The following is a 111,283-nucleotide window of genomic DNA, read 5'->3' as shown; positions in this document are numbered from 1 at the left end:
GGGGTTTCCGACGTCTGGCTCGCGGGGCCCGAGATGGCGCATCTGCGCGACGCCCTGCCGCCGGAGGTCTCGGTCGTCTACCGGGAGAAGGTCGATGATCTGGCGGCTTACGCACTCGGGGCGGTTGCGGCCGGCGACGTCGTGATGGTCAAGTCCTCGAAGGGCACAGGCTGCGGCAGGATCGTCCAGGCGCTTGTCGAGGCGTATCCCGAGAGGACGGCCGAGGCGGGGGAAGCATAGCGGGCGTGCAGCAGTTCAAAGTGCTGCAGCGACCTTTCTCCGTCTGGAGAGGCAGGGCGCCGCAGTGCTGGTGGATACAGCCCGCGGCCAGGGGAAATGGCCTAACATAGTCGAACGCAAGCGGGTATCGTCCGGCAGATGATTCTGTTGGACGATGTCCGATTCTAAACTTCTGGGGGAAAGGTCCCTTATGCTGATCTGGCTTGTGGAACTGGCGGACCACTTTCAATTCTTCAATCTCTTTCGCTACATCACCTTCCGCACGGGTGCAGCACTCTTTACTTCCGCCCTGATCGTGTTCCTGTTCGGCCCGGCGATGATCGCGTCGCTGCGCATCCGCCAGGGCAAGGGCCAGCCGATCCGCGCCGACGGACCCCAGACCCACTTCAAGAAAGCCGGCACGCCCACCATGGGCGGGCTGATGATCCTCGCCGGCATCGTGGTGTCGTCGCTCCTGTGGGCCGATCTTTCGAGCATCTACGTCGTCTCGACGCTGCTGGTGACGCTCGGCTTCGGCGCGATCGGCTTCTATGACGACTATCTCAAGGTGACCAAGCAATCGGACAAGGGCTTTTCCGGCAAGGCGCGCCTCGGCATCGAATTCGTGATCGCGGCCATCGCCGTGTTCTTCATGATGCAGGCGGCGCTTTCGGCGGGCACCGCGGGCTCCACCTTCGGCTCGTCGGTCACCTTCCCCTTCTTCAAGGACCTGATGCTCAATCTCGGCTATTTCTTCGTGCTCTTCGGCGGCTTCGTCATCGTCGGTGCCGGCAATGCCGTGAACCTGACGGACGGTCTCGACGGGCTCGCGATCGTCCCGGTGATGATCGCTTCCGCCGCCTTCGGGCTGATCGCCTATCTCGCCGGTAACGCCGTATTCGCCAACTACCTGCAGATCCATTTCGTGCCCGGCACCGGCGAGCTCGCCGTGATCCTCGGCGCCGTCATCGGCGCCGGTCTCGGTTTTCTCTGGTTCAACGCCCCGCCGGCCGCCATCTTCATGGGCGACACCGGCTCGCTGGCGCTTGGCGGCCTGATCGGCACAGTGGCGGTCGCCACCAAGCACGAGATCGTCATGATCATCATCGGCGGCCTCTTCGTTGCCGAGACGCTGTCGGTCATCATCCAGGTCTTCTGGTTCAAGCGGACCGGCCGTCGCGTGTTCCTGATGGCGCCGATCCACCATCACTTCGAAAAGAAGGGCTGGACGGAGAGCCAGGTGGTGATCCGCTTCTGGATCATCGCCGTCATCCTTGCGATGATCGGTCTTTCCACGCTGAAGCTGCGGTGAGCGACGATGATTCCGGTCACCACATTCAAGGGCAAGAAAGTCGCACTCTTCGGCCTGGGCGGCTCGGGTCTCGCGACGGCAGAGGCGCTGGTCGCAGGCGGTGCCGAAGTGACGGCGTGGGACGACAATCCCGACAGCGTGGCCAAGGCCGCCGCGGCAGGGATCCCCACCGCTGATCTGCGCCACGTCGATTGGCGCGTCTTCGCCGCTTTCGTGCTTTCGCCGGGCGTGCCCTTGACGCATCCGAAGCCGCACTGGAGCGTCGATCTCGCCCACCAGGCGGGCGTCGAGATCATCGGCGACGTCGAGCTTTTCGTGCGCGAGCGCCGCGCGCATGCGCCGGATTGCCCCTTCATCGCCATCACCGGTACCAACGGCAAATCCACGACGACGGCGCTGATCGCGCATATCCTCAAGACCAGCGGACGGGACACGCAGCTCGGCGGCAATATCGGTACCGCCGTGCTGACCCTCGAGCCGCCGCAGACCGGGCGCTTCTATGTGGTGGAGTGCTCGTCCTACCAGATCGATCTTGCACCGACGCTCAACGCGACGGCCGGCATCCTGCTCAACCTCACGCCCGATCATCTGGACCGGCACGGCACTATTCAGCATTACGCCGACATCAAGGAGCGCTTGGTCGCCGGAAGCGGCACGGCCGTCATCGGCGTCGACGACAGCTTTTCCAGCCTGATCGCCGACCGGGTCGAGCGGGCGGGAGCGAAGGTCGTGCGCATCTCGCGCCGCCAGGTCCTTGCCGACGGCATCTACGCCAAAGGCTCGGCCCTGATGCGGGCGCAAGGCGGCAGCTCTTCGCTCTTCACCGATCTTGCCGGCATCCAGACGCTGCGAGGCGGGCACAATGCCCAGAATGCGGCGGCAGCCGTCGCCGCCTGCCTCGCCGTCGGCGTCGGCGAAAAAGACATCGTCGAGGGCCTCAGGACGTTTCCGGGCCTCCGGCACCGGATGCAGCCGGTCGCGCGAAAGGGCGAGATCGTCTTCGTCAACGACAGCAAGGCGACCAATGCCGACGCCGCGGCCCCGGCGCTTTCGAGTTACGACCGTATCTACTGGATCGCCGGCGGCCTGCCGAAGGAAGGCGGCATCGCCTCGCTGGCGCCGTTCTTCCCGAAGATCGTCAAGGCCTATCTCATCGGCGAGGCGGCGCCCGCCTTCGCGGCGACGCTCGGGGAGGCGGTGCCCTACGAGATCTCCGGGACGCTCGAAAGGGCGGTGACGCATGCGGCAGAGGATGCGGCGCGCGACAGGCAAGGTCCGGCGGCCGTGATGCTTTCCCCGGCTTGCGCAAGCTTCGACCAGTACAAGAACTTCGAGGTGCGTGGAGATGCCTTCGTCGGCCATGTCGCGGCGCTCGAAGGCGTGACCATGCTCATCTGACGGATTTGGACGTTGGCGCGGCATGCGCCTGAGAAGGGGACAGACAGATGGTAAGCCGAGCCGAACGTGGCCCCGTGGCCGACTGGTTCTGGACGATAGACAGGTTCTTCCTGGCGACCTTCATCCTGCTGATGGGCGTCGGCTTCATGCTGTCCTTCGCGGCAAGCCCTCCGGTCGCCGAGCGATTGGGTCTCGACAGCTTCCATTTCGTCAAGCGCCACGCCGTCTTCCTCTTGCCCTCGCTGGCGGTGATGGTGGGGATATCCTTTCTGTCGCCGCGGCAGGTCAGGCGCGCGGCGATCATCCTGCTCGGTGCATCTCTCGGAATGATGGTTCTCGTCCTCTTCATCGGCGAGGAGGTCAAGGGCTCGCTCAGGTGGATATCGATCGCCGGAATTTCGATCCAGCCTTCCGAATTCATGAAGCCGGCCTTCGTCGTCGTCTGCGCCTGGCTTTTCGCGGAGCACGCGAAGCAGCCGGAAATCCCCGGAAACCTGCTGTCGATCCTATTGTTCGGCATTGTCGGCGCGCTGCTCGTCGCGCAGCCGGACCTCGGCCAAACGATCCTCACCGCGGCGGTCTGGGGCGGCATGTTCTTCATGGCCGGCATGCCCTGGCTCTGGATCATCGTGCTCGCCGGGGCGGCCGCAGGCGGCTTCTTCGTGGCCTATACCATGCTGCCGCACGTCGCCGGCCGTATCGACCGGTTCATGACGGGCGAGGGTGATACGTTCCAGGTGGATACGGCGCGCGACGCCATCATCCGCGGCGACTGGTTCGGTCGCGGTCCGGGCGAGGGCATCGTCAAGCGCATCATCCCCGACAGCCATACCGACTTCGTCTTCTCGGTGGCGGCCGAGGAATTCGGCATCGTGTTCTGCATGGTGATCGTCATGATCTTCGCCTTTCTGGTGATGCGCGGCCTCAACCATGCTTTCCGCGAACGCAATGATTTCAACCGCTTTGCCGTCGCCGGCCTGGTGCTGCAGATCGGCATCCAGTCGATGATCAACATCGGCGTCAATCTGGAGCTGCTGCCCGCCAAGGGCATGACGTTGCCGCTGATCTCCTATGGCGGTTCGTCGATGGTGGCGATCTGCGTGACGGCGGGCTTCATCCTGGCACTCACCCGGCACCGGCCGGAAAAGCGCGCGGTCGAGCGCAGCCTGTTTCGATCCGGCGTCGGGGTGCCGGCGGAGTAAGATATGGACAAAGGCATCATTCTTCTTGCCGCCGGCGGAACCGGCGGCCACCTCTTTCCCGCCGAGGCGCTGGCCCATGAGCTGAAGGCGCAGGGCTATTGCGTGCACCTCGTGACGGACAGCCGCGCCGAACGCTTTGCCGGAAAGTTCCCGGCAGAGGAGATTCATGTCGTGCCATCGGCGACGATCGGCTCGAAGAATCCGCTGAAGCTCGTCCGATCGGTCTGGAAGCTGTGGACGGGTCTGAGAGCGGCGCGGCGGCTGATCGGCCGCCTGAAGCCGAGAGCCGTGGTCGGCTTCGGCGGCTATCCGACGGTGCCGCCGCTGCTTGCGGCGACGGGCATGGGCGTTCCGTCGCTCATTCATGAGCAGAATGCCGTCATGGGCAGGGCGAATCGGATGCTCGCGTCGCGCGTACAGGCGATAGCCGGCGGCTTTCTTCCGGAAGGCGGAGCCTTCGCCGCAAAGACCGTGGTAACGGGGAACCCTGTTCGTCCCGCGGTCCTCGAAGCGGCCGGGATCGCCTATTCGGCGCCCGTCGAGGGGGCAACGTTCCATCTCGTCGTCTTCGGCGGCAGCCAGGGAGCGCAATTTTTCTCGAAGGCTGTGCCGCAGGCAGTCTGCCGCCTCGACGACGCCTTGCGCCAGCGGCTCAAGGTGACGCAGCAGGCGCGGCCCGAGGATAGGGAAGGGGTCGCCGCCGTTTACGAGAAGCTCGGCGTTCCCGCCGAGGTTTCGCCCTTCTTCACCGACATGGCCCGCCGGATCGCCTCCGCGCAGCTTATCATCTGCCGCTCCGGAGCCTCGACGGTTTCCGAGATTTCGGTGATCGGCCGCCCGGCGATCCTGGTGCCCTATCCCTATGCGCTCGACCACGACCAGGCGGCCAATGCCGCGGCACTTGCCGCCAAAGGCGGCGCGCGGGTGATCGCGCAGGTGGAGCTTTCCGCCGAACGGCTCGCCGGAATTCTCGCCGACGCGATGAACAACCCGCAGGCGCTGACGCAGATGGCGACCGGCGCCCGCGAGACGGGTAAACCGGAGGCCGCGCGCTTGCTTGCGTCCCTGGTAGAGGCTATTGCCAGCGGCTCGACAGTCGCGAAATTCAGGGAAGCACGCTCATGAAAATGCCGAAGACGATCGGGCTCGTACATTTCATTGGGATCGGCGGCATCGGCATGAGCGGCATTGCCGAGGTGCTGCACAATCTCGGGCATCGCGTCCAGGGGTCGGACCAGTCCGACAGCGCCAATGTCCAGCGGCTCAGGGACAAGGGCATCGAGGTCTCGATCGGGCACAGGGCCGAAAATCTCGGTGACGCCGAAGTGGTGGTCGTCTCGACCGCGATCAAGAAGGACAATCCGGAACTGATCGCCGCGCGCGAGAAATTCCTGCCGGTCGTGCGGCGCGCCGAAATGCTTGCCGAACTGATGCGCTTCCGTAATGCGATCGCCATCGGCGGCACCCACGGCAAGACGACGACGACCTCGATGATCGCGGCGCTGCTCGATGCGGGCGGCCTCGACCCGACGGTCATCAACGGCGGCATCATCAACGCCTACGGCACCAACGCGCGTATGGGCGCCGGCGAGTGGATGGTGGTCGAGGCGGACGAATCCGACGGCACGTTCCTGAAGCTCCCCGCCGACATCGCCGTCGTCACCAATATCGATCCGGAACATCTCGACCACTACGGCAATTTCGACGCCGTGCGCGCAGCCTTCCGGCAGTTCGTAGAGAATGTGCCCTTCTACGGCTTCGGCGTACTCTGCCTCGACCACCCGGAAGTCCAGACCATGGTCGGCAGGATCGAGGACCGCAAGATCGTCACCTATGGCGCGAACCCGCAGGCCGACGTGCGCTTCCACAATGTCCGCATGGACGGTGCGACCTCGGTCTTCGACATCGAGATCCGCCGTCGCCGCACGGGCCAGGTGATCGAGATGAAGGATCTGCGGCTGCCGATGCCGGGCCGCCACAATATCTCGAACGCCACGGCGGCGATCGCGGTCGCGCAGCGCCTCGGCATCAAGCCGGAGGATATCGCGCGGGGGCTTGCCTCCTTCGGCGGCGTCAAGCGCCGCTTCACGCTGACCGGCGAATGGCAGGGGGCGCGCATCTTCGACGATTACGGTCACCATCCGGTCGAGATCAAGGCGGTCCTGAGGGCCGCGCGCGAGGCCTGCCAGGGTCGCATCATCGCCATTCACCAGCCGCACCGTTATTCGCGGCTGTCGAGCCTCTTCGAGGATTTCACCTCCTGCTTCAACGACGCCGACACGATCCTGATCGCGCCGGTCTACGCGGCCGGCGAGGAGGCGATCGACGGCGTCAATGCCGAGGCGCTCGTCAATCGCATCAAGGCGGCCGGACACCGCGATGCGCGGTCTGTCCCGGGACAGGAGGCGATCGCGCCGATCGTCGCCAAGATTGCGCAGCCGGGTGACTTTGTGGTTCTCTTGGGGGCTGGCAGCATCACCTATTGGGCCGCGGCCCTGCCCAGGGAGCTCGCGGATATTTCAGGAAATTGAGCATGAAACAGGTCAACGGTCAGAAACTTCTCGAGGCGCTCGGAAGCGGCGTCGACGCAATCCGCGGACGCATCACGCCCGATGCCCCGATGGACCGCGTCACCTGGTTTCGCGCAGGCGGACTCGCGGAACTGATGTTCCAGCCGCACGACACCGATGATCTCGTCGCCTTCCTGAAGCTCGTCCCCAAGGAGGTGCCGATCATGGTGGTCGGCGTCGGCTCGAACCTGCTCGTGCGTGACGGTGGCATTCCGGGCATCGTCATCCGCCTTTCCGCCAAGGGCTTCGGCGATCTCGAACTCGTCGGCGAGAACCGAATCAAGGCGGGGGCGATCTGCCCGGACAAGAACATTTCCGCCATGGCGCTCGATCACGGCATAGGCGGCTTCTATTTCTACTACGGCATTCCAGGCTCGATCGGCGGGGCACTCCGCATGAATGCCGGCGCGAATGGCGGCGAGACCAGCGAGCGCGTCGTCGAAGTCCATGCGGTCGACCGCAAGGGCAACAAGCATGTGCTCAGCAACGCCGACATGGGCTATGCCTATCGCCATTCCGACGCGGCCAAGGATCTGATCTTCACGCATGCGATCTTCGAAGGCTATGCCGAGGACAAGAACAAGATCCGTACCGACATGGACGCCGTGCGCCAGCACCGCGAAACGGTGCAGCCGATCCGCGAGAAGACCGGCGGCTCGACCTTCAAGAACCCGCAGGGCCATTCCGCCTGGAAGCTGATCGACGAGGCGGGCTGCCGCGGCCTGATGATCGGCAACGCGCAGATGTCGCCGCTCCATTGCAACTTCATGATCAACACCGGCCAGGCGACCGGCTACGAACTCGAATATCTCGGCGAGACCGTGCGCCAGCGCGTGATGGAACATTCCGGCGTGAAGCTCGAGTGGGAGATCAAACGCGTCGGCAAGTTCATGCCGGGCTATGAGATCAGGGAATTCCTCGGGCGCGCCATGGCTTGAGCCGAGAGACCGGCCGAAAGAAAAGGCCGCGACGGGCAACCGTCGCGGCCTTTTCGCGTCGAAGCGGCAGGCGGGATTCGGGAGCTTGGCGACGGAATCCGGCACCCGATTTCCAACTCGCTGACGACATTTCCCTTGATGGCCTTACAAAGCTCTGATTCAGCCGTGAAGCCTTGGATCCGGTTGATTCTGGCCTGCCGGAATTCAGAGCTTCCGCAACAAGAGTTAACCAAAGTAAACGGTTCGTTAACCATAATGTCGTTGTAGTGGCCCTACGCGGCGATCTCGCGACTCGGGGGTGGAATCAGCCCGACGCAAGCAAGCTTCGCGATAGTGGCGTATTGTTTGGGGGTTTGAATGAGCGGCAGGCATGTTGCTGTCCTGATGGGCGGATTTTCCTCTGAGAGGCCGGTGAGCCTGTCTTCGGGGGCGGCTTGCGCGGATGCCCTGGAGGCCGAAGGCTATCGCGTCACCCGCGTCGATGTCGGCCGCGATGTTGCGGCGGTCCTTGGCGAATTGCGCCCCGACGTCGCCTTCAACGCCCTTCACGGACCCTTCGGCGAAGACGGTACGATCCAGGGCATCCTCGAATATCTCGAGATTCCCTATACCCATTCCGGCGTTCTCGCGTCGGCGCTGGCCATGGACAAGGCGCAGGCGAAGCACGTCGCCAAGGCCGCCGGCATTCCGGTCGCCGAAGCCCTGGTGATGGACCGCCGCAGCTTCGGCAACGAGCATCCGATGAAGCCGCCCTATGTGGTGAAGCCGGTGCGCGAGGGATCGAGCTTCGGCGTCGTCATCGTCAAGGAAGATCAGTCGCATCCGCCGCAGGTCATCACCTCCAGCGGATGGCGCTATGGCGATCGCGTCATGGTGGAGCGCTACGTTGCGGGCCGGGAACTCACCTGCGGCGTCATGGGCGACGTCGCGCTCGGCGTCACGGAGATCATCCCGCAGGGGCATGCCTTCTATGATTACGACTCGAAATACGTGAAAGGTGGCTCCAGGCACGTTATTCCGGCACAGATTTCATCAAATATTTACCAAAAAATACAAACACTCGCGTTGAAGGCGCATCAGGCGATCGGTTGCCGCGGCGTCAGCCGATCCGACTTCCGTTTCGATGACCGTGGTGACGGCGAGGGCGAGTTGATCTGGCTGGAGATCAACACCCAGCCCGGCATGACTCCGACCTCGCTGGTCCCCGAAATGGCGCAGCATGCGGGCCTTCAGTTTGGCGCGTTTCTAAGGTGGATGGTGGAGGACGCATCGTGTTCTCGTTGAGGGGCAGAAGGGGCAAAAGGGTTCGCCATCCGCTCGGCGTCGCCGCCGAGGCGGACGATGCGTTCGTCCTGCCGCGTCCGCTGCGCAAGGGCGTCCGCTTCCTCGTCAGCCTCGGCACCGGCCGCATCCGCTTCCCCAATCACACCGGAACGGTCTCGGCTGCCGCCTTCTTTCTGGCGACGGGGCTCTACGGCATGTCGCTCGGCGGCCACACGCAGAATTTCGCGCAAGCCTCGACGACTGCGGCCGGGTTCGCGATCGAGGACGTGCGGGTTTCCGGCAACGCACAGACCTCGGAGATCGACATCCTCCAGCAACTCGGCCTCGACGGTACGACCTCTCTGGTGGCGCTCGATATCGCCGAGGCGCGCCGGCTGATCGGCGAACTGCCCTGGGTCGAAAGCGTCACGGTGCGCAAGGTCTACCCGGGCACGATCGAGGTCAACCTCACGGAGCGCAAGGCCTTCGGTATCTGGCAGCATGGGTCGGACCTGTCGCTGATCGAACGCAGCGGCAGTGTCATCGCACCGCTGCGCGACAACAAGTTTGCGTCGCTGCCGCTTTTCGTCGGGCGCGATGCCGAGACGGCTGCCGCTGGTTTCTATGACGAATTTTCGCGTTGGCCGGAATTCCGCTCGCGGGTGAAGGCCTTCGTGCGCGTCGCCGGACGCCGCTGGGATCTGCGCCTCGACAACGGCATCGTCGTCAAGCTGCCGGAGAAGGATGTGGCGCGGGCGATGAAGGTCCTCGCCGAGATGGAAGAGTCGCACCAGCTTCTCGAGCGCGACATTGCCGCCGTCGATCTGCGGCTCGAGGACCGCACCACCGTACAACTGACACCGGAAGCAGTCGCGCGTCGGGAAGTCGCGCTCAAGGCGAGGGAGAAGATGCTGAAAGCCCAGGAGAAGCGGATATGAGTCTGTTCGGTTCCGCCAATTTCGGTCTTCCGCGTCTGAAGCCGCTCTCCACCAAGCGGTCGCACGTCGTCTCGGTGCTCGACATCGGCTCGACCAAGGTTGTCTGCATGATCGGCCGGCTGACGCCGCGCGCCGAGAGCCAGATCCTGCCGGGACGCACGCACAACATCGAAATCGTCGGCATCGGCCATCAGAAGTCGCGCGGCGTCAAGAACGGCGTCATCGCCGATCTCGACGCGGCCGAGAGCGTCGTGCGGCTGGCGGTCGATGCCGCCGAGCGCATGGCGGGACTGACGATCGACAGTCTCATCGTCAATGTCTCTGCCGGCCGCCTGCAGAGCGATGTCTATACCGCCACCATCGATCTCGGTGGCCAGGAAGTCGACGCGAACGACCTCAAGAAGGTGCTCGCGGCAGCGGGACAGCAATCGCTACGCACCGACCGGGCGATCCTCCATTCGCTGCCGACCGGCTTCTCGCTCGACGGCGAGCGCGGCATCCGCGATCCGCTGGCGATGTTCGGCGACGTGCTCGGCGTCGACATGCATGTGCTGACGGCGGAGCGGGCGGCGCTGAAGAATCTCGAGCTTTGCGTCAATCGCGCCCATCTCTCGGTCGAGGGCATTGTGGCGACCCCCTATGCAAGCGGCCTTGCGGCACTCGTCGACGACGAGGTCGAGCTCGGCTGCGCCGCGATCGACATGGGCGGCGGCACGACGACGATTTCCGTCTTCGCCGAAGGCAAGCTCGTCCATGCGGATGCCGTCAGCCTTGGCGGCCACCATGTGACGACCGATCTGGCGCGCGGTCTCTCGACGCGGATCGAGGATGCGGAGCGGCTGAAGGTCGTGCATGGCTCGGCGCTGCCGAACAGCGCCGACGAGCGGGACATCGTCTCCGTCCCGCCGATCGGCGAGGACGATCGCGATCAGCCGACGCACGTGCCGCGCGCGCTCGTCTCGCGCATCGTGCGCGCCCGCATCGAGGAGACGCTGGAGCTCATTCGCGACCGCATCCAGCGCTCCGGCTTCAGCCCGATCGTCGGCAAGCGGATCGTCCTGACGGGCGGCGCGAGCCAGCTGACCGGCCTGCCCGAGGCGGCGCGGCGCATCCTCGCGCGCAACGTCCGCATCGGCCGGCCGCTCGGCGTTTCCGGCCTGCCGGCCGCCGCCAAGGGGCCGGCATTCTCCACGGCCGTCGGACTGATGATCTATCCGCAGGTCGCCGATCTCGAGACCCATGCCGCCCACGGCGGCGTGTTCTCCACGCTCGGCGGCGGCAACAGCCGCATCGCCCGCATGGGACAGTGGCTGAAAGAGAGTTTCTAGGCTTCGCCGGCGCAGCGGCGAAGCAGGTATTTCAAGGGATTTGGCCGGCTCGGCAAGGCGGCCAGAGAAAGAGAAGGAACAGGACTATGGCCATCAATTTGCAGAAGCCGGACATTACCGAGCTGAAGCCCCGCATCACGGTCTTCGGCGTCGGCGGCGGCGGCGGCAACGCCGTCAACAACATGATTACCGCCGGGCTCCAGGGCGTCGATTTCGTCGTCGCCAACACGGACGCGCAGGCGCTGACCATGACCAAGGCGGAACGGATCATCCAGATGGGTGTCGCCGTCACCGAGGGGCTCGGCGCCGGTTCGCAGCCGGAAGTCGGCCGCGCGGCCGCCGAGGAGTGCATCGATGAGATCATCGACCATCTGAACGGCACGCATATGTGCTTCGTCACCGCCGGCATGGGCGGCGGCACCGGCACCGGCGCGGCCCCGATCGTCGCCCAGGCCGCCCGCAACAAGGGCATCCTGACCGTCGGCGTCGTCACCAAGCCCTTCCACTTCGAAGGCGGGCGGCGCATGCGCATCGCCGACCAGGGCATTGCCGACCTGCAGAAGTCGGTCGACACCCTGATCGTCATTCCGAACCAGAACCTCTTCCGCATCGCCAACGACAAGACGACCTTCGCAGACGCCTTCGCCATGGCCGACCAGGTTCTCTACTCGGGCGTCGCCTGCATTACCGACCTCATGGTCAAGGAAGGCCTCATCAACCTCGACTTCGCCGACGTCCGCTCGGTGATGCGCGAGATGGGCCGCGCCATGATGGGCACCGGTGAGGCGTCCGGCGAAGGCCGTGCAATGGCAGCCGCCGAAGCCGCGATCGCCAACCCGCTGCTCGACGAAACGTCGATGAAGGGTGCCCAGGGCCTGCTGATCTCCATCACCGGTGGTCGCGACCTGACCCTCTTCGAGGTCGACGAAGCCGCGACGCGCATCCGCGAGGAAGTCGATCCGGACGCCAATATCATTCTCGGCGCCACCTTCGACGAAGAGCTCGAGGGCCTGATCCGCGTTTCCGTCGTGGCGACGGGCATCGACCGCACGGCCGCGGAGGTGGCCGGCCGCTCCGCCGACTTTCGTCCGGTAGCGCCGAAGCCGATCGTCCGCCCGTCCGCCGCTGTTCCGGCCCAGCCGCAGCAGACCGTGTCCCACCAGCCGGTCGCGCCGCAGCCCGCGCCGCAGCCGCAACCGGTCCAGCAGCAACCGGTGCAGCAGCAGAACACCGTCGACCAGATCGCGCTCGCGATCCGCGAGGCCGAAATGGAGCGTGAGCTCGATATCGCGACCCGCGCCCACGTCGCCGCACCGGCAGCGCAGGCGCAGGAAGAGGCCTTCCGTCCCCAGAGCAAGCTCTTCGCCGGCGTCGCTCCGGCGGAGCCCGCTCCCGTCATGCGTCCGGCCCAGCCGGTCCAGCGTCCGGTCGAAATGCAGGCACCGGTCCAGGCACACGTGCAGCCCCAGGTCCAGGCGCAGCCGCAGCCGGTTCGCCAGGAGCCCGCGCCGGTCGTCCGCCAGCATGCCGAACCGATCCGCATGCCGAAGGTCGAGGACTTTCCGCCGGTCGTGAAGGCCGAGATGGACCATCGCGCGCAGCCGGCCCCGGCACCGGAAGAGCGCGGGCCGATGGGCCTGCTCAACCGGATCACCAGTTCGCTCGGACTGCGTGAACGGGATAGCCAGAATGTCTCTGCCGACATGACGGCGGCGGCACCGAGTGCGGCTTCGCAGCAGCGTCGCCCGCTCTCACCGGAGGCGAGCCTCTATGCACCGCGCCGCGGCCAGCTTGACGATCACGGCCGCGCCGCACCGCAGATGCGCTCGCATGAGGACGACCAGCTCGAGATCCCGGCCTTCCTGCGCCGCCAGTCGAGCTGATTCGAAATCTGTTCCTTCACCTTGCCGATGCCCGGGCGCCAGCCCGGGCATTTTCCTTTTCTTTGTAATTTCAATGACTTGTAAACTCGATCGCGCACATATGAATTGCGTAACAAACCGAAACGAACAGTGATTTGGAATGGTGCTTCCAAGCTCTTATTTTCAGTATCGGAATTGGGGACGCATACGATTCGATCGGGCGCTGTTAGTTCGGAATGCGGGGTTTCGGCCGACAGGCGCGGAATCACGGTTCCTTCGTTCGTGCCTCGAGCCGCGCTGCGCCCTTCAGGAGTTTGGCCGCCGGCCGCGTTATTGAAAGTGACGAAGAGAATGGGAATCGAACTGCTCGGGTTTCAGACGACGATCGCAAGCCCGATAACCGTCAAGGGCACAGGCGTTCACTCGGGCGCGGAGGTGGAGATCACCTTCCATCCGGCCGACGCCGATGCCGGCATCGTTTTCCAGCGCGTGCTCGCCGGGGGGCGTGTCAGCGAGTACCGCGCTGTCTCGTCGCAGGTGGGCAATACCGATCTCTGCACCGTTCTCGGCTTCTCGCCGGCCACCTCGATCGCCACGGTCGAGCACGTGATGGCCGCGGTCTACGCGCTCGGCCTCGACAACCTGCTGATCGAGGTGCACGGCGCCGAAATGCCGATCATGGACGGTAGTTCCGAGCCCTTCATCGAGGCGATCGAGCAGGCGGGCGTCCGCTCGCTTGCGGTCAAGCGCCGCTATATCCGCATCCTCAAGCCGGTTCGCATCGAATCGGGCGCTTCCTGGTCGGAGTTCACGCCCTATGACGGCATGCGCTTCGAGGTCGAGATCGATTTCGACTGCCCGCTGATCGGCCGTCAGGCCTGGAAGGGTGACATGACGCCGGCGGTGTTCAAGCGGGAACTGTCGCGGGCGCGCACCTTCGGCTTCATGCGCGACGTCGAACGGCTCTGGGCCGGCGGTTTCGCGCTCGGTTCGTCGCTGGAAAACTCGGTGGTGATCTCGGACGACAACACGGTGATCAACATCGAGGGCTTGCGCTACGAGGACGAGTTCGTGCGCCACAAGACCCTCGACGCCGTCGGCGATCTTTCGCTCGCCGGCGCACCCTTCCTCGGTTGCTACCGCTCCTACCGCGGCGGCCACCGGATGAACGCCAATGCCCTGAAGGCACTTTTGAGCGACCCGACGGCCTATGAAGTGGTGGAAACGGCATCGCAGCGCCAGCGCACCCGCTCGCGGGACATGGTGGCGGTCGCTGCGGCGGACTTCGCTCCCTGGTCCGCATAACGACAAAAGTTCTTATCTCTCCAGTCGCCGGCCGAAAGGCCGGCATTTTCGTGGGCGATAAGGCAGCAGGCGGGCGGAAAGATGTGCACACTCTTCCCGATGTCGTGCCCGGCGCCACAAATTTGCATGAATTGCCGACCATGACGTTGCGGTCTTGAGGCAACTTGCTCTAAAACGCGCAAGTCTGGCGGGATGCCGCCCGCCAAGTGAAACGGGAATATCCGATGGTTCTTGCAGTTTCGGTCGACATGAAAAAATCAGCGCGCGTCGTTGCAGTCGTTCTTGCGGCTTTCGCCGGCTCGAGTCTGATCACCGCCTGCCAGAACGACCCGGACATCGACATCACCAAGCTTACCGCCGAGACCGATCCGCCGGAGGTGCTCTATAACCAGGGCCTTGCCAACCTCAATGCCGGCAAGACGACGGAGGCGGCGCGCAAGTTCGAGGCGATCGACAGGCAGCATCCGTTCTCCGAGTATGCGCGCAAGGCGCTGGTGATGAACGCCTTCGTCGCCTATCGCAACGGCCAGTACCAGGACGCGATCAACGCCTCGAGCCGTTACCTCAATCTCTATCCGCAGTCGGAAGACGCGGCCTATGCGCAATATATCCAGGGCCTCGCCTATACCAAGCAGATCCCCTCGGTGACGCAGGACCAGAAGCCGGCGACCAAGGCGATCGAGGCGATGCAGGCGGTGATCGACAAGTATCCCGACTCCGAATATGTGGACGACGCCCAGGCGAAGATCCGGTTTGCCCGCGACCAGCTCGCCGGCAAGGAGATGCAGGTCGGCCGCTACTATCTGGAGCGCAAGGAATATCTCGCCGCCATTTCCCGCTTCCGCACGGTGGTCGAGCAATATCCGAACACCAACCAGGTCGAGGAAGCGCTCGCCCGCCTCGTCGAAGCCTATTACGCCATGGGCGTGACGGCGGAGGCGCAGACGGCGGCGGCGGTGCTCGGGCACAACTATCCGGACAGCCAGTGGTACGCCGATTCCTTCAAGCTGCTGCAGTCCGGTGGACTCGAGCCGCGTGAAACCGGTACATCCTGGATCGCGCGCGCCGGCAAGAAGCTCATCGGCGCGTGATTCGCCCGTCAACGAAGATATGAAACCGGATGCTCGCCCAGCTCTCGATCCGCGATATCGTCCTGATCGAACGGCTTGAACTCAGCTTCGACGCCGGGCTTTCGGTGCTGACCGGCGAAACCGGCGCGGGCAAATCCATCCTTCTCGACAGCCTGTCGCTCGCTCTCGGCGGCCGGGGCGACGGTTCGCTCGTGCGTCACGGCGAGGACAAGGGGCAGGTGACCGCCGTCTTCGACGTCCCGGCCGGTCACGCCGCGCGGGTCCTCCTGCACGACAACGGCATTGACGACGACGGCGATCTCATCTTCCGCCGGGTGCAGTCGAGCGACGGCCGCACCAAGGCCTTCATCAACGATCAGCCGGTGAGCGTGCAGCTGATGCGCCAGGTCGGCCAGACGCTCGTCGAGATCCACGGTCAGCACGACGACCGGGCGCTGGTCGACACCGACGCCCATCGTACGCTGCTCGATGCCTTCGGCGGCACCACGGAAGCGGCGGAAGAGGTCGCGGGCCTCTACCGGGCGTGGAAGGAGGCGGAGCGCGGTCTCAGGAAACACCGCGAGAAGGTGGAGGCGGCAGCGCGCGAGGCGGACTACCTGCGCTCCTCGGTCGAGGAGTTGGAGACGCTGTCGCCGCGGGACGGCGAAGAGGAAGAGCTCGCGGAAGCCCGAGCGCGGATGATGAAGGTCGAGCGGATTGCCGGCGACATCAGCGAGGCGTCGGAATTCCTGAACGGCAATGCCTCGCCGGTCCCGCTGATCGCCTCGCTGGTAAGAAGGCTCGAGCGCAAGAGCCACGAGGCGCCCGGCCTGCTCGAAGAGACGGTCGAGCTGCTGGATGGCGCGTTGAACCAGCTGTCCGACGCACAGATGGCGGTGGAGCGGGCGCTGCGCAACACGGAGTTCGACCCGAAGGAACTGGAGCGCGTCGAGGAGCGGCTCTTCGCCTTGCGCGCCGCGAGCCGCAAATATTCGGTTCCGGTCGTCGAACTTCCTGCGCTCGCGGTGCGGATGATTGCCGATCTCGCCGATCTCGATGCCGGCGAGGAGAAGCTGAAGCAGCTCGAAGGCCAGGTCGCCGAGGCGAAGGCAACCTTCGATATCGCCGCAAGAGCGCTTTCCGAAAGGCGTCATAACACGGCGACGGCGCTTTCCGCCGCGGTCATGGAGGAATTGCCGGCGCTGAAGCTCGAACGGGCGCGCTTCATGGTCGAGGTCGCGAGCGATCCGGCGGCGCCGAGCGCCGAGGGCATCGATTCGGTGGAGTTCCACGTCCAGACCAACCCCGGCACCCGGCCGGGGCCGATCATGAAGGTGGCTTCCGGCGGCGAGCTCTCGCGCTTCCTGCTCGCCCTGAAGGTGGCGCTCGCCGACCGCGGCTCGGCGCCGACGCTCGTCTTCGACGAGATCGACACCGGCGTCGGCGGGGCGGTGGCCGACGCCATCGGCCAGCGGCTGAAGCGGCTTTCCAGGACCGTCCAGGTGCTTTCCGTCACCCATGCGCCGCAGGTCGCCGCCCGCGCGGCAACGCATCTCCTGATTTCCAAGGGGCCGTCGGCGCAAAAGGCGGAGATGATCGCGACCCGCGTCGCCCGCATGGACGATGCGGCGCGCACCGAGGAGATCGCCCGCATGCTCGCCGGCGCCTCGATCACCGAGGAGGCGAGGGCGGCGGCCGCGCGCTTGCTCGCCGGCAACGGCTGATCGTAACCACTTTTCTTTCGCGCCGGTTGCTCTACAAAACGACTCCCAAATCCGGAGTCGTCACGCATGTCCAGCGAACTGAAACCCGTCGAGCAGTTGACCGAAGCGGAAGCGGCCGAAGAACTCGCCTTCCTGGCGGCGGAGCTCGCCCGCCACGATGCGCTTTATCACGGCAAGGACGCGCCGGAGATATCGGATGCGGACTACGACGCGCTGAAGCGGCGGAACGACCTGATCGAAGCGCGCTTTCCGGCGCTCATTCGCGAGGATAGCCCGTCGCGCAAGGTGGGCGCGGCGCCGTTGCCGACATTTGCGCCCGTACGCCATGCGCGGCCGATGCTGTCGCTCGACAACACTTTTTCCGACGAGGACGCGCGCGATTTCGTCGCCGGCGTCTTCCGCTTCCTCGGCCTGCTGCCCGATCATTCCGTCGCCTTTACCGCCGAGCCGAAGATCGACGGGCTGTCGATGTCGCTGCGCTATGAGAACCGGCGGCTGGTGACGGCGGCGACGCGCGGCGACGGCACGACGGGGGAGAACGTCACAGCCAATGTCCGCACCATCGCCATGATCCCGCAGACGCTCCCAGCCGACGCGCCGGATATCGTCGAGGTGCGCGGCGAGATCTACATGGCGAAGTCCGATTTTGCCGCGCTCAATGCCGAAATGGCGGCGCAGGGCAAGCCGCTCTACGTCAACCCGCGCAACACGGCTTCCGGGTCGCTGCGCCAGCTCGACCCGAAGGTCACCGCGAGCCGCAAGCTCCGCTTCTTCGCCTATGCCTGGGGCGAGATGTCGGCAATGCCTGCCGATACGCAGCTCGGCATGGTCGAGACCTTCAAGGCCTGGGGATTCCCGGTCAATCCGCTGATGCAGCGCTTCTTCTCCGCCGACGAATTGCTCGCGCACTACCACCACATCGAGCGCGAGCGCCCGGATCTCGACTACGATATCGACGGCGTCGTCTACAAGGTCGACCGGCTCGACCTGCAGGCGCGGCTCGGCTTCCGCTCGCGCTCTCCGCGCTGGGCGACGGCGCACAAGTTCCCGGCCGAGCAGGCCTTCACCCGGCTCAAGGGTATCGACATCCAGGTCGGCCGCACCGGCGCGCTGACGCCGGTGGCGCGGCTGGAGCCGATCACCGTCGGCGGCGTCGTCGTCACCAATGCGACGCTCCACAACGAGGACTATATACGCGGCATCGGCAATACGGGCGAGCCGATCCGCGAGGGGCGCGATATCCGCATCGGCGACATGGTCATCGTCCAGCGGGCAGGGGACGTCATCCCGCAGATCGTCGACGTGGTGATGGACGAGCGGCCGGAAGGCGCCGAGCCCTACAAGTTCCCGACCGCATGCCCTGTCTGCGGCAGCCATGCGGTGCGCGACATCAACGAGAAGACCGGCAAGGTGGACGCCGTGCGCCGCTGCACCGGCGGCTTCGTCTGCCGCGCGCAGGCGGTCGAGCACCTGAAGCATTTCGTCTCGCGCCACGCCTTCGACATCGAGGGGCTCGGCGCCAGGCAGATCGAATTCTTCTTCGAAAGCGAGGACGAGAATCTGAGGATCCGCACCGCGCCGGAGATTTTCACGCTGGAGCGCCGCCAGGAGGCGTCGCTCACCAAGCTCGAAAACATCGAGGGCTTCGGCAAGGTGAGCGTGCGCAAGCTCTACGAGGCGATCAACGCCCGCCGCTCGATCGCCCTGCATCGTTTCATCTATGCGCTCGGCATTCGTCATGTCGGCGAGACGACGGCGAAGCTGCTTGCGCGCTCCTATGGCAGCTACGAGCATTTCGGCGCGGCGATGGTCGAGGCGGGCGGTTTTTCGGGAGACGCCTGGAACGAGCTCAACAGCATCGACGGCATCGGCGAGGTCGTCGCCCGCGCCATCGTCGAGTTCTACAAGGAACCGCGCAATCGCAAGGTGATCTCGCAGTTGCTTGAAGAAGTGACGCCCGAGAGCGCCGAGATGCCCGTTGCGACCGGCAGTCCGGTTGCCGGCAAGACGGTGGTCTTCACCGGCTCGCTCGAAAGGATGACGCGCGACGAGGCGAAGGCGAAGGCGGAAAGCCTCGGCGCCAAGGTGGCGGGCTCCGTCTCGAAGAAGACCGACGTCGTCGTCGCCGGCCCCGGCGCCGGTTCGAAGCTCGACAAGGCTCGCGAACTCGGGATCCAGACGATGGACGAGGACGAGTGGCTGGCGCTGGTCGGGGGGTAGGCGGGCGCGACAGAGCGGAATGCGCACACGTTCGCGCCATTGCTCTGTCTGCTTGCTTTGCCGCATTTGTGCGAGGTCAGGAGATTTTGACGGAGGAAGCCCGCGCGCCGGCGGGCTCTCGGAAGTCGTTCGTCTATTCGCGCCCCTGCTGCGCAGCCGCCGGGTCCATCCACATGAACTCCCACACATGCCCGTCGAGGTCCTGGAAGCTGATGCCGTACATGAAGCCGTAGTCGAGAGCCGGCTTCCACGGCTTGCCGCCGGCGGCGATTGCCTTGGCGAACATGTCGTCGCATTCGGCGCGGCTTCCGGCCGAAAGGGCGGTGATCACCTCGGTGCCCCTGGCGGTGTCGCTGATCTCGCCGATGATGAAGTCGCGGAATTTCGGCTCCGTCAGGAGCATGGCGAAGATGTTGTCGTCGATCACCATGCAGGCGGCGGTGTCGTCGGAAAACTGTTCGTTGAAGGTGAAGCCGAGGGTGGAAAAGAAGGTTCGGGAAGCCTTCAGGTCCTTGACCGGCAGGTTGACGAAAATCATGCGCATGGGGTGCTCCTCGTGAAGCTGGTTTGCGTTCTGTTGGCGTGCTGCCGCTGCAAGGACGAATGATCGTGCCGTCGACCGACAGGTGAATGCAAATTCCTGATCCACGGCTTTGGGCGAACGTGGATTGTGCTTCATCATCTGGCGCCGCCGTCACAGCTTTCAAGCGGATGGGGGTATCCAGCCCGGTCCCGCGGGAAATCCGGCCAAGGCGGCGGCCGCCTGCCATCCCATTTCCATTTGTGTTTTTGCGCCGCACAAGATAGAGCTTTGCAGCCAATTTTTGTGCAATTGCCTTTTCGCGGGGCTGGCTATTCGCCATATCAGCGAAGCGGGGCGCATCTTTCCGTCCCGGCGGATTGGAGGGTCCGAAGATGAAAACCGTCACCACCATCGCCGAATTGCGCGCGGTGCTCGCCGAGCACCGGCGCGCGGGCAAGTCCATCGGCCTGGTCCCCACCATGGGCTATCTTCATGTCGGCCATATGGAGCTCGTGCGCCGCGCGCGCGCCGAGAACGACGTGGTCGTCGCCAGCATCTTCGTCAACCCGCTGCAATTCGGCCCGAACGAGGACCTCGCAAAATATCCGCGCGATCTCGCCCGCGACGAGAAGATGCTTGACGAGGGCGGCGTCGATTTCCTCTTCGCCCCTGGCGTTTCGGACATGTATCCGCGACCGATGGAGACGGTGGTCGACCTGCCGAAGCTCGGCTCCGAGCTCGAGGGGGCGGTGCGGCCCGGCCATTTCGCCGGTGTCGCGACGGTCGTCACCAAGCTCTTCAACATCGTCCAGCCGGACCGCGCCTATTTCGGCGAGAAGGATTTCCAGCAGCTCCAGATCATTCGCCGCATGGTCGAGGACCTGGCGCAGCCGGTCGCGGTCGTAGGCGTGCCGACCGTGCGCGAGGCCGACGGGCTCGCCTGTTCGTCGCGCAACGTCTATCTGACGGCGGACGAGCGCCGCGCCGCCGCGATCGTGCCGAAGGCGCTCGACGAGGCCGCGCGGCTGATCGCGAGCGGGATCGTCGATGCGGCGGCCGTCGAGCAGGGCGTTACCGCGTTTCTCGCGACCGAGCCGCTCGCCCGGCCTGAAGTCGTGGCATTGCGCGATCCCGAAACACTGGAGCGTCTCGATGCGATCGGCGAAAAGCCGGTGCTGCTCCTGCTTTTCGTCCGCTTCGGCTCGACGAAGCTGCTCGACAATCGCGTCATTGCTCCGAAATCCGCCCGTCTAGCAAAGGTTGCCTGAGAATGAGCGTCCAGACCACGAAGCGGCGGCTGAGCCCCGCCAATATCCTGAGCTTGAAGGGCGAACGCCCGATCGTCAGCCTCACGGCCTATACGACGCCGATCACGCGGCTCCTCGACCCGCATGTGGATTTCCTGCTCGTCGGCGATTCGCTCGGCATGGTGCTCTACGGCCTCGACACCACCGTCGGCGTCACGCTCGACATGATGATCGCCCATGGCCAGGCCGTGATGCGCGGCTCCGAGCGCGCCTGCGTCGTCGTCGACCTGCCCTTCGGCTCCTACCAGGAATCGAAGGAGCAGGCCTTCCGCAGCGCCGCGCGCGTGCTCAAGGAGACCGGCTGCAGCGCCGTGAAGCTCGAGGGTGGCGCGGAGATGGCCGAGACGGTCGATTTCCTCGTCAGCCGCGGCATTCCGGTGCTCGGCCATGTCGGGTTGATGCCGCAGCTCGTCAACACGACCGGCGGCTACCGCTCGGTCGGCCGTAACGAGAAGGAAGTGGCGAAGATCCGTCGCGACGCCAAGGCGATCGACGATGCCGGCGCGTTTGCGATCGTCGTCGAGGGCACCGTCGAGCCGGTGGCGCGCGAGATCACCGCGACCTTGCGCTCCCCGACCATCGGCATCGGGGCCTCGCCGGCCTGCGACGGCCAAATCCTCGTCTCGGACGACATGCTCGGCATCTTCAACGACTTCAAGCCGCGTTTCGTCAAACACTTCGCCGAGCTCGCGCCGGCAATCTCGAAGGCGGTGGAGGACTATGCCAAGGAGGTGAAGGCCCGCACCTTCCCCGGCATCGAGCATACGTTCCAGGTGAAGCACTGATCGTGCGGGTGATCGCGATCTTCGCCCCTTTCCCCCGCATGCGGCCGTCTGCGGGGAGAAGGTGCCGGCCGGCCGGATGAGGGGCGGCAGCGCGGCGACCCCTTCTGACGCGGACACACCCACAAGCCTCACCCGTCCGACCGTGCCCAGGCTCCCACAGCTCGAGCCATAAGAAACTTCAATCATTGCATCAGCGCAATTGAATTGTCGCCGGACGCGGCAGCCTCTATCTCTCCGGCGAGCCGGTTTGCGCACGCGCTGCCGCGTCTTTCGGCCGCCGGCGGGAGAATTTCATGGACGGAAGCGATTTCCGGGACGGCCTGCGCAGCGGCTTTCCCATCACGCTCGCGGCTTCGCCATTCGGTGCGCTCTTCGGGGCCTTGGCGATCGACAACGGCTTCACCATCGCCGACGCGGTGTTGATGAGCGCGACGGTCTATGCCGGCGCCAGCCAGATGGTGGGCATCGAACTGTTCGGCAGTCACGTCCAGCCCTGGCTGGTGGTGCTTTCGGTTTTCGCGGTCAACTTCCGCCACGTGCTCTATTCCGCCTCGATTGCCAAGCACATCCGTCACTTCAGCCTCACGCAGAAGCTCCTCGCCTTCTTCCTGCTCGTCGATCCGCAATATGCCGAGACGGAGCAACGCAGCGAGCGCGGACTGCCGGTCACCTTCGCCTGGTATCTCGGCTTCGGCCTGGTGATCTACGTGCCGTGGCTCCTCAATACGCTGGTCGGCGCGATCTTCGGCCAAATGATCGGCGATCCCAAGGCGATCGGTCTCGATGTGCTGCTGCCGGTCTATTTCCTCGGTCTCGTGATGAGCTTCCGCAAGCGCGATCGTTTCCTGCCGATCGTCGCCACGAGCGCGGTTGCTTCGGTCGCGGCCATGCATTTCGTCGGCTCGCCCTGGCACGTCAGCATCGGCGCGCTCGCCGGCATCCTGCTTGCCGCCTGTCTCCCGCTGCAGCAGGCGGCCAAGGAAGTGCGGCCTGCGGAACAGGAGGCTTGAGGCATGGACCCGCAACACCTCGAACTGATCTATCTGATCATTGCCGCAGCGATTGCCACCTATGCCACCAGGTTCGGCGGCTATGTGCTGATCACCCAGTTGAAGAACATTCCGCCGCGCCTCGAAGCGGCCCTGAATGCGGTTCCGGCGGCGGTGCTGACGACGCTCGTGGCGCCCGCCTTCGTCTATGGCGGCTTCGACGTTGCCGCGGCAATGCTCGTCGCCTTCGTAATCGGGCTGCGGTTCTCGACGCTCAGGATGCTGCTCGTCGGCTGGCTTGTCGTGATGGTGATTCGCTATTTGGTTGTTTAGAGCGGCATGCGCTGGCGCCGAGGTCCCGCATTGGCGCAGGACCGGTCCTGGATTATGATGCTCTCGTTGCCGGAGAGGCATCCGCCTTCCGGCCGCGGAGGAGCGATAATCATGATCAGGATTTTGATTGCCCTTTTGCTCGCGCTCGCACCTGTGACGGCCTTTGCCAATCAGTGCCCCACCATGATGGCAGCGATCGACGCGGCGATGCCGAACGCCTCCCTTTCCGAGAGCGACATGGCCAAGGTCAAGCAGTTGCGGCAGCAAGGCGAAGAGCTGCACAAGGCCGGCGATCACGCCGGCTCGGAGGCAGCGCTCGGCGAAGCGAAGAAGATGCTTGGAATTTAAACCGAGTGCCGGCTCGCCCCGGGCTTTTTGGCTCTTCGACGTCGCGGGCACATCCCGGCAGCGTATTTTTTGGCGATAGCGGACGTAACCCGTAGAATTCCCGGGTTACGCCGCAGCCTCGCGGTCAATATAAGGGTGCCGTTGGTAGAGACATCGAACCTCCCAACGGAGGCCCGGCTGCCCCCTTAGCCCCCAGCCCACGCCGCCGGGCCTCCCGCCTCGACCTACTGCATGTCTCCTTCAATGGACCTCGCTTCAAGGACAAAGACATGCAGCACTTCAAGGCGCCACTGCGACCTTTGCGCGTCTGATAGGAAGTGCGGCGCTGTCGAGCCTTCAAACGCCGCGGCCAACCAGACCAGTTCAGCGTGCAATCGCTTCCGTAGCGGCCGTCAGCCAGCTGCGGGTCGCGTCGTCGGCCAGCAGCGGCATGAGCTTTTCGCGCGTTTGCGCATGATAGGCATTCAGCCAGGCAAGCTCGTCATCCGTCAGCAGGCCGGCGAGGACGAGCCGGCGGTCGATCGGGCAGAAGGTCAGCGTGTCGAAGCCGAGCATCGGCTGGTCGCCGCCCGCGATCTCGGCCGCCGGCGTTACGACGACGAGATTCTCGATGCGGATGCCGAAGGCGCCGGGGCGATAGTAGCCGGGCTCGTTGGAAAGGATCATGCCGGGCAGCAGTTTCTGGACGGCTAGCCGGGCAATGCGTTGCGGTCCTTCGTGCACGGAGAGATAGGAGCCGACGCCGTGACCGGTGCCGTGGGCATAGTCGGCCCCCGCCTTCCACAGCGCGATGCGGGCGAGCGGGTCGAGGTCGACGCCGCGCGAGCCCTTGGGGAAACGGGCCGTGCTGATCGCGATCATTCCCTTCAGCACCAACGTGAAGAAACGCTTCTGCTCTTCGGGCACGGCGCCGACCGCGACGGTGCGGGTGATGTCGGTCGTGCCGTTGATGTATTGCGCGCCGGAATCGATCAGGAACATGGTGCCTGCTTCGATCGGCCGGTCGGTGGCCGTGGTCACGCGATAATGCATGATCGCCGCATGGGGCCCGGCGCCGGCGATGGTGTCGAAGGATATGTCCCTCAACGGATTCTGCATGCGCTCGCCGACCGCCGCGCGCACCGCCTCCAGCCGCTCTGTCGCGCCGATTTCGGAGACGCTGCCGGGTTCCGTCCGATCGAGCCAGGCCAGGAACTCCACCATCGCGGCACCATCCTGCAGATGTGCGCGGACGGATCCGGCAATCTCGGCCGAATTCTTGCAGGCGCGGGCCAGGCGCGCCGGATCGGCGGCCTCGATCAGTGAGCCGCCCCTGGCGCGGATCAGTTCGCCGATCGCGAAGGGGGCGAGATCCGGATCGAGCATGATCGCCGCACCGGCGGAGGCGAGCACGGCCAGCCGGTCGTCGAAGGTCCCCGGGGGCGCGATGTCGGCAAGCTGGGTCAGATAGGCCTCTTCCTCGATGCCGGCCTTGCGCTTGTCGAGGAAGATCTCGGCGCGGCCGTTCGCGTGGATGACGGCGCGCGCCAGCGGGTGCGGCGTATGCGGCACGTCGCTGCCGCGGATGTTGAAGGCCCAGGCGACGGAGGAGGGGTCGGTGAGGACGACGGCCGCGGCCTTCGCCTTGCCGGTGCTCGCCGCGATCATGGCGATCTTGTCCTTCGCCAATTGTCCCGCGTGCTCGATCGGCTGAATCGTCACCCGGCCGAGGGGAGCGGCGGGCCGGTCGGTCCAGAGCGGATCGAGCGGATTGTTTTCGAGGAAGACGAGGGCGCCGCCGACCGCGGCGAGCGCTCTTTCAAGCCGGCGCACTTCCGCAGCCGTGTGCAGCCAGGGGTCTATGCCGAGGCGGAACCCCTTGGGGGCATGTGCTTCGAGCCAGACATGCGGCGGCTCGCCGATGAGGTCGCCGCCGGTAAAGACGCTTGCATCCACCTGCTCCTTGAGCTGGGTCACGTAACGGCCGTCGACGAAGACGATCGCTTCGCGCTGCGTAACGAGGGCGACCCCGGCCGAACCGGTGAAGCCGGTCAGCCACGAGAGCCGCTCGGAGCAGGCGGGCACATACTCGCCCTGAAACTCGTCGGCGCGCGGCACCAGGAAGCCGTCGATGCCGAGAGGCTTGATGGCGGCGCGCAACGCCGCGGTGCGCTCCTTGCCGAACTGGGGCGTGGAAGTGACTTCGAATGACTGAAACATGTATTTTTCCGATAGCTGGCGAGAACCGCAGGTGAGTGAAGGCATGTTAGCGGAAAGGTCGCTTCGCGGGAAAGAGGCGACATCCTGCCTCGGCTCGGCCGGCTATGCTCCGATCGCGTCTTCATCGCGAAAACCGCGTAATTGTAATACTTATGCATCATGCGCATGGCTCCCATGCTGCAATGCATCTTTATCTATTGAAATGATGGTTTATAAGCGCGGCCAACGAACACGGGCAAACGCCCGGTGGTTCAAAGGACTGCAGTTCCGAGAACGGTTGGTCATCTGTTCTCCTCCTCCCTCAAGGGTGGCCAGCTTCGGAACGGTAGAAGCCCGCTCGAGCGCTCCTCCTCCTCAGGCTCGCGGGCATGGCCGGTCTCAAGCCGGTCAGCGGGCGGTGCTTCGGCATCGCCTTTGTTTTGAAAAGGCCGCCCGTCATGATCGACTGGCGGCCTTTTCGTTGTCTGCGATCCTGCTCGGCCGAGTGCTTGAATTGCGCCGATTGCGTTCACCTCGACCCCTCACCCCGTCAAAACGGGGAGAAGGTGCCGGCAGGCGGGCGAAGGCAGATGCACGCCTATTTCGTCAGGCAGATCGTCACCCAGCCATTGCGCCAGATGGTGCGCACATGCTTGAGGTTCTGGCCGTTATAGGCGGCGAGCACCTTCCAGCGCTGTTCGGCTAGAATGCCGGAGAGGATGACGGAGCCTCCGGGCGCGAGATGGGCGACGAGCTGCGGCGCCATCTTCATGAGCGGCCGCGCCAGGATATTGGCGATGATCAGGTCGAAGGGGCCGTGTGTCCTGAACGCCGTCGAGTGGAAGCCGGGCGCGGTTGCGAAGGTGAGGCCGGCCACGACGCCGTTGCGGCGGGCGTTGTCGGCGGCGACGCGGGTCGCAACCGGGTCGATATCCGTCGCCAGAACCGGCACGTGCAGGAGCTTGCGGGCCGCGATCGCCAGCACGCCGCTTCCCGTGCCGAGGTCGAGGACGTTGCGGTAGCGTCGCGCGTTGGTGGCCGAGGCGAGCATTTCGAGGCAGCCGGCGGTGGTGCCGTGATGCCCGGTGCCGAAGGCCTGGCCGGCATCGATCTCAATGGCGATCTCGCCGGTCTTCACCTTGTCGCGATCGTGCGAGCCATGCACGACGAAGCGGCCGGCGCGCACCGGGGCGAGGCCCTCCAGGGATTTGGCGATCCAGTCGATGTCGGGCAGAACCTCCCGGCCGATCGGAAGATCGGAGAACTCGGCCGCAAGCGCATCGGCAAGGCGCGCTTTCACCTGCTCCTCTTCGTTCGCCATCATGTAGACCGATGCTTCCCAGACATCGCGCTTCTCGTCGATCTCCATGGTCGCGATCGCGTAGTCCTCGTCTTCGAAGACCGTGCTCAGGAGATCGAGAACGGCGGCGGCCCGTCGCTCGGTGGTCGTGACGAAAAGGCGTATCTCGCTCAAGATTCTTTCCTTCGGCTGCACTGCGGCATGTCTCCTTCGACCGGCCTCGATGAAGGACAAGGACATGCAGCAATTCAAAGTGCAGCAGCGACCTTTGCGCCCCTGACAGGACGCGCCGCGCTGCAGGGCTCGCCGCTACCATGAATGGGGCACAAACGCAAAGCGCCGGTCCTGCCGGCGCTTCGTTGGGGATTGCCCAGGCGCTCAGCCCTTGATCAGGTTTTCAAGCTTCTTGACGGCGTTTTCCGGATTTTCGCCATAGGCGATCGTGCCGCTGAACTGGCCGTTCGCGTCGAGCAGGAAGACCGAGGCCGTATGGTCCATCGTGTAGTCGCCGTCGGGCTTCGCCTCGTCGACCGGCACCTTCTTGTAATAGACGCGGTAGCCCTTGACCATTTCCAGCACCTTCTCGGGCGGGCCGGAAATGCCGGTGATTCGCTTCGAGACGTTGGAGACATATTGGCCGAGCAGTTCCGGCGTATCGCGCTCGGGATCGACGGTGATGAAGTAGGCCTGCAGCTTGCTGCCGTCGGGATCGACCTTTTCGAGCCAGCCGTTCAATTCAAACAGCGTCGTCGGGCAGACTTCCGGGCAGTGGGTGAAACCGAAGAAGAGCGCGGTCGGCTTGCCGGTGAACGCCTTTTCGGTAATCGGCTGGCCGGTCTGGGCGACCAGCGTGAAGGGGACGCCGAAGGGGCCGGACGATGCCTGCTGCTTCGACTGGGTCATGTCGAAGGTGAGCCAGCCGAGAACGGCCACCATGACGAGGATGGCTGCCCAAAGGACGATGCGTATGGATTTCATCATTGCCACCGGTCTGTTGCGGGGCCTGGTCGGCCGTCAAGGAATGCAGGGTTGTGATACCGCTTCGCGGTCGCCGCTGCAAAGGGGAGAATTGCCGCAGGGTCCGAAGGAGAAAACCGGGCGCACCTTTGCGCTAGAAACACCAGGAGAGGCCGCTCTGTGCGAGCGAAAGGAAAATGTCGGCGCCATGCGCCATCCAGCCCTGGAAGGTGAGGAGCAGGACGAGCGCGAGCGCGCCCGTGACCAGGGCGAGAATGAGCGGCGACAGCGATTTCTTCATGTCCGTGCGCATGGGGCCATCATAGCACCGCCGGGCGGCAGGGAAAGATCGGAGAAGCCACATGGGCCATGTGCAAAGTTTATCGGTGTTTTAGCGATTGTTTAAGGTCTGTTTGCCAGTGTCGGTCGACGCGGAGAAGTGCACCACTTCGACATGACATGAGGTCATCCGGTTTGATCGAGTCCGGCCTTCCGCATCGATCGCAACGGAGGACCCTGGCTGCCGCCGGCGGGTCCATTACCTTGGACTGCCCATCACATGAACACCTCTCCATCCGCCAAAAGCAATCTTTCGGTCAGCCAGCGACTGGCGACGCTCGCGGGTGCCGCCTTTCTGGGTTTCGGCTCCTTGCTCGCCGTCGGCTGGTATCAGAACAGCCGGTCTGAAGCCGCCCTCGAGAAGGCGATCGTCGCAGAGCGCGGCATGAGAACGATCGAGGACATGCGCTTCGCCGGCATGGAACTCGTCCTGACCGCAATGGATACGATCATCGATCGTGACGAGCGCAAGATCCAGCCGGAGCGGGAAGCGCAGATAAAGGCGTCGCTCGAACTGCTCGATGCGAACATGTCCGCGCTTCGGGAACTGGCAAGCCTGATCGGGAAGACGGGTCTTCTGGCGAATTTCGAGGCCGATCTGGCGCAAGTGCGCAAGGCCGTCGCGACAGACCTGAAGGTGCTGGTGGAAGCGGGCGCGCCAGCCGGTGATTTTGCGCGGATCGACGACGCGATCGACGCTGGCGGCGAGCGCATGAATGCGGTCCTGACGGAGCTCACGGAGGCAGCCGCGAATCTTGCATCGGAGCGCACGGAGGAAGCGCGCGCCGAAGCCAGTCATGCCCTCTTGATGCAGGCGGTAGCCGGGCTCCTTGCCATGGGCGCAATGCTCGCATTGATCTGGTTCCATGGGAACGTCTTGCGCCGGGGCATTCTTGGCCTGCGCGACAGCATGCAGCGCATCCTTTCGGGGGACCTCTCCACCCCGGTGCCGGCGCGCGGACGTGGCGATGAAATCGGCGAAATGGCGCGGTCGGTGGACCTGTTCCGGGTGGAGGCGATAGAGAAGCGTTCCCTGGAGGAGCGGGCGACGGCGGGCCGCGAGGAAATCGAGCAGGAACGCACGCGCCAGGAAGCGGAGCGCGACCAGGCGGTCGCCAGGATCACGGCTGCAGTCAATGTCCTCGGCCAGGCCCTCAACCAGCTTGCCGAGGGCAACATGGCGGTTGCCATCCGCGAGCCGTTCGAGGGAGGCCTCGATGCGCTCAGGCGCGACTTCAACAACACGGTGGAGCGGCTGAGCCACGTCCTTTCGAGCGTCAAGGAGAACACGGCATCGATCGAATCGAACGGCCGGCAGATGCGCAGCGCGGCCGATGACCTGGCGCGGCGCACGGAAAGGCAGGCGGCATCGCTGGAACAGACTTCGGCTGCGCTCGAGGAAATCACGGTGACGGTCAAGACCGCGACCGAGCGCGCCGAAGAGGCGAGCCGCATGGTCGACGAGACACGCATCAATGCCGAGGAATCCGGGCGCATCGTCGGCGAGGCGATCGCCGCCATGGCCCGCATCGAGGGTGCCTCCAACGAGATCGGCAAGATCATCAACGTGATCGACGAGATTGCCTTCCAGACCAATCTCCTGGCGCTCAATGCCGGGGTCGAGGCGGCGCGTGCCGGCGAGGCCGGCAAGGGCTTCGCGGTCGTCGCCCAGGAGGTGAGGGAACTTGCCCAGCGGGCGGCGGGCGCGGCCAAGGACATCAAGGCGCTGGTGACGCGGTCGGGCACCGAGGTCGGAACCGGCGTCAAGCTCGTCCAGGAAACCGGCGACGCGCTCGGCCGCATCGGCGTCAACGTCGCGCGCATCAACGAACACATGAGCTCCATCGTGATGGCGGCGCGCGAACAGTCGACCGGCCTTCACGAGATCAATAGCGCGGTCGCCCAACTCGACCAGATGACCCAGCAGAACGCCGCCATGGTCGAGGAGACCAACGCCGCGAGCCACACGCTCGCGCAGGACGCCGAGAAGCTCGGCGAGCTCGTCGGCCAGTTCCGCCACGGGCAGGCGCGCGAGGCGACGATTCGTGCAGCGGCCCCGGTTCCGGTCCCGCCGCTGGTCAAGGCGGCCGTGGCCAAAGCAGGCGCAGCGAGGTCAGGCGCGACAATGGCAGGCGCGACAATGGCAGGCGCGGCGAGGGCAGGCGCTTCGGCAGGCACGGCAAGCGCTGCTGGCGGAAAGCCTGTGACGCTCCGCAAGCCCGCCGCAGCGGCGGCTACCGCTCGTCCAACTCCATCTCCCGCCAAGGCTCTGATGGGCAAGCTGGCGGGCGCATTCGGCAACAACCCGGGTTCCTCGCCGTCGGTGGCGGCGTCCGGCGAAAAGTGGGAAGAATTCTGATCATGAACAACGCAATCAAGCAGTCGGGTGCCTATCTCGAAATCGTCTCCTTTCACCTCGGTGACCAGGAGTTCTGCATCGACATCATGGCGATCCGCGAAATCCGCGGGTGGGCGCCGGTGACGCCGATGCCGCACACGCCGCCCTATGTGCTCGGCCTCATCAACCTGCGCGGCGCGGTGATCCCGGTCATCGACATGGCCTGCCGCCTCGGCATGAAGATGACCGAGCCGTCGGAGCGCTCCGCGATCATCGTCACCGACATCAACGGCAAGCTCGTCGGCCTGCTGGTCGAACAGGTTTCCGACATGATGACGATCCGCGGCGAAGACCTGCAGCCCGCGCCGGAGATCATTCCGGAGGCGCAGCGTGCCTTCTGCCGCGGCATCGTCGCACTGGAAAAGTCGATGGTCTGCTTCCTCAACCTCGACACCGTCATCGCCGACGAACTGGCACAGGCGGCATAGCCTCGAGGCCGGCCCTGGAGCTTCGCGCGTCCTATCAGATGCGCCAAGGGCGCTGTGGCCCTTTGGATTGCCGCATGGCTCTGTCGTTCGATCGACGCCGAAGGACGCATGCAGTAGAATTGCGAGACCCGCTTCGGCGGGTCTTTGCATGAGGGGGCCAAGCCCGCTTGTCAAACAGGAACACGTGCGCGGCAAACGAGTTATACCAGATACAGCATTGCTGAGGGGGGCGCGACACTGACAATCGCAGCATCCGCCCAGGAGGTTGGACGCTGAAACGGACACAGGAGCTGTGCCATGAACGTTTCAATGAGAACAACTTTCGTCGCATTCGTCCTTTCATCGGCCCTTGCAGGCGTTGCCGGTTCCGCCTTTGCTAACGGCTACTACCCGGGCATCGACCCGCATCATCCTCCAGGGACCCAGAACAGAGGCGCGATGCTGGTGCCCATGGTTGAGGATCCCTATTACGTCGATACCATGCCGACCGGCAGCATCTACGTCGATCCGGCGCCGACAGGGAGCGTCTATGTGCAGCCCGCTCCGAGGACGATCCTGTTGAGCCCGTCGGGGGCCCGCGAGCACTACACCGGTGAATACCAGGGCGGTGGCCAGGGCGATTACTATCAGGGCATTGTTCCCCCGGCTCCAGTACCGTGAATGCAATTCGCACTTTGCGATGACCGGTCGGACGCCGTCACGGACGGGCGGCGTCAAGTTAAAGTCGCGTAACGTCCATCACGGTTGCGGGAGCCAATCGTGACAAAACGTCAACTGCTTGCAAGCTGCAACCGGCGGGGATTGGTGTTATCGTCAAGCCGCAAAATGCATCCGCGGGGAGGTCGGGTGCCAAACGGACATAGGAGTTAATGCCATGAGAGTTTCGTTGAGAACATCGCTTGCCGCATTTGCCCTTTCATCCGCCTTGGCCGGCGTTGCTGCTCCGGCCTTTGCAGACAGCTACTATCCGGGCATCGACCCGAACAATCCTCCAGGAACCCTGAACCAGGCAAGGGCCACAATGCCACGGGCTCCCGCCATGCTGGACCCGACCGCGACAGGCAGCATCGACGGTCAACCGCGCCAGCAGATGCTCTATCCGACCGGCAATTCCGGGCAGAGATACGATCCCGGCGAGGGCGACTATTATCCCGGCATCGTTCCGCCGACACCCTGAAAGCGGTAGTTTCCTCGCTCCTGCGGGATAGGGCCGGCGCCTATCCCGCAGGAGCCCGGCTTCGCCTCTGTCGCGGCCGCGACGTCTATTGCGGCCGGCCGTTTTCCCACTTGACCGTCTGTCCGAAGAGCGGAACCGTCGAGATCGACATCTTCGCCGATCCGTCGGTGACCTGGCGCGAGTGCGCGAGGTAGATCAGCGTGTCGTTCGCCTTGTCGTAGATGCGGGTCACCAGCAGGTCTTTCCAGATCAGCGACAGTCCCGAGCGAAAGACTTCTTCACCTTCCCTGGACACGTCGATGTCGCCGATGGAGATCGGTCCCGTCTGCCGGCAGGCGATCGAATTGTTCGACGGATCCTCGAACCAGTTGCCGTTCTTCAGGCGATCGATGACGCTGCGGTCGAAATAGGTGACGTGGCACGTCACGCCGCTGACCTTCGGATCGCGCACGGCATCGATCTTGATGTCGTTGCCGAGCCAGTCGACTCCGACCTGGCCGACCGTTTCGGCGCGAGCCGGCAAGGCAGCGACAGCCGAGACGGCGAGGCCGGCGAAAAGCAGGATGCGGAAGCGGCGCAACATGAATCCCTCCAATGAAATGCACCGTTCAGATAGGCGGTGGATACGGCAATGCAAGGCATTGCCGTCGCGCGGGAGGTTTTCCGCTCGCAGGTCAGGCGGTTTGGGCGAGGTGCTGCTCGCGCAGCGGGTCGGCCGCGCGCAATTGGGCCGCGGCCGCGGCAAGTGCCAGCGAACTCGCGTCGATCTGGTGACGCCTTGCGATCGAACAGCGGTCGCGACCATCGGCCTTGGAATCGTAGAGTGCGAGATCGGCGCGGATCATCACGTCCGTGATGGTATCGTCCGGCACTGCCGCCGCGATGCCGATACTCACGGTCAGCCGGATGCGCCGTTGCGCGCGCCCGGCCGGCGTTTCGCGCACGGTCCGGCAGATGTCTTCGGCAAGCGCCGTTGCCTGTTCTTCGGTGTGGCCCGGCAGGATGACGCCGAACTCCTCGCCGCCGATCCTGCCGAGAATCCCCCGCTCGCCCAGGAAGGTGGAGACGACGTCGGCGAAATGGGCGAGCGCCATGTCGCCGCAGGCGTGCCCGTAGCGGTCGTTGATCTGCTTGAAATAGTCGAGGTCGAGCAGCAGGAAGGCGAGCGGCCGGCCGTGGGTTAGGCACTCGGCGAAAATCCGTTCTCCCTCCTCGATCAGCGCCCCGCGCGACAGGGCCCCCGTCAGCCCGTCGCGGGCGATCGCGACCCGGAGCCCGGCGATGACGCGGTTCTGGACCGTGACGATAACGGCGAAGAAGAGAACCGGCAGCAGCAGCGCGCTCAGGGCGGCAAGGGAGAGCTCGAAGGCGATCGACGCGGGTGCTTCCGCGACGCCCGCCGAGGGATGCGGCGGCCGGCCGAAAACGTGAACTGATGCCGCGCAGGCAACCGCGGCGGCGGCGAGGATGGCCACCTGCATCACCGGCTTCGCTTTCGGCCAGCGATCGGCCGCCGGCGGGCCGGCTGCAAGGATCAGCATGGCGGCGAGGCCCCCGATGACGATCATGCGGGCGGGAAGGCTGTCATGGCCGCCGAGCGTGATCGCAAATCCCGTGACACCGCCAGCGAAGGCCAGCGCCACAAAGACCCCGACGGGCAGCGAAAGGTCGAGAAGCCGGCCGTAACCCAGGAGGATGAAGACGAAGGCGACGGTCAGCGCGGCATGGCCGAGAACGATCGCAAGCGGCATCTGCAAGGCCGCGGCCGCCGTCATGGCGCCGGTTGCAGCTATGCATAGTAAGCAGCCGGTCGCGAATTCGCGGGCGCCGGCCACCGCCGTGCGTTGCAGGGACCAAAGGACCGGCAGCATCGCCAGGAGTGCAATGACCGAGATGAAGGCGAGAAAGCTCATTTCGAAACGGCCTGTCGTGCTAAAATAAAGAGCGGCTTGTGTCGCAGCCATTATTCGAGATCAATTGGTACCCGGGGCCCCTTAATGAAAGCCGGCAAAAATCCCTGCAATTTTAGGGATTGGTCGATCCCTTCGATTGTGTCCTGGGGTAGAGCGCCAGCAGGCCCGGTCCACAGCGCCGCGCGGTCTGGGCCATCCCGCTCGAGGCGATACGCCTCACGGCGTCTGCGCTCCGTCCGGCGGCGGTGATTGCGGAGCGCATGCCATGCCCGAAGAGAGATTGCCTTTTGCCGACAGGGCCGATGCGGGTCGCAGACTCGCCCGCGCCATCGAGAAGGAAGACTTTGCCGATCCGCTGGTGATGGCGCTGCCGCGTGGCGGCGTGCCGGTCGCCTTCGAGGTGGCGGCGATCCTCGGCGCGCCGCTCGAACTCCTGCTCGTTCGCAAGATCGGCGCGCCGGGTCACGAGGAGTTCGGCCTCGGTGCGCTCGTCGACGGCGAGGAACCCCTTCGCGTGCTCAACGCCGAGGCCATGCGTCTGGTGCGGCCCTCGGAGGCCTATCTCGAGGAGGAGACCGCGCGCCAGCGGCTTGAGCTTACGCGTCGTCGCGCCCTCTATCTCGGCGATCGTCCGCGCATTTCTCCGAAGGGCCGCAACGTGATCATCGTCGACGACGGCATTGCCACCGGCGGTACCGCGACGGCGGCGGTCAGGGCCATGCGGCAGGCGGGCGCCGCGAAGCTGATGCTCGCCGTGCCGGTCGCGCCGCCCAATGCGATCGCCAGCCTGCGCAGCGAAGTGGATCGGATCGTCTGCCTTGCCAGTCCCGCGTCGTTTCACGCCGTCAGCATCTACTACGATGATTTCTCCCAGACGACGGACGACGAGGTGATCGCGCTGATGAAGCGCGCGAATGGAGAAGATACAGGAAGCGAGGCGGGAAGCGGCACGATGAGTCCAGACGGCCACGCGTGACGAACCCCTGCCGCCGCCGGATAGACCTCGCGGATATCAAGGTTTATGCTGCCGCCCCCGTAACGGTCTTTCCGGTGGGGACGATGATGAGTCACAACCTTTCCATCCGGCCGGTCGTCCGGAGCGACTACGACCAGTGGCTGCCGCTCTGGGAAGGCTACAACGCCTTTTACGGACGCTCGGGCGAAAGCGCGCTCGCTCCCGACATCACTCACATGACCTGGTCGCGCTTCTTCGATGCCTATGAGCCGATGCATGCCCTGGTTGCCGAGAACAAGGGCCGGCTCGTCGGGCTCACCCACTTCATCTTTCATCGCACCACCACGGCGATCCAGCCGAATTGCTATCTCCAGGACCTCTTCATCAACGAGGCGGCACGCGGAGGAGGGGTCGGCGAGGCACTGATCAACGGCGTCTTCGACGCAGCAAGACGAGCCGGAACCTCGCGCGTCTACTGGCTCACCCACGAGTCGAACGTGAAGGCAATGCGGCTCTACGACAAGGTGGCCGAGAAGTCAGGGTTCGTGATGTATCGGATGGTGATCTGAGGGATGCGACTGAGGTTCGCCCGGTTACACCCGCTCCACAAACCCGTCCAGCACCCGCTTCTGCCCGGCCCGGTCGAAATCGATCGTCAGCTTGTTGCCCTCGATCGCGGCGATGTTGCCGTTGCCGAACTTTATGTGGAAGACGCGGTCGCCGACGTTGAAGCGGGAGGGTTCCGCGCTGGTCGACTTGGCGACGAGCTCGCCCTCGATGGTGCGGGTGCGCGGGCCTGACTCGCCATAGCCGATGCGCTCGACGGCATGGCCGGAGCGGGTGCCCCAGTTGTCGCGGGTGGCGTCCGAGCGGTGCTGCTGGGCGCGTTTCCAGCCGGGGGTCTGATAGGTGTTCTCGAAGGGGTCGGCCCGGTCGAAGCGGGACTGGCCGTAGCCGCCGCGGCTATAGCCGCCATAGGAGGCTTCCTGTTCGGCCACTTCGACGTGGTCGATCGGCAGTTCGTCGAGAAAGCGCGAGGGCATGGTCGATTGCCAGAGACCGTGGATGCGGCGGTTGGAGACGAACCAGATGTGGCAGCGGCGCTTGGCGCGGGTGATGCCGACATAGGCAAGCCGGCGCTCCTCCTCGAGACCGGCGCGGCCGCCTTCGTCGAGGGCGCGCTGGTGGGGGAAAAGGCCTTCCTCCCAGCCTGGCAGGAAGACCGTGTCGAATTCCAGGCCCTTGGCCGAATGCAGCGTCATGATCGAGACGGCATCCATGTCCTCGTTCTGCTCGGCGTCCATGACGAGGGCGACATGCTCGAGGAAGCCGCGCATCGACTCGAAGGCTTCCATAGAGCGGATGAGTTCCTTGAGGTTTTCGAGGCGCCCCGGAGCCTCGGCCGACTTGTCGGCCTGCCACATCGCCGTGTAGCCGCTCTCGTCGAGGATCTTTTCGGCAAGCTCGGTGTGGGGCGTCGTCTCGAGCAATGTCTGCCAGCGGCGGAAATCGGTGACGACGTCGAACAGCGCCTTCCGCGCCTTCGGCTTCAGCTCGTCCGTCTCGATGATCTCGCTTGCGGCGGCAAGCATCGGAATGTCGCGGGCGCGGGCGTAGTCGTGGAGCGTCCGCACCGTGGTGTCCCCGAGGCCCCGTTTCGGCGTGTTGACGATGCGCTCGAAGGCAAGATCGTCGGCGGGCTGGCAGACGAGGCGGAAATAGGCCATGGCGTCGCGGATCTCGAGTCGCTCGTAGAAGCGCGGGCCGCCGATGACGCGGTAGTTGAGGCCGAGGGTGACGAAGCGGTCTTCGAATTCGCGCATCTGGAACGAGGCCCGCACCAGGATCGCGATGTCGTTCAGATTGTGCTTCCGGCGCTGGAGCTGCTCGATCTCCTCGCCGACGGCACGGGCTTCCTCCTCGGAGTCCCAGGCGGCATGGACGTGAACCTTCTCGTCGTCGGGACTGGCCCGCTCGGTAAACAGCGTCTTGCCCAAGCGGCCCTCGTTATGGGCGATCAGATGCGAGGCGGCCCCGAGGATGTGCTCGGTCGAGCGGTAGTTGCGCTCGAGCTTGATGACCTTGGCGCCGGGAAAATCCTTCTCGAAGCGGAGGATGTTGTCCACCTCGGCACCGCGCCAGCCGTAGATCGACTGGTCGTCGTCGCCGACGCAGCAGATGTTAACGACGGGTTTCCGCTGCCCTCCGTCGTGTGGCTGCCCCTCCCCAACCCCTCCCCACAGGGGGGAGGGGCTAGCTTGCCGTGCCGCCGGGCGTTCCCCGCTCACATTCGATGGGGAGGAAGACGCGGCCGCACGCTCCTGCCCCTCCCCCTTGTGGGGAGGGGTTGGGGAGGGGTCTTTGGCAAATTGGGTTGCGGAGGGGTGTTTCCCCTGCGGCCGCTGCGCCAGGAGCCGCAGCCACATGTATTGCGCCGTGTTGGTGTCCTGGTACTCGTCGACCAGAATGTAGCGGAACTTGTCGTGGTAATCCTTCAGCACGTCCGGATTGGCGCGGAACATGCGGATCGGATGCAGGAGCAGGTCGCCGAAGTCGCAGGCGTTCAGCGTGATGAGCCGGTTCTGGTAGGCGGCGTAGAGTTCGCGGCCCTTGCCGTTGGCGAAGGCGCGGGCGTCGCCCTCCGGGATCTGCGACGGGTCGAGGCCCTTGTTCTTCCAGGTGTCGATCATGCCGGCGAACTGCTTGGCCGGCCAGCGCTTGTCGTCGAGACCCTCCGCCTGGATGAGCTGCTTGATGAGGCGGACGACGTCGTCGGTGTCGAGGATGGTGAAGTCGGACCTGAGGCGGACGAGCTCGGCATGGCGACGCAAGAGCTTGACGCCGATCGAATGGAACGTGCCGAGCCAGGGCATGCCTTCGACCGCGTGGCCGACGAGCACGCCGATGCGCTCCTTCATTTCGCGCGCGGCCTTGTTGGTGAAGGTCACCGCGAGGATCTGCGAGGGGTAGGCGCGGCCCGTCGAGAGGATATGGGCGATGCGGGTCGTCAGCACCCGCGTCTTGCCGGTACCGGCGCCCGCGAGCACGAGCACCGGCCCTTCCAGCGTTTCGACGGCTTCGCGCTGCTCCGGATTGAGACCGGAGAGATAATCCGGCTGCTTGGCCTTGTCGCGGGCGGCCATGGCGCGCGCGGCGATGCCGGCGGCGGGCTGAGGCTTGCGCGGTGCCGGCTCCTCGTCGAAGAAGGGAATGTCGTCGAAACCTTTGCTCATGCGGCCCAATGTAGTGATTCGGGACCGAAAGGCCAGAAAGGATGTTCTTCTTTTATTCCGGATTCTCTAACGGTCCGGACAACCCTGTGGAAAGACTGGTGTTTTCAGCGCCCGTATTTTGAGAGGCCATTATCCGATGTTGGCGTCGAATGCCGGATCGACCGGCACCTGCAGCGCCGTCGCCAACTGGTTGGTCCTGGCGGCGAGCGAAATGACGCGCAGAAGATCGGCATGCTCGGCCTCCGCCATGCCCTTGGCCTTGGCGGCGGCCGTATGGGAATGGATGCAATAGCCGCAGCCATTGGTGACGGAGACGGCGATATAGAGCATCTCCTTGACCAGCGGGTCGAGCGCCGAGGGCGTCGCCATCACCGCCTTGACCTCCGCCCAGGTCCGCTCCAGGAGGTCCGGATCGAAGGCGAGCCAGAGCCACATATTGTTGATGAAGTCCGATTTCCGCGTCGCGCGGATGTCGTCGAACACGGCTTTGACGCGCGGATTGGATTCCGGGTCGGACGGCGGGGCCACGGTGCTCATGCTTTTTCCTCTCGAGCGCGTTCAGACGAGAGCGAAGACGCGCGCCGGGCCGCCGGTGCCGCCGCGGTGCTTCGGCGCGCCGAGAACGAGCGTCGCGCCCTTGGCCGGCAGCTTGTCGAGATTAGCGGTCGCCTCCAGTCCCCAGCGGCCCTCCGGCAGCCAGGCGTTATGGGTGGCGAAATCCGCCGAAATGCCGTGGTCGAGCGAGAGGGTGTCGACGGCGATGCCTGCCGCCTTCGTCTCTTCCAAGAGGAACCTGGCCGCCTCGACATGGAAGCCCGGGAAATGCATCTTCTTCTCGCCGTCGGCATTCCGGAATTTGTCGGTGCCGACATGGGCCGCCCAGCCGGACAGCATGGCGACGCAAGCGTTTTCCGGAATGTCGCCGTTGGCGGCGATCCAGGCCTTGATATCGTCCGGCGTCACCTCAGCGTCGGCATCAGCTTCCGCCTTCTCGCGGATATCGACGACGCAGAGCGGCACCACGAGCTTCTCGACCGGCAGTTCGGCAACCGAAAGGCCATCGGCCGAGAAGTGCAGCGGCGCATCGACGTGCGTGCCGGTGTGCTCGTTCACCCGGAGTTCGAACAGATTGAACGTATGCTGGGCAAAGTTGAACTTCTGCTCGCGGAAGAACTGCTGCTGGCCGAAGTAGGTCGGAAATTCCTCGTGCAGCTCATGGGTGAGATCGGTGACGCTGTCGTGGCCCGCCGCAAGCGCCGGCGGGGCGATCCCCATGCCGGCGGCGGCGATTCCCGCCGTGCCGACCGCGGCCGCGCGGAAGAAGCCGCGCCGTGACAGCATTCGCTGCTTTACCGTTTCTATGACGCATGCATCGCACATGGCTTTTCTCCCCGTACCGAGCCCGCCGGAACAGCCGCCGGTTGCAGCTAGAATAGCCGAGCCGCGGCGGCTGTAAATCCGGTCGACCGAGAGCTTCCGCGATTTTCACGGCCTGGCGCAAACGCCATCATGCCGCCAACAAATTCGCTTTTATTACAATTGCGTAATGATGGCATTCCGCGATTGCCCGAACGCCCGCAAGAAACGATACTCAGGAGCAATCGGAACGTTCCATCGGTGCGCGCCGCCTACGGGCGCGCTTTTTATCTGGAGACATGAATGCGCTTATGGAAGCAGCTCGCGGTCAGCGTCGTCGTCCTTGCCGTGGGTGGCGCCGCCTGGCTGCGCTTTGCGCCGGGCGCGGGCGAGACGCTGGCGGCGATCGGCGTTTCGCATCCCCTGATCGATGCGCTGTCGCGGACCGGCGATGGCGCCGGGGAGAAGGGGGGAACGCGCAATTCCGGACGCGGCCAGGGTGGTCGCGGCTTTGCGGATACACCGCTCGTCGTCGTCAGGCCGGCGGCGAGCGCGGTCGTCAACAACAGGCTGAACGCGATCGGCAATGGCGATGCGATCCATTCGGTGACCGTGACGCCGACGGCAACCGGAAACCTCGCCGAGATCCTGGTGAAATCCGGCGACAGGATTGCCGAGGGCCAGGTGATTGCCCGGCTCGACCGGGACGATCAGGTGATCGCGGCCGAGCAGGCGCGGCTGGCGCGGGACAGCGCACAGGAGAAAGTCGATCGCTACCGTAACCTCAGCACCGCCCGTGCCGTCACGGCGGTCGAAGTGCGGGATGCCGAGATAGCGCTGCAGACGGCGGAACTGGCGCTGAAGCAGGCAGAGCTCGACCTGAAGCGCCGCGACATCGTCGCGCCCTCCAAGGGCGTGGTCGGCATCATCACCGTCAATGTCGGCGACTACGTCACGACCTCCACGCCGATCGCCGTCGTCGACGACCGTTCGCAAATCCTTGTCGACTTCTGGGTGCCGGAACGTTTTGCGGGAAAGATCTCCGTCGGCCAGCCGGTGACGGCGAACGCCATGGCCCTGCCGGGCCGCGAGCTCGCCGGGGTCGTCCACGCGATCGACAACCGTCTCGATCAGGCGAGCCGGACGCTCAGGGTGCGCGCGCGCTTCGAAAACCCCGACGACCTGCTGCGCGCCGGCATGTCCTTCTCGGTGACCGTGAGCTTCGACGGCGACCGTTATCCGACCGTCGACCCGCTGGCGATCCAGTGGAGTTCGGAAGGCTCCTATGTCTGGCGGGTGGACGGTGACAAGAGCGAGCGCGTCCCGATCCGGATCATCCAGCGCAATCCCGACAAGGTTCTTGTCGATGCGGAACTCGCCGAGGGCGACCGCATCGTGACCGAGGGCGTGCAGCGGCTGCGCGATGGCGGCAGCGTGAAAATCGCCGGCGAGCAACGCCCGGACCCTGAACAGAAGGTCGCGGAGGAAGTGCGATGAATATCGGGATGGGTGGGCATCACCCGGGCCGGGGCGAGGGAGGCAAGACCGGCTTCACCGCGCTCTTCATCCGCCGCCCGATTTTCGCGCTCGTCGTCAACACGCTGATCGTCGTTGCCGGCCTTGCCGCGTGGAACGGCATTGAGATCCGCGAATTGCCGCAGGTCGACCGGCCGGTCGTCTCGGTGACGACGGAGTTCGAGGGCGCGTCGCCCGAAACCATCGACCGCGAGGTGACCTCCGTCGTCGAAGGCGCAGTTTCCCGCGTGCAGGGCATCAAGGGAATTTCCTCGTCGTCCTCCTTCGGCCGCAGCCGGGTGACGCTCGAATTCTCCGACACGACCGACATCGGGCAGGCGGCAAACGATATTCGCGACGCGCTCGGCCGGATCGCCAACCAATTGCCGGACAATGCCGAGGAGCCGCGCATCGTCAAGGCCGATGCGGACAGCCAGCCGATCATGCGGCTGGCGCTCACCTCCGACACGATGAGCATGGAAGACATGACCCTGCTCGTCGAAAACGAGATCAGCGACCGGCTGGCGGCCGTCGAGGGCGTGGCGGATGTCACCGTCTATGGCGACCAGGAGAAAATCTTCCGCATTGACCTCAATCAGGGAAAGCTTGCCGGGCGCGGCGTCACGGTCGCCAATCTTCGCGAGGCGCTTTCCAACGCCTCCTACGACGTGCCGGCGGGCTCGCTGACGAGCGCCACCCAGGACATCTCGGTGCGCGCGACGGCGGACCTGCAGACCCCCCAGCAATTCGAGAACCTGATCATCGGCAACAATGTCCGGCTCGGCGACGTCGCCACCGTGACGCTCGGCCCGGATACGGGCACGTCTGCCCTGCGCTCCAACGGCCGCGATGGCATCGGATTGGGCATCGTGCGCCAGGCGCAGTCGAACACGGTCGATATTTCCGAGGGCATCCGCAAGGTCGTCGACACGATCTCTGCCGATATCCTGCCGCCCGGCACCGAGCTCAAGATCACCAGCGACGATGCGGTCTTCATCAACGGGGCGATCCACGAAGTGGAGATCGCGCTGCTCGTCGCCGTGTTCATCGTCACCTTCGTCATCTATCTCTTCCTGCTCGACTGGCGGGCGACGCTGGTCCCCGCGATCTCGATGCCGATCGCGCTGATCGGTACGCTCGCGGCCGTCTATCTTGCCGGCTTCTCGATCAATATCCTGACGCTGCTGGCGATCGTGCTCGCGACCGGCCTCGTCGTCGACGACGCGATCGTGGTGCTCGAAAACATCGTCCGCCGCCGGGCGGAGGGCCTTGGACCCCGGGCGGCCGCCGTCCACGGCACGCTCGAGGTCTTCTTCGCGGTGCTTGCCACCACCGCGACGCTCGCCGCCGTCTTCGTCCCGCTCTCCTTCCTGCCGGGACAGACCGGCGGTCTCTTCCGCGAATTCGGCTTCGTGCTTGCCTTCTCGATTCTGCTGTCGTCCTTCGTGTCGCTCACGCTCTGCCCGATGCTTGCGTCGCGCATGCTGACGCGCGAGGGGCACTCGCATCACGGCCTGATGAGGCGTTTCGGCATAAGGGCGGCCAACTTCTACCGGGTGACGCTGCGCGCCTGCCTCAATGCGCCGCTCGTGGTTTTCACCGTTGCAGGCTTCTTTACGGTGGCCGGCGCAGCCGGCTTCATGACACTCAAATCCGAGTTGACGCCGAACGAGGACCGCTCGCAGGTGATGCTGAGAATCAATGCGCCGCAGGGCGTCTCGCTCGAATACACGCAGGCGCAGATGCGCCGCATCGAGGAGAAGCTGCAGCCGTTGGTCAAAGACGGCGAGATCAGCAACATATTCTCGATCTCGGGCCAGGGCAGCTCCGCCAACAGCGGCTTCATGGTGCTGACGCTGGCGCCCTGGGAAGACCGCGAGCGCACCCAGCAGCAGATCGTCTCCGACATCAACAAGGTGACCGCGTCCATCCCGTCGGTGCGTGCCTTCACTATCCAGTCCAACAGCCTCGGCATTCGCGGCGCCGGCAGCGGTCTCCAGGTCGCGCTCGTCGGCAACGACTATGCCAAGCTCGGCGACGCGGCTGCGAAGCTGGTCAGGGAGATGGAGGACACCGGCCGCTTCGAGAACGTGCGGCTCAACTATGAGGCCAACCAGGCGCAACTGTCGGTGACCATCGATCGCGAGCGCGCCTCCGACCTCGGCGTCGACATCAGTGCGCTCTCCTGGGCGCTGCAGGCGATGCTCGACGGCAGCAGCGTCGTCGACATCTTCGTCGAGGGCGAGGCCTATCCGGTGAAGCTGCTCTCCTCCACCACGCCGCTCAACGATCCGACGGACCTGCAGAACATCTTCGTCAAGGCGGGAGACGGCCGGATCGTGCCGATGTCGTCGATCGCGACCATCGAAGAAAAGGCCGTGGCCCCGCAGCTCGCTCGCGAATCCCAGCTGCGTGCCGTTTCGCTGTCGGCGGGCCTCAAGTCGGATATCGCCCTCGGCGAGGCGCTGTCGATGGTCGAGGAGATGGCCGAGCCGCTGCTGCCGCCCGGATCGCGGGTGATGCCTCTGGCGGAAGCCGCAACGCTCGACGAGAACGCCAACGGCCTGTTCATCACCTTCGGCTTCGCGCTCGTCATCATCTTTCTGGTGCTGGCGGCACAGTTCGAGAGCTTCATCAGCGGCCTGATCATCATGTCGACCGTGCCGCTCGGCCTCGCCTGCGCCGTCTTCGCGATGCTCCTGACCGGCAACACCCTCAACATCTACAGCCAGATCGGCCTCGTGATGCTCGTCGGCATCATGGCGAAGAACGGCATCCTGATCGTCGAGTTCGCCAACCAGTTGCGCGACCGCGGCCAGGATGTGCGCAGCGCCATCGAGAACGCCGCCAATATCCGTCTCCGGCCGGTGATGATGACGATGATCGCCACCGTCGTCGGTGCGGTGCCGCTGGTGCTGGCGAGCGGCGCGGGTGCCGAGGCGCGCATCGCGCTCGGCTGGGTGCTGGTCGGCGGGCTCGGGCTTGCGGTGATCGTGACGCTCTATCTGACGCCGGTCGCCTATCTCGTCATCGCCCGCTTCACGAAGCCGCACGCCGACGAGGAGCGCAAGCTGCATGAGGAGATGGACGCGGCTGCGGCGCTCGAGATTTGAGCGGTTATCAGCGCAGGATCTCGGAGAGGTTTCCGGGCTTCCGGTCCACGCGGTCGAGGTCGAGGCCCGACAGGAGATCGTCGAGGTGCTCCTTCATCAGCCGTGCCGCCGTATCGGCGTCGCCTGCCTCTATGGCGTCGACCAGGGCGTTATGCGCATGGCTCTCGCAGGTGGTGTCGCGGCGGCGCCAGTAGAGGGCGATGATCAGTGAGGAGTGGGAAACGAGATCGCGGACGATGCCCGTCAGGATGGACTGGTCGGCGATCTCGGCAACGCCAACGTGGAACATGGCAGAGAGCATGATCGCGTCGCTGTCGCGGCCCGCATGCAGCGCTTCATGCTCCTTTTCGAGATGGCCGCGCAGCAGGTGCACATCGTCGGCCGTGGCGACCTTCGCCGCGAGTGCCGCCAGTTGCGGTTCTATCAGCGCCCGGGCGTCGAAGACCTCGCGCGCCTCCTTGGTCGACGGCTGCGCGACGAAGGCGCCGCGATTGGGCTCCAGCCGCACCAGCCAGTCATGGGCGAGCGCCTGCAGGGCGGCGCGGATCACGGTGCGACTGACGGAATAGATCGCGGCCAGTTCATCCTCGGGCAGCTTCGTGCCCGGCGTCAGGCGGTGGCTGACGATCGCGTCGCGCAGGCCGTGATAGATCGGTGACCAGCGTGCGGCCGGCTTCCTGTGATCGTTTTCGGGCCTGAGTGTCGTCAGCATGTTCATCGCTCACTGCCGGTCACGCCGGCACGCTACCTCGTTCGGGGCCGTGAATTCCCACGACGACCGTGCTTCGGTCAACGGGCTCCGCGCCTTCGCGCCGATCGCCGTTGCCGACCGGTCCACTCACCCGGCACCCGGAGACCAAGGCGCATAGTATCCGGCAAATCGCTTCGCAAGCGGCGCGGCATAGCCGCCGACCTTCGATGTCCTGAGGCCGAGCGCCGCAACCGTCTCGGCGAGCCTGACCGCACAGGCGACGCCGTCGAGCACCGGCACACCATGCTCCAGCGAGAGCGCATGGGCGAGATCGGCCATGCCCGCGCAACCGAGCACGATCGCCTCGGCCCGGTCCTCGCTGACTGCGCGCGCGATCTCGGCGGAGACCTTGCGGCGGGCATCCGAGCCCGCCAGTTCGAGGTCGAGCACGGCGACATCGGACGCGCGGACTTTGGCGCAGCGGGAGGCGAGGCCATACTTCGACAGGTTGTGCTCGATCGCCGGGATGGAACGTGCAAGCGTCGTGACGACGCTGAACCTGCCGGCGACCAGCGTGGCGAGATGGAATGCCGCTTCGCCGATGCCGATCACCGGCGCTTCAGTTGCGCAGCGCGCCGCGTCGAGGCCGGTGTCGTCGAAGCAGGCGATCACATAGGCATCGACAGGGCCCGCCTTCGTCATCTCCGCGAGGATGCCCGGGATGACGAAGACCTCGTCGAAATAACCCTCGATGCTCGGCGGGCCGTCCTTGGGATTGACCGCGACGATCTCGGTTGCCGGGGAGGCGGCGGCCTCGGCCGCCATGCCGATCTTGCGGGTCATCGATGCTGTCGTGTTCGGATTTATGACGAGGATGCGCATACTGGCCACCCAAAAGCACTGGAACTAGAATTCGCCGCCGAGATAAAGATGCTTTACCCGCTCGTCGGTCAGCAGTTCGGCGGAATTGCCGCTGAGCGCGACTTTGCCGGTCGTCAGCGCATAGGCGCGCTGCGAAATTCGGAGCGCCATGCGCGAGTTCTGCTCGACGAGCAGAACGCTGACCTTTTCGTCGCGATTGATCGCGACGATGGAGCGGGCGATGTCCTGCACCAGCTTCGGCGCGACGCCGAGCGACGGTTCGTCGAGGAGCAGCAGCCGCGGCCGCGCCATCAGCGCGCGGCCGATGACGAGCATCTGCTGCTCGCCGCCGCTCATCGTTCCGGCCTGCTGCGAATAGCGCTCCTTGAGGCGCGGGAAACGCGTCAGCACCATTTCCATGCTCTGCTGGATTTCGGCCTTGTCGCTGCGGGTGAAGGCGCCCATCAGCAGGTTGTCGCGCACGGTCATGAAGGGAAAGACGCGGCGCGCCTCGGGAACCATCGAGATGCCCATGCGGACGATCTCATCCGCCGCGATGCCGTCGATGCGCTTGCCGCCGTAGCGGATCTCGCCGGAGCGGATCCTCCGCAGGCCGGTGATGGCACGCAGGATGGACGACTTTCCCGCGCCGTTTGCGCCGATCAGCGCCACGGTCTCGCCCTCATGGACCTCGAGCGACACGCCCTTCAGCGCGTAGACGTGGTCGTAGTAGAGCTCGACACCATCGAATTTCAGCAGTGGTTCCATGGCCTATAACCCGATCGATTCGTCCTCGGCCCCGAGATAGGCTTCGATGACCTTTGGGTTTTGCTGGATTTCCGCCGGCGTGCCCTCGGCGATCTTCTGGCCGAAGTTGAGCACGACGATGCGATCAGAAATGTTCATGACGGCCGGCATGTCGTGCTCGACCAGAAGCACGGTGATGCCGCGTTCGCGCAGCTTGCGCACGATTTCCAGCGCGCGGCGGGTTTCGTCGTGATTCATGCCGGCGAAGGGCTCGTCGAGGAGAATGACGGACGGGTTGGTGGCAAGCGCGATGGCGATGCCGAGCGCGCGCAGGTGGCCATGGGGCAGGTTGCTGGCGGTTTCCGCCCCCATCGCGCCGAGGCCCAGAAAGGCGAGGATTTCGTCCGCCGACACCCCGAAGGCTTCGAGGTCGCTTCGTGCCGCGGCGCTGCCGAAGTAGAAGCCGGCGAGGTTGGCACGCGAGCGCAGATGATGGGCCGTCACGACATTGTCGCGCACGGTCATGTCCTTGAAGATCGTCGTCTCCTGGAAGGTCCTGACGACGCCTTTGCGGGCGGCGGTGTGCGGTGCCAGCCCCGAAATGCGCTCGCCCTTGAACCGCACCTCGCCGCCCGTCGGCCTGAGGAACGAGGAGATCAGCTTGAACAGCGTCGACTTGCCGGCGCCGTTCGGCCCGATGACCGAGAGGATCTCGCGTTCGCGCACGGTGAACGACACGTCGTTGACGGCGACGAGGCCGCCGAAGCGCTTGGTGAGCCCGACGATTTCCAGGATGTCCGGCATCGCTAAAGGCTCCTCTTGCGGGGCAGGGCGAGGCTCAGCAGGCCGTTCGGCAGCACCAGCATCAGCACGATCAGCAGGGTCGAGAAGATCAGGAGCTGGAATTCGCCCGTCTGGAACAGGAGGTCCCAGCCGAAATAGAGGACGAAGGTGCCAAGCATCGGACCGAGCACGTAGCCGAGGCCGCCGAGGAAGCAGTTGAGCATGAAGTTGACGGAATCGGCGACGGTGAAGCTCGACGGGTAGATCGACTGGGAGATCGAGGCGAACATTGCGCCGCCGACGCCGCCGAGGAAGGAGGAGAGCGCGTAGGCGATGACGCGGAGATAGGCGATGTTGACGCCGATCGACGAGGCGAGCTCCTCATTCTGCTGCAGCGACTGGCAGAGCTGCCCGATGCGCGAATGGGCGAGCCGGTAGAGGCCGAGGAAGCAGAGCGCCATCAAGAGCACGGCGACGATATAGAAGGCGAGGCGGGGGTTGGCTACCGTCGCGAAACCCGGAACGAGGGTGAGGCCAAACAGGCTGATGCCGGTCGGCAGCGGAATGCTGACGATGCCGCTGGCGCCGTTGGTGATCGGCAGAGCGAGGGCGAGGAGGCGCGCGACCTCGGTCAACACCAGGGTGACCATCGCGAAATAGACGCCGCGCAGCCTGAGGATCGGCAGGCCGATGAGCACGCTCGCGGCGGCGCAGAAGAGGCCGGCGAGCGGCAGCGTCAGCCAGAACGACACGCCGTAGTTCATGACCAGGATGGCAGAGACATAGCCGCCCATCAGCGCATAGGCGCCCTGGCCGATATTGATGCGGCCGATATAGAAGGTGATCCACACGCCCGCGCTGATGATGCTGAGGAGGGCCACCGATGTGAGCGTGTAATAGAGGTCGCTCCGCCCGGTGGCGCTGATCAGGAGCGGTACGGCCACGAGCAGGGCGAGAAGGAAGAGGATTGCCGAGACGATCCTGAGGGTGGCGGTTCGAGACTTGCGCATCGCATCAACCCCACGGTTTGCCCATCAGCCCGTGCGGGCGGATGCTCAGGAAGATCATCAGGAGCGCGAAGATGACGAGGTAGGTGATGTCGCCGTATTCGCGCAGTGTCGCGAGGCCGACCGACTCCATCATGCCCAGGATGAAGCCGCCGGCGATCGCTCCGCCGACGACGCCGGCCCCGCCGATCATCACCATCAGGAAGGCCTTGATGGAGATCGGTCCGCCGATACCGGAGTTGACGCCGGTGATGCTGACGAGCAACCCGCCGACGACGCCCGCCAGCATGGCGCCGAGCGCAAAGCCGATCATCGAGTAGCGTTCGACCTTGACGCCCATCAGCTGAGCGGCGACGCGATCCTGCGCCAGGGCCCGCATGGCGCGGCCGGGCTTGCTGTACTGCATGAAGAGCATGAAGGCGGCAATCATCAGGATGGCGACGACGCCGACGACGATGCGGTCATAGGGCAGGATCACCCGGTCGGAGACGAAGACCCCGCTTATGATCTTCGGCACGCCGCGCTGCTTCTCGCCGAAGAGCAGCAGCATGATCGCGTCGAGAAAGAATGCCGTCGCGGCGGCCAGCAGCATCGTGCTTTCCTCGCGCTTGCTGCGGCGGATCACCGTGCGGAAGAGAAACTTTTCCATGAGCGCGCCGACGATCGCGAGCGTCACGCCGGAACAGATCAGCGCGAGGACGAAAGGTAGCTTGAGCTGGCCGTAGATCGTGTATGTGACGAAGCCGCCCAGCACGTACATCTGGCCGTGCGCGAAATTGAGCACGTTCATCAGGGCGAAGATCAGCGTCAGCCCGAGCGCGATCAGCGCATACTGGGCGCCGAGATAGAGTCCGTTGGCAATCACCTGTTCCATGGCGCTGATCCGGCCGGTGGAGGTTCGGAGGGCTCCGAACCTCGATTGAACTCCTGGGGGCGCGGTCAAGAGACCTCGCGGAACGCTTCACCCGCGCCCCTCGCTTCCTCAGCCGGCGAAGGTCAATCCACTTCACCCACGAACAGCGTCTTGAATTCGCCGTCCTTGAACTCCGTCACGACCATCGGCACCGAGAGCTGCCGCTTCTGACCGAAGGAGCTGGTGCCGACATATTTCAGCGTCTTGTCCTTGGCGAAGGGGTTGGGAGCCGAGAAGGTCTCGGCGGTCTTCTTGAACTCCTCGACGTCATCGATCGCCTTCGGGTTCGCCTTGAGCGTCTCGATGATGTATTCGAGCGCGTAGACCTTGGTGTTGGATTCGTCGTTATACTCGCCGAACTTGTCGGTGTAGCGCTTGATGAACTCCTCCATCACGGGCGTGCGGATTTCCGGCGTCGAGGCGCCGCCGACCGAGATGAAGCCGTTGGCGAGTTCGCCGGCGCCCTCCTGCAGCACGGTCGCATCCTGCGCCGTTTCCGCCGAGATCAGGCCTTCGTAGCCGAGCTCGCGGGCGGCGCGGATCAGCAGCGGCGCATTGGCGGGCGCGACCCCCGAGAGAACCAGCAGGTCGGGCTTCAGTTGCACGATCGGCGTCAGCACCGGGGTGAAGTCGCGGGTGTCGTTCTGGTAGGTGTCCTTCTCGGCGACCACCTCGAGCCCGAGTTCCTTGGCGGCGGCGACGCCGCTGTCGCGCTGGCTGAGCGGGTCGGACTCGTTCGCCGCGATGAAGGCGACCTTCTTCACCCCCTTGTTTTCCTTGAGGTACTTATAGATGGCCGGTCCCGACTGATAGTTGGCGACCATGCCGAGGACGGCATTGGAAGCGGGCGGCGTGTAGAGGGCCTTCGGGAAGGCATAGGGGAAGTAGATGATCCCCTTCGATTCCGCTACCGGCCGGACGGCGGCCGCGCCGTCATCCACGTTCGGCCCGACGACATAATGGATGCCTTCCTGGGCCATCTTCTCCATGCCGGCGATGGCGCGCTTGGGGTCCTTCTGGTCGTCGAAGGTGACGATCTCGATGTTGTAGGTGTCGTCGCCGATCTTCACGCCGCCCATCTCGTTCAGCCAATCGGCACGCGTCTGCATCGAGCGGACATTGGAGGTGCCCCAGGCCGCGGCGGGACCGCTGGTCACCCCGACGAAACCGATCTTGAGCTCCTTGTTCTCGGCCTGCGCGGAAGACATCCCGCTCGCCGCGATGGCCAGCAATGAAACGGCGCCGAGCGCCAGCGATTTCAATGTCGAGCGTCTGTTGATCATCTCACTCCCCATCCGTTGCATCCGGCGCGCTTTGGCGATGCGGATGCGTTAGGGAATGCTTAAAATACAGGATTGTCAACACGGCCTTGTCATTTTGTATACAAAATCGATTCCGCACTGCGGAAGCGCGCGGAAAAGCGGCTCCTGGGGGCGTGGCCGAGGAAAGGGGCTTCGAGAGGCCGCCGGCCGCTGCGGCGAGGCGGACCCGTCGCCGCCAGAACGGGATGCGCTCACATGCGTTCGCGCCACCGCCCTGTCTGTTTGTTTTTGCCGCATCTGTGCGACGTCGGGTGATTCCACCTGACTGCGAAATGCTCTAGCCGCCGGCGGCGGCGATGAGGTAGATCGCGGTGGCGACGGCGCCGAGAACGCTGCGGCCGATATGCAGCTTGCCCCAGCGAGCGATCAACTCGCGGGTCTCCGCGTTTGCCTGTTCCGGCTGCGTCGTTTCCAGCCTCTGGTTTATGGGCATGATGACGAACAGCGTATATAGGGCCAGTTGAGGATGATGACCGCCGCTCCGAGGCCCCAAAGGCCATTGCCGGTCTGCCACCAGGCGGCGGCGCCGAGGAGACAGGAGATGATGGCAAGAGGCGCCTGCATCTCGAAGCCGCGCCGGTAGGCCGGCCCCCACTCCCTCAATGCCGCGCCGCCGTCCAGCCCAAGCCGCGCCGGCTGTTCGGCCACGTTGATGTAAATGGCGGCGCCGAAGAAAATTGACGCCGTGATCAAAGCAAGCAGCCCGAACATGCGACGTTCTCCCGTTTTCCGACATAATACCTCATAAGCCGGCAAACAAAAGCTGCATTCTCCCGTCCGCGCCGGAGCAAGCGCGTCGCGGCCATCGCGTCATCGTTGTTGCGGCACTTGTGACCAGCCGGTATCACCGGCGACGATTTCGTGCGGCCCGGGCGATCGAAGATGGCGCGACCTTCTGGACAAAATGATTCCGATTTGCACAGTAGCGCCTTGAAATCTAAGCGCTTCCCCGAGCGTGCGGGGGGAAGGGAAGACGGATCGGGAGCCTGTTCGAGGCAATCGTGATCGGTTTCACGAGCCGGACATGAATGGCCTTATTGCATTTCCTCGTCCTCTCCGGCCGCATAGTCCTTAAATCGGGTTTGAATTGAGGATAAATTACGCGGGCGGTTCAAAAAGTTACGGCATTTCCGGGCGTCGCAGTGACGCGCGGCGAGGTGAAAGGGACATTCTTCGTGGCGTTGAAAGCAATCAAGGCGGGGCCGAGAAACGAGGACGGTATCGCGGTAGTGAAGGCGCTTCTTGCCGCGCGCTTCGCCGAGCGCTTCCAGACGGGTGAAGCGATCCGCGCGCAGCACGCCAACACGACGACCTACATTCCGGCGCAATTGCCCGACGCGGTGGTCTTTCTCGAGAGCGCGGCCGAGGTGCGCGAGATCGTCGCGATCGCCAGCGAGCATCGGGTGCCGCTCATCCCCTTCGGGGCCGGTTCGTCGCTCGAAGGCCATGTCAACGCGCCTTATGGCGGCATCTCGGTCGACATGACGCGGATGAACCGCGTGCTTGCCGTCAATGCCGAGGATCTGGATTGTACCGTCGAGCCGGGCGTGACGCGGGAAGAGCTCAATGTCTATCTGCGTGACACCGGGCTCTTCTTTCCGATCGACCCGGGCGCGAATGCCTCGATCGGTGGCATGACGTCGACGCGGGCGTCCGGCACCAATGCGGTGCGCTACGGGACGATGAAGGAGAACGTGCTGGCGGTGACGGCGGTCGTCGCCGGCGGGCGCGAGATTAGGACCGCGCATCGGGCGCGGAAGTCCTCGGCCGGCTATGATCTGACGCGGCTCTTCGTCGGCGCCGAAGGCACGCTCGGGATCATCACCTCGATCACCTTGCGCCTGCAGGGCATACCGGAGGTGATTTCCGGCGGCGTCTGCCCGTTTCCGACGATCGCGGACGCCTGCAACGCCGTAATCCTGACCATCCAGTCCGGCATACCGGTGGCACGGATCGAATTCCTCGACGCGCTGCAGATGAAGGCCTGCAACGCCTATTCCGGCCTGCACTACGAGGAGACGCCGACGCTTTTCCTCGAATTTCATGGCAACGCCGAGAGCGTCGAGCTGCAATCGCGCCACTTCGCCGAAATAGCGTCGGAATTCGGTTCTACAGGATTCATCTGGACGACCAATCCGGAGGAGCGCGCGCAGCTCTGGAAGGCGCGGCACAACGCCTACTGGGCACAGAAGAGCCTGATGCCGGGGCGTGCAATCCTCGCCACCGACGTCTGCGTGCCGATCTCGCGGCTGGCCGATTGCGTCGCGGCGACGCATGAGGACATTGCCGCGCACGGATTGATCGCACCGATCGTCGGCCACGCCGGCGACGGCAATTTTCACGTCGGGTTGCTTTTCGACGACAAGGATGCGGCCGATGTGGCGCGGGCGGAGGCCTTCGTCGAGCGGCTGAACGCGCGGGCGCTGTCGATGGACGGCACCTGCACGGGCGAACACGGGATAGGGCAGGGCAAGATGCCGTTCCTCGCGGCCGAACTTGGCGACGCGGTGGATCTGATGCGGCAGATCAAGCATTCGCTCGATCCCGACAATATCTTCAACCCGGGCAAGATTTTTGCCTGACGCGGACGAAATGGGCTGATATCCCCAATAGAGGGGCGCGGACGAACTGATGGGAATGTGACACGGTGCTGGCGCGAATTCTGGTTACCATCGGCGGACTGCTGGTTGTCGCACTCTTCGCGGCGCTGATCGCACCGTTGTTCATCGACTGGACCAGCTTCCGCACCGATTTCGAGCGCGAGGCGAGCCGCATCATGGGCAAGCCCGTGGTCGTGCATGGCAGCGTCGATGCGCGCCTCATCCCGTTCCCCACGGTCACGCTCAACGACGTGCGCGTCGGGGCGACGGACGGCGGGCCGCCGCTGATCCAGGTGGCGCAATTCTCCATGAGCGCGGAACTGGCGCCGTTCCTGAGCGGCGAAGCACTGATCTTCGACATGCGGCTCGATCGTCCGAAGGCGCGCCTGCGGCTCCGGCCGGACGGCACGCTCGACTGGGCGCGCGGACCAAGCACGGCGATTCCCGCCAAGACGGTCGTGCTCGAAAACGTCGAGATCGCCGATGGCGAGATCGAGTTCATCGACGAGCAGACGGGGCGGACCCGGAGGGTCAGCGACCTTTCGGCTGCCGTTTCGGCGCGGTCGCTGGCCGGTCCCTGGAAGATCGAGGGACGGGCGGCGCTCGACGGCGAGGCGGGCAGCTTCTCCCTTGCCAGCAACGCGGTCGACGAAGAGGGGGCGTTGAGCCTTCGGGCGCGGCTGACGCCGGACGAGCGCCCCTTCGGCGTCGAGCTCGACGGCGACCTCAAGGTGGTGGATTTCAAGCCGGTCTACAGCGGCCGCTTCACGCTCACCGAAAACCGGCCGGCAAGCGAGGCCAAGGCCGGGGGGCGCTGCGCATCAACGGCCAGTTCCAGCTCACTAACGAAAGCATCCGCGTTCCGGAATATCATTTCGAGGTGGGGCCGCCCGACGACCCCTATATCGTCACCGGCGAGGCGACGCTCGACACGGGCAAGGACCAGAAGTTCCTGCTGATCGCCGATGGCCAGCAGATCGACGTGAGCCGCATCGGCAATTCGGGCAGCCGCGGCAAGACGGGCCGTGATCCCGCCGTTTCGCTCCGCCAGCGGGTCGAGGCGATGATGGCGATCGCCGCCGACATTCCCATTCCGCAAGTACCCGGCCGCGCCAGCCTGAAGCTTCCGGCGATCGTGATCGGCGACACGACGGTGCGCGACGTGCGCCTCGATGTCAGGCCCGACGGCGCCGGCTGGATCGTCGACAACGCCGTCGCGCTTCTGCCCGGCCGCACGCAACTGGAGGCCAAGGGGCGGCTGAACCTCAAGGGCCAGCGCAGTTTCCGCGGCGACGTCGTCGTCGCCTCCAACCAGCCTTCAGGGCTCGCAAACTGGCTGGCCGGTTCCGTGGATCCGGCGCTCCGGCAGCTGAAGACGGCAGGGTTCGCGGCAACCGTCAACCTGACCGACACGCTGCAGCAGTTCGAAAACCTGGAGGTGGCGGCCGGTCCGGCGACACTCAAGGGCAGGATCGAACGCCAGTCCTTCGCCGAGCAGCCGCCGACGCTGTCGCTGCAACTCAAAGGCAACCGCATCGACCTGGAGGCGCTGCGGGCGCTCGCCGGTCTGGTCGCCGGCGATGCGTCGGCCGGGACATTGCTGCAGCACGCCATTGCCGCCGATATCTCCGCCGATACGTTCCTCGCCTTCGGAGAGGAGGCGCAGGACGTGCAGGCGGTGCTTACCTACAAGAACGGTCAGTTGCAGGCAGAGCGGGTGGCGATCGGCGCGCTCTCCGGCGCACAGCTTGCCTTCTCCGGCCGGATGAGTGGCGGGCTCGAAAAGCCGGTGGTCTCGGCGAAGATGAAGCTCGCCGCCGAGGAACTCACGCCCTTCCTCGAAATGATCGGTAGGCATGCGGCGGCCCATCCGGCACTCCAACGTCTGATCAAGGCCGGCCCCTATTATTCCGATGCCGCCTTCGACGTGACGCTGACGGCGGGCAGCAAGGAGGGCAATGCGCCGGTCACCTTCGGCGTGATCGGCACGGCGAATGGCGGCAAGATCGCGGCGAGCTACCAGGCGCCGGACGTTTCCCAGGCGCTCGCCGGCCAGGGCATGCTGCTTGAAGCGACGCTTGAAAATCCGCAGACGGCCGCTCTTCTCGGGCAAGCCGGCCTCGATCCACTGCCGTTCGACGCCGATGCCAACGGCATCCTTGCCGTCAAGCTGCAAAGCACCGAGGGAGCAAAGGCCAACGGCTCGCTTACCTTCACGACGGAGAAGACGTCGCTTGCCGCCCAAGGCGTGTTCGATCTCTCGCGCGAGCATTATCTCGAAGGGCAGGGGAAGCTGACGCTGAAGACGGAGGACCTGGAACCCTATCTCCTGCTGCAGGGAATCGGCTTGCCGCAGATGGGCAGCGGCCTGCCGGTGACGCTCTCGGCCGAGTTCGCAACCGATCCGGAGAAGATTTCAGTCTCGAGGATCGAGGGCAAGGCCGACCGGAACGGCTTTACGGGCGCGCTGGCGATTGACCGCAAGGTCGCCGGCAGGGCCGAGGGCGAACTGGCGATCGACACGCTCGATCTCGCCTGGCTCGGCGAAGGGATCCTCGGACAGGTCCAGGATGCGACGGTCGGCGGCCTGTCGCTGACGCCGGTTGCGCAGCCTGCCTGGAGCGGCCTCGATGTGGCGCTCGACGTCACGGCGAAACGCTTCTGGCCCGGCGTCTACGGTCCGGTGGCGGACTTTGCCGGAAAGCTCGAATGGAAGGGCGACGAGTTCTCCTTCAGCGAGGCGACGGGGGACTGGCTGGGGGGCAAGCTCGAGGGGCGGCTGCAGCTCGGCAACGCCAACGGCTCCGGCTTCCTGCGTTCGCGCTTCGACCTCAAGGGCGGCGATCTGGCCGCGGCCGGCTGGATGCGAGCGAACGCGCCGGTCGCGACCGGCCGCTTCGACCTGGCAGTGGCGATGGAGGCTTCCGGCGCGACGCCGCAGGCGATGGCTCATTCGGCGAGCGGCTCGGGGACGGCGATCTTCAACGGCGTGACCCTCAACGGCGTCAACACGGCGGCGCTGCCGCAACTGATGGCGGCCGCCGATGCGATGAAGACGCAGATCTCGCCGGAGACGATCGAGAAGGCCGCCGAGAGCGTGCTTTTCTCCGGGCAGTCGGTCGTCGGCGCCGTCAAAGTACCATTCAGCATCGCCGGCGGTACCGTCCGGGTGCAGAACGTCGCGGCGGCCGATGGCAATGCGACCTTCAGCGGCGAGGCTTCCTTCGATCTTCCCGCCGGTCGTATGACCGGCATGATCGACCTGACCTTCCGACCGGGCGAGGAGGCGATCGCCGGCGCGGAGCCTCGGGTGCGCCTTGGTTATGCAGGGCTGCTGGCGGCGCCGGGCGTTGCGGTCGATGTGACCGACCTGTCGAATTTCCTGTCGCTGCGGGCGTTCGAACGCGAACGGCGGCGCGTCGAGACGCTGCAGGCGAACGTGCTCGAAAAGCAGCGCCTGCGCCGCGAGGTCACGCTTTACAAAGCGCGCGCCGCCGCGCGGGAACTCGAGCGGCGGCGGACGATTGCCGAAGAGCGCCGCCGCCAGGCCGCGGCGGCGGAAGCGGCGCGGATGAAGGCCGAAGCCGAAGCGCGGGCTTCGGCCGAACGGCGGGCCGCGGAGGAGGAGCGCCTGCGCATGCGGCAGGTTCCGCCGCGCAGCATCGGACGCCAGCAGGCGCCCATCGGGTCGCCGCAAACCAATCAGCGCGGCGGGGCCCTGCCGTCCCCGGGCGGGGACGCAACGGGACAGACTGCCGCCCCGCCGACCGGCCACGGCCTGAATTTCGACATGCTGCCCGACATCACCGTGCAGTAGGCGGATCGGCTGCATCCTTCGACCTGGGGGGGTGCCCCTCATCCGGCCTGCCGGCCACCTTCTCCCCGCGGGCGGGGCGAAGGGGACTCGCGGCCCGCTCCGGCGCAACAATCGCGAGCCCCATCTGGTCAACGGCCGGCGCAACGATTTCGGCATGCCGGGGCGTGGAGCTGGCGGCTTTCCCTTCTCCCCGTCAGAACTGGGAGAAGGTCGCGGCAGCGGGCTGAGGGGCGGGTAAGCTTTGTTCAGGCTGGGCTCAGGATGTGCCGCTCGCATTCGCGTGCGACTTGACCCAGGCCAGTACATAGACCCTGAGGGCTGAGGAGAGGTTGCCGTCGGCACCGCGACTGTCGTCGATCTCGGCGATGAGCCGGGCAAGCGGCAGGCCGCGGCTGTTGGCGATCGCCTTCAATTCCTGCCAGAATGGCTCCTCGAGCGTGAAGCTGGTGCGGTGTCCGTGCAACGTCGCCGAATGCTTGACGATGTTCCCCATCCTCAAAAACCGATTCAAGCAGTTGGCATTCCGATTCCGGAAACGAGGGCAAGTTCTTGCCGCGGAATCATTTTTCGATCGCAGAGCGGCAACGGGAAAAGGCGGTCTCGCCGTGTCTTTCGGCGCTCAGGGCTCTTTGCGGTCGGGCGAATCTTCGTCAGACGCCACGGAGCGCGGCTGCTCCAGCCGGCCCTGGTCGAGCGTCTTCACGGCCTTTTCGTTCAAGGCCTTCGTCAGCGTCTTCTCGGCCTTGCCGCGGCCGAAGCTCACGCGGTTCTGCTCGGCCTGCTTTTCCTTTTCGGAGCGGGCCTGCCGCTTGCGGAACTGACGCAGATTGACGACCTCGGCGGCCATGTCCCCGGTGTCCCTCGTCGATCAGTTCTTCTTGCGGAAGGAATCGAGCGAGACGACGGAGGCGCCGCCCTTGGGGCCGCCGTCCGGCTTCTCGGAGCTCTTGTCCGCCGGTGCGTCCTCGGCCTCGCTCAGCGGATAGGCGGTGATTTCCGCCGATTCCGCCTCTTCCTCGTCCTCGCTGGCGGCCACGTCGAATTCGAGCTCGAAGTTGACCGAGGGGTCGTAGAAACCGCGGATGGCGTTGAAGGGGATCACCAGCTTCTCCGGCGTATCGGAGAAGGAGAGGCCGATCTCGAAGCCGGTTTCGGAAACCTTGAGTTCCCAGAACTGGTGCTGAACGACGATCGTCATCTGTTCCGGATATTTGGCCTTGAGGTGCTGCGAAAGGCGGACGCCAGGGGCGCCGGTCAGGAACGTGATGAAGAAATGATGGTCGCCGGGCAGATGGCCCGTCGCGGCTACTTCGGCCAACACCTTGCGAATGACGCCGCGAAGCGCGTCCTGCGCCAGAATGTCATAGCGAATGTGGTCCTGGCCCATATTTTCCCCGTTTCTCTTCAGCTCACACTCCGGTGCGCGATTCCTCCGACAGGGAACGTCATTCTGGAATCATGCAGCGATTCAAGGTGCTGCGGCGAGTTGCGCGTCTTCAACGACGAGCGGCGCTGCCGTCTGCTCCTTCATTGCCCGTCTGTTCATGACGAGTCAATTATCGAGGCATCTATAGACCATTTCACGACAGGGGAGAAGGTGAAGGCTTCTGTTGCCAGGTGCCTTCGGACCCCGCCTTACGGTGCTACCCGGAAGGACTTGATTTGAAGTGCCGCACCGCCGTTAGGCAGCGAGACGTGCTTCAGCATAGTTGTCGTTTGCAACTACTAGTTTAGCCCGATAACGGTGGTACAATGCCGGGCAAAAAGTCGATCTTTACACCCTTGTCGATCCTATTTCGCCCCCATCAAAAGCCGGCCGCGCTTCAGGCCGGTTTTTGGTGGAGGCGCCGGGTACCGCCCCCGGGTCCAATGGGTTTATTGCATCGCCCGTTTATTGCCATAGCCGCCCGAAAGCGGCATTTGTCATATAGGTGCTTCCGCGGCCCAAGGAAAGGGCCAAGGACAGAGAAAGTGACGCGCATCCGCCAGGCTGCGGCAGTCCTCCTCGAAACGCCTTGACTCGCAAGAGAAGCGTGCAAAACTCGGTTTGCTGCACGCAGCTCGCGAGGAAGCGGTGCAGCGTCGGAGCAACGCAATGGAGGCATCATGACCGATTATCTTGCGGACGTGCAGAAATATGACAGCGGCGCCGACGAGGCGGTTGTCAACAAGATCGTGCGCCACCTCGGCATCGCCCTTCGCAACAAGGATTCCGCCCTCGTTTCGGCATCGGATCCAAAGGAACTCGAGCGCGTCAAGGAGAAATGGTGCGAGAAGAAGCTCGGTGTCGGCGGCGCTCAGGCGGACACGGCCATTGCAGCGGCGGCGAAGGCGATGGCGGACGACCGCAGCAAGTCGCGCGTGACCTTCTACTATCTGGTCGCCCAGCAGCTCGGCAAGCTTCAGGCACTCTGATCGGCGACTTCCCGTAGGACATAATCTCCCGGCCGGCGCTCGCATCGACCGGCTCCGTTCCTTCGCCTATTCGCTGGCGCCGACGCTTTCCGGCCAGAGGGGCCGGATCTCCTTCGGCAAGGTATTGCGCACCTTCGCCGTTTGGCCGAGGTCGACGTGCCGCGCCAGCACCGCAAACACCGATTTCACCGCCTCGGTGGGGTTGACCGGGCGGGTGTCCTTCATCCCTTCCGCGACGGTTGCGAGGAAGTCATCGAGCGAACGGGCCGCCTCCGGTCGGTGGTTGGGGCGGTACTGGTCGTAATAGGCACCCCGGACGAGCAGCGGCAGCTCCGCGCCGAGGTGGGCAGCGACCTCCGGGGGAAGCCTCACGCGCAGCGCTCGGAGCACCACGCCCAGCATGTGCCACGCCACTTTCCGATCGGGCCCGTGATGCTCCATGATTTCTCCGAGCCAGATATTGGTGGTTTGCACGGTCTTGTCGAATACGTCGAGGCCTGTCGCGCTCATGGTCGCCTCCTGACAATTTCGCCGGAACACTCCGAATTGCCCTCTCAAGGCCTAACACCCATTCCCCGAGATTGTTTCCTTTTCGGCAAATGAGGTGCGCGGCGCTTCTACCCGTCGGCGCGGCCTGCAATTTCGGAACATTCGCCGTTGGGCTCGGTTAGCCCGTCGAAGAGTGCCGACGCGGCCGGTTCCAGGCTGCCTGGCGGGCCGCATTCGAGGAGGAAGGCCGATGACATCGTCCAAGCATCTGAAGACACGCCGGCCGAGCGACAAGGATCTTAAGCAGGATCCCGGAATCGGTCGCTCCAAGGGCATTCGCGGACCTTCCGATGACGAGGTCCTGAAGCGCGGCAACACCGTCGAAGGCGATGTCGACAACGACACGACCCGCGAGGGCGGTGTGGACCCGCGCCAGCGGGGCCGAACGAACGAATAGGAGAAAAGCAATGGTCGGGAAAAAGACGCGAGAGCAGCAGCAGAGCGTGCTTCAGGGCCGCGAGAATACATCGAACGCCGGCAAGGACTTCAACGCCGAAGCGGAACTCGAGCGCTCCGACGCCCTGAGGAAAGCCTATCGCAAGGGGGCCGACATCGACACAGCACACAGCGATGCACGCGAGGCGAACGAGCGCGGCATGCTGCGCGGAAAGCACCAGGAAAGCAAGCATCACAAGGGCACCGGCAGCTGATGACGGCTGGGTGTTCGTCGCCCCGGCGGCGAAGGCCGGGGCGAACGACAATGAACAGCGGAAGGAGACAGCCATGGCCCATGCCAGTCGCAAGAACGTCGGAAAGCCCGACAAGGGCAAGGGATCGGGTAGCGGTGCGCGGACGCAGTTGAAGGAGGGGATGCTCGGCGAGAACGACGTCCTCTCGAACAGGGACAAGAAACAGCATTCGCACGACCGCGGCCTTGACGAGAAGGCGGTGAAAACCGAGCAATATCAGGATCACGCGGCCAACCGCCGTCCGCCGAAGTGACGGGCATCCGTTTTGGTGGTCCGCTGCATGCCGCCAAATTTCGGGAAAAGCCTGGTTCGGCATTGGTTCGCCGAACGCTTCGTCCTATGTTCAAGCGAACAGGCGAATCGATAGCGAAGAACCATGCGGCAATATCTCGATCTCCTCGAGCATGTGATGACCACCGGCACCGATCGCGGCGACCGCACGGGCACCGGTACCCGTTCCGTCTTCGGCTACCAGATGCGCTTCGACCTCGCCCAGGGCTTCCCCGTATTGACGACGAAGAAGCTGCATCTGCGCTCGATCATCCACGAGCTCCTGTGGTTCCTAAGGGGCGACACGAACATCGCCTATCTGAAGGAGAACGGCGTCAGCATCTGGGACGAATGGGCGGATGAAAAGGGCGAGCTCGGACCGGTCTACGGCTATCAGTGGCGCTCCTGGCCGACGCCCGACGGCGGCCATGTCGACCAGATCGCGGCGCTCATCGAAGGGCTGAAGACCAATCCCAATTCCCGCCGGCATATCGTTTCGGCCTGGAATCCCGCCCTGGTCGACGAGATGGCCCTGCCGCCGTGCCATTGCCTGTTCCAGTTCTACGTGGCGGACGGCAAGCTCTCATGCCAGCTCTACCAGCGCTCCGCGGACATCTTCCTCGGAGTTCCCTTCAACATCGCCTCCTACGCATTGCTGACGATGATGGTGGCGCAGGTGACGGGGCTGAAGCCCGGCGATTTCGTCCACACGCTCGGCGATACGCATCTCTACCACAACCACTTCGAACAGGCGCGGCTGCAATTGACGCGAACGCCGAAGGCGCTGCCGAGAATGGAGATCAATCCCGCAGTCAAGGACATATTCTCCTTTAGATTTAAGGATTTTACGCTGGTTGGCTACGACGCCGATTCACATATCAAGGCGCCGGTTGCGGTCTGAGGAGGGCCGTGGCGCGGGCGTCCTGGATCCCCGCCCTTCGAGTGCCGCGCGGCATAGATTTCTACGCACAAGAATGGAAGCATGGACCCGCCCGAGGCGGGGCGCTGCTTCGGAAAAGCCGGTGACACCGGCATAGACGGGAGGTCCCAATGCTGACGCTGATCCATGCGCCTCAGTCGCGCTCGTCGCGGATCATCTGGCTGCTCGAGGAACTGGGCGCCGAATACGATATCCGCTACGTCGACATCCGCCGCCGGGACGGCTCGGGCGGGCCGGACGCGAACAATCCGCATCCGCACAGCCAAGTGCCGGCGCTGCTGCACGACGGGACATTGATCTGGGAATCGGTTGCGGTCGTGCAGTACCTGACGGATCTCCATCCCGATTGCAGCCTCGGGCGGCCGCCGGGCCATCCCGAGCGCGGCGCCTATCTTTCCTGGCTTGCCTATTACGCCGGCGTCATCGAGCCCGCGGCGGCTGCGTATGTCTCCGGTGCGACGGCCGGCAATCCGGCGCTGGCGCGGCTCCATACGGAGATGTGCGCGCATGTGATCGCCGTGCTCACCCGGCAGCCCTACCTCATCGGCGAGACGATGAGTGCGGCCGACCTGCTGCTCGCAAGCGCCCTGCAATGGATGCGCAAGATCCTGCCCGAAAGCGAAGTGGTCGACCGCTACGTCCGCCGCGTCACCGATCGGCCGGCGCTCGTGCGGGCGCGCGAGATCGACAGCAAGCCGAGTGGGTTCCATGACTGAAGCAAAGAACGAAGCGAAGAGCGGGCCGAAGGTCGTCATCGTCGTTGCCGTTGCGAGAAACGGGGTGATCGGGCGCGAGGGCGATCTGCCGTGGCGGCTTTCGACTGATATGAAGCGCTTCAAGGCGCTGACGCTCGGCAAGCCGGTCGTCATGGGGCGGAAAACCTGGGCCTCGCTCGGACGGCCGCTGCCCGGCAGGGCGAACATCGTCATCAGCCGCAATCCCGATTTCGTAGCCGAAGGAGCCGAGGTTTTGCCTTCGCTGGAGGCGGCCCTGGCGGCTGCGCGGGGACATGCCGCATCGAGCGGGGCCGACGAAATCTGCATCATCGGCGGCGGCGAGATCTACCGCCAGGCGATCGGCCTCACCGACGTGCTGCACGTGACCGAGGTGCAGGCCGATGTCGACGGCGACACGCGCTTCCCGGCCATCGAGCCGGCCGCCTTCGAGAAGGTGTTCGAGGAAGACCTGCCGCGCAGCGAGAAGGACAGTCACGCGATGCATTTCGTCACCTGGCGGCGCCGCGAAGCGGCGGCGGAGAGGTGAGGGTCTGAGGCGTTGCGCCGATCCCACCCGGTGCTTGCCTATGTAGGCGATGCGCTCGTCAACTATTTTGACGCATTTACGGTGAACTCGGTCGTATCGCGTTGAAAGCAATGCATATGATACCTATAACGGGTTCACGTCGTGACCGGCCGCAATGCGCGGGGCGTTCAGCGAGAGAGTTTCTTTGAAGTGAGGTTTTGATGCCCTGGAGCAATCAGAATGGCGGCGGCGGCCCGTGGGGCGGCGGCGGCAATCAGGGGCCATGGGGCCAGGGGCCCAATCGGCCGCGCGGCGGAAGGGGTGGTCCGCCGGATCTCGAGGAGATCATCCGGCGCGGGCAGGATCAGTTGAAGAACGTCGTTCCCGGCGGCTTCAACGGCGGCATCTTCGTCATCGTCGGCCTCCTGATCCTCGGCTTCGTCCTGCTCAATTCGATCTATACCGTGCAGCCGGACGAACGCGGCGTCGAGATGCGCTTCGGCAAGCCGAAGGAAGAAATCTCCATGCCCGGCCTGCACTACCATTTCTGGCCGTTCGAGACCGTCGAGTTCGTCAAGGTGACGGAGCAGCAGCAGAATATCGGCGGCCGCACTGGCGGGCAGTCGAGCGCCGGATTGATGCTGAGCGGTGATCAGAACATCGTCAACGTACAGTTTTCGGTACTCTTCTCCGTTACCGACCCGAAAGCCTATCTCTTCAACGTCGAGAACCCGGCGGACACGTTGCAGCAGGTGGCCGAAAGCGCAATGCGCGAGGTCGTCGGCCGGCGCCCGGCGCAGGACATCTTCCGCGACAATCGCCAGGCGATCGCAGCCGATGTGAAGAACACGATCCAGGCGACGATGGACAGCTACGGCGCCGGCATCTCGGTCAATACCGTCGCGATCGAAGACGCCGCGCCGCCGCGCGAAGTCGCCGACGCTTTCGACGAGGTGCAGCGCGCCGAACAGGACGAGGACCGCTTCGTCGAGGAAGCCAACCAGTACGCCAACCAGGTGCTCGGCAAGGCACGCGGCCAGGCCGCGCAGATCCGCGAAGAGGCGGCCGCCTACAAGGATCGCGTCGTCAAGGAGGCAGAGGGCGAGGCGCAGCGCTTCATCTCGGTCTATGACGAATATTCCAAGGCGCCGGACGTCACGCGCAAACGGCTCTACATCGAGACGCTGCAGGGCGTCTTCAGCAAGTCCAAGAAGGTCATTCTCGACGAGAAGAACGGCCAGGGCGTGCTGCCTTATCTGCCGCTCAACGAAATCGGTAAGCCCGCGCAGTCGGGAGGAACGCAATGATCAACAATCGCACCTCCGTCATCCTGATCATTCTGGCCGCGGTGCTGGTCGTCATCTATGCGTCGATCTTCGTCGTCAACGAGCGGCAGCAGGCGATCGTCGTGCGCTTCGGCGAGATCCGCGACGTCAAGACCGAGCCGGGCCTCTATTTCAAGCTTCCCTTCGCCTTCATGGATGCCGACCGCGTGCAATATGTCGAGGACCAGGCGCTTCGCTTCGACCTCGACAATATCCGCGTGCAGGTTTCCGGCGGCAAGTTCTACGAGGTGGATGCTTTCGTCGTCTACAAGATCGCCGACGCCCGCCGTTTCCGCGAGACGGTCTCCGGCGACAGGGAGTCTGCCGAGGCGCGGCTCAGGACCCGCCTCGACGCATCGCTGCGCCGCGTCTACGGCCTGAGGGGCTTCGAGGCGGCGTTGTCGGATGAACGCGCCTCGATGATGCGCGAAGTGCGCGCGGACCTCAGGGCCGACGCGGAGTCGCTGGGTCTCAACATCGACGACGTGCGCATTCGCCGCACCGATCTGACCCAGGAGGTTTCCCAGCAGACCTATGACCGGATGAAGGCCGAGCGGCTCGCCGAGGCCGAACTCATCCGCGCGCGCGGTAACGAAGAGGGCCAGCGCCGGCGCGCGATCGCCGAGCGCCAGGTGGTCGAAATCGTCGCGGAAGCGCAGCGCGATTCGGAAATCCTGCGCGGTGAGGGCGAAGCCGAACGGACAAGGATTTTCGCCGACGCTTTCCAGCGCGATCCCGGCTTCTTCGAATTCTACCGCTCGATGTCGGCCTATGCGCAGTCGATCGGCAGCCCGGACACAACCGTGGTCCTGTCGCCGCATTCGGAATTCTTCCGTTATTTCAACAGCGCTAACGGGGCAGAACTTCCGGCGCCGCCAGCCGCACCGAACGCGCCGGCCACTCAGGATTGAGCGGACGATGTCCGACTTTCTGACCGGATTCGCTTTCTTCCTGATCTTCGAGGGGCTGGTGTACGCACTGGCCCCTCTGGTTTTGGTGGAACTGGCGAAGCGATTGCCGTATGTCCCGGAACATCAGCTCCGACTGGCGGGTTTGACGTCCGTGGCCGTCGGCGTCGGACTCGTCTGGTTGCTTCGAGGATAATGCGAAATGCCACATAAACTGCTGATCCGGCTGGTCGACGCCGAATATGCCATCACCCGTCTCAACGTCGGGTCCGCTATTCCGGAGTGGCTGCCGGGGCCGGGGTTCTGGACGGTCTCCAGTTCTCGCGAGGAGATGACGCTCGTCTGTCGTGCGGCGCGCATCCCGTCGAGCGTGCAGAGTTCGCTCGGCTGGCGCTGCCTCCGCATCGAGCAGCATTTCAGTTTCGACGTGCCCGGGGTTCTCTCCTCCGTGCTCCGTCCGCTTTCGGCGGCGGGCGTCGGCGTCTTCGCCAATTCGACCTTCAGTACCGACTACGTCTTCGTCGCCGGGTCCGATCTCGAAAAGGCCGTGCAGGCGCTGAAAGAACACGGGCACGAAATCACCGGCTGAGCGCGGGACTTGCAAGCGAAGGCGTGGCGGCGCGCCATTGGGCCCTTGCTTCCAGGCCTTTCGCTGATCCAAAACCACGGCACGCGGCCGGGCGATAGGACCGAGGCGCCGCGGGTGCGAGACTTGCCGACCCGATCAGGAAATCGTGTCTGGACGCTTCGGAATTCCGCCGTATCTTCAAGGCTAAATCGCCTGTCGCGCGGGTGCTGCAGCGGCTGGTTCTCATCCGGCGGGATGAGCGGCGCTGTTGGACGGGGTGGCATATTTCGCTGCAGCCAAACCACGATCGTGCGATAATCCCGGAGTGCCACGGCCTGAACCGGCGTGACGCAAAAGAAATGATAGGAGCCTGGCGACTTGTCGAAACGACCCGAAATCATGCGCAGCCTGATGCTCGCTGCCGCGACGGCACTTCTCTTGTCCAACACGGCGCTTGCCGAGACGGCCACATCGCGGCCGGCGGCCGGCCCGCCCTCCGTCGCCGACCTCGCCGAAGGTCTCCTCGATGCCGTCGTCAACATCTCGATCTCGCAGAACGTCAAGGGTGACGATGACAACGCACCGATGCCGCAGGTGCCCGAGGGCTCGCCGCATCAGGAGTTCTTCGACGAATTCTTCCGTGGGCAAGGCGGCGAGGGCGGCCGGCCGCGCACGGTCAATTCGCTCGGCTCCGGTTTCATCATCGACCCGGCGGGCTACATCGTCACCAACAACCATGTCATCCAGGACGCCGATGACATCGAGATCAACCTTCAGGACGGCACCAGGCTCAAGGCCAAGCTCGTCGGCACCGACACGAAGACCGACCTCGCCGTCTTGAAGGTGGAGCCGAAGAAGCCGCTCAAGGCGGTTTCCTTCGGCGATTCGCGCAAGATCAGGATCGGTGACTGGGTGATGGTCGTCGGCAACCCGTTCGGCCTCGGCGTCTCCGTTTCCGTCGGCGTCGTCTCGGCGCGCGGGCGCAACATCAATGCCGGCCCCTATGACAGCTTCATCCAGACCGACGCGGCGATCAACCGCGGCAATTCCGGCGGTCCGCTGTTCAACATGAAGGGTGAGGTGATCGGCATCAACACGGCGATCCTTTCCCAGACCGGCATGTCGGTCGGCATCGGCTTTGCCGTGCCGACGGAACTCGCAATGAACGTCGTCAATCAGCTCAAGGAATTCGGCGAGACGCGGCGCGGCTGGCTCGGCGTGCGCATTCAGCCGGTCACGGATGACATCGCCGAAAGCCTGAAGATGGAGCGGCCTAGCGGCGCTCTTGTTTCCGGCATCATCGAGGGTGGACCGATCACCAAGGGCGAGATCAAGCCGGGCGATATCATCACGAGATTCGACGGAACGGAGATCGTCGAAATCCGCGATCTCATGCGCGCCGTCGGCGAAAGCCCCGTGGGCAAGGCGGTCGACGTGGTCATCATCCGCGACGGCAAGGAAGAGACGGTTCGTGTGACGCTCGGCCGGCTCGAGGATGGCGAGCAGCTTGCTGCGGCGCAGTCGGGCGAGCCGAAGTCTGAGGGCGCCAAGCCGGGCGAACCGCCGGCTGCGAAACTGCCCGCCACCGACGCGGTGCTCGGCATGAAGCTCGCGGTGCTCGACGCCGAGCGGCGCAAGAGCTTCGGCATAGCGGAGAACGTCAAGGGCGTCGTCATCACCGAGGTCCAGCCCAACTCGCCCGCCGCGGAGCGCCGGGTCGAGGCCGGTGACGTGATCGTTGAGCTCGGCCAGGAGGCGATGAACTCACCGGAAGATGTGACCGCCCGGGTCGAGGAACTGAAGTCCAACGGTCGTCGCAATGCGCTTCTTATGATTGCCAGCAAGACCGGCGAGCTGCGCTTCGTGACCGTGCGCATGGAATAGCGCGGCAGCCAGAACCCTGGTCAGCAAGGAACGCCCGACTGATGGTCGAACCGCGGCGCTTCAAGGCGCGGGAACCTCTCAGTCCGGCCTTGCTGCATCGCGCCCCCACTCCTTCGCCGTGATCGCGTAGACCACGTGGCGCTTCAGGTGCGGATGCGTGTCGGGCACGTGCGGGTGGTCGAAGTCGCGGAGCGGATCGGGGCGCATGCCGATGCGTTTCATCACGGCGGTGGAACGGGTGTTTGCCGGCACGGCGAAAGCAACGATCTCGTCGAGCTTCCGTTGGGTGAAGCCGCAGTGGAGCAGGGCTCTTGCCGCTTCCGTGACATAGCCCTTGCCCCAGTGAGGCAGGGCGAGACGCCATCCGATCTCGATCGTGCCGTCCGGCAGGTGCGGTTCAGCATTGGTCAGCGCGAGGCCGCAGAAGCCGATCGGTGCGTCATCGGTGCGAAGCGCGAGCGCGAAGAATCCGAAACCCGTCTCGCGGATGCTGCGGCTGTTGCGATCGAAAAGAGCGTCGGCCTCGGCGCGGCTGCGGCGGTGGGGGAAGAACTCCATGACCGTCGCATCGCTGTTGATCGCGGCGAAGAGATCGCGGTCGCTGTCCAGCCAGCCGCGGACCCTCAACCGCGCCGTTTCGCAGACGATCACGAGACGAAGTCCGTCTTGCGGTAGCCCTGGAGGTAGAGTAGGGCGGTGAGGTCGCCATGGTCGATGCGGAACTTCGCCTGCTCGGCGACGATCGGCTTGGCATGCAGCGCGACGCCGCTGCCGGCGAGCTGTATCATTCCGAGGTCGTTGGCCCCGTCACCGACGGCGATGGCGTCCGCGGTCGAGATGCCGAGCCTCCTCGTGACGTCGATGAGCGCATCGACCTTCGCCTGCTTGCCGAGGATCGGATGGGCGACCTCGCCGGTCAGCGTTCCATCGCTTTCGATGAGCACGTTGGCGCGGTTCTCGTCAAAGCCGAGCTTTTCGGCGATCGGGCCGGTGAAGACGGTGAAGCCGCCGGAGACGAGGGCGGTGTAATGGCCCTTCGCCTTCATGGTCGCGATCAATTCGCGGCCGCCGGGGGTGAGCGTGATGCGTCTGGCGATCACGTCCCCGATGACGGCCGTCGGCAGGCCCTTCAGAAGCGCCACGCGTTCGACGAGAGCCGGCTCGAAGGCGATCTCGCCGTTCATGGCGCGCGCGGTGATCGCCGCCACCTTTTCCTTCAAGCCCACTTCGGCGGCGAGTTCGTCGATGCATTCCTGGCCGATCATGGTCGAATCCATGTCGGCGATCAGAAACTTCTTGCGACGGGTTTCGGCGTCCTGCACTGCGATGTCGATGGCAGCGCCGGCGATTGCCGCCCGCAGCAATGCTTCGGCTTCGCCGGGATCGGTGCCTTCCACGAGCGCGATGTCGCAGGCGACGCCGTCGGCGAGCCAATAGAGCCCGGACGCCTTAACGGCCTCGGCTGCCGCCTCCGCCAAGGCTGGCGTCAGAACAGGATTTGACGGATTGGCGATAAGCGTGGCAACGAGGGCCATGATGCGAAACCTTGCAACAGATACGGACGCGATCCTGATAACCGGGCCGACCGCCAGCGGCAAGTCCGCGCTTGCGGTCAAGCTCGCGCAGCGGCACGGCGGCGCGGTGATCAATGCCGACAGCATGCAGGTCTACGACACGCTGAAAATCCTCACTGCGCGCCCCGATGAGGCCGAGATGGGCGGCGTCGAGCACTTTCTGTACGGTCACGTGCCGGCGGCGCAGCCCTATTCGACGGGGGCGTGGCTGCGCGAGGCGGAGGCTCTCGTCGCGAAACTGCGGGGGCAGGGGCGGCTCCCCGTCTTCGTCGGCGGCACCGGACTCTATTTCAAGGCGCTGACCGGGGGCCTGTCGGACATGCCGGAAATCCCGGCGACAATCCGCGAGCGGCTGCGCGCGCGGCTCACGGATGAAGGCGCCGCCGCGCTTCATGCGGAGCTTTCGGCACGCGACCCGGAAACGGCCGAGCGCCTGCGCCCCGGCGACGGGCAGCGGATCGTCCGCGCCCTGGAGGTGATCGCGGCGACCGGCAGGCCCATTCGCGCCTACCAGCGGAACCGGGGCCCGGTGATCGTCGATCCCGATCGGGCGCGGAAGATCGTCGTGCTGCCGGAGCGCACGCTCCTCCATGGCCGCATCGACCGCCGCTTCGAAGCGATGCTCGCGGGCGGCGCAGTCGAGGAGGTGCGGGCACTCCTCGCTCTCGATCTCTCAGCGGACATGCCCGTCATGAAGGCCATCGGCGTCCAGCAGATCGCAGCCATGCTAAGGGGAGAAATGAGCGAGGCGGAGGTGATTGCTGCCGGAGCGGCCGCGACGCGGCAATATGCCAAGCGCCAGATGACCTGGTTCCGCAACCAGCTAGACGAGAGCTGGGCGCGGATCGAAAGCGCCGACGATCTGGGATGAAGACGGTCAGGTAATGCCGTGCTCCTTCAGGACTGCATCCTCGTCGCCGCTGACCCAGCCGAAGATCTTCGGCTCGCCGTTGCGCATCTGAACGAAGTAGTGGACGTCGAAGTCGATGGTGACATCGGGTTCGTCCCTGCCGTCAAAGACCGAGCGCCAGTCGACGCGCACGAGGCAATGCAGCTGATCGATGGGCGTGATCGCGAGCTTGCGGATCCTCAGCTCCCTGGTACCGATCGCGCGGTAGCGGGCGTAGCCCTTGTCCATCGACGCTTTCAGGCTCTCGTCGTTCTTCCCCGTCATCACGCCCGCGGGCGAGGCGGCTATGAAGTCGGAAGCGAAAGCGAAGGTCGTCTCGCCGACATCCATTTGCTGCGTCAGCACGCGGTTCGCCATCGCTTCATAGCGCGCGAAGAAGTGCCGGATCGTCTCTTCCATGATCTCTGTCCGATTGCAGCCGGATCAAAACGCCTGCCGTTGCAGTCGGTTCCAGGCGGAGCGGAATGAGCAAACCGCCAGCGACTTGCCCGCTCGAGCGAAATCCGCTCACATGTGTTCGCGCCGCCGCTCTATCTCTTTGTTTTTGCGCATCTGTGCGATGTCAGGTGATTCCACCTGACTGCAGAATGCTCTATTTGCGGATGAGGCTTCCGAGCGGGCGCTTGAGCAGGCTCTCGCGCAGCGATCCTTCACGGTGCGGCGCGGACGGCGCGTCGGCGAAGCCTGGGACCGGCTGCCCCGGCGATTGTGCCATCCGGCTCACCTCCCTTTCCGCCTGGCCGGAGAGGATCTGCTCGCGGATCTGATTGAAGCGTTCAAGCTGCGGGTTCACGGGTTCGGAGGGGCGCGGGAGCATGTCCGGCCTGTAGGGCTCGACTGCGGGAAGGTCCCGGGCGGGGATCGTCGGTACGGCCTCGATTTCGGCGGAGTCCCGGTCGTCTTCCTCCGAGGCAGGGGGGCGACCGGGCTGCGCCGCCAGATAGCTCTGCTGGAAACCGGATATGTCGGGGCCGTTCATCGCGCGCATGCGGCCGACGATCGATGCAAGATCGACGGCCGGGGCATCCTCGTCGACCTTGTCGGTGATGCCGTGGGCGCGCGGCAGCAGGGCCTCGTCGACGCGGGCGAAGCGCATCCGCATCGGCACGGCCACCGCTTCGCCGAAGGCGATCGCCTCGCCATTGCCGATCGAGGAGATGAAGCTGGTGGTGGAGATCGACGAATTGGAGATCGCCGAGCGGATGATCTCCTGGTCGCGGTCGTTGGCAAGCCGCATGGCGAAGACCGTCGAGCATTGCGACAGGATCGTCGGGTCGAGCTCGCCCGGGCGCTGGGTGATGATCCCGAGCGAGACGCCATACTTGCGGCCTTCCTTGGCGATGCGCGCGATCGCCTGGCGCGTCGGCAGGAAGCCGAGCGCGGAATCGGCCGGGACATAGCGGTGCGCTTCCTCGCAGACGACGAGCATGTGGATCGCGCCATTGCCCCACAGGCCGATCTCGAAGGCCATGCGGCAGAGGACGGAGGCGACCGAGTTGACGACCTCCGAGGGGATGCCCGCGAGTTCGAAGGTGGCGATCGGCTTGCCCTCTCCCGGGATGCGGAAGATCTTGGCGATGGTGTCCTCGATCGTGTCGGTGATCGTGTTCGACGAGAACATGAAATGGTAGCGCGGGTCGTTGATCGCGGAGACGATCTTGATCTTGAGGGAGCGCAGATGCGGTTTGTCGCTGCGGCCCTCGAGCCGGCCGATGCGCTCGTCGATCATCGCCAGCAGGTCCGCGATGCGATAGGGCACCGGCGTGTCCGCGGTGATAGAGCTTTTCTCCGTCTGGCGCCGCATCAGCCCGGATTCGCCGCCCTTGAAGGCCTTCTTCGCATCAGGGATGACGTCGCGCAGGATGTCGAGTTCTTCGGCCACCGGCGGTCGCCCGCGGAAGATCACCTCGGCGAACTCCTCGAGCCGGAAAAGCCAGAAGGGGAGCTCGAGCGTGTCCGTTTCGATGACCACCGCATGCTCGGGAAAGGCGGCGGCGAATTCGTTGTGCGGATCGAGGATCAGCACGCGCAGTTTCGGGTCGGCGGCGATCGCCTTGTTGAGGAGCAGCGTCACGGCGGTCGACTTGCCGACGCCGGTGGTGCCGACGATGGCGAAGTGTTTGGCAAGCATCGAGGGCACATGGATGGTGGCGTCGAGGCTCTCGTCCTGGGTCAGCTTGCCGATGACGCAGCTGTCCGATTGGCGTGAGTCATAGATGCGGGCGAGGTCGCTCGCGCGGATCCGGTGCGCGATCGCGCCGAGATAGGGGTAGCGGCTGATGCCGGCGGAGAATTCCTCGCGGCCGTCGAGGCCCATGTGGACCTCGCCCATCAGTTCGACCTCGATGCGGAAGGTATTGTTGGCTTCCTCGCTCCACTCGTCGGAAGCGGTCTGCATCGAGCAGACGAGGGCGACGACGCGATTCGTGCCGACGGAAATCGAAATCAGCCGGCCGACCGACCAGAGCTCGGTGAGCGAGGTCTCGCCGTTTTCGGCGACTGCCGCGATCGTCGCGCGCGAGCCGTTGCAGGCGACGACCCGGCCGAGAAAGCGATTGCCCGGCCGCGTACCGTCCCGGCGATCCTGGGTCCCCGCACGAACCGAGGGATGAACTTCACTGTCGAGCAACGCAGCACCTCGGGCGACGAGCGCCAAATCGGAACGGCCCCGGACGGAGCGGGCGTCCGCTTTCCTCATGGCGCTTCAGAATAGCGGATGCCACTTAATAAGTGGTTGCCCGCACGTGCGCGGCCGCGTGCCGCTTTGATGCAGCGCCAAAAGCCGTTGACGGGTGGGGGATTTCTGTTTATCAAGTCGCCCCATGAAAAATTTCGCGGTTATTCTTGTGGTGGGACGGCGCATGGGCAGGATGGTGTAACCATCCGGCAGTAGCCACCCATGCGCTGAACGAGGCTCCTGATGGGGCCTTTTTTTATGCCTCCAAACAAGTTAATTCACCCAAACCTGAAAGAGGGACGGAAGCAGGCCAATGAGCGGAACTGAGAACCAGATGACAGGCGCGGAGATCGTTCTCCAGGCTCTGAAGGACAATGGCGTCGAACATATCTTCGGCTATCCCGGCGGCGCCGTGCTTCCGATCTATGACGAAATTTTCCAGCAGGAAGATATCCAGCACATTCTCGTCCGCCATGAGCAGGGCGCCGGCCACATGGCCGAGGGCTATGCCCGCTCCACCGGCAAGGTCGGCGTCATGCTGGTCACCTCCGGTCCGGGCGCGACCAACGCCGTCACGCCGCTGCAGGACGCGCTGATGGACTCGATCCCGATCGTCTGCATCTCGGGGCAGGTGCCGACCGCGCTCATCGGCTCGGACGCCTTCCAGGAGTGCGACACGGTCGGCATCACCCGGCCCTGCACCAAGCACAACTGGCTGGTCAAGGACGTCAACGACCTCGCGCGCATCATCCATGAGGCCTTCCGCATCGCCCAGTCGGGCCGCCCCGGGCCGGTCGTCGTCGACATCCCGAAGGACATCCAGTTCGCGACCGGCACCTACACGCCGCCTTCGGCGGTTCCGACGCAGAAGAGCTACCAGCCGAAGACGCAAGGCGACCTGAAGAAGATCGAGGAGGCGGTCGCGCTGATGAAGGCGGCACGGCAGCCGGTTATCTATTCGGGCGGCGGCGTCATCAATTCCGGGCCCGAGGCCGCGCATTTCCTGCGCGAACTGGTCGAACTCACCGGCTTCCCGATCACCTCTACGCTGATGGGCCTCGGCGCCTATCCGGCCTCCGGCAAGAACTGGCTCGGCATGCTCGGCATGCACGGTACCTACGAGGCGAACATGGCGATGCACGACTGCGACGTCATGATCTGCATCGGCGCGCGCTTCGACGACCGGATCACCGGCCGGCTCAATGCCTTCTCGCCGAACTCGAAGAAGATCCACATCGACATCGATCCTTCCTCGATCAACAAGAACGTCCGCGTCGACATTCCGATCGTCGGCGACGTCGCCAACGTGCTCGAGGACATGGTCCGGCTCTGGCGTGCGGCGGCGAAGACGGTCGACGCGGCGCGGCTCGACGACTGGTGGAGCTCGATCGCCAAGTGGCGGGCGCGCAACTCGCTCGCCTATACGCCGAGTGACGACGTCATCATGCCGCAATACGCGATCCAGCGGCTCTATGAACTGACCAAGGACCGTGACACCTACATCACCACCGAAGTCGGCCAGCACCAGATGTGGGCGGCGCAGTTCTTCGGCTTCGAGCAGCCGAACCGCTGGATGACCTCGGGCGGCCTCGGCACCATGGGCTATGGCTTCCCGGCGGCGCTCGGCGTTCAGGTCGCGCATCCGGAAAGCCTCGTCATCGACATCGCCGGCGACGCCTCGATCCAGATGTGCATCCAGGAAATGTCCTGCGCCGTCCAGTACGGCCTGCCCGTCAAGATCTTCATCCTGAACAACCAGTACATGGGCATGGTCAGGCAATGGCAGCAGTTGCTCCACGGCAACCGCCTGTCGCATTCCTACACCGAGGCGATGCCGGACTTCGTCAAGCTTGCCGAGGCCTATGGCGGCATCGGCATCCGCTGCGAGAAACCGGGTGAACTGGACGAAGCCATCCGACGGATGATCGACACGCCGGCGCCGGTCATCTTCGACTGCCGCGTCGCCAATCTCGCCAATTGCTTCCCGATGATCCCGTCGGGCAAGGCGCACAACGAAATGCTGCTCCCCGACGAGGCGACGGACGAGGCGGTCGCGAACGCCATCGACGCCAAGGGCCGCCAGCTCGTTTGAGGACAAGGGTAGGAACAAGAGAATGAGCGCACATCTTCAACCGACGGGCTCCGCCTATTTCATCGCCAAGGAGACGGAGCTTGCCGAGACGCACACGCTTTCCGTCCTGGTCGACAACGAACCGGGCGTGCTCGCCCGCGTCATCGGCCTCTTTTCCGGCCGCGGCTACAACATCGAGAGCCTGACGGTCTCCGAGACTGAGCACGAGGCGCACCTGTCGCGCATCACCATCGTCACCCGCGGCACGCCGCATGTGCTGGAGCAGATCAAGAACCAGCTCGAAAGGCTGGTGCCGGTGCACCGGGTCGTCGACCTCACCGTGCGCGCGGCCGGCCTCGGCCACGACCGGCCGGTCGAGCGCGAGCTGGCGCTCGTCAAGGTGCATGGGTCGGGCGAGCACCGGGTGGAAGCGCTGCGCCTCGCCGACGCCTTCCGCGCCTCGGTCATCGACGCCAACATCGACCACTTCGTCTTCGAGATCACCGGCAAGCCTTCGAAGATCGAGCAGTTCATCGCCATCATGAAGCCGCTCGGGCTGATCGAGGTCTGCCGCACGGGCATCGCCGCGATGAACCGCGGGCCGCAGGGGATGTAAGAGGTGAGTAGAATGCGCACCTTCCGTGCGCACCCCTCCCCAACCCCTCCCTACAGGTGGGAGGGGCTTGGCGCCCGCGGCGCGCTCCTGCAAGTTCAATCGCTTGGTGCTCGCTGGAACGGCCAGGAATGACCGAAAAGGGCGCGGCAGATTAAGCCCCTCCCACCTGTGGGGAGGGGTTGGGGAGGGGCTTTCTTCCGTTTGGGCACATGGCTACGCCCCTGCGTTCCTAAATCACCTCCAGCCGCATCTTCCGCCTCGGCGGCGGAAACAGTCGGTCGAGTTCGGCGAGATTTTCCGTTGTCAGATGAATGTCCATCGCGTCGCGGTTTTCGCGGGCGCGCTCGGCGGAGCCGGTCTTCGGAATCGCGATGACGCCGGAGCGGGTCTTGAGGAAGGCGAGGGCCACCTGGGCGGGCGTCGCCTGATGGGCCTTGGCGATGTGGATCAGTTCGGAATTGTGCAGCAATCGGCCCTCGTCGAGCGGGGAGTAGGCCATGACCGGCACGCCGTGATCGCGGCACCGGGGCAGGAGATCATATTCGATGCCGCGGCGGGCGAGGTTATAGAGCACCTGGTTGGCCGCGACGTTGCCGCCGTGCGGCAGGGCGTCCAGTTCCTCCATGTCCTCCACATCGAAATTCGACACGCCCCAGGCGCGGATCTTGCCGGCCTTCTTCAAGTCCTCGAAGGCGGCGACCGTGTCGGCGAGCGGATAGTGACCGCGCCAATGCAGCAGATAGAGGTCTATGCAGTCGATGCCGAGGTTCCCGAGGCTGCGCTCGCAGGCGGCGATCGTGCCCGACCGGCTGGCATTGGAGGGCAGCACCTTGCTGACGATGAAGGCCTCGTCGCGCCGGCCCCTGACCGCCTCGCCGACGATGCGCTCGGACGCGCCGTCGCCATACATCTCCGCCGTGTCGATCAGCCTCATGCCGAGGTCGAGCCCCGTCTGCAGGCAGCGGACCTCGTCCTCAGCGCGCGCGCGGCTTTCGCCCATCCGCCAGGTGCCCTGGCCGAGGGCCGGAACCTTGCGGCCGTCGGGAAGGGTGATCATCGGGATCGGATCATGCATCGGAATGGTCCTGCAATCGGTTCACCCGTCCAATTTAGAATCCGGTCGCAAAATGTCCATCCGGCGCGAAGAACGGACTTCCGACCTGTGTCGTCGGCGTGAGCCGTCGCGGCACCCCAGTAAAAGAAAATAAAATCGCGCCTTGTAAGAAACACAATTGTGACCTACATACCTATTGTCGATAATTGATCGAAGAATTTTGTTGCTGCGCCGCGGCGCGTCGTCACGAAAATCCTGACAGAATCGGTTTCGATACATCGCGGAAACGCGGTGGGGTTTTCCATGAGCGATTGAAAGGTTGTCGACGTGGCTTCTGGAACAGTGAAATGGTTCAACAGCACCAAGGGTTTTGGCTTTATACAGCCGGATGACGGTGCTGCTGACGTATTCGTGCACATCTCCGCCGTAGAGCGCGCAGGCATGTCCACGCTCAAGGACGGTCAGAAGGTAAGCTTCGAGCTTGCTCAGGATCGTCGCACGGGCAAGACGTCCGCAGAGAATCTGCGCGCCCTTTGAGCGCATGCGCATGCTCGTTCAGAACGAGATTGTCATCTCCCTGCCTTTGACCACGGATGTACTGGCACTGGCGGGTTGAGATGATGAGGAAGGTCGGGTTCGCCCGGCCTTTTTTATTTCCATCGGAAAGGAGGTTGTTCGTGAAGAACGCCAACACCACCAACCGCGTCTTCAAGACCGAGAAGAAGAATCCGGCGGATCGTGCCGATCAGGCGACGCTGGCGGCGCGCGCGATCAACGAACAGGAGGCGGCAGCCCGGGAGAAGAAGACGGCGCGCCTGAAGCAACTGCGGCTGGAAAAGGAAGCCGCCGAGGCGGCGAATGCCGCGGCGGAACCGGCTGGAAAGGGGAAGCGCGAAAGACGCAGGTAAGCGGGCTTTGCCCGCGGCCGACTACCCACGCTCGTGACCTTAGAGTCATCCAAGGCTTGTCACCGTGACAAGATTGGGCTGGCGATCGGACTTGGGTCAGCTATGCTGACCCAACTTGTCTCCGGCAGATTCTGCCCCCGGGGAAAACACCAACCAAAGCATGAGCTGCCGCGGCGCGCTGCGGCGGGAGGAGAGGCCGATGCAGCCGGATACGCTTCTGGCGCTGTTCCTGTTTGCCTTCACGACATCGATCACGCCGGGGCCGAACAACATGATGCTGTTTGCCTCAGGCGTGAATTTCGGTTTCGTGCGGACGATCCCGCATATGCTCGGCATTGGCGGCGGCTTCTTCGTGCTCTTGCTCGCAGTCGGTTTCGGGCTCGGTGCATTGCTGCAGGCAGCGCCGCTCCTGTTCATGGCGTTGAAGTTCGCGGGCGGCGCCTACCTCGTCTGGATCGCGTGGAAGATCGGGACTTCGCGCTCGCTCGGCGAAGGAAAGGCGAACGCCGCGCCGATGAGTTTTCTACAGGCGGCGGCGTTTCAATGGGTGAACCCCAAGGCTTGGGTGATGGCGGTGGCGGCTATGGCCACGTACACGAGCGGCGACAGCAATCTCTGGAACGTGCTCGTCGTCGGTCTGGTCTTCGCGCTCGTCAACGTGCCGAGCGTTTCGACCTGGGCCGGCTTCGGCTCGGCGCTCCGGCAATGGCTCTCCGAGCCGGCACGGCTCAAATGGTTCAACATCACCATGGCCGTGCTCCTCGTCGTCAGCCTCTGGCCGATGCTACAATAGGGCGATGACGCATGATCTGGTTTTTCGAGAGTCGACTCCGCGTTTCACGCTACTGCATGTTTCCTTAAATCGACCTCGATTTGGAGGACAAAGACATGCAGCGATTCAAAGTCCTGCAGCGCCCTTTGCGCGTCCGATAAGACGCGCGGCGCCGTAGTCATTCTAGAAATAATCGCGTTTCCGGTAGAGGAGCCACGCAATGTCCGAGCATCATCATGGCGCTGGCGAAGGTCATGATCACCACCACGACAATCATTTCACCGACATGGAAGCGCGGGTGAAGGCGCTGGAGACGGTGCTGACGGAAAAGGGGTTGATCGATCCGGCGGCGATCGACGCGATCGTCGAGACCTACGAGACGAAGGTGGGGCCGCGAAACGGCGCGCGCGTCGTCGCCAGGGCATGGAGCGACCCCGAATTTGCCGACTGGCTGCGCCGGGATGCGACCGCGGCGATCGCGAGCCTCGGGTTTACTGGCCGCCAGGGCGAGCACATGCGGGCGGTCTTCAATACGCCCGAGACGCACAACCTCGTCGTCTGCACCCTCTGCTCCTGCTATCCTTGGGCGGTGCTGGGGCTGCCGCCGGTCTGGTACAAGGCGCCGCCCTATCGCTCGCGCGCCGTCATCGACCCGCGCGGCGTGCTTGCGGAATTCGGGCTTGAACTGCCGGCGGAGAAGAAGATCCGCGTCTGGGATTCGACGGCGGAACTGCGTTACCTTGTCGTCCCCGAGCGGCCGCAAGGCACCGACGGTTTCGGCGAGGATGCCCTGGCCGCGCTCGTCACGCGCGACTCGATGATCGGCACGGGGCTTGCGCTTTCGCCGGAGGAGGAACGATGAACGGGCCGCACGATCTTGGCGGGCAGCATGGGCTCGGGCCGATCGCACCTGAAAAAGGCGAGCCCGTTTTCCATGCCGAATGGGAGAAGCGCGCGCTTGGCGTCACGCTTTCCTGCGGCGCCTTCGGCGCCTGGACGCTCGACGAAAGCCGGCATGCGCGCGAATGCCTGCCGCCGGCGACCTATCTCGCGGCGAGCTATTACGAGATCTGGATACGGGCGCTGGAAGCGCTCCTGAAGCGGCACGGTTTCGTCACTGAGGCCGAGCTCGACGCAGGGCACATGCTCGAGAAGGGCCGCGAGCCGAAGCGGGTGCTCACGGCCGACATGGTGGCGGGCGCGCTTGCCAAAGGCGGTCCTTGCGACAGGCCGGTCGACCAGCCGCCGCGCTTTGCGGTTGGCGAGACGGTGCGCACCAGGAACTTCAATCCGGAAACCCACACGCGTCTGCCGCGCTATGCCCGCGCCAGGATCGGCGTGATCGAAGCCGTGCAGGGCAGCTTCGTGTTCCCGGACGACAATGCCCATGGCAAGGGCGAGAACCCGCAATGGCTCTATACGGTGGCGTTCGCCGCGGGTGAGATCTGGGGCGAGGGCGCGAACCCGACGCTCACCGTCTCGATCGACGCATGGGAGAGCTACCTTGAGCGCGTGTAACACTCCGGCGGCGCTTCTCTCATCGGCGGAGCTGCCGAAATCGCCGGAGGGCGATCCGGTCTTCGCCGAGCCGTGGCAGGCGGTCGCCTTCGCCATGACGGTGCGGCTCCACGAGAAAGGCGTATTCTCCTGGAGCGAATGGGCGGAGGCGCTGTCGGCCGAGCTCTACAGGCCCGGCCGCAAGGCCGACGCCAGCGACTATTACGATTGCTGGGTGGCGGCGCTGAGCCGGCTGGTGACGGAGCTTGCCATCGCCTCCGGCCGCGAACTCGAGACCTTGACGAAAAGCTGGCAGCGCGCGGCGGAGGCCACCCCGCACGGCAGGCCGATCATTCTCGAAAACGACCCGCTGCGATGAATGTCGGAGCGGTCTCCCTTTACGACTCCGAGCCCTCGAACTGCCGATGGCATTCACGGGCGACCTTGTGCAGCAACTCGCGCGGCACTTCGCCGGTGATCGCGTAGCCCATCTCGCCGTCGATCCAATAGAAGGTTTCGATCCCGCCCTCGGCCGCGATGCGGAAGCTCGTTTCGCGGTTGTCCTTATTGCGGCCAAGAAGGACCGTCAGCCGCTGGCCGGTGCCGTCCTCATACATCAGCATGGCGCCTGCCTTGCCGTTGACCGGCACCAGCCTGCCGCCGACGAGCGAGAAACCGAGGGGCGACAGGTCGGGGATCGTCAGGGGATAGTCGAGCCGCTTGCCGAGCCATGTCGCCAGATGCGCCTGCTGGTCGGCGCCAACCTCCACCGGATGACGCACCTCGCTCGCATAGATCAGGAAAGCGGATTGCGCCTGGCTGGGCAGGGTGTCCGCGGCGATGGCAACGGGTGATTGCGGTCCCGCGAGGCGCGGCACGTAGTTGCCGGCGAGCGCCCCTGCGGCAAAGATCAGCAGGCCGGCGGCGGCGCGCCGGAAAAGCGATGCGGAGACCATGCGACCCGCCGCCTGCCGGTGGGGGGCGATCAGCGCGCGGTCGCCGGCTTCACTGCGGGCGTAGGGCGCAAAATGCTGCCTCAAGGCTGCCGCCTGGGCCTGCCACTGACGCACCTCCTCGGCGCGGGCCGGATGGCTTTCCAGCCAGGCCTCAATGCGCCCGCGTTCCGGCTCGCTCAGGTGACCGTCGACATAGGCGTGCAGTTCGTCTTCGGAGACGGTATCGCTCTTATCCGTCATTTCGGTCTCCGTAGCGCAATCACATTGTCTTCCTTCATCGCTTCAGCGAGCTGCCGGCGGGCCCGCGAGAGGCGGGACATGACCGTCCCGATGGGGATCGCCATCATTTCCGCCACGTCCTGATAGCGATATCCCTCGATGACGACGAGCATCAGCACGGCGCGGTTGTCGGCCGAAAGCCGGTCTAGTGCGCGCACTAGCCGCTGCCGCTCCAAAGGGTCCGCGTCCTGCTCCTGGACGGCTAGGCCGAGCTCTTCGTCGAGCTCCACCTCCGGATGCTGCGCTTTGCGGCGATGGCGGTTGCGGTAGAGATTCGTCATGATGGTGAAGGCCCAGGCGCGCAGATTCGCGCCGCGCCATTGCGCGCGCCGCGCCAGCACCTTCTCGACGCAGTCCTGCAACAGATCCTCGCCGTCCGGATCGGAGTGCATGAGGCTGCGCGAATAGCGCCTGAGCGCCGGCATCAGGGCCAGGACGCCTTCTTCAAAGGAATCGGGCACGGAGGCGGCCGCCTCCGCGCCTGTCTGCGGACCGTTACGGTCGTGCGACATCCCATTCGCCCTTCACGCCGTCGCCGGTGACGTCACCCATCTTCTTGTCCTTGACCCAGAAGTAAAGGGGCATGCCGTCCTTGGCCCATTGCTTGCTGCCATCCTTGCGCTCGACGATCGAATAGGCGCCTTCGGCCTGCGCGTCGCCTTCCACCATGAAGGGCGGCCAGTTCTTGGCGCAGGCATCGTAGCAGGTGGATACGCCCTTCTGGTCATCCCTGTACGTATAGAGTGTCATGCCGTTCGCGCCCGCCAGCACCTTACCCTTTTCCGAGTCGACCGTCTGGACCGGCGGGGCGGCCAGGGCCGACGCGGCTGTGGCAAGGCAAATGGCGATGGCCAATGGAAATGTTCTCATGGGAAATTCCTTCCTCAGGCTGTTCATGTCTTCACTTGCAGGCGGCACAGCTGGTCGAGTCCAGGCTCTGTGCGCGGAACCGGTATCAGGTGGTTCGCGCATAAGACACGGAACAGAGCAGGTTTATTCCCCCGCGCCCGTGATGGTTGCGGGGGCTGGGTCGTCTTGACGGCAGCAGCGCGCGTCGGCTGGCATGCGGGCTCTCACGCCCGGTCGGCAACGAAGCGGGCGAGCGCAGGGCCGATAAGGGTGATGATCAGCAGCCGGGCCGTCTGCAGCGCCATGACGAAGGGCAGGTCGACATCGCTGGAGGCGGCGATGACGGCGATCGAGTCCAGCCCGCCGGGGCTGGTGGCGAGATAGGCCGTCAGCGGGTCGATCCCGGCGACTTCGATCAGCAACAAGGCCAGTAGCCCGCAGAAGGACATCAGCACCAGAATCGAGACGACCGTCGGCACCAGGGCGCGACGGGCATGCGCCAGGATCGGCCGGGTGAAGCCGAGGCCGATGTTCCAGCCGAGCATCGCGAAGGAAAGCGCAAGCAGCCATTGCGGCAATTCGATCGTGAGCATGCCGGTGACGTTGCAGACCGAGCCGATGGCGAAGGGCACGAGGAAGGCGCCCGCCGGCATCCGCAGCGCCTTGCCGAGAAGGCCGCCGACGATCCCGACGGAAAGGGTCGCGAGAAAGGGGAGGCCGGCGATCGGCGCGAACCAGCGGGCCCCGGTCCCGACCTCGGCGCCGCTCATCCAGAGATGAGCGACCATGGTGGCGGCGCTGGCGACGAAGACGACGCGGAGATATTGCATGAAGGCGACGAGACGAGCGTCCGCGCCATAGGCGTCAGCCATCAGCAGCATCGTCGAGGCCGCACCCGCCGACGATCCCCAGATCGCGGTCGTTCCGGGCAGGATGCGCATGCGTGTGATCGTCCAGCCGCAGAGCGTGCTGACGCCGATGACCGAGATGATGACGGCGAGAAAGAGCGGCCAGTTACTGGAAAAGGTCGCGAACAGGTCCGGCCGCATCGACCCGGCGATCATCATCGCAAGGACGATCTGTACGCAGAAGAAGAACCGGCGGGGCAGGCGGATCGTGCCGCCGTTCATGCCGACCAGCGCGCCGGCGGCCATCGGTCCCATCAGGAGCCCGGCGGGTATGCCGATCATTTCGAGGATTGCGGCGAATATCGCGGAGAGGGCGGCAAGCAGGCACCATTGCCTCACGGGCGACAGGCGACCCAGCCCGGTCTTTTCCGGTGTCATCGGCAATGAGTGCTGTTCCGGCTTCAAGGGCATTCTCCGGCAGGCGTCGCCTGGTTAACAGCATCAGCCGCGCCGATTCAAGGTGCAGGGCAAGAAAGCGCTACAGCGCGCCCTGAAGCTTGGCCCCAGATGCGGAGCGCTTGAGGCTGATTGGGCGCATTTGCACGGCACAAGATTCCACGTGAGCGCCGGTTGGCCGAATCGTGCGGAGCGGTCGTTCGGCAATTCGACACTTGCGCCGCGCCCCCGAATCCTGACACTGCAGGCCATGCAGTTCGCTCCGCAACAGGACGAGGCCCTGAAGGCCGTTTCTCGCTGGCTCAAGGAAGGCCGTTCGCAGCTCTTCCGGCTGTTCGGCTATGCCGGAACCGGCAAGACCACGCTTGCACGCCATTTCGCCGAGCATGTGGACGGCGAGGTGCTGTTCGCCGCCTTCACCGGCAAGGCGGCGCAGGTGCTGCGCTCCAAGGGCGCCCAGAGCGCCAAGACCATCCACTCGCTGATCTACAGGCCGCGCGGCGAGGAAGAGGTGGCAGACGAAGAGACCGGCAGGACCTCGATCGCGCCGATGTTCGCGATCAACCGCCAGAGCCCGGCGGCCAAGGCTGCGCTGATCATCGTCGACGAATGCTCGATGGTCGACGAAGCGCTCGGCAAGGACCTGATGAGCTTCGGCACGCCGATCCTCGTTCTTGGCGACCCCGGCCAGTTGCCGCCGGTTTCGGGCGGAGGCTATTTTACCAATCACGAGCCGGACTATCTGCTGACGGATATCCATCGCCAGGCGCGCGACAATCCGATCATCCAGCTCGCCATGCATGTGCGCGAGGGCAAGGAGATCATGCATGGTGATTTCGGCACCGCGCAGGTCATCTCCAAGAGCGAGGTGACGCAGCCGCTGGTGCTCGAGGCCGATCAGGTGCTCGTCGGCACCAATCGGACGCGGCGGCGCTACAATCAGCGGCTCCGCGAGCTGAAAGGCTTCACCAGCGATTATCCGCAATCCGGCGACAAGCTCGTGTGCCTGCGCAACGATCCGGCCAAGGGTCTGCTCAACGGCTCGCTGTGGCAGGTGATGAGTTCGTCCAAGGAAACGGTGAAGCCCGGCATCAACCTGATGATCCGGCCGGAAGACGACGACATGGATCGTGGCGCGGCGAAGATCAAGCTCTTGAAGGCGGCCTTCGAGGACGTCGAGGGAGAGATCCCGTGGTCGACGCGCAAGCGCTACGACGAGTTCGACTACGGCTATGCGCTGACGGTGCACAAGGCGCAGGGCTCGCAATGGAACAATGTCGTGCTCTTCGACGAAAGCTGGGCCTTCCGCGACACGCGCGAGCGCTGGCTCTATACGGCGATCACCCGTGCGGCGCAGCGGCTGACGATCGTGCGGTGAAGTCTTGCGACCGCGGCGGTCGGCAAAGCGCGTGCTCGCAAATCGGGGCGGTTGAGCGGGTGCCGAGCGCTGCATCAATCTGTTGATTGACATTGGCTCGGCCGGCAATCAGCCTTCCCATATTATGATTCTCGAAAACGTGCGTGCACCGCCAGCGGGAGCCGCGCGTCTCCTCAAATGAGAATCGAGCGGAAGACAAGGGGAAGGCAGGTCGTTCACGTTTACAGCGCCGCGCGTCGGGTCGGACATCCGAAGGTCCATATAGCGCTCTGAATCTCTGGATGATTTTGTAAATGCGGCGGCGCCTCAAGGATGGCGCCGCTGAACGCGGGAGTGGTGCATGCTGCGCGAAAGCCGGATCAACACACCACGACGAGCGTCCAAGCGTGCCGAGCGCTCGGGCGGGTCTTCCGCGCGCGGCGGCGAGCGGCGCATCGTCACGGCGCTCTGCTATGACCTGGTCGGATCGACCGGCCTGATGCAGGTGATGGACATCGAGGACTATCACGAGCTGATGTCCGCTTTCCAGTCTGCCGCGAAGCAAGCGATTGCCTCGCATTCGGGCGTCATGCAGCATGAGGCGGGCGACGGAGGGGTTGCGCTTTTCCCGATCGAGCTCGACGCGAAGGACGCCGCCTCGCTTGCCATTCGGGCGGGGCTCGGGATCGTCGAAGCCTGCAGGCGCGTCGGCCGCGAGGCGGGGCGGGACGATTTACGCGTTCGCGTCGGCGTCGCCACCTCCATCGCCCTCGTCCGTGAGGCGGCGTCGGAAGAGAACTGGATGCGCGAACCCGTAACCGGGGCTGCCCAGGCGCTGGCCACGCGCCTCGAGGGGATCGCGGTGCCGAACACCGTCCTTGTTTCCGAGGACACGCGACATCTCGCGGGCCGGTCGCATGCCTTCGCGTTTCAGGGCAGCAAGGTGCTCAAGGGTTTCGCAGCACCGGAAAAAGTATGGCGCGCACTGGGACACAAGATCGGGGTCGACCGGTTCTACGCCTTTGGCCGGCTCGGCGGGCCGTTGATCGACCGCGAGAGCGAGTTGAACACGATCGCGCGCATCTGGGGCGACGTGCTGCAAGCGCGTGGCGCCGTCCTCCTGGTCGAGGGAGATGCCGGAATCGGCAAGTCGCGGCTGCTGAGGGAGATCCGCAGCAGGACGCGTGAGCGCCGTTCGAAGCTCTTCTTCTTCCAGTGCCTGCCGGGCGGATTTCGCTCGACGCTTCATCCGCTGTTGAACAGTTTCCCCGGCGGCCAGATGGGCCCGACGGCGGCGCAGGTGACGAGCCTGTTCGAGCGACACGGAATCACCGACGCGGAGGTCGTCGAGATCTTCGCCTATCTGCTCGGAGCGCAGGGGCGGAATCATCTGCTGTCGAATGGCAATCTCAAGGAAATCCGCGAAAAAGCCCATCGCGCCGTGTTTCGAGCGCTCCGGTCCGTGTGCCGGAACGGCCCGATCGTCGTAGCCGTCGAGGACATCCACTGGATCGACCCCACCTCCCGTGATCTGCTCGGCGAAGCCGCGCGGGTCATAGCGCAACTTCCGGTCCTGCTCGTTGCGACCTCGCGTCCGTCCGCTTCCTCGGACTGGCTGGACGGGGCAAACCGGACCCGGCTGTCGCTGCAGCCGCTCGATCGCGACCAGACGAGATTGGCGATCAAGGCGAGCTGGCCGGAGCACCGGCTCTCCATGCTGCCCGACCTCTTCGATGTGACGGAACGAATATCCGGAGGCGTGCCGCTCTTCATCGAGGAGATCTGCCAATGGGTCTCGCAGAACGTCGAGCCCGACACGCTGAGCCTTTCGGAAAACATCAGACCCACCCATGTCTCGGCATTCGAGGCGATCCTCGACGCCCGCCTGCAGCATCTCGGCTCCGCCAGGGAGGTGGCGCGGGCGGCGGCGATCGTTGGCACGCAGGTCACCTTGCCGCTGCTTCGGGAGCTGCTGCCGGATTTCAGCAGGAAGGCGCTTGCAAACGCAGCCGATGTCCTTTGCGAGACGGGATTCCTCACCCGGATCAGGGCGTCGGGCCGGACGGCCTATGGGTTCCGGCATACGCTTATCCAGGAGACGATATACAACGCGCTGCTGCGCAAGCAGCGGCAGGTGCTGCATCGCCGCCTCTTTGCCGCGGTCAGTGAAAACCGCGACGCGGCCTTCTGGATCGACACAGGCGCGCTTGCCGAACATGCGGAGCGGGCAGGCCTTCTGGAAGAGGCGGTCCCGTTGTTCATCGCCGCCGGCAAGGAGAGTTCGAGCCGTTCGGCGATGAACGAGGCGAGGCAATATCTGGAACATGCCTTGAATCTCTGCGGCCAGATGAACGAGGCAGACGCGGCCGAGCCGCTGCAGCTTTCGGCTCTGATGGCACTCGGACCCGTCCTGACGGGGCTGGTGGGGTTCAATTCGCCACCGGCACGCGCGCTCTACGAGGAAGGCGTGGAAATTGCCCGCGGGCGACCGCTGTCGGAGCAGTCGCAGTGGTTTCCGATCTATTGGGGCTGGTGGTTCACCGGGTCGGATTTCCGCGTCATGCACGATCGCGCCCTCAAGGTGCAGTCGATGCTGTCGAAGGCCAATGAGCCGGAGATCCAGCTTCAGGTCAATCATTGCATCTGGGCGATCGATTTCAATCTCGGCCGTCACCGGGAGACGCAGGAGGCGGTCAAGGCCGGCCTGGCGCTCTATGACGAGAGACGCGCGAAGGAGAGCCGAACGGAGTTCGGAGGCCATGATGCGAAGGTCTGCGGCCTCGGCCAACTGGCCCTCTCGTTGTGGCTCACGGGGCGCACGAAAGCCTCGGACGCGGCTCTCTCCCGGATGATCGCCTTTGCGGACCGGATAGCGCATACGCCGAGCAAGGCGCACTCGTTCGATACCGAGGCGGTTTCCGCTTTCTACCGGGACGATTTCGAACGTCTCACGGAGATCTCGGCGCGCATGGCGGATTTCGCGACGAAGAACAGGATGCAGTCCCTCTCCGGCCTTTCGCTACTCTTCAGCGGATGGGCAGAGGCCCACCTCAAGAGCCTCGCAAGCGGGCATGCGGCATTTCAGAACGGCCTGGCGCTTCTGCGAGACCTGGGGACGGTAGCCGATCTGCCGATCTATCTCTACATGCACGCCACCTTGCTCGGCCGGGCGGGCAAGATCGACTCCGCGATCGACGTCGCGAGCGAGGCGATCGAGAAGGCCGAGGAGACCGGCCATGCCTATTGGCTCGCGGAATTGCACCGCTGCCGCGCGGTCCTTCGGGCGCGGGCAGGGCAGCCCAAGGATATAGTTGTCGGCGACCTCAGTTCGGCGCTGGACATCGCCGAAAGCCAGGGCGCGACGGCGCTCACCAGACGGGCACGGAACTCGATCCGGGAGCTTGGTGTTGTCGTCAAGCGCTGAAACAAGAGGGGGCGAAGCGGAAGGGCGTCTCGATGGAAGGCTCGCCGAACTCCATGCCTCTGTTGTTTCGCGGCTCGACGCGTCGCTCCTGCTCCGCCCGCAGCAGGAACAGCCGGAGCGCGCTCTCCGAGCGGTCATGCCTCTTTGTCGGCGGGCGGGGATCACCCGTCTCGGTGATCTGACCGGCCTCGATCGTCTGGGCTTGCCGGTGGTACAGGCGGTGCGCCCAGCCGCTCTTTCCGAAGTGACGTCGCTCGGGCGGGGCTTCGCCAAGGCGGAAGCCGCCCTCGGCGCGATCATGGAAGCGCTCGAGCGTTATTTTGCCGAATCGATCGCCGAGGGGCGGATATTTCATGCTACGGCCGATGAACTGAACATCGCCGACGGGCTCTTTGACAATCTCCTGGTGCCCGAGCACCGGGGGAGTTGGCGGCACCGGAAGATATCCTGGATCGCCGGCCTCGACGTTGCCAAGGGAGCGATGCATCCGGTTCCACTGGAACTGGTGCATACGCGCTATAGCGAGCCGCCGCCGCCCGACGACGGCCTGTTCCTGCGCACCACCACCGGCCTTGCCTGCCACAGGAGTGCTGACGCGGCGTTCCTGCACGGCTTGCTGGAATGCATCGAGCGCGATGCCATCGCCCGTGCCTTTGCGACGCATGGCTTCTTCGACCGGATGCGGATCGCGTCTTCGGGGCTGGGCGAGAAGATCGACCAAATATTGTCGATCGCGGGCGCTCATGGAGTTTCCTTCGCTTTGTGGCTTGCCCCGTCGCCGGCGGGCGTTCCGGTCGTCTGGTGCCAGACGATCGAAACCGGGCCGGGCGAGCCTGTGCTGGCGCTGCCGACCGAAGGCTACGCCGCCGGCCCGAGCCTCGAAGCAGCGGCGTCGAGCGCGATGCTCGAGGCACTGTCGGCGCGAGCGGGAGCGATCTCGGGTGCGCGCGACGACCAGACGCGGGAACATTATCGAAGAAGCACCGACGCCATCGTCGCGAAGGCTCGCGCCCTGATCCTCGACGGCGAAGCGGCCGTCCGCACCGCGGAGCCATTGTCCGCCGTTCCCGATCTTCGTTCGCTTCTGCAGCGCGTGGTCAAGGCCGGGCTCGGACCGATACTGGCGGTCCCCGTCGAGGCGGACGCCGAGACGGGGGTGCATTGCGTCAGGACGGTACTTCCGGGCGCCACCGCGTTTTTCGTCCTGCGATGAGCGTCGAGATGTCCAGCGACAATGGCCCGATCCTGGTGTTTCTTGGTCCGACCCTGCGTCTTGCCGAGGCCGAGAAGGTTCTCGATGCCGTCTATCTGCAGCCGGCCGCACAGGGGGACATCCTGCTCGCCGCGCACGCCTTCCGACCGCGGGCGATGGTCCTGATCGACGGTCAGTTCGAGGACAGGCCGGCCGTGCGGCACAAGGAAATTCTCTGGGCAATGGCGCAGGGCATCGTCGTGATCGGCGCCGCCAGCATGGGGGCGATCAGGGCCGCGGAGCTAGACGAGTTCGGGATGATCGGCGTCGGACTCATCTACAGGTGGTATCGGCGCCAGCGACTTTCCCGCATCCCGGCACCGGACGATGCGGTCGCCGTCCATTCGGGGCCGGCGGAACTCGGCTTTCTGTCTTTGACGGAGTCGCTGATCGATCTGCAGCGGACATTTTCAGTTCTGATGCGACGCGGCCGCATCACGCCAGCCGAGCGCGATCAACTCACAGCCACTGCGCGAGCCATGAATTTTCGGGAACGATCGCTATCGGCTGTCGTTGAGGGCGCGGGATGGCTGCAGGATAGATGCAAGGGGCTGCGCGAGGAGATGGTGAGACAGAAGAGGCGCGACGCGCTGCTCGCCCTCAGCAACGCGCCGCGTCTCGTGGCTGAGCGGGAGAGCACGGATGCATCTCACGGCTGGGTTGCCACGAACACCTTCCTGCGGGACCTGGAGGCGGGCGGCATTGACTCGAATTTGGTGAACACCTATAAATTGAACCCCTAATTGCCGGATTTTTTCTACTGCATGTTTCCTCAAATCCAACCGGTTTGAGGGGAAAACCTTTTAGCAATTCAAGGCGCTACATCGACTTTGCTGCGTCTGACGGGCAGCGGCGCTGACGTTGGGGAGGGCAGTTGTGCGATGCGTCTGCTTCGGGACGATGCCCTTGAATCCGGTGATACGCGGCTCGGCACGCGCTTCTGGATATTCCCCCAGCCCCCCTTCATTCCCGGATATGAGCAGCCGGATCGTGTCTGGTTGCCGATACCGAGGGACGAGATCGACCCGGGCCCAGGCGACGCGCGGATGTATGTCGTCGATCCTCTCTACGACAAGGAGCCTTACGGCTTCGACCGGCTGCCGCCGTTTGGCGGCGCGACCCTCCCGCCGGCAAGGCCGGGCCCGGATCGCCATTTCGACAACATAGCGCCGAATTCGCGGGCATTTCTTGCGGTCCATGCCTACGCCTGCGCGCATTTCGTTCTGAATGTCTGGCAGGGCTATATCGGCCGTCCGATCAGGTGGTTTTTCGACCAGACCTTCCCACGGCTCGAGATCGTCGCCTTCGTGAATTGGGACAATGCACAGGCGGGCTACGGCTTCCTGGAGTTGGGCCGCTCGGAAAGCGATGGGATCAGGCGGCCTTATGCGCTGAACCTCGACACGATCGCCCATGAGGTCGGCCACCTGATCCTGCTTTCGGAAACCGGCATTCCCACGACAATGTCACGGGAAGCCGACTTCTTTCCCTTTTCCGAGGCCTTTTCCGACGTGGTGTCGCTGATCTCGTTCCTGCATTTCGATTCTGCGATCGACCGCCTGCTCAGGCGCACGAGAGGCAACCTGCTGCTTTACAATGAACTCAACCGTTTTGCCGAGACGAGCCCGGAGACCCAGATCCGGCTCGCCACCAATTTCCGCCGCATGTCGGAAGTGACTCGCGAGGTGCATGATCGTGCGCTTCCTTTCATCGGCGCAATCTTCGACGCGATCGTCGAGCTCTATCATCGGGAGCTGGTTGCGCGCGACTGCGCCGACATGCGGCTCCTCGACATCGACCTTCGTCATCTGGAGCAGGATGATTTCGAGCGTTTCCGCGATGCGACGGCCGAGGCCTTCAGCGTCAAGCCGATGATATTCGGGCTTGCACTGCGGGCCGCCCGCGACGCGGTCGGCCAGGCGCTTGCAGCCTCGCTGAGGACGATCGATCCCAACATGGTGCAATTGGGGCAAGCGGCGCGCGCCGTCATTGCCGCGGCCGACGGACCTGCGGCCGCAGCGCTCGAATCCAACTTCGCATGGCGCGAGATCATCAGCTTCAGATAGGGGCAAACCAAGGAGAGGACCATGAGCGACTGTTGCAGCCACCCCGGAGTGGGCAAGAGGCCGGAAGAACTGTCCAAGCCGAGCTATGAAACCTACAATCCGAGCGAAGTGCGCCTGTACGGCCGACCAGCCAGCCGGGAGGAAATATTCAAGATTACCGATGAGCAGATTCGAGAAAAGATCACATTGTCTTTGAACAATCCTGCGACAAACGAAGATGAGATACGCGGGCTCGTGAAGGTCGTGAAGGAAGTTGCTATTGGCATAATCGACAATGACGTCTTGTCCGGCATTTTCAGGCAGCAGATCGTTCTTGCGATATTCGATGACGAGTTGAAATTTCGTCAGTTGCCGGTCAGCGTCAACATTCCGTCAAAGACTTTCGACAGGGACGGAGGCAGATACATCAAGAGCATTGGCGTCATTTACGGCTACGCCTACGAAGGCCATTGCTACAAGTTGCCGAAGCCGCAGATCATGTATCTGCCCGAAGAGCCGCGAGAGATTGTCGGCGGCGATTGCGGATGCGATTGCGGCTATGTGCCGGAGCTTGGCTACGCCGTCTGGCAGATCGACAAGCTTGAGCGCGTCATTGCGCTGGATGTCCGCTCCGACGACGTCAAGACCCTGGTGCTCGATGAGAACATGCCAGGCAGCCGGTCGCCGATGGCCTATGCCCAGACGATGGCGCTTGCTCCGCAGCGGCATCGTGATTGAGCGGCACAATTGAGTGTGCCGGTCTTCGCCGCGCATCCTTTTTAAGTAGATCAGATCTCCTGAACGCGTCGCATGCAATCGAATCGATGCGGCGCCCTATGAAGTCATCGTGCTGACGGAGCGCGCTGTTACGCTACTGCAGGCTTCCGTCACCGCTGCGGTCTGCGGCCTTGAAGTCAGCCATCACCTTGCTCAGGAATTCGTTCCGGCTGAGCTTGCCGTCGCGGTTGCCGTCGGTGGCGGCGAACTGCTGTGCGTTCAGGACCTGCGCCACCTCTTCGGAACTGAGGTTGCCGTCCTTGTTCTTGTCGAGGGTCGCGAAGGCCGATGCCATGAAGGCCTGGTATTCGGCTTGGTCGACCGCGCCGTTCCCGTCGCGGTCGAGCCGATCCATCTGCCCCTGGTTCATTGCGCCCGGTTGAACCTGCGCCGGGGCAGCGATGGCCTGGGACAATGCGAATGCCGTCATCAGGGCCAGTTTCTTCATCATCCCGGCCCTTCGCATCAGCAGGTCAAGGCGCTGCCGGCCGCGCTTCCCAGTACCGCGCCGCCGCCTACCGCCCAGAGTTGACCAGTTCCCGAGCCGATGGTCGCGCCGGCCAAGCCACCCACAACCGCGCCACCAACCGTGCCGGCGATGCAGCCGAACTCGGCAGGGCGTCCTCCTGTCATCGTAGCGGATTGGCAGCCGGACAAGGCGAGGCAGCTTAGGAGAGCGAGAGTGATCGTGTAACTGCTCATTTTTTCCTCCAAGTATATCCGTTCGTGTCCAAGACAAATCGGCGGAGGCGCCATTGAGTGGCGTCATGCGAAGATAAGCTTCCGAACAGGAGCCTCGAAACACGAGAGACTTATCGGTCCAATCAGAAGCAGGTCATCGGCAAAACACGCAAGCCTGTCGAGAAAGACGTACAGACTGCGGGGCAAATACTACCGCTGCACATGGGGCAAGACAATCTCCGGCCATTTGACCGCCGATCACCAATGGCAACAGATGATGTCGGCCGTGATGCCGCAGGGGCGATGTCAGGTGATGCCACCTGACTGCAAAAGTTCTATTCGGCGGCTATCATGCCGGCAAGCACGGCCTTGGCGACGGCCTGGAAACGGTTGTGGGCGTCGAATTTGCGTATGATGCCGGATTCCAGCGTGAGGGCCGCCGTCAGGTCCATGTCCAGCAGGCGGGCGATGCGTTCGGCGGAATGGCCCTCCGCCATGAAGCCGAGGCATTCCGTTTCGAGCGGCGACAGGTGAACGCTGCCTGGAACCGGACTGTCGTCTTCCGTGGAGCCGGTTTCGAGAAACTCGGCGATGCGCTGCATCTGCCGGCGCAGGATCGATTGCTGGGCGGCGAGTTCGCGGCGGCGCGCGTGAAGTGCTGCCGCGAACAACTGCTCGGCACCCTCCTGGCTCTGCGCCCGGTCAAGCGCCGCCATCAGTTCCTGGATTGCGGCGATCGGCATGTCGATTTCCCGGCAGGCATTGATCACCGCCATCCGCCGTATGTGCGATTCGCCATAGACGCGCATCGGGCCGATGCGCATCGCGCTCAACAATCCCTTCTCCTCGTAGAAATGCAGGGTGCGGTGAGTGACGCCGAAGGCTTCGGCCATCTCGGCGATGGCGAGCCTGTCTTCGGTACCGTGGTAGGGAACGGGCAGTCTGGGTAGAAAGCCTCGAGCTGCGGCCGCATCCATGCTCGTTGCATGGTTCCACGAATCTTGCGGCATCGCTCAGCGCCTCCCGGGTTCCGCCACCCCGCCGATCGTCTTCGGACGCATGGCTTGTCAGAGCAGCCTTTCGCCGGCCGCATGTCCCGTTGACGGGCTGGAGCTCCCTTGCGCGTTCGTAATGAACGTGCGGTGCTCCAACGAGCAACCTGGCATACAGACCCAACGCACCTGATTCACGGTAAGCGCGAATCGCTGAAATGACCAGCCCTGCCGCGGCGTGCATCTTATCGACGCGCAAAGGTTGCCGCAGGTGCGTCCTGTCAAGACGCCGGATCAGTGGCCGATGGCCTGGTTCCGGCTGCTGCCGGACAGGATGAGGAAGGGCTCGTCGCCCTTGAGGGGCGCAAGCTTCTGCTGGCATTCCCATGCTTGCTGAAAGCTGTCGCGCGTCAGGAGCTTGCGATAGCGCGCCGTGGCCAGCATGCACTCCATCAAGGTGCTCTGCATGCCCTCCGTTGCGGCATGGGCGTAGATATCGCCGTCCAGAGCGAAAAGCTGCGCGGCGAGCAAGCTGCTTTCGTAAAGCAGGTCGGGCTCGCTCGCGATCCGCTCCGCGGCGATGAAGTCATGTCGCAACGGGATGCCTTCACCCTCGTGGAAGAGCGTGACGCGGATGCCGCCGGCCGCCTCGTCCCAGGCGAGCGTGATCGAAAATGCGAGCGGCTGATCGCTTGCGGCGGCCGTGTCGCTGCCGTCGGCCGGTGCCCGCGCTATGGTCCTGTGGCTGAGCGCGGCCTCGCGCAGCAAGGCTGCGAAACGTTCGCTGTCCTTGTGCGCCGGACCGGCGACCCTCACCAGGACGGAGGGAAGCCCTCTGACCGCGGCCATGGGGCCGCTGGCGAGTTTTGCCTCCGCGTCGATATCGAGCGTCATTTCCGGCGATGGCAGCGGCGCGAACAGGAGGAGCGGCAGGACGGTGAGAACGGCCAAGGGCGAGGAGAGGGGAGCAGGCTGCCAGGACGGTCTGCGCCCGTGGGGCTGGCGGCGGACTGGCGGCGACTCACAGGGCGGAGGCGCGCTCGCGGCGGGCGCCGGAGGGCGCCGCCGGCGATATTCCGGCACATAGGTGCCCTTGGGAATGGCGATCTGCCATTCTTCGCCGGCACCCTCCGTTTCGTAGAAGCTCTTGAGCAGCTTGCGCAGCTTGCCGGCATGGACGCGCACGAGAGGATCCCTGTCCGCATCGAAAGCCTGGCTGCGGCCGAAAACGTCGATGGCGATCGCATAACCTTTCAGCTGGCCACCATCGCCGTTGATTTCCTTCTCGATGACATAGGCGAGGAAAGCCCTCAGCCGCTCGGAGCGCTGGAAGCCCTTGCTGTCGAGAATCCGGCCGAGCGCCAGCCGGATCGTCTCGTCGCAGGGCCTTTCGGCTGGCGTCATTTGCGGGGCTCCAGGAAAAAACGGCTCGTTTGCCGGAAAAGAGTTTTCGAAAATAAGCAACCTCAACCTGATTCGGAATTTAGGCCCAAAAATGGTGGTTGTCATGATTCGGCGACAAGAAACCACGGAAAGGCGATTTCCGGTTTTGCGAAATCTGCGGTAGAACGGCGGCGTAGCCATCATACGCTCCCGGTGCGGCCTGGAGCCCCGTCCGAAAGTTTCGACATGCCCGCAAAACTCTCCGTGAATCTCAATGCCGTCGCGATGCTGCGCAACCGGCGCGATCTACCCTGGCCCTCGGTGGCCGGCCTCGGCCGTATCGCTTTGCAGGCGGGGGCGAGCGGGCTCACCGTTCATCCTCGTCCCGACCAGCGGCATATCCGCTTTTCCGATCTCCAGCCGATTCGCAATCTGATCGACGACGAGTTCCCGCAGGCGGAATTCAACATGGAAGGCTATCCCAACGAGGGTTTCCTCGAACTGGTCGCGCGACACGAGCCGGAGCAGGTGACGCTGGTGCCGGACGATCCGGCGCAGGCGACCTCCGACCATGGCTGGGATTTCCGCAAGGATCGCCTTCTGCTCGCCGATGTCGTCGGACGGCTCAAGAAGCGGGGTTTTCGGGTCTCGCTTTTCGCCGATGGCGTTCCCGATCGGGAAGCGCTCAAGATTGCCAGGGAGACCGGAGCTGATCGCATCGAACTTTATACGGGGCCTTATGGCGGCTGCCATGACGACCCGGAAAGGGCCGAACGCATCGCCGCCGAGCTCGGCCGGACGGCAGAGATCGCGACCAGCCTGGGTCTCGCAGTCAACGCCGGCCACGATCTGACGGTCGCCAACCTGCCGTTGCTCGCGAAGCACATTGCCGCGCTCGCCGAAGTCTCGATCGGCCACGGCCTGACGGCCGACGCGCTCGAATACGGCATGGCCGAAACGGTCCGCCGCTTCCGCCGCGCCTGCGGCGAGGCGGTGTAAGAGGCGCTGCATTCTGCGCCGACGTGCTGCGTCCTTGGCTTTCGCCATCTCACCCCGCTGCGGCGAGGAGCAGCCAAGGCCGCGGGCAAAGTGGATGAAGCGCCCCTGCAACGAAAAGGCCCGGCATTCGCCGGGCCCGATTGTCGTGGCGGCCGTTGCCTCAGTGCGTGAGCGCGGCCTTGTTTTCCTTCAGGAAGTCGGAGAGCCCGAGCGGTGTCCTGCCGGTGAGGCTTGCGGCGTCATCGGTCACGACATCGAAATGGCCCTCGCGCGTGTTGGTGTCGAAGGAGACGAGGATCGGCACGAAGAAGTCCGGCAGGCCGGCGCCCTTGAGGCCGCCGGCCAGCGCTTCGTCGGAGATATGGACGACGTCCAGCTTCTTGCCCGTGGCCTTGGCGACGAGCGCAGCGATCTCGTCGGTCGTGAAGGCATGCGTTCCCGTCAGCGTGTAGGTGCGGCTTTCGGTCGTGCCGGATTGAAGGGCGGCGGCCGCGGCTGCGGCGAGGTCGCCGCGGGCGATGTGGGAGATGCGGCCGGTGCCGGCGGAGGAGTACCATTGCCCGCTTTGAAGCGCGTGCGGCAGCGACAGGAAGAGGTTTTCCATGTACCAGGCATTGCGCAGGATCGTATAGGAAATGCCCGTCGCCTTGATGGCGTTTTCGGTGCCGAGATGATCGGCGGCGAAGGGGATGACGGAGCTTTCTGGGTTCGGCATCGAGGTGTAGATGATGTGCTTCACGCCAGCCTTCCTAGCGGCTTCGACGGCTGCAAGGTGCTGCTGCAGCCGCTTGCCCGGCTGGTCGAGGACGTCGGTCGAAATGATGAGGATGCGGTCGGCGCCGGCGAAGGCCGTCTCGAGCGAGGCGGGTTCGTCGAAGTCGGCGGTGCGGGTCTCGACGCCCTTTGCGGCGTATTCGGCGAGCTTGGCGGTGTCGCGGCTGGTGGCGATGATATCGGCAGGCCTGGTCTTGCCAGAGGCGAGAAGCGCATCGAGCACGAGCTTGCCGAGTTGGCCGGCGGCGCCGGTCACGAGCAGTTTTTCGGACATGGTCTTCCTTTCGTTTCCTTCCCAGCCTCGGCGGCATGTCGAGAAGCCGCATGCTTGGGCTCGTGCCGAATGCTGGTCTCTTTTTGAGAGTTGCTCTTATCCCGTAATCTGCTAAGAGCTGTAAAGGAGGCAGTTTTTTCTGCTGTGGTTACGGAAAGGGAACCGCCATGAACAAGGCGACGGGCAAGGTGGAGGGCAAGCGCGTGGCGATCGTCGGCGGCGTGGCGATGGATATCGACAATTGCCCGGTGCGCGACGTGATGGACAATATCGGCGGCAAGTGGAATTCGCTGATGATCCTGTCGCTGGCCGATGGTCCGTTGCGCTTCTCGCAGCTGCGGCGGCTCATTCCGGACATCTCTCAGCGCATGCTGACCCAGACGCTGCGCGACCTGCAACGCGACGGCTATCTCAACCGCACGGTCTATCCGACGCAGCCGCCGAGCGTGGAATATAGCCTGACGGATCTCGGCCGCTCATTCCTTGTCGTTCTCAGGCTTTTTGTCGACTGGTCACTCGAAAATCACGAGGCGATCCGCAAGGCGCGGGCGGCGTTCGACGCGGCAGGATGACACGGCCGCGCCGTTAGAGCATGTGTGCGCACACCCCCTCTAGGCCGCGCAACTTGTCCTTCGCCCGCCGAGCGCAAAATCGACCGCCGCCTCGGCGTGGATGGCGGTGGAATCGAAGCCGGGGAGCGGGAGATTGGCCGGGTCGAGGATCAGGCAGATTTCCGTGCAGCCGAGGATGACGGCATCGGCGCCGTCCGCCTTCGCCTTGTCGATCAGCGCGATCAACGCCGCGCGAGAAGTCTCAAGCACCTTGCCGGCACAGAGCTCATCGAAGATGACGTTGTGGGTGAGGGCGCGACCTTCGGCGTCCGGCACCATGAGGTCGATGCCGTGCCTTTTCATCCGCTCGGCATAGAAGCCGTGCTCCATCGTGTAGCGCGTGGCAAGCAGGAGCGGCCTGCGGCTGCCGCCCGCCTTGAGGCGCAGCGCCGTCTCGTCGATGATATTGATCAGCGGGACGTTCACCGAGGTTTGCACGCTATCGGCGATGAGGTGCATGGTGTTCGTGCAGATCAGGACGCATTCGGCCCCGCCGGCCTCGAGCCCGCGCGCGACATCGGCAAGGCAGCGGGCGGCCTCGTCCCAACGGCCGGCTTTCTGCAGGTCCACGATCTTCTGGAAGTCGACGGAGTGCAGAAGCACTTCCGCGGAGTGCAGCGCGCCCAGCCGCTCGCGCACGGCCTCGTTCACCATCCGGTAGTAGACCGCGGAGCTTTCAAAGCTCATGCCGCCGATGAGGCCGATCTTGCGCATTTCCATCGCTCTTCCCTCGTTCTCGATGAATAGTCGTTCCCAGGGCGGCCTTTGCCACCTTGCGAGCCCGTTTCGGTGTTAGAATTATGATGCGGCTCTGGCCGAATTTGTTTGCGATGATCGAAAAGCCGAGAACATTCGGCGCGAAATATTTGCGCGTTAGGTGAGTTCCGTGCAAAATGTCGGCGCAATTGCGACTGCAAGGAGTCAGAGCGTGCTGGATGAGAGAGATCGGAAGCTGCTCATGCTTCTGCAGGACGATGCGAGTGTCGCGATGGGCGACCTCGCCGAGCGGGTGAACCTTTCGCTCTCGGCCTGTTCCAGGCGCATCCAGCGGCTGGAGGAGGCGGGCTATATCGCCCGGCGCATCGTGGTGCTCGACCGGGAAAAGATGGGCGTGCCGACCACGGTCTTCGCGCTGATCAAGAGCGCCCACCACTCCGACGAATGGATCGAGAAATTCCGGCGCGTGATCAGCGACATTCCCGAGATCGTCGAGGCGCATCGATTGACGGGCAACTACGACTACATCGTCAAGGTCGTGCTGCCGCGTGTCGAGCACTATGACGTGGTCTATAAGCAGATCGTGCGCAAGGTCGAGCTTTTCGACGTTTCCGCCTCGATCTCGATGGAAATCCTGAAAAGTGGCACGGCGGTGCCGGTCGGTTATGCCGAATAGGGCCGGAGCCGGGGCGACGTTCCGCGACTGCAAAGCAGCCATGCCGACGCGGCGCTTGCGCGTCGGCGCATTGAATTGGACAGTCTCCAGAGCAAACAGGGCAGAAGCCGATGCAGAAGGACCATCACGTTGTCGTAGTCGGCGGCGGTTTCGGCGGGCTGCAGCTCGTCAACGATCTCAAGGGCGTGCCGGTCCGGGTCACGCTCATCGACCGGCGCAACCATCATCTTTTTCAGCCGCTGCTCTACCAGGTGGCGACCACGGTGCTCGCGACGTCGGAGATCGCCTGGCCGATTCGCCATCTCTACCGCGACCGGCCGGAAGTTACGACGCTGCTCGGCGAAGCCACGGCGGTCGACAAGGTCACGAGAACGGTGATGCTGGCGAACGGACCAGCGATTGCCTACGACACGCTGGTGCTGGCGACCGGCGCGACACATGCCTATTTCGGCCACGACGAATGGGCGCCCGTGGCGCCGGGCCTGAAAACGCTCGAGGATGCGACGACAATCCGCCGGCGGGTGCTCCTCGCCTTCGAGCAGGCGGAGGTGGAGGATGATGCCGCCATACGCGACGCGCTTCTGACCTTCACCGTGATCGGTGCGGGACCGACCGGCGTCGAGCTTGCCGGCATCATCGCCGAAATGGCGCACAGGACGCTGCCGGGCGAGTTTCGCCGGATCGACACGCGCCGGGCGCGGGTGGTGCTCGTGGAGGCGGGACCGCGCATCCTGCCTGCCTTCAGCGACGATCTTTCCGCCTATGCGCTCCGCGAACTGGACAAACTAGGCGTCGAGGTGCGCACCGGAACGCCGGTCACCGACTGCACCGATTTCGGTGTGATGATCGGCGACGAGTTCCTGCCGAGCCGCACGCTCGTCTGGGCAGCCGGCGTCCAGGCCTCGCCCGCTGCCGGGTGGCTCGGGATCGAATCGGACCGGGCCGGCCGCGCGCTTGTCGGGCGGGACCTGACGGCGCCCGGGCACCCGGAGATCTTCGTCATCGGCGACACGGCCTCGGTCAAGCAGGAAGACGGTTCGCCGGTGCCCGGAATAGCGCCTGCCGCCAAGCAGCAGGGCGCCTTCGTCGCAAGAGTCATCCGGGCCCGGCTCGAAGGCCGGCCGGTGCCGGCGGCATTCCGTTATCGCCACCAGGGAAGCCTCGCCACCATCGGCAGGCGGGCGGCGATCATCGACTTCGGCCGGATCAGGCTCAAGGGCGCGCTCGCCTGGTGGATATGGGGCATCGCGCATATCTATTTCCTGATCGGTACCCGCAGCCGCTTCGCAGTGGCCTGGAGCTGGCTGTGGACCTATCTGAGCGGCCAGCACAGCGCCCGGTTGATCACGCAGAAGGAGACGTTGCGCAAGGAAGGTGACGCCGGGCGGTTGCCGTAGGGGACAACGCCGTGCATAGTGTGACCCGCTCTGCAGCTGGAAGTTGTCTTGCGATGTCCTCGATCTCTCCCGAAAAACCCAGTATCGACGTGGCCCTCGTCCGGCGGCTGATCGCCGCGCAGTTTCCGCGCTGGGCCGAACTGCCGGTGAAGCCGGTGCGCTTCGGTGGGTGGGACAACCGGACCTTTCATCTCGGCGACGGGATGACCGTGCGCTTGCCGAGCGCCGCCTCTTATGCGCTCCAGGTGGAGAAGGAGCAGCATTGGCTGCCGCGACTGGCGCCGCTTCTGCCTCTTCCCATTCCCGTGCCGGTGGCAATGGGGCGGCCGGGCGAAGGCTATCCCTGGCATTGGTCCATCTATCAATGGCGCGAGGGCGAGACCGCGATCCACGCGCCCGTCGCCGACATGAGTGCCTTCGCAAGAACGCTGGCCGAGTTCCTGACAGCGCTGCAAGGGGTTGGCGCCGACGGCGGACCGCCGCCGGGGCAGCATAATTTCTTTCGCGGCGGGTCGCTGGCCGTTTACGATCATGAGACGCGCTGGGCGCTCGGAAGGCTCGACGGCAAGATCGACGTCGCTCAAGCGCGTGCCGTATGGGAGCGGGCACTTGCCACGGCCTGGAGCGGCGCGCCGGTCTGGTTCCACGGCGATGTCGCGCCGGGCAACCTTCTCGTCGAGGACGGCCGCCTGAGTGCGATCATCGACTTCGGCACGTCCGGCGTCGGCGATCCCGCCTGCGACCTGTCGATCGCCTGGACGATGTTCGAGGGCGAAAGCCGGGAAGCGTTCCGCGCAGCACTGCCGCTCGACGAGGGAACCTGGGCGCGCGGCCGCGGCTGGACGCTGTGGAAGGCGCTGATCGTTGCCGCCGAAATGCCAGGCACGGATCCTCTCGAGGTGGAGCGATCGCGACGCATCATCGATGAAGTGCTAGCCGATCACGAGCGCCATGGCTGATTATAAGAGGGTGACCGCGCGCTTCGGCTTTCGGCTTCCGCCCGGTCTCAACCGGAAACGCGGCGTCCGGACGGACTGCACCAGGACAACGGACGGGCGACCCTTCGTTTCGCCAGGCCCTCCGAAATCAGAGTATCGCCGAGCGACCTGCCATCCCTCATCACCACACGGGGCTTGCCGGCTTCGTCGGCGTCGGTTTCCTGCCCCGAGGCGACGAGCGTGAACTTGCCGGCATTCAGCAGTTCGCGCAGGCGCGCCTTGGCATAGGAGCCACGCGACCGCTCCTCGTCGCATTTGGCGAGCTTCGTTTCGGGCGCGTCGATATCGGCGAGAAGGATTCTTTCGCCGTTGAAGAGAAAGGTGTCGCCGTCGATGACGCAGTTGTCGTGGCGGATGCCGCAGAAGTAGAACGTATTGCTGTCGGCAAGGCTTGGAACCGGCGACGCCGGCAGCTGTTCCACCGGCCGCTCGAGCGGCGACGGCGCGGCCAAGGCCGGTTTGCGCGCAATCGATCCTGTCTGCTCTTCCTTCGCCCGGGCGCGCAGCCCCGCCTCCTTTGGCCGCGTCGCGACCGGCGGCTTCGCCTTCCGTTCGGACTGCGTGAAAAGGGCCATCACGTCGCCTCCGGCCGGCAAGTCCCGAAGTTTCTCCCGGTGGTCATAGGCGACGATGCCGCCGACGAGGACGATCGCCGCGAGGTACCACGGCGCCATGCCGCCTCGGCTGCCCTTCCGGCTCGAGCTGCGCTTTCGTCTCCTGGAACTTGTCTTGGCCATCCGATTCGGTCCTCGATTGCCGGGGCATTATCGAGGCGAGGGGTTGCTGAAAGGTTGTCGCGACGTCCACTCGTTCCATGGATCGCCCCGACTACGGCAATTCGTGAGATTACAGCACCGGGCGTCTTATCAGGCGCGCAAAGGTCGCCGTAGCGCCCTGATTTGCTGCATGCGCCGCGCGCGTGGCATCAGAAAAAAGGAGGGCGGCTCCTGCGGGGGCCGCCCTCCTGGAAATTGCCGTTGATCTTGCCGGATAAGCAGCCTGGCTTGTCGCTTCCCGGCATCTCGACTGCGCTTCCCGATGACTTCGGCTCACCCGGAGTTTCCCTGGTCAGGCATTCGAGACGGAATGCGACACACGGCCTGCCCGCCTTTCGTCGCACTCCGAGCCGCGCGGATCAGGCGACCGCACAGACGTCAACGGTCATTATCGCTCTTATCAGTGTTGCCAGGCGTCCCGTCGCCGCCGCCATTGCCGCGGCCGTTGTTGGCATTTTCGCCAGCCTTGCCGTCCTTCGACTCGCCGCCCCCGCCGGTCGCTCCGCCGTTGTCGCCACCTTGGGAGCCTCGGTCGCCGCCGTTGGAGCCGCTGTTATCTCCGCCCTTGGAGGCGCCATCGTCCCCCTTGGAGCCACCATCGTCCCCCTTGGAGCCGTTGTCCCCGCCCTTTGAGCCGCCTTTACCGCCGCCCTTGGAGCCGCGGTCGCCGCCTTTGGAGCCGCCATCGTCGCCCTTGGAGCCGTTGTCCCCGCCCTTTGAGCCGCCTTTACCGCCGCCCTTGGAGCCGCGGTCGCCACCCTTGGAGCCGCCATCGTCGCCCTTGGAGCCGCGGTCGCCGCCTTTGGAGCCGCCATCGTCGCCCTTGGAGCCGTTGTCCCCGCCCTTTGAGCCGCCTTTACCGCCGCCCTTGGAGCCGCGGTCGCCGCCTTTGGAGCCACCATCGTCGCCCTTGGAGCCGTTGTCCCCGCCCTTTGAGCCGCCTTTACCGTCGCCCTTGGAGCCGCGATCGCCACCCTTGGAGCCGCCATCGTCGCCCTTGGAGCCGTTGTCCCCGCCCTTTGAGCCGCCTTTACCGCCGCCCTTGGAGCCGCGGTCGCCGCCTTTGGAGCCGCCATCGTCGCCCTTGGAGCCGTTGTCCCCGCCCTTTGAGCCGCCTTTACCGCCGCCCTTGGAGCCGCGGTCGCCGCCTTTGGAGCCGCCATCGTCCCCCTTGGAACCGTGGTCATCGCCCTTGGAGCCATGATCATCGCCCTTGGAGCCATGATCGTCGCCCTTGGAGCCGTGGTCGTCGCCCTTGGAGCCGTGGTCGTCGCCCTTGGAGCCACCGTTGTCACCACCGCCGGAGCCACCGTCGTCGCCGCCGCCGGAGCCGCCATCGTCGCCGCCGCCTGAGCCGCCATCGTCGCCGCCGCCGGAGCCGCCGTCGTTGCCGCCGCCGGAGCCGCCGTCGTCGCCGCCGCCGGAGCCGCCGTCGTCGCCGCCGCCGGAGCCGCCGTCGTCGCCGCCGCCGGAGCCGCCATCGTCGCCGCCGCCGGAGCCGCCATCGTCGCCGCCGCCGGAGCCGCCATCGTCGCCGCCGCCGGAGCCGCCATCGTCACCGCCGCCGGAGCCGCCGTCGTCGCCGCCGCCTGAACCGCCGTCGTCGCCGCCGCCTGACCCGCCATCGTCGCCGCCGCCGGAGCCGCCATCGTCGCCGCCGCCGGAGCCGCCATCGTCGCCGCCGCCGGAGCCGCCATCGTCGCCGCCGCCGGAGCCGCCATCGTCGCCGCCGCCGGAGCCGCCATCGTCGCCGCCGCCGGAGCCGCCATCGTCGCCGCCGCCGGAGCCGCCATCGTCGCCGCCGCCGGAGCCGCCATCGTCGCCGCCGCCGGAGCCGCCATCGTCGCCGCCGCCGGAGCCGCCATCGTCGCCGCCGCCGGAGCCGCCATCGTCGCCGCCGCCGGAGCCGCCATCGTCGCCGCCGCCGGAGCCGCCATCGTCGCCGCCGCCGGAGCCGCCATCGTCGCCGCCGCCGGAGCCGCCATCGTCGCCGCCGCCGGAGCCGCCATCGTCGCCGCCGCCGGAGCCGCCATCGTCGCCGCCGCCGGAGCCGCCATCGTCACCGCCGCCGGAGCCGCCGTCGTCGCCGCCGCCTGAACCGCCGTCGTCGCCGCCGCCTGACCCGCCATCGTCGCCGCCGCCGGAGCCGCCATCGTCGCCGCCGCCGGAGCCGCCATCGTCGCCGCCGCCGGAGCCGCCATCGTCGCCGCCGCCTGAGCCACTGCCACCGGAGCCGCCGGAGCCACCGCTGCCGGAGCCGCCGTTGTCGTCATCATCATAATCCGGAGGGGGCGCCATGCCGCCGCCATTGCTCTTGCCCTGGCCGCCTTTCTTGCCTGTGCGAGGCCCGAGTGAGTCGCTGCGGTCGTTTCGGGCGGTGTTTGTGCCAATCGCTGCCGTCGAAAGCGGGGGACACATTTTGATCTGCGCCGGCGTAAGAATTGTCATACGATTTATTGCAACGCAGCACGCTGCAAAGTTGTCTTCCGTCAGAGAACTGCATTGCGCGGCAGTCATTACCCGGCGCTCTACTGCATTCGCGTCCGTCGTGACGATCACAGAAGCTATCGATGCGGTGGAGAGGAGGAAAAATGTTTTAAGTAGGGATGTACTAATTCTTCGCATTTCTTACTCCAACGCAACAAAAACTCGAGAAATGATTAGATGATTTGCTTAAATCCCGTGGGGGTCAATTTACGAAATATTAGTAGTTGTGCCCCAACATTGCCCTATTTCGGGCTAATCAGCGCCTGATTAATCCTTATGGACTATTCTCTACGCCGGACTTGGGGGCTTTGTGCCCGTCGTAGGGGGATCGCTTATGAATCGCTTCATCGCGAAGAGCATAGTTATGCTGCTAATTGCCGTTCCAGGCGTGGCAGAAGCCGGTACAACCATGAGGACTGCAGGCAAGGCATTTCCGCCGCCTGCCTTCCTCCCGTTCTGCGCGCGCGAATCGAGCCTGTGTCGCACAGGCGGAAACACGGTCGTGGCTCTCGACCCGGCCAAGGCCAGCGAGCTCAAGCAGGTCAACAGCGCGGTGAACAACCGCATCAGGGAACGCAGCGACCGTGCCAATGTCGGCAAGGACGACGATTGGCGCGTGCCGGCGAATTACGGGGACTGCGAGGATTTCGCGATCCTGAAGAAGCGTGAGCTGATGAAGCGCGGATGGCCGTCCTCCGCATTGCTGCTGACGGTTGCCCGCTATCGCGGCGACGGCCATACGGTGCTCACCGTTCGCACCAGCGAAGGCGACCTCGTGCTCGACAATCTGACCAATGCCGTCAGGGACTGGTCGCGCACGCCCTATGCCTATTTCGCACGCCAGTCGCAGTCAAACGGCCGCCGCTGGGAACTGATCCAAGGGGTGGCGGCGCTCCAGCGCGCGCCCCGCGCCACGGCCGGCTGGAGGCCGTGAGGCGCAGCGGGCCGGCAAGTCGCCCGAAGAGCCGTCAAGGCGAAAGGCATGCCGACGAGCCAAGCGACGTAGCCGGTCGCGAGACCGGCCACGACGCCGATCGCAGCGTCGATTGCGGAACCGACCAGCGCCTCCACGATGAGCGACACCGGAACGTCGGGCTCATGGGCCGATTGCCATGGCACGCCGATCTCGCGAATGCGCTCAGGCGCGCGCGTCGATAAGCCTCGCTACGTCCGCCACACAGGCATGACGGTCGGCAAGGGCGGCGAGTTCGGCCCTGTGCAGGTCGCGTGCAGGGACGATGCCGCCGGGTGAGGGCAGGTCGCGGGTTGCGCAGGCATCCGCGGCGACGGTTATCTCGTAGCCGAGATCGAGCGCGGCGCGCGCGGTCGAGGAGACGCAATTATGGGTCATGAAGCCGGCGATGGCGATCTTGGTACCCGCCGGGCCGACAAGGTCGGCAAGGGTGGTGCCGGAGAAGGCGTTCGGTCGTGGCTTTTCGACGATCCCTTCGGCATCAAGGGGCTTCACCGCGTCGATGAAGGCGCCCCCTTCGGCGGCACGATCGAAAAGCCCGCCCGCGCGACCCTTGTGGGCGACATGGATGATCCTCGCTCCGGCTGCCCGGGCGGCGGAAAGCAGGGTACCGGCGCGCCCGACCGCGGCCTCGGCATCGACGAGTGCGAGCGGGCCGGCGAGATATTCGTTCTGGTAGTCGATCAGGACCAGCACCGCCTCGGCGAGGGGTGCCGGGGCGGGCTCGATGCCGGCGAGCGTGAAGAGCGTTGCGGGGGCGGAGGTGGAAAGGGCGGCTGGGGAGTTTGACATTGGCAGGCTCCTAGATTGTCGATGTGGACTTGAGGGATGCTGATGGGCTTGATCTTACAGGTCGCGCGGATGCAGAGTGATCCGAAGTTATCGGAGGCAAATCTGCATGGATACAGGTCGATGGGCGGATCTCGAACTGCTGGATCATCTCGTGCGCGGCACAACGCTCAGCCATGCCGCGCGTTCGCTCGGCGTCGACCAGACAACGGTTTCGCGCAGGCTGGCAGCACTTGAGCGGTGGGTCGGGGCGCGGCTCTTCGACCGCATCGACGGACGCTTGATGCCGACACTCGTCCTCGCACCGGTCGTCGACCGGCTGAGAACCATCTCGGAGGAGGCGTCGCTCTCGCTCGCGACCTTGCAGCGGCGGACGGCAGAACTGAAGGGGGAGGTGCGCGTGACGAGCGTCGGCTTCGTGCTGAGCGCCATCCTCGCGCCGGCGCTTGCGAAGCTCGAGCGCCGGCATCCGGGCCTCACCGTCGATCTGGCCGCCGACAATCAGGTGCTGAGCATCGAACGGCGCGAGGCCGACATCGCCATCCGCATGGCGCGCACGGCTGAGGATTCGGTCCGGATGAAGAGCCTGGGCGCCATCCGCTTCCGGCTGTTCCGCCCGAAGGGGCAGGGTGCGGGCGCGTGCCCGGTCGTGCGTTATGGTCCGGCGCTCGCCCATGTGCCGGAAATGCAGGCGCTGGAGCGGGCGCGGCCGGAGGCACGCGTGGCGCTGACGGCCGACAGGCTGGAGATCCTGACCGAGGCGGCGTTGTCGCTCGGCGCGGAGGTGATGCTGCCCGAAGTTTCCGCCTTGCGCGATCCGCGCTTCGAACCGGTCGATGCGCCCGCGGCGACCGCCGAACGGCCGGTTTTCCTGATGATCCATCCAGAACGGGCGCGCGTGCCGAGCGTGGCTGCGGTTGCGGCCTTCGTGGAGGAGACGGTCCGCGGCTGGAAGTAGGCACGCCGAAATTTCGCCCCTTTGCCAGAATCGTCTTGACGCTTCCGTGGTGCTTCACTAGAACGTTGCGAACCGTACCGTACGGTACTATGGCATTTTCGGTAAGGGTGGAATCACCTGATGCCGCGCAAATGCGGCAAAACAAGCAGATGGAGCGGTTGCGCGAACCCAGCGCATTCGGCTCTAGCGCAGCGAGGCGACGTGCGGATGAATGCCGCGATGAAGGAGGCGAATGCCGGGGAGGGACTGACGGAGCGTCAGCGGGCCGTGCTCGAACAGGCATTGCGCCTGCTCGTCGACGGCGGCGAGAAGGCGTTGACGACGGCCGGCGTCGCGCGCGCGGCCAATTGCTCCAAGGAAAGCCTCTACAAGTGGTTCGGTGATCGCGACGGGCTGCTTTCGGCCATGATCGCCTTTCAGGCGAGCAAGGTCAGGACGCTCGATGTTACGGCCGAAACGCTGGACGGCGCGAGCCTCGGGGCGCATCTTGTCGCCTTCGCGAAGGACCTCCTGGAGGTCCTCGCCGGCGACGTGTCGCTGGCGCTCAACCGGCTGGCGATCGGCCAGGCGAGCCGCGAGGGCTCGAAGCTCGGCCACCTGCTGCAGGAGCGAGGTCGACGGCAGATAGGACGCCGGGCAGGGGCGCTCTTGGAAGCGGGGCGCAAGGCCGGGCTCCTTGCCTTCGAGGATGCGGAGGAGGCCTATGGCGCGCTTTACGGGCTGGTCGTCTCCGACTGGCACTTGCGCATGCTGCTCGGCGAGGCGCCGGGGGACATGAAGAAAGATTTCAGCCGCAGGGCGGAGGGGGCGGTCGCCGCCTTCCTCACGCTCTACGGCACGAAAGGGTAACGGCGGTCGGACATTCGGACCGTCAAAGGGAAACGGACAAGCAAAGGGAAGGAAAATTCGATGCGCGTCTATTACGATCGTGATGCCGATCTCAACCTCATCAAGTCCAAGAAGGTCGCCATCGTCGGCTATGGCAGCCAGGGCCGCGCCCATGCGCTGAACCTCAAGGATTCCGGCGCCAAGGAGATCCGCATCGCGCTGAAGCCGGGTTCGGCGACGGCGGCCAAGGTCGAGGCCGACGGTCTGCAGGTTCTCTCGGTGGCCGAAGCCGCCAAGTGGGCCGACCTCATCATGATGGCGACGCCGGACGAACTGCAGGCGGACATCTACAAAAGCGAGATCGCCGGCAACATTCGCGACGGTGCAGCGATCGCTTTCGCCCACGGCCTCAACGTTCATTTCGGCTTGATCGAGCCGAAGGCATCGGTCGACGTCGTCATGATCGCGCCGAAGGGCCCGGGCCATACGGTGCGCGGCGAATACCAGAAGGGCGGCGGCGTTCCCTGCCTCGTGGCCGTTCACCAGGACGCTTCCGGCAATGCGCTCGATCTCGCGCTCTCCTACGCCTGCGGCGTCGGCGGCGGCCGTTCGGGCATCATCGAAACCAACTTCAAGGAAGAGTGCGAAACCGACCTCTTCGGTGAGCAGGTCGTCCTCTGCGGCGGTCTGGTCGAACTCATCCGTGCCGGTTTCGAGACACTGGTCGAGGCCGGTTATGCGCCGGAAATGGCCTATTTCGAGTGCCTGCACGAAGTGAAGCTGATCGTCGACCTGATCTATGAAGGCGGCATCGCCAACATGAACTACTCGATCTCGAACACGGCCGAGTGGGGCGAATACGTGACCGGCCCGCGCATCATCACGGAAGAGACCAAGGCCGAGATGAAGCGCGTGCTGAAGGACATCCAGACCGGCAAGTTCACCTCGGAATGGATGCAGGAGTATCGTTCGGGTGCTGCCCGCTTCAAGGGCATCCGCCGCGTCAACGACGCCCACCAGATCGAGGAAGTCGGCGCCAAGCTGCGCGCCATGATGCCCTGGATCGGCAAGAACAAGCTGGTCGACAAGGCGAAGAACTAAGACCTAACAATCGAGAAAAGGGAGAGCCGGGGTTGACGCCTCGGCTTTCTTATTTGAGCTGAAAATATCTGCATTCCGGCGCCAGCGCGCCGATAAGATGCACGTGGCGAAAGCCTGTGCTTTTTGCTTGCTGTCGTAACGCGGGAATAATCCTGTCCCATCTCTCCGGCGGAAGTCGGTCCTCTCCGATCGGCGCCTCAATCAACAACTCGATATCCCCGTACGCCTTTGCTGCTTTCCTATTAAGGCGCTCCGATATGGCATTGCTCGTGGACTCCAAAACTGCTTCCGTCCTCACGATTTGGGAAAAGGCGCCCTTGGTGTTCAACTCCCTTGCAATGTGCAGATGTTCTGTTGCCATCGCGCGCGTTATTTCCAACGCCCGCGGGGAGGTGTCGGTAGTCGCGTGATAGTAGCAGTCGGGCGGATCATTGGAAAAGCAGAACTTCACTTTGCCGTCGAAGCCCGTTGCTAAAGAAAAGTGTAGGACCGGGACGACTTCATCCCGCAGTCTTTTGAATGTCTTTCGGCCTTTGCCAAGACGGTAGTTTTCGATGTCTTCCGCAGAGCGATGCGGAGAAAAATAAGCAGTCAATAGGCGCCGAAGCGTGTTGAAGTCGTTCCACTCTTTAAGGCTGTCAAGGATACTTTCCAGAGACGAGCTTCCCATGACGTTCCGATCCAAGAAGCGTAATGCTCAACTGTAAGATGGTACGCAGGGTGCGCAAGTACAAGCGATGCCGCTTCAAGGGCATCCGCCGCGTCAACGACGCCCACCAGATCGAGGAAGTCGGCGCCAAGCTGCGCGCCATGATGCCTTGGATCGGCAAGAACAAGCTGGTCGACAAGGCGAAGAACTAAGGGCTCTTTGCCTGGAGCGGGATGCGCTCACATCCGTTCGCGCCACCGCTCTACCTGTTTATTCTTGCCGCATTTGTGCGACGTCAGGTGATTCCACCTGGCTGCAAAATGCTCTAGATCTTACGGAAGCCGGGGCTCGCGCTCCGGCTTTCTCATATGTGCTGAAGGAAAAGATTTGCGCGAAAGCCGGCGCGCGAACGATTACATCGGGTCCTTGCCTTTCATGGCATTTTCCATGTGGCTCTTGCATTTCGCCTGATCGTTCGCCGCCAATGCTTCCTTGGCCATGGCGAGTTCCTTCTCAGCCATTTCCTTCCGGCCCGAGTCGGTGATCTGGCCCACGTCGGTTTCGAGCTTGGTCATGCCCGCCTGGTCGCAAACGATATCGGCCTGCGCAAAGGCCGGGGACACGCAAGCCGCGGACATGGCGGCGGCAACCAACATTTTTCTGAACATCTGAAACCTCCAGTGTCATCGCCATTTGCGATACACGCCCCAAACCGCGGAACGGCGGTTGAGTTCCCTCAAGCAGGGAGCCCGCGCGTTCGTGATTTCACGGCTGCCACATGCAGCCAGCGCGTCGGCTTGCCGTCATAACCGCCGCCGTCCGCTTCGCTCACCTCGACGCCGGCCCAGCCCGTGTCGTTGAACTGCTGCGC

At 64.7% G+C, this 111,283-nt stretch carries 107 protein-coding genes, 1 other RNA gene and 3 pseudogenes (2 of these 111 cut by a window edge); 67 read left to right on the top strand and 44 right to left on the bottom strand.

Annotated elements, in window-relative coordinates; all coding sequences use genetic code 11:
* From ATB98_RS27085 to ligA, 15 genes are all read left to right on the top strand, one after another.
* Window positions 1-240: the final stretch of a UDP-N-acetylmuramoylalanyl-D-glutamyl-2,6-diaminopimelate--D-alanyl-D-alanine ligase gene (locus ATB98_RS27085; RefSeq protein WP_066879578.1), read on the top strand. The gene continues 1,194 nt to the left of window position 1, outside the view; the window shows 240 of its 1,434 coding nt (coding positions 1,195-1,434); its start codon lies beyond the left edge, outside the window; it ends in the stop codon at window positions 238-240.
* A 190-nt stretch (window positions 241-430) separates the two neighbouring features.
* Entirely contained in the window at window positions 431-1,531 is a 1,101-nt protein-coding gene (mraY, locus tag ATB98_RS27080) for a phospho-N-acetylmuramoyl-pentapeptide-transferase (RefSeq protein ID WP_066879575.1), read from the top strand.
* Window positions 1,532-1,537: 6 nt separating this feature from the next.
* Entirely contained in the window at window positions 1,538-2,929 is a 1,392-nt protein-coding gene (murD, locus tag ATB98_RS27075; RefSeq protein WP_066879572.1) for a UDP-N-acetylmuramoyl-L-alanine--D-glutamate ligase, read from the top strand.
* 47 nt (window positions 2,930-2,976) lie between these two features.
* Window positions 2,977-4,131 carry a putative lipid II flippase FtsW gene (gene ftsW / locus ATB98_RS27070; protein ID WP_066879569.1) on the top strand — a complete coding sequence of 385 codons (1,155 nt, stop codon included), beginning with the start codon at window positions 2,977-2,979 and terminating at the stop codon, window positions 4,129-4,131.
* A gap of 3 nt (window positions 4,132-4,134) precedes the next feature.
* Window positions 4,135-5,256, top strand: coding sequence for an undecaprenyldiphospho-muramoylpentapeptide beta-N-acetylglucosaminyltransferase (gene murG, locus ATB98_RS27065; RefSeq protein ID WP_066879566.1), 1,122 nt, complete (start codon window positions 4,135-4,137; stop codon window positions 5,254-5,256).
* Window positions 5,253-6,662, top strand: coding sequence for a UDP-N-acetylmuramate--L-alanine ligase (gene murC, locus ATB98_RS27060; protein ID WP_066879563.1), 1,410 nt, complete (start codon window positions 5,253-5,255; stop codon window positions 6,660-6,662). The genes murG and murC overlap by 4 nt, the downstream gene beginning before the upstream one ends.
* Before the next feature lie 2 nt (window positions 6,663-6,664).
* The gene (murB, locus tag ATB98_RS27055) at window positions 6,665-7,639 is read left to right on the top strand and encodes a UDP-N-acetylmuramate dehydrogenase (protein ID WP_066879560.1); all 975 of its coding nucleotides are present in this window, start codon (window positions 6,665-6,667) and stop codon (window positions 7,637-7,639) included.
* 357 nt (window positions 7,640-7,996) lie between these two features.
* The gene (locus tag ATB98_RS27050; RefSeq protein WP_066879556.1) at window positions 7,997-8,923 is read left to right on the top strand and encodes a D-alanine--D-alanine ligase; all 927 of its coding nucleotides are present in this window, start codon (window positions 7,997-7,999) and stop codon (window positions 8,921-8,923) included.
* The gene (gene ftsQ, locus ATB98_RS27045) at window positions 8,911-9,840 is read left to right on the top strand and encodes a cell division protein FtsQ (protein ID WP_066879553.1); all 930 of its coding nucleotides are present in this window, start codon (window positions 8,911-8,913) and stop codon (window positions 9,838-9,840) included. Before ATB98_RS27050 ends, ftsQ begins: the two co-directional genes overlap by 13 nt.
* Window positions 9,837-11,168, top strand: coding sequence for a cell division protein FtsA (gene ftsA / locus ATB98_RS27040; protein ID WP_066879550.1), 1,332 nt, complete (start codon window positions 9,837-9,839; stop codon window positions 11,166-11,168). The genes ftsQ and ftsA overlap by 4 nt, the downstream gene beginning before the upstream one ends.
* Window positions 11,169-11,254: 86 nt before the next feature.
* Window positions 11,255-13,051: a cell division protein FtsZ gene (gene ftsZ / locus ATB98_RS27035; protein WP_066879547.1), complete on the top strand. Its 1,797-nt coding sequence runs from the start codon at window positions 11,255-11,257 to the stop codon at window positions 13,049-13,051.
* Window positions 13,052-13,381: 330 nt separating this feature from the next.
* Window positions 13,382-14,335: a UDP-3-O-acyl-N-acetylglucosamine deacetylase gene (gene lpxC / locus ATB98_RS27030; RefSeq protein ID WP_066879544.1), complete on the top strand. Its 954-nt coding sequence runs from the start codon at window positions 13,382-13,384 to the stop codon at window positions 14,333-14,335.
* 224 nt (window positions 14,336-14,559) lie between these two features.
* The gene (locus ATB98_RS27025) at window positions 14,560-15,426 is read left to right on the top strand and encodes an outer membrane protein assembly factor BamD (protein ID WP_066879541.1); all 867 of its coding nucleotides are present in this window, start codon (window positions 14,560-14,562) and stop codon (window positions 15,424-15,426) included.
* Window positions 15,427-15,455: 29 nt separating this feature from the next.
* Window positions 15,456-17,129, top strand: coding sequence for a DNA repair protein RecN (recN, locus tag ATB98_RS27020; protein WP_066879538.1), 1,674 nt, complete (start codon window positions 15,456-15,458; stop codon window positions 17,127-17,129).
* 66 nt (window positions 17,130-17,195) lie between these two features.
* On the top strand, window positions 17,196-19,349 hold the full coding sequence (gene ligA / locus ATB98_RS27015) for an NAD-dependent DNA ligase LigA (RefSeq protein WP_066879535.1): 2,154 nt from the start codon (window positions 17,196-17,198) through the stop codon (window positions 19,347-19,349).
* Between the two features lie 133 nt (window positions 19,350-19,482).
* Here ligA and ATB98_RS27010 read toward each other — a convergent pair whose 3' ends face one another.
* Window positions 19,483-19,893 (bottom strand): VOC family protein, encoded by a 411-nt coding sequence (locus ATB98_RS27010; protein ID WP_066879532.1) that lies wholly within the window; start codon window positions 19,891-19,893, stop codon window positions 19,483-19,485.
* 371 nt (window positions 19,894-20,264) lie between these two features.
* Here ATB98_RS27010 and panC point away from each other — a divergent pair, with 371 nt between their 5' ends.
* The 5 genes from panC to ATB98_RS26985 all read left to right on the top strand — a co-directional run bounded on the left by panC (window position 20,265) and on the right by ATB98_RS26985 (window position 23,634).
* Window positions 20,265-21,140, top strand: coding sequence for a pantoate--beta-alanine ligase (panC, locus tag ATB98_RS27005; protein WP_066879529.1), 876 nt, complete (start codon window positions 20,265-20,267; stop codon window positions 21,138-21,140).
* A gap of 2 nt (window positions 21,141-21,142) precedes the next feature.
* Window positions 21,143-21,964, top strand: coding sequence for a 3-methyl-2-oxobutanoate hydroxymethyltransferase (gene panB / locus ATB98_RS27000; protein WP_066879526.1), 822 nt, complete (start codon window positions 21,143-21,145; stop codon window positions 21,962-21,964).
* 293 nt (window positions 21,965-22,257) lie between these two features.
* Window positions 22,258-22,974: an AzlC family ABC transporter permease gene (locus ATB98_RS26995; RefSeq protein ID WP_066879522.1), complete on the top strand. Its 717-nt coding sequence runs from the start codon at window positions 22,258-22,260 to the stop codon at window positions 22,972-22,974.
* Window positions 22,975-22,977: 3 nt separating this feature from the next.
* A complete protein-coding gene (locus tag ATB98_RS26990) occupies window positions 22,978-23,286 on the top strand; it encodes an AzlD family protein (protein ID WP_066879519.1) in 309 nt (102 codons plus the stop codon).
* Between the two features lie 111 nt (window positions 23,287-23,397).
* Window positions 23,398-23,634 carry a hypothetical protein gene (locus ATB98_RS26985; RefSeq protein WP_192933984.1) on the top strand — a complete coding sequence of 79 codons (237 nt, stop codon included), beginning with the start codon at window positions 23,398-23,400 and terminating at the stop codon, window positions 23,632-23,634.
* 363 nt (window positions 23,635-23,997) lie between these two features.
* Here ATB98_RS26985 and ATB98_RS26980 read toward each other — a convergent pair whose 3' ends face one another.
* The 4 genes from ATB98_RS26980 to ATB98_RS29310 form a co-directional block, all read right to left on the bottom strand.
* Window positions 23,998-25,833, bottom strand: coding sequence for an aminopeptidase P family protein (locus ATB98_RS26980; protein WP_066879516.1), 1,836 nt, complete (start codon window positions 25,831-25,833; stop codon window positions 23,998-24,000).
* Window positions 25,834-26,410: 577 nt separating this feature from the next.
* A complete protein-coding gene (locus ATB98_RS26975; protein WP_066879906.1) occupies window positions 26,411-27,286 on the bottom strand; it encodes a 50S ribosomal protein L11 methyltransferase in 876 nt (291 codons plus the stop codon).
* A 204-nt stretch (window positions 27,287-27,490) separates the two neighbouring features.
* Window positions 27,491-28,090, bottom strand: a complete 600-nt coding sequence (locus tag ATB98_RS26970) for an SCO family protein (RefSeq protein WP_066879905.1) — start codon at window positions 28,088-28,090, stop codon at window positions 27,491-27,493.
* 133 nt (window positions 28,091-28,223) lie between these two features.
* A complete protein-coding gene (locus tag ATB98_RS29310) occupies window positions 28,224-28,382 on the bottom strand; it encodes a hypothetical protein (protein ID WP_153435441.1) in 159 nt (52 codons plus the stop codon).
* A gap of 246 nt (window positions 28,383-28,628) precedes the next feature.
* On the opposite strand from ATB98_RS29310, the gene ATB98_RS26965 reads away from it, so the two are divergent.
* The 4 genes from ATB98_RS26965 to ATB98_RS26950 all read left to right on the top strand — a co-directional run bounded on the left by ATB98_RS26965 (window position 28,629) and on the right by ATB98_RS26950 (window position 32,411).
* The gene (locus tag ATB98_RS26965) at window positions 28,629-30,767 is read left to right on the top strand and encodes a methyl-accepting chemotaxis protein (RefSeq protein ID WP_066879513.1); all 2,139 of its coding nucleotides are present in this window, start codon (window positions 28,629-28,631) and stop codon (window positions 30,765-30,767) included.
* A 2-nt stretch (window positions 30,768-30,769) separates the two neighbouring features.
* On the top strand, window positions 30,770-31,234 hold the full coding sequence (locus ATB98_RS26960) for a chemotaxis protein CheW (RefSeq protein WP_066879510.1): 465 nt from the start codon (window positions 30,770-30,772) through the stop codon (window positions 31,232-31,234).
* Window positions 31,235-31,531: 297 nt separating this feature from the next.
* A complete protein-coding gene (locus ATB98_RS26955) occupies window positions 31,532-31,894 on the top strand; it encodes a hypothetical protein (RefSeq protein ID WP_066879506.1) in 363 nt (120 codons plus the stop codon).
* A gap of 214 nt (window positions 31,895-32,108) precedes the next feature.
* Entirely contained in the window at window positions 32,109-32,411 is a 303-nt protein-coding gene (locus ATB98_RS26950) for a hypothetical protein (RefSeq protein ID WP_066879503.1), read from the top strand.
* Between the two features lie 85 nt (window positions 32,412-32,496).
* On the opposite strand, the gene ATB98_RS26945 is transcribed toward ATB98_RS26950, so the two are convergent.
* Window positions 32,497-32,994 carry a CreA family protein gene (locus ATB98_RS26945; protein WP_066879500.1) on the bottom strand — a complete coding sequence of 166 codons (498 nt, stop codon included), beginning with the start codon at window positions 32,992-32,994 and terminating at the stop codon, window positions 32,497-32,499.
* Between the two features lie 91 nt (window positions 32,995-33,085).
* Window positions 33,086-34,324 (bottom strand): GGDEF domain-containing protein, encoded by a 1,239-nt coding sequence (locus ATB98_RS26940; protein WP_084435825.1) that lies wholly within the window; start codon window positions 34,322-34,324, stop codon window positions 33,086-33,088.
* A gap of 265 nt (window positions 34,325-34,589) precedes the next feature.
* On the opposite strand from ATB98_RS26940, the gene ATB98_RS26935 reads away from it, so the two are divergent.
* Window positions 34,590-35,300 carry a phosphoribosyltransferase gene (locus tag ATB98_RS26935; RefSeq protein ID WP_066879494.1) on the top strand — a complete coding sequence of 237 codons (711 nt, stop codon included), beginning with the start codon at window positions 34,590-34,592 and terminating at the stop codon, window positions 35,298-35,300.
* An 86-nt stretch (window positions 35,301-35,386) separates the two neighbouring features.
* Complete coding sequence (locus tag ATB98_RS26930; RefSeq protein ID WP_066879903.1) at window positions 35,387-35,848, top strand: GNAT family N-acetyltransferase; 462 nt, start codon at window positions 35,387-35,389, stop codon at window positions 35,846-35,848.
* Window positions 35,849-35,872: 24 nt separating this feature from the next.
* On the opposite strand, the gene ATB98_RS26925 is transcribed toward ATB98_RS26930, so the two are convergent.
* The 3 genes from ATB98_RS26925 to ATB98_RS26915 form a co-directional block, all read right to left on the bottom strand.
* Window positions 35,873-38,512 (bottom strand): ATP-dependent helicase, encoded by a 2,640-nt coding sequence (locus tag ATB98_RS26925; RefSeq protein ID WP_066879491.1) that lies wholly within the window; start codon window positions 38,510-38,512, stop codon window positions 35,873-35,875.
* A 129-nt stretch (window positions 38,513-38,641) separates the two neighbouring features.
* Window positions 38,642-39,049: a carboxymuconolactone decarboxylase family protein gene (locus ATB98_RS26920; RefSeq protein WP_066879488.1), complete on the bottom strand. Its 408-nt coding sequence runs from the start codon at window positions 39,047-39,049 to the stop codon at window positions 38,642-38,644.
* A 21-nt stretch (window positions 39,050-39,070) separates the two neighbouring features.
* A complete protein-coding gene (locus tag ATB98_RS26915; RefSeq protein WP_066879484.1) occupies window positions 39,071-39,892 on the bottom strand; it encodes a cyclase family protein in 822 nt (273 codons plus the stop codon).
* 279 nt (window positions 39,893-40,171) lie between these two features.
* On the opposite strand from ATB98_RS26915, the gene ATB98_RS26910 reads away from it, so the two are divergent.
* Both ATB98_RS26910 and ATB98_RS26905 read left to right on the top strand, forming a co-directional pair.
* Complete coding sequence (locus ATB98_RS26910) at window positions 40,172-41,365, top strand: efflux RND transporter periplasmic adaptor subunit (RefSeq protein WP_066879481.1); 1,194 nt, start codon at window positions 40,172-40,174, stop codon at window positions 41,363-41,365.
* Entirely contained in the window at window positions 41,362-44,496 is a 3,135-nt protein-coding gene (locus ATB98_RS26905) for an efflux RND transporter permease subunit (RefSeq protein ID WP_066879478.1), read from the top strand. The genes ATB98_RS26910 and ATB98_RS26905 overlap by 4 nt, the downstream gene beginning before the upstream one ends.
* 7 nt (window positions 44,497-44,503) lie before the next feature.
* On the opposite strand, the gene ATB98_RS26900 is transcribed toward ATB98_RS26905, so the two are convergent.
* The 8 genes and pseudogenes from ATB98_RS26900 to ATB98_RS26865 form a co-directional block, all read right to left on the bottom strand.
* Window positions 44,504-45,208 carry a GntR family transcriptional regulator gene (locus ATB98_RS26900; protein ID WP_066879901.1) on the bottom strand — a complete coding sequence of 235 codons (705 nt, stop codon included), beginning with the start codon at window positions 45,206-45,208 and terminating at the stop codon, window positions 44,504-44,506.
* Between the two features lie 126 nt (window positions 45,209-45,334).
* Window positions 45,335-46,069 carry an aspartate/glutamate racemase family protein gene (locus ATB98_RS26895; RefSeq protein WP_066879476.1) on the bottom strand — a complete coding sequence of 245 codons (735 nt, stop codon included), beginning with the start codon at window positions 46,067-46,069 and terminating at the stop codon, window positions 45,335-45,337.
* Window positions 46,070-46,093: 24 nt separating this feature from the next.
* Window positions 46,094-46,816 (bottom strand): ABC transporter ATP-binding protein, encoded by a 723-nt coding sequence (locus tag ATB98_RS26890; protein WP_066879473.1) that lies wholly within the window; start codon window positions 46,814-46,816, stop codon window positions 46,094-46,096.
* Between the two features lie 3 nt (window positions 46,817-46,819).
* Window positions 46,820-47,599 carry an ABC transporter ATP-binding protein gene (locus tag ATB98_RS26885; RefSeq protein WP_066879470.1) on the bottom strand — a complete coding sequence of 260 codons (780 nt, stop codon included), beginning with the start codon at window positions 47,597-47,599 and terminating at the stop codon, window positions 46,820-46,822.
* A 2-nt stretch (window positions 47,600-47,601) separates the two neighbouring features.
* Entirely contained in the window at window positions 47,602-48,588 is a 987-nt protein-coding gene (locus ATB98_RS26880; protein WP_066879466.1) for a branched-chain amino acid ABC transporter permease, read from the bottom strand.
* A 4-nt stretch (window positions 48,589-48,592) separates the two neighbouring features.
* Complete coding sequence (locus ATB98_RS26875) at window positions 48,593-49,459, bottom strand: branched-chain amino acid ABC transporter permease (RefSeq protein ID WP_066879463.1); 867 nt, start codon at window positions 49,457-49,459, stop codon at window positions 48,593-48,595.
* A gap of 122 nt (window positions 49,460-49,581) precedes the next feature.
* Entirely contained in the window at window positions 49,582-50,781 is a 1,200-nt protein-coding gene (locus ATB98_RS26870; protein ID WP_066879460.1) for an ABC transporter substrate-binding protein, read from the bottom strand.
* Between the two features lie 316 nt (window positions 50,782-51,097).
* Window positions 51,098-51,531 (bottom strand): annotated as a pseudogene (locus ATB98_RS26865) (DUF1772 domain-containing protein).
* Window positions 51,532-51,995: 464 nt separating this feature from the next.
* Here ATB98_RS26865 and ATB98_RS26860 point away from each other — a divergent pair.
* Window positions 51,996-53,402, top strand: a complete 1,407-nt coding sequence (locus ATB98_RS26860; RefSeq protein ID WP_066879898.1) for an FAD-binding oxidoreductase — start codon at window positions 51,996-51,998, stop codon at window positions 53,400-53,402.
* A gap of 101 nt (window positions 53,403-53,503) precedes the next feature.
* Window positions 53,504-57,237 (top strand): annotated as a pseudogene (locus ATB98_RS26855) (AsmA family protein).
* 256 nt (window positions 57,238-57,493) lie between these two features.
* On the opposite strand, the gene ATB98_RS26850 reads toward ATB98_RS26855, so the two are convergent.
* From ATB98_RS26850 to ssrA, 4 genes are all read right to left on the bottom strand, one after another.
* Entirely contained in the window at window positions 57,494-57,730 is a 237-nt protein-coding gene (locus ATB98_RS26850; RefSeq protein WP_066879457.1) for a ribbon-helix-helix domain-containing protein, read from the bottom strand.
* Between the two features lie 126 nt (window positions 57,731-57,856).
* Entirely contained in the window at window positions 57,857-58,084 is a 228-nt protein-coding gene (locus ATB98_RS26845; RefSeq protein WP_066879454.1) for a DUF4169 family protein, read from the bottom strand.
* A 21-nt stretch (window positions 58,085-58,105) separates the two neighbouring features.
* Window positions 58,106-58,624, bottom strand: coding sequence for an SspB family protein (locus ATB98_RS26840; protein ID WP_066879451.1), 519 nt, complete (start codon window positions 58,622-58,624; stop codon window positions 58,106-58,108).
* Between the two features lie 209 nt (window positions 58,625-58,833).
* Window positions 58,834-59,194: a transfer-messenger RNA gene (ssrA, locus tag ATB98_RS26835) on the bottom strand.
* Window positions 59,195-59,343: 149 nt separating this feature from the next.
* Here ssrA and ATB98_RS26830 point away from each other — a divergent pair.
* The gene (locus tag ATB98_RS26830) at window positions 59,344-59,652 is read left to right on the top strand and encodes a DUF2853 family protein (protein ID WP_066879447.1); all 309 of its coding nucleotides are present in this window, start codon (window positions 59,344-59,346) and stop codon (window positions 59,650-59,652) included.
* A gap of 66 nt (window positions 59,653-59,718) precedes the next feature.
* On the opposite strand, the gene ATB98_RS26825 is transcribed toward ATB98_RS26830, so the two are convergent.
* Window positions 59,719-60,162, bottom strand: a complete 444-nt coding sequence (locus ATB98_RS26825) for a DUF2267 domain-containing protein (protein WP_066879444.1) — start codon at window positions 60,160-60,162, stop codon at window positions 59,719-59,721.
* A gap of 229 nt (window positions 60,163-60,391) precedes the next feature.
* Here ATB98_RS26825 and ATB98_RS26820 point away from each other — a divergent pair, with 229 nt between their 5' ends.
* From ATB98_RS26820 to ATB98_RS26770, 11 genes are all read left to right on the top strand, one after another.
* Entirely contained in the window at window positions 60,392-60,598 is a 207-nt protein-coding gene (locus ATB98_RS26820; protein WP_066879441.1) for a hypothetical protein, read from the top strand.
* 10 nt (window positions 60,599-60,608) lie between these two features.
* The gene (locus tag ATB98_RS26815) at window positions 60,609-60,851 is read left to right on the top strand and encodes a hypothetical protein (RefSeq protein ID WP_066879438.1); all 243 of its coding nucleotides are present in this window, start codon (window positions 60,609-60,611) and stop codon (window positions 60,849-60,851) included.
* 73 nt (window positions 60,852-60,924) lie between these two features.
* A complete protein-coding gene (locus ATB98_RS26810) occupies window positions 60,925-61,143 on the top strand; it encodes a hypothetical protein (RefSeq protein ID WP_066879895.1) in 219 nt (72 codons plus the stop codon).
* 123 nt (window positions 61,144-61,266) lie between these two features.
* On the top strand, window positions 61,267-62,061 hold the full coding sequence (locus ATB98_RS26805; protein ID WP_066879435.1) for a thymidylate synthase: 795 nt from the start codon (window positions 61,267-61,269) through the stop codon (window positions 62,059-62,061).
* Between the two features lie 149 nt (window positions 62,062-62,210).
* Window positions 62,211-62,816 (top strand): glutathione S-transferase family protein, encoded by a 606-nt coding sequence (locus ATB98_RS26800; protein WP_066879432.1) that lies wholly within the window; start codon window positions 62,211-62,213, stop codon window positions 62,814-62,816.
* Window positions 62,809-63,363 carry a dihydrofolate reductase gene (locus ATB98_RS26795; RefSeq protein ID WP_066879428.1) on the top strand — a complete coding sequence of 185 codons (555 nt, stop codon included), beginning with the start codon at window positions 62,809-62,811 and terminating at the stop codon, window positions 63,361-63,363. The genes ATB98_RS26800 and ATB98_RS26795 overlap by 8 nt, the downstream gene beginning before the upstream one ends.
* Window positions 63,364-63,563: 200 nt before the next feature.
* Entirely contained in the window at window positions 63,564-64,649 is a 1,086-nt protein-coding gene (hflK, locus tag ATB98_RS26790; RefSeq protein ID WP_066879425.1) for an FtsH protease activity modulator HflK, read from the top strand.
* A complete protein-coding gene (gene hflC / locus ATB98_RS26785) occupies window positions 64,646-65,578 on the top strand; it encodes a protease modulator HflC (RefSeq protein ID WP_066879422.1) in 933 nt (310 codons plus the stop codon). The genes hflK and hflC overlap by 4 nt, the downstream gene beginning before the upstream one ends.
* A gap of 7 nt (window positions 65,579-65,585) precedes the next feature.
* Window positions 65,586-65,771: a DUF2065 domain-containing protein gene (locus ATB98_RS26780; RefSeq protein ID WP_066879419.1), complete on the top strand. Its 186-nt coding sequence runs from the start codon at window positions 65,586-65,588 to the stop codon at window positions 65,769-65,771.
* A gap of 6 nt (window positions 65,772-65,777) precedes the next feature.
* The gene (locus tag ATB98_RS26775; protein WP_066879416.1) at window positions 65,778-66,164 is read left to right on the top strand and encodes an ACT domain-containing protein; all 387 of its coding nucleotides are present in this window, start codon (window positions 65,778-65,780) and stop codon (window positions 66,162-66,164) included.
* A gap of 357 nt (window positions 66,165-66,521) precedes the next feature.
* Entirely contained in the window at window positions 66,522-68,027 is a 1,506-nt protein-coding gene (locus ATB98_RS26770) for a Do family serine endopeptidase (RefSeq protein WP_066879413.1), read from the top strand.
* Between the two features lie 78 nt (window positions 68,028-68,105).
* Here ATB98_RS26770 and ATB98_RS26765 read toward each other — a convergent pair whose 3' ends face one another.
* Window positions 68,106-68,678, bottom strand: coding sequence for a GNAT family N-acetyltransferase (locus tag ATB98_RS26765; protein ID WP_066879410.1), 573 nt, complete (start codon window positions 68,676-68,678; stop codon window positions 68,106-68,108).
* Window positions 68,675-69,562 carry a phosphoserine phosphatase SerB gene (serB, locus tag ATB98_RS26760; protein ID WP_066879405.1) on the bottom strand — a complete coding sequence of 296 codons (888 nt, stop codon included), beginning with the start codon at window positions 69,560-69,562 and terminating at the stop codon, window positions 68,675-68,677. The genes ATB98_RS26765 and serB overlap by 4 nt, the downstream gene beginning before the upstream one ends.
* Between serB and miaA the strand changes: the two genes are divergently transcribed.
* Window positions 69,561-70,472, top strand: a complete 912-nt coding sequence (gene miaA / locus ATB98_RS26755; protein WP_066879403.1) for a tRNA (adenosine(37)-N6)-dimethylallyltransferase MiaA — start codon at window positions 69,561-69,563, stop codon at window positions 70,470-70,472. The two genes, serB and miaA, sit on opposite strands and share 2 nt — an antisense overlap.
* A gap of 6 nt (window positions 70,473-70,478) precedes the next feature.
* Here miaA and ATB98_RS26750 read toward each other — a convergent pair whose 3' ends face one another.
* Both ATB98_RS26750 and ATB98_RS26745 read right to left on the bottom strand, forming a co-directional pair.
* Window positions 70,479-70,910, bottom strand: coding sequence for a hypothetical protein (locus tag ATB98_RS26750; protein WP_066879400.1), 432 nt, complete (start codon window positions 70,908-70,910; stop codon window positions 70,479-70,481).
* Window positions 70,911-71,103: 193 nt separating this feature from the next.
* A complete protein-coding gene (locus ATB98_RS26745; protein WP_153435443.1) occupies window positions 71,104-73,209 on the bottom strand; it encodes an ATP-binding protein in 2,106 nt (701 codons plus the stop codon).
* Between the two features lie 292 nt (window positions 73,210-73,501).
* Here ATB98_RS26745 and ATB98_RS26740 point away from each other — a divergent pair, with 292 nt between their 5' ends.
* Both ATB98_RS26740 and ilvN read left to right on the top strand, forming a co-directional pair.
* Window positions 73,502-75,280, top strand: coding sequence for an acetolactate synthase 3 large subunit (locus tag ATB98_RS26740; RefSeq protein ID WP_066879397.1), 1,779 nt, complete (start codon window positions 73,502-73,504; stop codon window positions 75,278-75,280).
* Between the two features lie 22 nt (window positions 75,281-75,302).
* Window positions 75,303-75,875, top strand: coding sequence for an acetolactate synthase small subunit (ilvN, locus tag ATB98_RS26735; protein WP_012708543.1), 573 nt, complete (start codon window positions 75,303-75,305; stop codon window positions 75,873-75,875).
* A gap of 229 nt (window positions 75,876-76,104) precedes the next feature.
* On the opposite strand, the gene ATB98_RS26730 is transcribed toward ilvN, so the two are convergent.
* Entirely contained in the window at window positions 76,105-76,950 is an 846-nt protein-coding gene (locus ATB98_RS26730) for an aldo/keto reductase (protein WP_066879394.1), read from the bottom strand.
* Between the two features lie 306 nt (window positions 76,951-77,256).
* On the opposite strand from ATB98_RS26730, the gene ATB98_RS26725 reads away from it, so the two are divergent.
* The 6 genes from ATB98_RS26725 to ATB98_RS26700 all read left to right on the top strand — a co-directional run bounded on the left by ATB98_RS26725 (window position 77,257) and on the right by ATB98_RS26700 (window position 80,485).
* Window positions 77,257-77,466 (top strand): cold-shock protein, encoded by a 210-nt coding sequence (locus tag ATB98_RS26725; RefSeq protein ID WP_066879392.1) that lies wholly within the window; start codon window positions 77,257-77,259, stop codon window positions 77,464-77,466.
* 140 nt (window positions 77,467-77,606) lie between these two features.
* On the top strand, window positions 77,607-77,837 hold the full coding sequence (locus ATB98_RS26720; RefSeq protein WP_066879893.1) for a hypothetical protein: 231 nt from the start codon (window positions 77,607-77,609) through the stop codon (window positions 77,835-77,837).
* A gap of 199 nt (window positions 77,838-78,036) precedes the next feature.
* On the top strand, window positions 78,037-78,630 hold the full coding sequence (locus ATB98_RS26715) for a LysE family translocator (RefSeq protein ID WP_066879890.1): 594 nt from the start codon (window positions 78,037-78,039) through the stop codon (window positions 78,628-78,630).
* 199 nt (window positions 78,631-78,829) lie between these two features.
* Window positions 78,830-79,471 carry a nitrile hydratase subunit alpha gene (nthA, locus tag ATB98_RS26710; protein WP_066879389.1) on the top strand — a complete coding sequence of 214 codons (642 nt, stop codon included), beginning with the start codon at window positions 78,830-78,832 and terminating at the stop codon, window positions 79,469-79,471.
* Window positions 79,468-80,127: a nitrile hydratase subunit beta gene (gene nthB, locus ATB98_RS26705; protein ID WP_066879386.1), complete on the top strand. Its 660-nt coding sequence runs from the start codon at window positions 79,468-79,470 to the stop codon at window positions 80,125-80,127. Before nthA ends, nthB begins: the two co-directional genes overlap by 4 nt.
* Window positions 80,114-80,485 (top strand): nitrile hydratase accessory protein, encoded by a 372-nt coding sequence (locus tag ATB98_RS26700; protein WP_066879383.1) that lies wholly within the window; start codon window positions 80,114-80,116, stop codon window positions 80,483-80,485. The genes nthB and ATB98_RS26700 overlap by 14 nt, the downstream gene beginning before the upstream one ends.
* A 19-nt stretch (window positions 80,486-80,504) precedes the next feature.
* Here the strand turns inward: ATB98_RS26700 and ATB98_RS26695 are convergent, their stop codons facing one another.
* The 4 genes from ATB98_RS26695 to ATB98_RS26680 all read right to left on the bottom strand — a co-directional run bounded on the left by ATB98_RS26695 (window position 80,505) and on the right by ATB98_RS26680 (window position 83,503).
* Window positions 80,505-81,302, bottom strand: a complete 798-nt coding sequence (locus ATB98_RS26695; RefSeq protein WP_066879380.1) for an anti-sigma factor family protein — start codon at window positions 81,300-81,302, stop codon at window positions 80,505-80,507.
* The gene (locus ATB98_RS26690) at window positions 81,299-81,853 is read right to left on the bottom strand and encodes an RNA polymerase sigma factor (RefSeq protein WP_066879377.1); all 555 of its coding nucleotides are present in this window, start codon (window positions 81,851-81,853) and stop codon (window positions 81,299-81,301) included. The genes ATB98_RS26695 and ATB98_RS26690 overlap by 4 nt, the downstream gene beginning before the upstream one ends.
* Window positions 81,837-82,211: a COG4315 family predicted lipoprotein gene (locus tag ATB98_RS26685; RefSeq protein ID WP_066879374.1), complete on the bottom strand. Its 375-nt coding sequence runs from the start codon at window positions 82,209-82,211 to the stop codon at window positions 81,837-81,839. Before ATB98_RS26685 ends, ATB98_RS26690 begins: the two co-directional genes overlap by 17 nt.
* A gap of 203 nt (window positions 82,212-82,414) precedes the next feature.
* Entirely contained in the window at window positions 82,415-83,503 is a 1,089-nt protein-coding gene (locus ATB98_RS26680) for an AbrB family transcriptional regulator (RefSeq protein WP_066879372.1), read from the bottom strand.
* Between the two features lie 241 nt (window positions 83,504-83,744).
* Here ATB98_RS26680 and ATB98_RS26675 point away from each other — a divergent pair, with 241 nt between their 5' ends.
* The 6 genes from ATB98_RS26675 to ATB98_RS26650 all read left to right on the top strand — a co-directional run bounded on the left by ATB98_RS26675 (window position 83,745) and on the right by ATB98_RS26650 (window position 92,310).
* Window positions 83,745-84,872 (top strand): ATP-dependent DNA helicase, encoded by a 1,128-nt coding sequence (locus tag ATB98_RS26675; RefSeq protein ID WP_066879888.1) that lies wholly within the window; start codon window positions 83,745-83,747, stop codon window positions 84,870-84,872.
* A gap of 340 nt (window positions 84,873-85,212) precedes the next feature.
* Window positions 85,213-88,275: an ATP-binding protein gene (locus tag ATB98_RS26670; RefSeq protein WP_066879369.1), complete on the top strand. Its 3,063-nt coding sequence runs from the start codon at window positions 85,213-85,215 to the stop codon at window positions 88,273-88,275.
* The gene (locus ATB98_RS26665) at window positions 88,259-89,488 is read left to right on the top strand and encodes a YcaO-like family protein (RefSeq protein ID WP_066879366.1); all 1,230 of its coding nucleotides are present in this window, start codon (window positions 88,259-88,261) and stop codon (window positions 89,486-89,488) included. The genes ATB98_RS26670 and ATB98_RS26665 overlap by 17 nt, the downstream gene beginning before the upstream one ends.
* Window positions 89,489-89,496: 8 nt before the next feature.
* Window positions 89,497-90,270: a TfuA-like protein gene (locus ATB98_RS26660; protein ID WP_066879365.1), complete on the top strand. Its 774-nt coding sequence runs from the start codon at window positions 89,497-89,499 to the stop codon at window positions 90,268-90,270.
* Between the two features lie 138 nt (window positions 90,271-90,408).
* Window positions 90,409-91,593 carry a gluzincin family metallopeptidase gene (locus ATB98_RS26655; RefSeq protein ID WP_066879362.1) on the top strand — a complete coding sequence of 395 codons (1,185 nt, stop codon included), beginning with the start codon at window positions 90,409-90,411 and terminating at the stop codon, window positions 91,591-91,593.
* A gap of 21 nt (window positions 91,594-91,614) precedes the next feature.
* Window positions 91,615-92,310, top strand: coding sequence for a hypothetical protein (locus ATB98_RS26650; protein ID WP_066879359.1), 696 nt, complete (start codon window positions 91,615-91,617; stop codon window positions 92,308-92,310).
* 133 nt (window positions 92,311-92,443) lie between these two features.
* Here ATB98_RS26650 and ATB98_RS26645 read toward each other — a convergent pair whose 3' ends face one another.
* From ATB98_RS26645 to ATB98_RS26630, 4 genes are all read right to left on the bottom strand, one after another.
* Window positions 92,444-92,797 (bottom strand): EF-hand domain-containing protein, encoded by a 354-nt coding sequence (locus tag ATB98_RS26645; protein ID WP_066879886.1) that lies wholly within the window; start codon window positions 92,795-92,797, stop codon window positions 92,444-92,446.
* A gap of 17 nt (window positions 92,798-92,814) precedes the next feature.
* Entirely contained in the window at window positions 92,815-93,051 is a 237-nt protein-coding gene (locus tag ATB98_RS26640) for a glycine zipper 2TM domain-containing protein (protein WP_066879356.1), read from the bottom strand.
* A gap of 314 nt (window positions 93,052-93,365) precedes the next feature.
* Window positions 93,366-94,040 (bottom strand): MerR family transcriptional regulator, encoded by a 675-nt coding sequence (locus tag ATB98_RS26635; RefSeq protein WP_066879353.1) that lies wholly within the window; start codon window positions 94,038-94,040, stop codon window positions 93,366-93,368.
* Between the two features lie 276 nt (window positions 94,041-94,316).
* Window positions 94,317-95,426, bottom strand: coding sequence for a hypothetical protein (locus tag ATB98_RS26630; RefSeq protein WP_066879351.1), 1,110 nt, complete (start codon window positions 95,424-95,426; stop codon window positions 94,317-94,319).
* Window positions 95,427-95,651: 225 nt separating this feature from the next.
* Here ATB98_RS26630 and ATB98_RS26625 point away from each other — a divergent pair, with 225 nt between their 5' ends.
* On the top strand, window positions 95,652-96,404 hold the full coding sequence (locus tag ATB98_RS26625; RefSeq protein WP_066879347.1) for a pyridoxine 5'-phosphate synthase: 753 nt from the start codon (window positions 95,652-95,654) through the stop codon (window positions 96,402-96,404).
* Between the two features lie 160 nt (window positions 96,405-96,564).
* On the opposite strand, the gene ATB98_RS26620 is transcribed toward ATB98_RS26625, so the two are convergent.
* Window positions 96,565-97,452 (bottom strand): SDR family oxidoreductase, encoded by an 888-nt coding sequence (locus ATB98_RS26620; protein WP_066879345.1) that lies wholly within the window; start codon window positions 97,450-97,452, stop codon window positions 96,565-96,567.
* Window positions 97,453-97,619: 167 nt separating this feature from the next.
* Here ATB98_RS26620 and ATB98_RS26615 point away from each other — a divergent pair, with 167 nt between their 5' ends.
* Window positions 97,620-98,024 (top strand): winged helix-turn-helix transcriptional regulator, encoded by a 405-nt coding sequence (locus tag ATB98_RS26615; protein WP_066879342.1) that lies wholly within the window; start codon window positions 97,620-97,622, stop codon window positions 98,022-98,024.
* A gap of 39 nt (window positions 98,025-98,063) precedes the next feature.
* On the opposite strand, the gene ATB98_RS26610 is transcribed toward ATB98_RS26615, so the two are convergent.
* Window positions 98,064-98,783 carry an aspartate/glutamate racemase family protein gene (locus ATB98_RS26610; protein WP_084435823.1) on the bottom strand — a complete coding sequence of 240 codons (720 nt, stop codon included), beginning with the start codon at window positions 98,781-98,783 and terminating at the stop codon, window positions 98,064-98,066.
* Between the two features lie 208 nt (window positions 98,784-98,991).
* Between ATB98_RS26610 and ATB98_RS26605 the strand changes: the two genes are divergently transcribed.
* The 3 genes from ATB98_RS26605 to ATB98_RS26595 all read left to right on the top strand — a co-directional run bounded on the left by ATB98_RS26605 (window position 98,992) and on the right by ATB98_RS26595 (window position 101,812).
* Complete coding sequence (locus ATB98_RS26605) at window positions 98,992-99,456, top strand: Lrp/AsnC family transcriptional regulator (protein WP_066879339.1); 465 nt, start codon at window positions 98,992-98,994, stop codon at window positions 99,454-99,456.
* Window positions 99,457-99,566: 110 nt separating this feature from the next.
* Window positions 99,567-100,853, top strand: a complete 1,287-nt coding sequence (locus ATB98_RS26600; protein WP_066879336.1) for an NAD(P)/FAD-dependent oxidoreductase — start codon at window positions 99,567-99,569, stop codon at window positions 100,851-100,853.
* Window positions 100,854-100,906: 53 nt separating this feature from the next.
* Window positions 100,907-101,812: an aminoglycoside phosphotransferase family protein gene (locus ATB98_RS26595; RefSeq protein WP_066879334.1), complete on the top strand. Its 906-nt coding sequence runs from the start codon at window positions 100,907-100,909 to the stop codon at window positions 101,810-101,812.
* 47 nt (window positions 101,813-101,859) lie between these two features.
* Here ATB98_RS26595 and ATB98_RS26590 read toward each other — a convergent pair whose 3' ends face one another.
* Both ATB98_RS26590 and ATB98_RS30480 read right to left on the bottom strand, forming a co-directional pair.
* On the bottom strand, window positions 101,860-102,588 hold the full coding sequence (locus tag ATB98_RS26590; RefSeq protein ID WP_066879331.1) for a thermonuclease family protein: 729 nt from the start codon (window positions 102,586-102,588) through the stop codon (window positions 101,860-101,862).
* A 417-nt stretch (window positions 102,589-103,005) separates the two neighbouring features.
* Complete coding sequence (locus tag ATB98_RS30480) at window positions 103,006-104,925, bottom strand: hypothetical protein (RefSeq protein ID WP_157111083.1); 1,920 nt, start codon at window positions 104,923-104,925, stop codon at window positions 103,006-103,008.
* Between the two features lie 499 nt (window positions 104,926-105,424).
* On the opposite strand from ATB98_RS30480, the gene ATB98_RS26580 reads away from it, so the two are divergent.
* Window positions 105,425-106,048 (top strand): transglutaminase-like cysteine peptidase, encoded by a 624-nt coding sequence (locus ATB98_RS26580; protein WP_066879325.1) that lies wholly within the window; start codon window positions 105,425-105,427, stop codon window positions 106,046-106,048.
* Window positions 106,049-106,252: 204 nt separating this feature from the next.
* On the opposite strand, the gene ATB98_RS26575 is transcribed toward ATB98_RS26580, so the two are convergent.
* Window positions 106,253-106,879, bottom strand: coding sequence for an isochorismatase family protein (locus tag ATB98_RS26575; RefSeq protein ID WP_066879322.1), 627 nt, complete (start codon window positions 106,877-106,879; stop codon window positions 106,253-106,255).
* Window positions 106,880-106,985: 106 nt separating this feature from the next.
* Here ATB98_RS26575 and ATB98_RS26570 point away from each other — a divergent pair, with 106 nt between their 5' ends.
* From ATB98_RS26570 to ilvC, 3 genes are all read left to right on the top strand, one after another.
* A complete protein-coding gene (locus ATB98_RS26570; protein WP_066879319.1) occupies window positions 106,986-107,834 on the top strand; it encodes a LysR family transcriptional regulator in 849 nt (282 codons plus the stop codon).
* A 207-nt stretch (window positions 107,835-108,041) separates the two neighbouring features.
* Window positions 108,042-108,683 (top strand): TetR/AcrR family transcriptional regulator C-terminal domain-containing protein, encoded by a 642-nt coding sequence (locus tag ATB98_RS26565; RefSeq protein WP_234886667.1) that lies wholly within the window; start codon window positions 108,042-108,044, stop codon window positions 108,681-108,683.
* A 60-nt stretch (window positions 108,684-108,743) separates the two neighbouring features.
* Window positions 108,744-109,763, top strand: a complete 1,020-nt coding sequence (gene ilvC / locus ATB98_RS26560) for a ketol-acid reductoisomerase (protein WP_066879314.1) — start codon at window positions 108,744-108,746, stop codon at window positions 109,761-109,763.
* 49 nt (window positions 109,764-109,812) lie between these two features.
* Here the strand turns inward: ilvC and ATB98_RS26555 are convergent, their stop codons facing one another.
* A complete protein-coding gene (locus ATB98_RS26555) occupies window positions 109,813-110,433 on the bottom strand; it encodes a hypothetical protein (protein ID WP_066879310.1) in 621 nt (206 codons plus the stop codon).
* 71 nt (window positions 110,434-110,504) lie between these two features.
* Between ATB98_RS26555 and ATB98_RS29300 the strand changes: the two are divergent.
* A pseudogene (locus ATB98_RS29300) lies at window positions 110,505-110,624 on the top strand (ketol-acid reductoisomerase); the annotation flags it as partial.
* Between the two features lie 201 nt (window positions 110,625-110,825).
* Here ATB98_RS29300 and ATB98_RS26550 read toward each other — a convergent pair.
* Complete coding sequence (locus ATB98_RS26550) at window positions 110,826-111,080, bottom strand: hypothetical protein (RefSeq protein WP_066879307.1); 255 nt, start codon at window positions 111,078-111,080, stop codon at window positions 110,826-110,828.
* Window positions 111,081-111,148: 68 nt separating this feature from the next.
* Window positions 111,149-111,283, bottom strand: partial view of a class I SAM-dependent methyltransferase gene (locus ATB98_RS26545; RefSeq protein ID WP_066879304.1) — the end only. It continues 480 nt past the right edge of the window; the window shows 135 of its 615 coding nt (coding positions 481-615); the start codon falls outside the window, past its right edge; its stop codon occupies window positions 111,149-111,151.

Source organism: Sinorhizobium saheli, assembly GCF_001651875.1.
Lineage (GTDB): Bacteria > Pseudomonadota > Alphaproteobacteria > Rhizobiales > Rhizobiaceae > Sinorhizobium > Sinorhizobium saheli.
Note: the sequence above shows the minus strand (reverse complement) of the source record. Positions and strands in the feature narration are given on the sequence as shown.

What these genes read in the sequence shown, in the direction of transcription:
- mraY (WP_066879575.1), top strand. Translation starts at nt 431, where the DNA reads ATGCTGATCTGGCTTGTGGAACTGGCGGACCACTTTCAATTCTTCAAT.
- murD (WP_066879572.1), top strand. Translation starts at nt 1,538, where the DNA reads ATGATTCCGGTCACCACATTCAAGGGCAAGAAAGTCGCACTCTTCGGC.
- ftsW (WP_066879569.1), top strand. Translation starts at nt 2,977, where the DNA reads ATGGTAAGCCGAGCCGAACGTGGCCCCGTGGCCGACTGGTTCTGGACG.
- murG (WP_066879566.1), top strand. Translation starts at nt 4,135, where the DNA reads ATGGACAAAGGCATCATTCTTCTTGCCGCCGGCGGAACCGGCGGCCAC.
- murC (WP_066879563.1), top strand. Translation starts at nt 5,253, where the DNA reads ATGAAAATGCCGAAGACGATCGGGCTCGTACATTTCATTGGGATCGGC.
- murB (WP_066879560.1), top strand. Translation starts at nt 6,665, where the DNA reads ATGAAACAGGTCAACGGTCAGAAACTTCTCGAGGCGCTCGGAAGCGGC.
- ATB98_RS27050 (WP_066879556.1), top strand. Translation starts at nt 7,997, where the DNA reads ATGAGCGGCAGGCATGTTGCTGTCCTGATGGGCGGATTTTCCTCTGAG.
- ftsA (WP_066879550.1), top strand. Translation starts at nt 9,837, where the DNA reads ATGAGTCTGTTCGGTTCCGCCAATTTCGGTCTTCCGCGTCTGAAGCCG.
- ftsZ (WP_066879547.1), top strand. Translation starts at nt 11,255, where the DNA reads ATGGCCATCAATTTGCAGAAGCCGGACATTACCGAGCTGAAGCCCCGC.
- lpxC (WP_066879544.1), top strand. Translation starts at nt 13,382, where the DNA reads ATGGGAATCGAACTGCTCGGGTTTCAGACGACGATCGCAAGCCCGATA.
- ATB98_RS27025 (WP_066879541.1), top strand. Translation starts at nt 14,560, where the DNA reads ATGGTTCTTGCAGTTTCGGTCGACATGAAAAAATCAGCGCGCGTCGTT.
- recN (WP_066879538.1), top strand. Translation starts at nt 15,456, where the DNA reads ATGCTCGCCCAGCTCTCGATCCGCGATATCGTCCTGATCGAACGGCTT.
- ligA (WP_066879535.1), top strand. Translation starts at nt 17,196, where the DNA reads ATGTCCAGCGAACTGAAACCCGTCGAGCAGTTGACCGAAGCGGAAGCG.
- ATB98_RS27010 (WP_066879532.1), bottom strand. Translation starts at nt 19,893, where the DNA reads ATGCGCATGATTTTCGTCAACCTGCCGGTCAAGGACCTGAAGGCTTCC.
- panC (WP_066879529.1), top strand. Translation starts at nt 20,265, where the DNA reads ATGAAAACCGTCACCACCATCGCCGAATTGCGCGCGGTGCTCGCCGAG.
- panB (WP_066879526.1), top strand. Translation starts at nt 21,143, where the DNA reads ATGAGCGTCCAGACCACGAAGCGGCGGCTGAGCCCCGCCAATATCCTG.
- ATB98_RS26995 (WP_066879522.1), top strand. Translation starts at nt 22,258, where the DNA reads ATGGACGGAAGCGATTTCCGGGACGGCCTGCGCAGCGGCTTTCCCATC.
- ATB98_RS26990 (WP_066879519.1), top strand. Translation starts at nt 22,978, where the DNA reads ATGGACCCGCAACACCTCGAACTGATCTATCTGATCATTGCCGCAGCG.
- ATB98_RS26985 (WP_192933984.1), top strand. Translation starts at nt 23,398, where the DNA reads ATGATCAGGATTTTGATTGCCCTTTTGCTCGCGCTCGCACCTGTGACG.
- ATB98_RS26980 (WP_066879516.1), bottom strand. Translation starts at nt 25,833, where the DNA reads ATGTTTCAGTCATTCGAAGTCACTTCCACGCCCCAGTTCGGCAAGGAG.
- ATB98_RS26970 (WP_066879905.1), bottom strand. Translation starts at nt 28,090, where the DNA reads ATGAAATCCATACGCATCGTCCTTTGGGCAGCCATCCTCGTCATGGTG.
- ATB98_RS29310 (WP_153435441.1), bottom strand. Translation starts at nt 28,382, where the DNA reads ATGCGCACGGACATGAAGAAATCGCTGTCGCCGCTCATTCTCGCCCTG.
- ATB98_RS26965 (WP_066879513.1), top strand. Translation starts at nt 28,629, where the DNA reads ATGAACACCTCTCCATCCGCCAAAAGCAATCTTTCGGTCAGCCAGCGA.
- ATB98_RS26960 (WP_066879510.1), top strand. Translation starts at nt 30,770, where the DNA reads ATGAACAACGCAATCAAGCAGTCGGGTGCCTATCTCGAAATCGTCTCC.
- ATB98_RS26955 (WP_066879506.1), top strand. Translation starts at nt 31,532, where the DNA reads ATGAACGTTTCAATGAGAACAACTTTCGTCGCATTCGTCCTTTCATCG.
- ATB98_RS26950 (WP_066879503.1), top strand. Translation starts at nt 32,109, where the DNA reads ATGAGAGTTTCGTTGAGAACATCGCTTGCCGCATTTGCCCTTTCATCC.
- ATB98_RS26945 (WP_066879500.1), bottom strand. Translation starts at nt 32,994, where the DNA reads ATGTTGCGCCGCTTCCGCATCCTGCTTTTCGCCGGCCTCGCCGTCTCG.
- ATB98_RS26940 (WP_084435825.1), bottom strand. Translation starts at nt 34,324, where the DNA reads ATGAGCTTTCTCGCCTTCATCTCGGTCATTGCACTCCTGGCGATGCTG.
- ATB98_RS26935 (WP_066879494.1), top strand. Translation starts at nt 34,590, where the DNA reads ATGCCCGAAGAGAGATTGCCTTTTGCCGACAGGGCCGATGCGGGTCGC.
- ATB98_RS26930 (WP_066879903.1), top strand. Translation starts at nt 35,387, where the DNA reads ATGAGTCACAACCTTTCCATCCGGCCGGTCGTCCGGAGCGACTACGAC.
- ATB98_RS26925 (WP_066879491.1), bottom strand. Translation starts at nt 38,512, where the DNA reads ATGAGCAAAGGTTTCGACGACATTCCCTTCTTCGACGAGGAGCCGGCA.
- ATB98_RS26920 (WP_066879488.1), bottom strand. Translation starts at nt 39,049, where the DNA reads ATGAGCACCGTGGCCCCGCCGTCCGACCCGGAATCCAATCCGCGCGTC.
- ATB98_RS26915 (WP_066879484.1), bottom strand. Translation starts at nt 39,892, where the DNA reads ATGTGCGATGCATGCGTCATAGAAACGGTAAAGCAGCGAATGCTGTCA.
- ATB98_RS26910 (WP_066879481.1), top strand. Translation starts at nt 40,172, where the DNA reads ATGCGCTTATGGAAGCAGCTCGCGGTCAGCGTCGTCGTCCTTGCCGTG.
- ATB98_RS26905 (WP_066879478.1), top strand. Translation starts at nt 41,362, where the DNA reads ATGAATATCGGGATGGGTGGGCATCACCCGGGCCGGGGCGAGGGAGGC.
- ATB98_RS26900 (WP_066879901.1), bottom strand. Translation starts at nt 45,208, where the DNA reads ATGCTGACGACACTCAGGCCCGAAAACGATCACAGGAAGCCGGCCGCA.
- ATB98_RS26895 (WP_066879476.1), bottom strand. Translation starts at nt 46,069, where the DNA reads ATGCGCATCCTCGTCATAAATCCGAACACGACAGCATCGATGACCCGC.
- ATB98_RS26890 (WP_066879473.1), bottom strand. Translation starts at nt 46,816, where the DNA reads ATGGAACCACTGCTGAAATTCGATGGTGTCGAGCTCTACTACGACCAC.
- ATB98_RS26885 (WP_066879470.1), bottom strand. Translation starts at nt 47,599, where the DNA reads ATGCCGGACATCCTGGAAATCGTCGGGCTCACCAAGCGCTTCGGCGGC.
- ATB98_RS26880 (WP_066879466.1), bottom strand. Translation starts at nt 48,588, where the DNA reads ATGCGCAAGTCTCGAACCGCCACCCTCAGGATCGTCTCGGCAATCCTC.
- ATB98_RS26875 (WP_066879463.1), bottom strand. Translation starts at nt 49,459, where the DNA reads ATGGAACAGGTGATTGCCAACGGACTCTATCTCGGCGCCCAGTATGCG.
- ATB98_RS26870 (WP_066879460.1), bottom strand. Translation starts at nt 50,781, where the DNA reads ATGATCAACAGACGCTCGACATTGAAATCGCTGGCGCTCGGCGCCGTT.
- ATB98_RS26850 (WP_066879457.1), bottom strand. Translation starts at nt 57,730, where the DNA reads ATGGGGAACATCGTCAAGCATTCGGCGACGTTGCACGGACACCGCACC.
- ATB98_RS26845 (WP_066879454.1), bottom strand. Translation starts at nt 58,084, where the DNA reads ATGGCCGCCGAGGTCGTCAATCTGCGTCAGTTCCGCAAGCGGCAGGCC.
- ATB98_RS26840 (WP_066879451.1), bottom strand. Translation starts at nt 58,624, where the DNA reads ATGGGCCAGGACCACATTCGCTATGACATTCTGGCGCAGGACGCGCTT.
- ATB98_RS26830 (WP_066879447.1), top strand. Translation starts at nt 59,344, where the DNA reads ATGACCGATTATCTTGCGGACGTGCAGAAATATGACAGCGGCGCCGAC.
- ATB98_RS26825 (WP_066879444.1), bottom strand. Translation starts at nt 60,162, where the DNA reads ATGAGCGCGACAGGCCTCGACGTATTCGACAAGACCGTGCAAACCACC.
- ATB98_RS26820 (WP_066879441.1), top strand. Translation starts at nt 60,392, where the DNA reads ATGACATCGTCCAAGCATCTGAAGACACGCCGGCCGAGCGACAAGGAT.
- ATB98_RS26815 (WP_066879438.1), top strand. Translation starts at nt 60,609, where the DNA reads ATGGTCGGGAAAAAGACGCGAGAGCAGCAGCAGAGCGTGCTTCAGGGC.
- ATB98_RS26810 (WP_066879895.1), top strand. Translation starts at nt 60,925, where the DNA reads ATGGCCCATGCCAGTCGCAAGAACGTCGGAAAGCCCGACAAGGGCAAG.
- ATB98_RS26805 (WP_066879435.1), top strand. Translation starts at nt 61,267, where the DNA reads ATGCGGCAATATCTCGATCTCCTCGAGCATGTGATGACCACCGGCACC.
- ATB98_RS26800 (WP_066879432.1), top strand. Translation starts at nt 62,211, where the DNA reads ATGCTGACGCTGATCCATGCGCCTCAGTCGCGCTCGTCGCGGATCATC.
- ATB98_RS26795 (WP_066879428.1), top strand. Translation starts at nt 62,809, where the DNA reads ATGACTGAAGCAAAGAACGAAGCGAAGAGCGGGCCGAAGGTCGTCATC.
- hflK (WP_066879425.1), top strand. Translation starts at nt 63,564, where the DNA reads ATGCCCTGGAGCAATCAGAATGGCGGCGGCGGCCCGTGGGGCGGCGGC.
- hflC (WP_066879422.1), top strand. Translation starts at nt 64,646, where the DNA reads ATGATCAACAATCGCACCTCCGTCATCCTGATCATTCTGGCCGCGGTG.
- ATB98_RS26780 (WP_066879419.1), top strand. Translation starts at nt 65,586, where the DNA reads ATGTCCGACTTTCTGACCGGATTCGCTTTCTTCCTGATCTTCGAGGGG.
- ATB98_RS26775 (WP_066879416.1), top strand. Translation starts at nt 65,778, where the DNA reads ATGCCACATAAACTGCTGATCCGGCTGGTCGACGCCGAATATGCCATC.
- miaA (WP_066879403.1), top strand. Translation starts at nt 69,561, where the DNA reads ATGATGCGAAACCTTGCAACAGATACGGACGCGATCCTGATAACCGGG.
- serB (WP_066879405.1), bottom strand. Translation starts at nt 69,562, where the DNA reads ATGGCCCTCGTTGCCACGCTTATCGCCAATCCGTCAAATCCTGTTCTG.
- ATB98_RS26750 (WP_066879400.1), bottom strand. Translation starts at nt 70,910, where the DNA reads ATGGAAGAGACGATCCGGCACTTCTTCGCGCGCTATGAAGCGATGGCG.
- ATB98_RS26745 (WP_153435443.1), bottom strand. Translation starts at nt 73,209, where the DNA reads ATGAGGAAAGCGGACGCCCGCTCCGTCCGGGGCCGTTCCGATTTGGCG.
- ATB98_RS26740 (WP_066879397.1), top strand. Translation starts at nt 73,502, where the DNA reads ATGAGCGGAACTGAGAACCAGATGACAGGCGCGGAGATCGTTCTCCAG.
- ilvN (WP_012708543.1), top strand. Translation starts at nt 75,303, where the DNA reads ATGAGCGCACATCTTCAACCGACGGGCTCCGCCTATTTCATCGCCAAG.
- ATB98_RS26730 (WP_066879394.1), bottom strand. Translation starts at nt 76,950, where the DNA reads ATGCATGATCCGATCCCGATGATCACCCTTCCCGACGGCCGCAAGGTT.
- ATB98_RS26715 (WP_066879890.1), top strand. Translation starts at nt 78,037, where the DNA reads ATGCAGCCGGATACGCTTCTGGCGCTGTTCCTGTTTGCCTTCACGACA.
- nthA (WP_066879389.1), top strand. Translation starts at nt 78,830, where the DNA reads ATGTCCGAGCATCATCATGGCGCTGGCGAAGGTCATGATCACCACCAC.
- nthB (WP_066879386.1), top strand. Translation starts at nt 79,468, where the DNA reads ATGAACGGGCCGCACGATCTTGGCGGGCAGCATGGGCTCGGGCCGATC.
- ATB98_RS26695 (WP_066879380.1), bottom strand. Translation starts at nt 81,302, where the DNA reads ATGACGGATAAGAGCGATACCGTCTCCGAAGACGAACTGCACGCCTAT.
- ATB98_RS26690 (WP_066879377.1), bottom strand. Translation starts at nt 81,853, where the DNA reads ATGTCGCACGACCGTAACGGTCCGCAGACAGGCGCGGAGGCGGCCGCC.
- ATB98_RS26685 (WP_066879374.1), bottom strand. Translation starts at nt 82,211, where the DNA reads ATGAGAACATTTCCATTGGCCATCGCCATTTGCCTTGCCACAGCCGCG.
- ATB98_RS26675 (WP_066879888.1), top strand. Translation starts at nt 83,745, where the DNA reads ATGCAGTTCGCTCCGCAACAGGACGAGGCCCTGAAGGCCGTTTCTCGC.
- ATB98_RS26670 (WP_066879369.1), top strand. Translation starts at nt 85,213, where the DNA reads ATGCTGCGCGAAAGCCGGATCAACACACCACGACGAGCGTCCAAGCGT.
- ATB98_RS26660 (WP_066879365.1), top strand. Translation starts at nt 89,497, where the DNA reads ATGTCCAGCGACAATGGCCCGATCCTGGTGTTTCTTGGTCCGACCCTG.
- ATB98_RS26655 (WP_066879362.1), top strand. Translation starts at nt 90,409, where the DNA reads ATGCGTCTGCTTCGGGACGATGCCCTTGAATCCGGTGATACGCGGCTC.
- ATB98_RS26650 (WP_066879359.1), top strand. Translation starts at nt 91,615, where the DNA reads ATGAGCGACTGTTGCAGCCACCCCGGAGTGGGCAAGAGGCCGGAAGAA.
- ATB98_RS26645 (WP_066879886.1), bottom strand. Translation starts at nt 92,797, where the DNA reads ATGAAGAAACTGGCCCTGATGACGGCATTCGCATTGTCCCAGGCCATC.
- ATB98_RS26640 (WP_066879356.1), bottom strand. Translation starts at nt 93,051, where the DNA reads ATGAGCAGTTACACGATCACTCTCGCTCTCCTAAGCTGCCTCGCCTTG.
- ATB98_RS26635 (WP_066879353.1), bottom strand. Translation starts at nt 94,040, where the DNA reads ATGCCGCAAGATTCGTGGAACCATGCAACGAGCATGGATGCGGCCGCA.
- ATB98_RS26630 (WP_066879351.1), bottom strand. Translation starts at nt 95,426, where the DNA reads ATGACGCCAGCCGAAAGGCCCTGCGACGAGACGATCCGGCTGGCGCTC.
- ATB98_RS26625 (WP_066879347.1), top strand. Translation starts at nt 95,652, where the DNA reads ATGCCCGCAAAACTCTCCGTGAATCTCAATGCCGTCGCGATGCTGCGC.
- ATB98_RS26620 (WP_066879345.1), bottom strand. Translation starts at nt 97,452, where the DNA reads ATGTCCGAAAAACTGCTCGTGACCGGCGCCGCCGGCCAACTCGGCAAG.
- ATB98_RS26615 (WP_066879342.1), top strand. Translation starts at nt 97,620, where the DNA reads ATGAACAAGGCGACGGGCAAGGTGGAGGGCAAGCGCGTGGCGATCGTC.
- ATB98_RS26610 (WP_084435823.1), bottom strand. Translation starts at nt 98,783, where the DNA reads ATGGAAATGCGCAAGATCGGCCTCATCGGCGGCATGAGCTTTGAAAGC.
- ATB98_RS26600 (WP_066879336.1), top strand. Translation starts at nt 99,567, where the DNA reads ATGCAGAAGGACCATCACGTTGTCGTAGTCGGCGGCGGTTTCGGCGGG.
- ATB98_RS26595 (WP_066879334.1), top strand. Translation starts at nt 100,907, where the DNA reads ATGTCCTCGATCTCTCCCGAAAAACCCAGTATCGACGTGGCCCTCGTC.
- ATB98_RS26590 (WP_066879331.1), bottom strand. Translation starts at nt 102,588, where the DNA reads ATGGCCAAGACAAGTTCCAGGAGACGAAAGCGCAGCTCGAGCCGGAAG.
- ATB98_RS30480 (WP_157111083.1), bottom strand. Translation starts at nt 104,925, where the DNA reads ATGGCGCCCCCTCCGGATTATGATGATGACGACAACGGCGGCTCCGGC.
- ATB98_RS26575 (WP_066879322.1), bottom strand. Translation starts at nt 106,879, where the DNA reads ATGTCAAACTCCCCAGCCGCCCTTTCCACCTCCGCCCCCGCAACGCTC.
- ATB98_RS26570 (WP_066879319.1), top strand. Translation starts at nt 106,986, where the DNA reads ATGGATACAGGTCGATGGGCGGATCTCGAACTGCTGGATCATCTCGTG.
- ATB98_RS26565 (WP_234886667.1), top strand. Translation starts at nt 108,042, where the DNA reads ATGAATGCCGCGATGAAGGAGGCGAATGCCGGGGAGGGACTGACGGAG.
- ilvC (WP_066879314.1), top strand. Translation starts at nt 108,744, where the DNA reads ATGCGCGTCTATTACGATCGTGATGCCGATCTCAACCTCATCAAGTCC.
- ATB98_RS26555 (WP_066879310.1), bottom strand. Translation starts at nt 110,433, where the DNA reads ATGGGAAGCTCGTCTCTGGAAAGTATCCTTGACAGCCTTAAAGAGTGG.
- ATB98_RS26550 (WP_066879307.1), bottom strand. Translation starts at nt 111,080, where the DNA reads ATGTTCAGAAAAATGTTGGTTGCCGCCGCCATGTCCGCGGCTTGCGTG.